Source organism: Microbacterium sp. F1-18, assembly GCF_052921305.1.
In genome coordinates, this window is the sequence record NZ_JBREVD010000003.1 from 222,190 (window position 1) to 336,416 (window position 114,227).

101 protein-coding genes and 2 tRNA genes (1 of these 103 running past the window's edge) are annotated in these 114,227 nt (G+C 69.8%); 33 read left to right on the forward strand and 70 right to left on the reverse strand.

Annotated features, from left to right (window positions below):
- Window positions 1–29 precede the first annotated feature (29 nt).
- Window positions 30–608, reverse strand: coding sequence for a TetR/AcrR family transcriptional regulator (locus ACU6RU_RS09775; RefSeq protein WP_289331515.1), 579 nt, complete (start codon window positions 606–608; stop codon window positions 30–32).
- 189 nt (window positions 609–797) lie between these two features.
- Here ACU6RU_RS09775 and ACU6RU_RS09780 point away from each other — a divergent pair, with 189 nt between their 5' ends.
- Together ACU6RU_RS09780 and ACU6RU_RS09785 are read left to right on the forward strand one after the other, a co-directional pair.
- On the forward strand, window positions 798–1,562 hold the full coding sequence (locus ACU6RU_RS09780; RefSeq protein ID WP_183045433.1) for a sugar phosphate isomerase/epimerase family protein: 765 nt from the start codon (window positions 798–800) through the stop codon (window positions 1,560–1,562).
- Window positions 1,559–2,686, forward strand: coding sequence for a Gfo/Idh/MocA family protein (locus ACU6RU_RS09785; RefSeq protein WP_446726431.1), 1,128 nt, complete (start codon window positions 1,559–1,561; stop codon window positions 2,684–2,686). The genes ACU6RU_RS09780 and ACU6RU_RS09785 overlap by 4 nt, the downstream gene beginning before the upstream one ends.
- A 69-nt stretch (window positions 2,687–2,755) precedes the next feature.
- On the opposite strand, the gene ACU6RU_RS09790 is transcribed toward ACU6RU_RS09785, so the two are convergent.
- Window positions 2,756–2,831: transfer RNA gene (locus tag ACU6RU_RS09790), tRNA-Thr, on the reverse strand.
- A 230-nt stretch (window positions 2,832–3,061) separates the two neighbouring features.
- On the opposite strand from ACU6RU_RS09790, the gene ACU6RU_RS09795 reads away from it, so the two are divergent.
- The 4 genes from ACU6RU_RS09795 to ACU6RU_RS09810 all read left to right on the forward strand — a co-directional run bounded on the left by ACU6RU_RS09795 (window position 3,062) and on the right by ACU6RU_RS09810 (window position 6,249).
- On the forward strand, window positions 3,062–3,958 hold the full coding sequence (locus ACU6RU_RS09795; protein ID WP_289329875.1) for a MetQ/NlpA family ABC transporter substrate-binding protein: 897 nt from the start codon (window positions 3,062–3,064) through the stop codon (window positions 3,956–3,958).
- A 68-nt stretch (window positions 3,959–4,026) separates the two neighbouring features.
- On the forward strand, window positions 4,027–5,064 hold the full coding sequence (locus tag ACU6RU_RS09800; protein WP_446726432.1) for a methionine ABC transporter ATP-binding protein: 1,038 nt from the start codon (window positions 4,027–4,029) through the stop codon (window positions 5,062–5,064).
- Window positions 5,057–5,716 (forward strand): methionine ABC transporter permease, encoded by a 660-nt coding sequence (locus tag ACU6RU_RS09805; RefSeq protein ID WP_181574219.1) that lies wholly within the window; start codon window positions 5,057–5,059, stop codon window positions 5,714–5,716. Before ACU6RU_RS09800 ends, ACU6RU_RS09805 begins: the two co-directional genes overlap by 8 nt.
- Before the next feature lie 134 nt (window positions 5,717–5,850).
- Window positions 5,851–6,249 (forward strand): nucleotidyltransferase domain-containing protein, encoded by a 399-nt coding sequence (locus tag ACU6RU_RS09810; protein ID WP_446726433.1) that lies wholly within the window; start codon window positions 5,851–5,853, stop codon window positions 6,247–6,249.
- On the opposite strand, the gene ACU6RU_RS09815 is transcribed toward ACU6RU_RS09810, so the two are convergent.
- The 9 genes from ACU6RU_RS09815 to ACU6RU_RS09855 form a co-directional block, all read right to left on the reverse strand.
- Window positions 6,246–7,799, reverse strand: coding sequence for an alpha/beta hydrolase (locus ACU6RU_RS09815; protein ID WP_446726434.1), 1,554 nt, complete (start codon window positions 7,797–7,799; stop codon window positions 6,246–6,248). The two genes, ACU6RU_RS09810 and ACU6RU_RS09815, sit on opposite strands and share 4 nt — an antisense overlap.
- A complete protein-coding gene (locus tag ACU6RU_RS09820) occupies window positions 7,796–8,950 on the reverse strand; it encodes a DNA polymerase III subunit delta' (protein ID WP_446726435.1) in 1,155 nt (384 codons plus the stop codon). Before ACU6RU_RS09820 ends, ACU6RU_RS09815 begins: the two co-directional genes overlap by 4 nt.
- A 76-nt stretch (window positions 8,951–9,026) precedes the next feature.
- Complete coding sequence (tmk, locus tag ACU6RU_RS09825) at window positions 9,027–9,665, reverse strand: dTMP kinase (protein WP_120264894.1); 639 nt, start codon at window positions 9,663–9,665, stop codon at window positions 9,027–9,029.
- Window positions 9,662–12,367 (reverse strand): type I DNA topoisomerase, encoded by a 2,706-nt coding sequence (topA, locus tag ACU6RU_RS09830; protein ID WP_446726436.1) that lies wholly within the window; start codon window positions 12,365–12,367, stop codon window positions 9,662–9,664. Before topA ends, tmk begins: the two co-directional genes overlap by 4 nt.
- Window positions 12,368–12,720: 353 nt before the next feature.
- Window positions 12,721–13,038 carry a helicase gene (locus tag ACU6RU_RS09835; protein WP_446726437.1) on the reverse strand — a complete coding sequence of 106 codons (318 nt, stop codon included), beginning with the start codon at window positions 13,036–13,038 and terminating at the stop codon, window positions 12,721–12,723.
- Window positions 13,038–13,376 carry a TadE family type IV pilus minor pilin gene (locus ACU6RU_RS09840; RefSeq protein ID WP_120264891.1) on the reverse strand — a complete coding sequence of 113 codons (339 nt, stop codon included), beginning with the start codon at window positions 13,374–13,376 and terminating at the stop codon, window positions 13,038–13,040. Before ACU6RU_RS09840 ends, ACU6RU_RS09835 begins: the two co-directional genes overlap by 1 nt.
- Entirely contained in the window at window positions 13,373–13,573 is a 201-nt protein-coding gene (locus ACU6RU_RS09845; RefSeq protein WP_120264890.1) for a DUF4244 domain-containing protein, read from the reverse strand. Before ACU6RU_RS09845 ends, ACU6RU_RS09840 begins: the two co-directional genes overlap by 4 nt.
- A gap of 90 nt (window positions 13,574–13,663) precedes the next feature.
- Entirely contained in the window at window positions 13,664–14,566 is a 903-nt protein-coding gene (locus tag ACU6RU_RS09850; protein ID WP_120264889.1) for a type II secretion system F family protein, read from the reverse strand.
- The gene (locus tag ACU6RU_RS09855) at window positions 14,563–15,579 is read right to left on the reverse strand and encodes a TadA family conjugal transfer-associated ATPase (protein WP_120264888.1); all 1,017 of its coding nucleotides are present in this window, start codon (window positions 15,577–15,579) and stop codon (window positions 14,563–14,565) included. Before ACU6RU_RS09855 ends, ACU6RU_RS09850 begins: the two co-directional genes overlap by 4 nt.
- Window positions 15,580–15,993: 414 nt before the next feature.
- Here ACU6RU_RS09855 and acs point away from each other — a divergent pair, with 414 nt between their 5' ends.
- The gene (gene acs, locus ACU6RU_RS09860) at window positions 15,994–17,958 is read left to right on the forward strand and encodes an acetate--CoA ligase (protein WP_446726438.1); all 1,965 of its coding nucleotides are present in this window, start codon (window positions 15,994–15,996) and stop codon (window positions 17,956–17,958) included.
- A 39-nt stretch (window positions 17,959–17,997) separates the two neighbouring features.
- Here the strand turns inward: acs and ACU6RU_RS09865 are convergent, their stop codons facing one another.
- From ACU6RU_RS09865 to ACU6RU_RS09875, 3 genes are all read right to left on the reverse strand, one after another.
- On the reverse strand, window positions 17,998–19,737 hold the full coding sequence (locus tag ACU6RU_RS09865; RefSeq protein ID WP_446726439.1) for a Na+/H+ antiporter: 1,740 nt from the start codon (window positions 19,735–19,737) through the stop codon (window positions 17,998–18,000).
- A 102-nt stretch (window positions 19,738–19,839) separates the two neighbouring features.
- The gene (locus ACU6RU_RS09870; protein ID WP_289329886.1) at window positions 19,840–20,307 is read right to left on the reverse strand and encodes a RidA family protein; all 468 of its coding nucleotides are present in this window, start codon (window positions 20,305–20,307) and stop codon (window positions 19,840–19,842) included.
- A complete protein-coding gene (locus ACU6RU_RS09875) occupies window positions 20,304–20,525 on the reverse strand; it encodes a DUF4177 domain-containing protein (RefSeq protein ID WP_094261190.1) in 222 nt (73 codons plus the stop codon). Before ACU6RU_RS09875 ends, ACU6RU_RS09870 begins: the two co-directional genes overlap by 4 nt.
- A 107-nt stretch (window positions 20,526–20,632) precedes the next feature.
- On the opposite strand from ACU6RU_RS09875, the gene ACU6RU_RS09880 reads away from it, so the two are divergent.
- The 4 genes from ACU6RU_RS09880 (at window position 20,633) to ACU6RU_RS09895 (ending at window position 25,047) form a co-directional block, all read left to right on the forward strand.
- Window positions 20,633–23,170 (forward strand): transglycosylase domain-containing protein, encoded by a 2,538-nt coding sequence (locus ACU6RU_RS09880; RefSeq protein WP_120264883.1) that lies wholly within the window; start codon window positions 20,633–20,635, stop codon window positions 23,168–23,170.
- Window positions 23,170–24,099 (forward strand): metallophosphoesterase, encoded by a 930-nt coding sequence (locus ACU6RU_RS09885; protein ID WP_446726440.1) that lies wholly within the window; start codon window positions 23,170–23,172, stop codon window positions 24,097–24,099. Before ACU6RU_RS09880 ends, ACU6RU_RS09885 begins: the two co-directional genes overlap by 1 nt.
- 48 nt (window positions 24,100–24,147) lie before the next feature.
- A tRNA-Pro gene (locus ACU6RU_RS09890) sits at window positions 24,148–24,221 on the forward strand.
- Between the two features lie 61 nt (window positions 24,222–24,282).
- Window positions 24,283–25,047: an HAD-IIB family hydrolase gene (locus ACU6RU_RS09895; protein ID WP_446726441.1), complete on the forward strand. Its 765-nt coding sequence runs from the start codon at window positions 24,283–24,285 to the stop codon at window positions 25,045–25,047.
- Between the two features lie 109 nt (window positions 25,048–25,156).
- Here the strand turns inward: ACU6RU_RS09895 and ACU6RU_RS09900 are convergent, their stop codons facing one another.
- From ACU6RU_RS09900 to ACU6RU_RS09925, 6 genes are all read right to left on the reverse strand, one after another.
- Window positions 25,157–26,440, reverse strand: coding sequence for an alpha-hydroxy acid oxidase (locus tag ACU6RU_RS09900; RefSeq protein ID WP_446726442.1), 1,284 nt, complete (start codon window positions 26,438–26,440; stop codon window positions 25,157–25,159).
- A gap of 48 nt (window positions 26,441–26,488) precedes the next feature.
- Window positions 26,489–27,208, reverse strand: a complete 720-nt coding sequence (locus ACU6RU_RS09905; protein ID WP_289329888.1) for a FadR/GntR family transcriptional regulator — start codon at window positions 27,206–27,208, stop codon at window positions 26,489–26,491.
- 101 nt (window positions 27,209–27,309) lie between these two features.
- Window positions 27,310–27,924, reverse strand: coding sequence for a thymidine kinase (locus tag ACU6RU_RS09910; protein WP_289329889.1), 615 nt, complete (start codon window positions 27,922–27,924; stop codon window positions 27,310–27,312).
- Window positions 27,925–27,929: 5 nt separating this feature from the next.
- Window positions 27,930–29,402: a malate:quinone oxidoreductase gene (locus tag ACU6RU_RS09915; RefSeq protein ID WP_120264877.1), complete on the reverse strand. Its 1,473-nt coding sequence runs from the start codon at window positions 29,400–29,402 to the stop codon at window positions 27,930–27,932.
- Window positions 29,403–29,465: 63 nt separating this feature from the next.
- Window positions 29,466–30,524, reverse strand: a complete 1,059-nt coding sequence (locus ACU6RU_RS09920; RefSeq protein ID WP_289329891.1) for an aspartate-semialdehyde dehydrogenase — start codon at window positions 30,522–30,524, stop codon at window positions 29,466–29,468.
- A 94-nt stretch (window positions 30,525–30,618) separates the two neighbouring features.
- Window positions 30,619–31,335: an NRDE family protein gene (locus ACU6RU_RS09925; RefSeq protein WP_446726443.1), complete on the reverse strand. Its 717-nt coding sequence runs from the start codon at window positions 31,333–31,335 to the stop codon at window positions 30,619–30,621.
- 71 nt (window positions 31,336–31,406) lie between these two features.
- Between ACU6RU_RS09925 and coaBC the strand changes: the two genes are divergently transcribed.
- Window positions 31,407–32,618, forward strand: coding sequence for a bifunctional phosphopantothenoylcysteine decarboxylase/phosphopantothenate--cysteine ligase CoaBC (gene coaBC / locus ACU6RU_RS09930; RefSeq protein WP_446726444.1), 1,212 nt, complete (start codon window positions 31,407–31,409; stop codon window positions 32,616–32,618).
- Between the two features lie 122 nt (window positions 32,619–32,740).
- Here the strand turns inward: coaBC and thrC are convergent, their stop codons facing one another.
- On the reverse strand, window positions 32,741–34,144 hold the full coding sequence (thrC, locus tag ACU6RU_RS09935) for a threonine synthase (RefSeq protein WP_446726445.1): 1,404 nt from the start codon (window positions 34,142–34,144) through the stop codon (window positions 32,741–32,743).
- 94 nt (window positions 34,145–34,238) lie between these two features.
- On the reverse strand, window positions 34,239–35,525 hold the full coding sequence (locus tag ACU6RU_RS09940) for an aspartate kinase (RefSeq protein WP_120264872.1): 1,287 nt from the start codon (window positions 35,523–35,525) through the stop codon (window positions 34,239–34,241).
- Window positions 35,526–35,678: 153 nt separating this feature from the next.
- On the opposite strand from ACU6RU_RS09940, the gene ACU6RU_RS09945 reads away from it, so the two are divergent.
- The gene (locus tag ACU6RU_RS09945; RefSeq protein ID WP_446726446.1) at window positions 35,679–37,070 is read left to right on the forward strand and encodes a threonine/serine ThrE exporter family protein; all 1,392 of its coding nucleotides are present in this window, start codon (window positions 35,679–35,681) and stop codon (window positions 37,068–37,070) included.
- Between the two features lie 79 nt (window positions 37,071–37,149).
- Here the strand turns inward: ACU6RU_RS09945 and ACU6RU_RS09950 are convergent, their stop codons facing one another.
- From ACU6RU_RS09950 to ACU6RU_RS09965, 4 genes are all read right to left on the reverse strand, one after another.
- The gene (locus ACU6RU_RS09950; protein WP_120264870.1) at window positions 37,150–38,178 is read right to left on the reverse strand and encodes a 6-phosphofructokinase; all 1,029 of its coding nucleotides are present in this window, start codon (window positions 38,176–38,178) and stop codon (window positions 37,150–37,152) included.
- A gap of 268 nt (window positions 38,179–38,446) precedes the next feature.
- Window positions 38,447–40,600 carry a DEAD/DEAH box helicase gene (locus ACU6RU_RS09955; protein ID WP_446726447.1) on the reverse strand — a complete coding sequence of 718 codons (2,154 nt, stop codon included), beginning with the start codon at window positions 40,598–40,600 and terminating at the stop codon, window positions 38,447–38,449.
- Between the two features lie 229 nt (window positions 40,601–40,829).
- On the reverse strand, window positions 40,830–43,127 hold the full coding sequence (locus ACU6RU_RS09960) for a heavy metal translocating P-type ATPase (protein WP_446726448.1): 2,298 nt from the start codon (window positions 43,125–43,127) through the stop codon (window positions 40,830–40,832).
- A complete protein-coding gene (locus ACU6RU_RS09965; RefSeq protein ID WP_120264867.1) occupies window positions 43,127–43,339 on the reverse strand; it encodes a heavy-metal-associated domain-containing protein in 213 nt (70 codons plus the stop codon). The genes ACU6RU_RS09960 and ACU6RU_RS09965 overlap by 1 nt, the downstream gene beginning before the upstream one ends.
- Before the next feature lie 92 nt (window positions 43,340–43,431).
- Here ACU6RU_RS09965 and deoC point away from each other — a divergent pair, with 92 nt between their 5' ends.
- Window positions 43,432–44,148, forward strand: a complete 717-nt coding sequence (deoC, locus tag ACU6RU_RS09970) for a deoxyribose-phosphate aldolase (RefSeq protein ID WP_120264866.1) — start codon at window positions 43,432–43,434, stop codon at window positions 44,146–44,148.
- Window positions 44,149–44,191: 43 nt separating this feature from the next.
- On the opposite strand, the gene ACU6RU_RS09975 is transcribed toward deoC, so the two are convergent.
- The 8 genes from ACU6RU_RS09975 to ACU6RU_RS10010 all read right to left on the reverse strand — a co-directional run bounded on the left by ACU6RU_RS09975 (window position 44,192) and on the right by ACU6RU_RS10010 (window position 51,560).
- The gene (locus ACU6RU_RS09975) at window positions 44,192–45,163 is read right to left on the reverse strand and encodes a bifunctional riboflavin kinase/FAD synthetase (protein ID WP_446726635.1); all 972 of its coding nucleotides are present in this window, start codon (window positions 45,161–45,163) and stop codon (window positions 44,192–44,194) included.
- Window positions 45,160–45,612, reverse strand: a complete 453-nt coding sequence (locus ACU6RU_RS09980) for a hypothetical protein (RefSeq protein WP_446726449.1) — start codon at window positions 45,610–45,612, stop codon at window positions 45,160–45,162. The genes ACU6RU_RS09975 and ACU6RU_RS09980 overlap by 4 nt, the downstream gene beginning before the upstream one ends.
- Window positions 45,613–45,646: 34 nt before the next feature.
- Window positions 45,647–46,015 carry a hypothetical protein gene (locus tag ACU6RU_RS09985; RefSeq protein WP_120264864.1) on the reverse strand — a complete coding sequence of 123 codons (369 nt, stop codon included), beginning with the start codon at window positions 46,013–46,015 and terminating at the stop codon, window positions 45,647–45,649.
- The gene (truB, locus tag ACU6RU_RS09990; RefSeq protein WP_289329899.1) at window positions 46,012–46,944 is read right to left on the reverse strand and encodes a tRNA pseudouridine(55) synthase TruB; all 933 of its coding nucleotides are present in this window, start codon (window positions 46,942–46,944) and stop codon (window positions 46,012–46,014) included. The genes ACU6RU_RS09985 and truB overlap by 4 nt, the downstream gene beginning before the upstream one ends.
- Window positions 46,945–47,090: 146 nt before the next feature.
- Window positions 47,091–48,608, reverse strand: coding sequence for an alpha-N-arabinofuranosidase (locus ACU6RU_RS09995; protein ID WP_446726450.1), 1,518 nt, complete (start codon window positions 48,606–48,608; stop codon window positions 47,091–47,093).
- Window positions 48,605–49,699, reverse strand: a complete 1,095-nt coding sequence (locus ACU6RU_RS10000; protein ID WP_446726451.1) for a Gfo/Idh/MocA family protein — start codon at window positions 49,697–49,699, stop codon at window positions 48,605–48,607. The genes ACU6RU_RS09995 and ACU6RU_RS10000 overlap by 4 nt, the downstream gene beginning before the upstream one ends.
- Window positions 49,672–50,379: a ThuA domain-containing protein gene (locus ACU6RU_RS10005; RefSeq protein WP_120264860.1), complete on the reverse strand. Its 708-nt coding sequence runs from the start codon at window positions 50,377–50,379 to the stop codon at window positions 49,672–49,674. The genes ACU6RU_RS10000 and ACU6RU_RS10005 overlap by 28 nt, the downstream gene beginning before the upstream one ends.
- Window positions 50,376–51,560, reverse strand: a complete 1,185-nt coding sequence (locus ACU6RU_RS10010) for a Gfo/Idh/MocA family protein (RefSeq protein ID WP_289329901.1) — start codon at window positions 51,558–51,560, stop codon at window positions 50,376–50,378. The genes ACU6RU_RS10005 and ACU6RU_RS10010 overlap by 4 nt, the downstream gene beginning before the upstream one ends.
- A 92-nt stretch (window positions 51,561–51,652) precedes the next feature.
- On the opposite strand from ACU6RU_RS10010, the gene ACU6RU_RS10015 reads away from it, so the two are divergent.
- Window positions 51,653–52,669, forward strand: coding sequence for a LacI family DNA-binding transcriptional regulator (locus ACU6RU_RS10015; RefSeq protein WP_120264858.1), 1,017 nt, complete (start codon window positions 51,653–51,655; stop codon window positions 52,667–52,669).
- A gap of 22 nt (window positions 52,670–52,691) precedes the next feature.
- On the opposite strand, the gene ACU6RU_RS10020 is transcribed toward ACU6RU_RS10015, so the two are convergent.
- On the reverse strand, window positions 52,692–54,518 hold the full coding sequence (locus ACU6RU_RS10020) for a beta-L-arabinofuranosidase domain-containing protein (RefSeq protein ID WP_446726452.1): 1,827 nt from the start codon (window positions 54,516–54,518) through the stop codon (window positions 52,692–52,694).
- A 76-nt stretch (window positions 54,519–54,594) separates the two neighbouring features.
- Between ACU6RU_RS10020 and ACU6RU_RS10025 the strand changes: the two genes are divergently transcribed.
- Window positions 54,595–56,802: an alpha-galactosidase gene (locus tag ACU6RU_RS10025; protein WP_446726453.1), complete on the forward strand. Its 2,208-nt coding sequence runs from the start codon at window positions 54,595–54,597 to the stop codon at window positions 56,800–56,802.
- Window positions 56,799–58,073 (forward strand): glycoside hydrolase family 27 protein, encoded by a 1,275-nt coding sequence (locus ACU6RU_RS10030; RefSeq protein ID WP_446726454.1) that lies wholly within the window; start codon window positions 56,799–56,801, stop codon window positions 58,071–58,073. The genes ACU6RU_RS10025 and ACU6RU_RS10030 overlap by 4 nt, the downstream gene beginning before the upstream one ends.
- Before the next feature lie 269 nt (window positions 58,074–58,342).
- Here the strand turns inward: ACU6RU_RS10030 and ACU6RU_RS10035 are convergent, their stop codons facing one another.
- From ACU6RU_RS10035 to ACU6RU_RS10055, 5 genes are all read right to left on the reverse strand, one after another.
- A complete protein-coding gene (locus ACU6RU_RS10035) occupies window positions 58,343–59,431 on the reverse strand; it encodes a Gfo/Idh/MocA family protein (protein WP_183045405.1) in 1,089 nt (362 codons plus the stop codon).
- Window positions 59,428–60,207, reverse strand: a complete 780-nt coding sequence (locus ACU6RU_RS10040; RefSeq protein WP_446726455.1) for a ThuA domain-containing protein — start codon at window positions 60,205–60,207, stop codon at window positions 59,428–59,430. Before ACU6RU_RS10040 ends, ACU6RU_RS10035 begins: the two co-directional genes overlap by 4 nt.
- Window positions 60,204–61,118: a carbohydrate ABC transporter permease gene (locus ACU6RU_RS10045; protein WP_259455381.1), complete on the reverse strand. Its 915-nt coding sequence runs from the start codon at window positions 61,116–61,118 to the stop codon at window positions 60,204–60,206. Before ACU6RU_RS10045 ends, ACU6RU_RS10040 begins: the two co-directional genes overlap by 4 nt.
- Entirely contained in the window at window positions 61,115–62,086 is a 972-nt protein-coding gene (locus ACU6RU_RS10050) for a carbohydrate ABC transporter permease (protein ID WP_120264851.1), read from the reverse strand. The genes ACU6RU_RS10045 and ACU6RU_RS10050 overlap by 4 nt, the downstream gene beginning before the upstream one ends.
- A gap of 61 nt (window positions 62,087–62,147) precedes the next feature.
- On the reverse strand, window positions 62,148–63,425 hold the full coding sequence (locus tag ACU6RU_RS10055) for an ABC transporter substrate-binding protein (protein WP_446726456.1): 1,278 nt from the start codon (window positions 63,423–63,425) through the stop codon (window positions 62,148–62,150).
- A gap of 259 nt (window positions 63,426–63,684) precedes the next feature.
- Here ACU6RU_RS10055 and ACU6RU_RS10060 point away from each other — a divergent pair, with 259 nt between their 5' ends.
- Genes ACU6RU_RS10060 through ACU6RU_RS10070 form a run of 3 tightly spaced genes read left to right on the forward strand, consistent with a single transcriptional unit; the run spans window position 63,685 to window position 67,970 of the window.
- Window positions 63,685–64,686, forward strand: a complete 1,002-nt coding sequence (locus ACU6RU_RS10060) for a LacI family DNA-binding transcriptional regulator (RefSeq protein ID WP_446726457.1) — start codon at window positions 63,685–63,687, stop codon at window positions 64,684–64,686.
- Window positions 64,687–64,699: 13 nt separating this feature from the next.
- On the forward strand, window positions 64,700–67,099 hold the full coding sequence (locus ACU6RU_RS10065; protein ID WP_446726458.1) for a glycosyl hydrolase family 95 catalytic domain-containing protein: 2,400 nt from the start codon (window positions 64,700–64,702) through the stop codon (window positions 67,097–67,099).
- Between the two features lie 4 nt (window positions 67,100–67,103).
- Window positions 67,104–67,970 (forward strand): A/G-specific adenine glycosylase, encoded by an 867-nt coding sequence (locus ACU6RU_RS10070; protein WP_446726459.1) that lies wholly within the window; start codon window positions 67,104–67,106, stop codon window positions 67,968–67,970.
- Window positions 67,971–68,013: 43 nt separating this feature from the next.
- On the opposite strand, the gene rbfA is transcribed toward ACU6RU_RS10070, so the two are convergent.
- The 4 genes from rbfA to nusA all read right to left on the reverse strand — a co-directional run bounded on the left by rbfA (window position 68,014) and on the right by nusA (window position 72,740).
- On the reverse strand, window positions 68,014–68,451 hold the full coding sequence (gene rbfA / locus ACU6RU_RS10075) for a 30S ribosome-binding factor RbfA (RefSeq protein ID WP_071919310.1): 438 nt from the start codon (window positions 68,449–68,451) through the stop codon (window positions 68,014–68,016).
- 132 nt (window positions 68,452–68,583) lie between these two features.
- Complete coding sequence (gene infB / locus ACU6RU_RS10080) at window positions 68,584–71,376, reverse strand: translation initiation factor IF-2 (protein ID WP_446726460.1); 2,793 nt, start codon at window positions 71,374–71,376, stop codon at window positions 68,584–68,586.
- A 95-nt stretch (window positions 71,377–71,471) separates the two neighbouring features.
- Window positions 71,472–71,723 (reverse strand): YlxR family protein, encoded by a 252-nt coding sequence (locus ACU6RU_RS10085; RefSeq protein ID WP_446726461.1) that lies wholly within the window; start codon window positions 71,721–71,723, stop codon window positions 71,472–71,474.
- Window positions 71,724–71,753: 30 nt separating this feature from the next.
- Entirely contained in the window at window positions 71,754–72,740 is a 987-nt protein-coding gene (nusA, locus tag ACU6RU_RS10090; RefSeq protein WP_120264845.1) for a transcription termination factor NusA, read from the reverse strand.
- Window positions 72,741–72,882: 142 nt separating this feature from the next.
- On the opposite strand from nusA, the gene ACU6RU_RS10095 reads away from it, so the two are divergent.
- From ACU6RU_RS10095 to ACU6RU_RS10105, 3 genes are all read left to right on the forward strand, one after another.
- The gene (locus tag ACU6RU_RS10095; RefSeq protein ID WP_289329910.1) at window positions 72,883–73,491 is read left to right on the forward strand and encodes an acetate uptake transporter family protein; all 609 of its coding nucleotides are present in this window, start codon (window positions 72,883–72,885) and stop codon (window positions 73,489–73,491) included.
- 98 nt (window positions 73,492–73,589) lie between these two features.
- A complete protein-coding gene (locus ACU6RU_RS10100) occupies window positions 73,590–74,696 on the forward strand; it encodes an NAD(P)-dependent alcohol dehydrogenase (RefSeq protein ID WP_446726462.1) in 1,107 nt (368 codons plus the stop codon).
- A gap of 95 nt (window positions 74,697–74,791) precedes the next feature.
- Window positions 74,792–75,601, forward strand: coding sequence for a DUF1206 domain-containing protein (locus tag ACU6RU_RS10105; protein ID WP_446726463.1), 810 nt, complete (start codon window positions 74,792–74,794; stop codon window positions 75,599–75,601).
- A gap of 113 nt (window positions 75,602–75,714) precedes the next feature.
- Here the strand turns inward: ACU6RU_RS10105 and ACU6RU_RS10110 are convergent, their stop codons facing one another.
- From ACU6RU_RS10110 to ACU6RU_RS10120, 3 genes are read right to left on the reverse strand one after another with little or no spacing between them, the layout of a single operon-like run.
- Window positions 75,715–77,472, reverse strand: a complete 1,758-nt coding sequence (locus tag ACU6RU_RS10110) for a proline--tRNA ligase (protein WP_446726464.1) — start codon at window positions 77,470–77,472, stop codon at window positions 75,715–75,717.
- A 39-nt stretch (window positions 77,473–77,511) separates the two neighbouring features.
- Window positions 77,512–78,702 (reverse strand): hypothetical protein, encoded by a 1,191-nt coding sequence (locus ACU6RU_RS10115; RefSeq protein WP_446726465.1) that lies wholly within the window; start codon window positions 78,700–78,702, stop codon window positions 77,512–77,514.
- Window positions 78,693–79,229, reverse strand: coding sequence for an RNA polymerase sigma factor (locus ACU6RU_RS10120; protein ID WP_446726466.1), 537 nt, complete (start codon window positions 79,227–79,229; stop codon window positions 78,693–78,695). Before ACU6RU_RS10120 ends, ACU6RU_RS10115 begins: the two co-directional genes overlap by 10 nt.
- 59 nt (window positions 79,230–79,288) lie before the next feature.
- Here ACU6RU_RS10120 and pcp point away from each other — a divergent pair, with 59 nt between their 5' ends.
- Window positions 79,289–79,924: a pyroglutamyl-peptidase I gene (pcp, locus tag ACU6RU_RS10125; RefSeq protein ID WP_446726467.1), complete on the forward strand. Its 636-nt coding sequence runs from the start codon at window positions 79,289–79,291 to the stop codon at window positions 79,922–79,924.
- Between the two features lie 12 nt (window positions 79,925–79,936).
- Here the strand turns inward: pcp and ACU6RU_RS10130 are convergent, their stop codons facing one another.
- A complete protein-coding gene (locus tag ACU6RU_RS10130) occupies window positions 79,937–81,004 on the reverse strand; it encodes a hypothetical protein (protein WP_446726468.1) in 1,068 nt (355 codons plus the stop codon).
- A gap of 67 nt (window positions 81,005–81,071) precedes the next feature.
- Entirely contained in the window at window positions 81,072–82,202 is a 1,131-nt protein-coding gene (gene ispG, locus ACU6RU_RS10135; RefSeq protein ID WP_023955151.1) for a flavodoxin-dependent (E)-4-hydroxy-3-methylbut-2-enyl-diphosphate synthase, read from the reverse strand.
- Between the two features lie 238 nt (window positions 82,203–82,440).
- On the opposite strand from ispG, the gene ACU6RU_RS10140 reads away from it, so the two are divergent.
- Entirely contained in the window at window positions 82,441–84,378 is a 1,938-nt protein-coding gene (locus ACU6RU_RS10140) for an anthranilate synthase family protein (RefSeq protein WP_120264837.1), read from the forward strand.
- Between the two features lie 24 nt (window positions 84,379–84,402).
- Here the strand turns inward: ACU6RU_RS10140 and ACU6RU_RS10145 are convergent, their stop codons facing one another.
- Window positions 84,403–85,707: a M50 family metallopeptidase gene (locus tag ACU6RU_RS10145; protein WP_120264836.1), complete on the reverse strand. Its 1,305-nt coding sequence runs from the start codon at window positions 85,705–85,707 to the stop codon at window positions 84,403–84,405.
- Window positions 85,708–85,763: 56 nt separating this feature from the next.
- Here ACU6RU_RS10145 and ACU6RU_RS10150 point away from each other — a divergent pair, with 56 nt between their 5' ends.
- The 5 genes from ACU6RU_RS10150 to pflA all read left to right on the forward strand — a co-directional run bounded on the left by ACU6RU_RS10150 (window position 85,764) and on the right by pflA (window position 92,051).
- Window positions 85,764–86,351, forward strand: coding sequence for a hypothetical protein (locus ACU6RU_RS10150; RefSeq protein ID WP_289329916.1), 588 nt, complete (start codon window positions 85,764–85,766; stop codon window positions 86,349–86,351).
- 56 nt (window positions 86,352–86,407) lie between these two features.
- Window positions 86,408–87,103, forward strand: a complete 696-nt coding sequence (locus tag ACU6RU_RS10155) for a DUF1775 domain-containing protein (RefSeq protein ID WP_446726469.1) — start codon at window positions 86,408–86,410, stop codon at window positions 87,101–87,103.
- Window positions 87,104–87,169: 66 nt separating this feature from the next.
- On the forward strand, window positions 87,170–88,777 hold the full coding sequence (locus ACU6RU_RS10160; protein WP_446726470.1) for a Mur ligase family protein: 1,608 nt from the start codon (window positions 87,170–87,172) through the stop codon (window positions 88,775–88,777).
- A 182-nt stretch (window positions 88,778–88,959) separates the two neighbouring features.
- A complete protein-coding gene (gene pflB / locus ACU6RU_RS10165; protein WP_446726471.1) occupies window positions 88,960–91,233 on the forward strand; it encodes a formate C-acetyltransferase in 2,274 nt (757 codons plus the stop codon).
- Window positions 91,234–91,247: 14 nt separating this feature from the next.
- Window positions 91,248–92,051: a pyruvate formate-lyase-activating protein gene (pflA, locus tag ACU6RU_RS10170; RefSeq protein WP_446726636.1), complete on the forward strand. Its 804-nt coding sequence runs from the start codon at window positions 91,248–91,250 to the stop codon at window positions 92,049–92,051.
- 9 nt (window positions 92,052–92,060) lie between these two features.
- On the opposite strand, the gene dxr is transcribed toward pflA, so the two are convergent.
- Together dxr and ACU6RU_RS10180 are read right to left on the reverse strand one after the other, a co-directional pair.
- Window positions 92,061–93,146, reverse strand: a complete 1,086-nt coding sequence (gene dxr / locus ACU6RU_RS10175) for a 1-deoxy-D-xylulose-5-phosphate reductoisomerase (protein ID WP_446726472.1) — start codon at window positions 93,144–93,146, stop codon at window positions 92,061–92,063.
- A gap of 40 nt (window positions 93,147–93,186) precedes the next feature.
- The gene (locus tag ACU6RU_RS10180) at window positions 93,187–94,164 is read right to left on the reverse strand and encodes an FKBP-type peptidyl-prolyl cis-trans isomerase (protein WP_446726473.1); all 978 of its coding nucleotides are present in this window, start codon (window positions 94,162–94,164) and stop codon (window positions 93,187–93,189) included.
- A 232-nt stretch (window positions 94,165–94,396) separates the two neighbouring features.
- Between ACU6RU_RS10180 and ACU6RU_RS10185 the strand changes: the two genes are divergently transcribed.
- Entirely contained in the window at window positions 94,397–95,200 is an 804-nt protein-coding gene (locus ACU6RU_RS10185) for a lysophospholipid acyltransferase family protein (RefSeq protein WP_396652171.1), read from the forward strand.
- Between the two features lie 9 nt (window positions 95,201–95,209).
- Here the strand turns inward: ACU6RU_RS10185 and ACU6RU_RS10190 are convergent, their stop codons facing one another.
- On the reverse strand, window positions 95,210–95,689 hold the full coding sequence (locus ACU6RU_RS10190; protein WP_120264828.1) for an OsmC family protein: 480 nt from the start codon (window positions 95,687–95,689) through the stop codon (window positions 95,210–95,212).
- A gap of 52 nt (window positions 95,690–95,741) precedes the next feature.
- Here ACU6RU_RS10190 and ACU6RU_RS10195 point away from each other — a divergent pair, with 52 nt between their 5' ends.
- Window positions 95,742–96,731, forward strand: a complete 990-nt coding sequence (locus ACU6RU_RS10195; protein WP_120264827.1) for an asparaginase — start codon at window positions 95,742–95,744, stop codon at window positions 96,729–96,731.
- A 34-nt stretch (window positions 96,732–96,765) separates the two neighbouring features.
- Complete coding sequence (gene ald, locus ACU6RU_RS10200) at window positions 96,766–97,881, forward strand: alanine dehydrogenase (RefSeq protein WP_446726474.1); 1,116 nt, start codon at window positions 96,766–96,768, stop codon at window positions 97,879–97,881.
- On the opposite strand, the gene ACU6RU_RS10205 is transcribed toward ald, so the two are convergent.
- The 17 genes from ACU6RU_RS10205 to prmC all read right to left on the reverse strand — a co-directional run.
- Window positions 97,839–100,595, reverse strand: a complete 2,757-nt coding sequence (locus ACU6RU_RS10205; RefSeq protein ID WP_446726475.1) for an FtsK/SpoIIIE domain-containing protein — start codon at window positions 100,593–100,595, stop codon at window positions 97,839–97,841. The two genes, ald and ACU6RU_RS10205, sit on opposite strands and share 43 nt — an antisense overlap.
- 67 nt (window positions 100,596–100,662) lie before the next feature.
- On the reverse strand, window positions 100,663–101,487 hold the full coding sequence (locus ACU6RU_RS10210; protein WP_120264824.1) for a PP2C family protein-serine/threonine phosphatase: 825 nt from the start codon (window positions 101,485–101,487) through the stop codon (window positions 100,663–100,665).
- 72 nt (window positions 101,488–101,559) lie between these two features.
- On the reverse strand, window positions 101,560–102,543 hold the full coding sequence (locus tag ACU6RU_RS10215) for an aldo/keto reductase (protein ID WP_446726476.1): 984 nt from the start codon (window positions 102,541–102,543) through the stop codon (window positions 101,560–101,562).
- Between the two features lie 85 nt (window positions 102,544–102,628).
- A complete protein-coding gene (locus ACU6RU_RS10220) occupies window positions 102,629–103,360 on the reverse strand; it encodes a large exoprotein (protein ID WP_446726477.1) in 732 nt (243 codons plus the stop codon).
- A 109-nt stretch (window positions 103,361–103,469) separates the two neighbouring features.
- Window positions 103,470–104,222: a YaaA family protein gene (locus ACU6RU_RS10225; RefSeq protein WP_446726478.1), complete on the reverse strand. Its 753-nt coding sequence runs from the start codon at window positions 104,220–104,222 to the stop codon at window positions 103,470–103,472.
- 69 nt (window positions 104,223–104,291) lie between these two features.
- Entirely contained in the window at window positions 104,292–104,549 is a 258-nt protein-coding gene (locus ACU6RU_RS10230) for a F0F1 ATP synthase subunit epsilon (protein ID WP_023955192.1), read from the reverse strand.
- Between the two features lies 1 nt (window position 104,550).
- Window positions 104,551–105,996: a F0F1 ATP synthase subunit beta gene (gene atpD / locus ACU6RU_RS10235; RefSeq protein WP_094260016.1), complete on the reverse strand. Its 1,446-nt coding sequence runs from the start codon at window positions 105,994–105,996 to the stop codon at window positions 104,551–104,553.
- A 21-nt stretch (window positions 105,997–106,017) separates the two neighbouring features.
- Complete coding sequence (locus ACU6RU_RS10240) at window positions 106,018–106,920, reverse strand: F0F1 ATP synthase subunit gamma (RefSeq protein ID WP_023955196.1); 903 nt, start codon at window positions 106,918–106,920, stop codon at window positions 106,018–106,020.
- Window positions 106,921–106,938: 18 nt separating this feature from the next.
- Complete coding sequence (gene atpA / locus ACU6RU_RS10245; RefSeq protein ID WP_289329924.1) at window positions 106,939–108,579, reverse strand: F0F1 ATP synthase subunit alpha; 1,641 nt, start codon at window positions 108,577–108,579, stop codon at window positions 106,939–106,941.
- A 73-nt stretch (window positions 108,580–108,652) separates the two neighbouring features.
- On the reverse strand, window positions 108,653–109,441 hold the full coding sequence (locus ACU6RU_RS10250; protein WP_289329925.1) for a F0F1 ATP synthase subunit delta: 789 nt from the start codon (window positions 109,439–109,441) through the stop codon (window positions 108,653–108,655).
- Entirely contained in the window at window positions 109,441–109,995 is a 555-nt protein-coding gene (locus tag ACU6RU_RS10255; protein WP_120264817.1) for a F0F1 ATP synthase subunit B, read from the reverse strand. The genes ACU6RU_RS10250 and ACU6RU_RS10255 overlap by 1 nt, the downstream gene beginning before the upstream one ends.
- 31 nt (window positions 109,996–110,026) lie before the next feature.
- Window positions 110,027–110,266, reverse strand: a complete 240-nt coding sequence (gene atpE, locus ACU6RU_RS10260) for an ATP synthase F0 subunit C (protein WP_023955203.1) — start codon at window positions 110,264–110,266, stop codon at window positions 110,027–110,029.
- A gap of 43 nt (window positions 110,267–110,309) precedes the next feature.
- Complete coding sequence (gene atpB / locus ACU6RU_RS10265) at window positions 110,310–111,116, reverse strand: F0F1 ATP synthase subunit A (protein ID WP_259455379.1); 807 nt, start codon at window positions 111,114–111,116, stop codon at window positions 110,310–110,312.
- Window positions 111,117–111,258: 142 nt separating this feature from the next.
- Window positions 111,259–111,744 (reverse strand): hypothetical protein, encoded by a 486-nt coding sequence (locus ACU6RU_RS10270; protein ID WP_120264816.1) that lies wholly within the window; start codon window positions 111,742–111,744, stop codon window positions 111,259–111,261.
- Window positions 111,741–112,898: an MraY family glycosyltransferase gene (locus ACU6RU_RS10275; RefSeq protein WP_120264815.1), complete on the reverse strand. Its 1,158-nt coding sequence runs from the start codon at window positions 112,896–112,898 to the stop codon at window positions 111,741–111,743. The genes ACU6RU_RS10270 and ACU6RU_RS10275 overlap by 4 nt, the downstream gene beginning before the upstream one ends.
- Window positions 112,895–113,653 (reverse strand): L-threonylcarbamoyladenylate synthase, encoded by a 759-nt coding sequence (locus ACU6RU_RS10280; RefSeq protein WP_120264814.1) that lies wholly within the window; start codon window positions 113,651–113,653, stop codon window positions 112,895–112,897. The genes ACU6RU_RS10275 and ACU6RU_RS10280 overlap by 4 nt, the downstream gene beginning before the upstream one ends.
- Before the next feature lie 34 nt (window positions 113,654–113,687).
- Window positions 113,688–114,227, reverse strand: the 3' portion of a protein-coding gene (prmC, locus tag ACU6RU_RS10285) for a peptide chain release factor N(5)-glutamine methyltransferase (protein ID WP_289329927.1). 342 nt of this gene lie beyond the right edge of the window; the window shows 540 of its 882 coding nt (coding positions 343–882); its start codon lies beyond the right edge, outside the window; its stop codon occupies window positions 113,688–113,690.

Consider the following 114,227-nt stretch of genomic DNA (forward strand, 5'->3'; position numbering starts at 1 on the left):
ACTCAGTATGGTTCACGCGCGGCGCAGGTTCACGCGGGACGCAGCAGCACCGAGAGAGAGGCGAGCGTGCGCTCGAGCTCGATGGAGGGCTCGAGCAGCCACTGGATCTGCAGGCCGTCCGACGCCGCGATGAGCAGCGCCGCGAGCTGCTCCGCGGGCACATCGTCGCGAACGGTTCCGGCTCGCTGCTCGGCGCGAAGCCTCGCGGTCAGCTCACCACGGATGCGCTCGAATCGCTCGGTGAAGAATCGCTTGCCGTGCTCGCTCCCCGCCTCGAGCGCCCCGGCGACGAGGATCGAGTACAGCTCGACCAGGCCGGGCACCTCGAGGTTGTCGACGGCGGCACGCGTCATGACGCCGACCGCGGTCTCGGGCGGAACGGGGTTGCGCCGACCACGCTGTGTCTCGGCGTGCTCGTAGACGGCGACGAGCAGCTGCTCGCGCGATTCGAAGTAGTGCAGCAGCGCAGCGTGCGAGACCCCGATGGCCTCGGCGATGCGCCGCAGCGACGTGCCCTGCAGGCCGCGCTCCTGGAAGACCTCGATCGCGCGGTCGAGGATCTCCTGGCGCCGCGCGACGCCCTTGGCGTAGGCGCCCGGGCGCCCCATCCTCGCGCGATCGTCGTTGCTCACAGGGCGACTGTAACAACAAAACCTCCACCTGGATGTATTACGTGTTAGCGTGACGTCGTGCCACCACAGGCACCCCGCACGATGACGTACGAAAGAAGGTCGACTGTGACTCAGGTCCAGGCATCCGTCCAGCTCTATTCGCTTGCGAAGGAGTTCTCCGCCGACATGTCCGGCTCGCTGGCGAAGCTCGCCGAGATCGGATTCGCACACGTCGAGGCGTTCGACTTCGTCTCGCGCCCGACCGAGATCCGCGCGGCCCTGGATGCCGCCGGTCTCACCTCGCCGACCGGTCACGCTCCCCTGCTGACCGACGAGCTCTGGACGCCCGACGGCTCCATCCCCACGCCCGCGCCCGAGGTCGTCTACGAGGCCGCCGCCACCATCGGCATGAAGACGGTCATCGACCCGTTCGTCGCCCCCGACCGCTGGCTCACCGAAGAAGGCGTCGCTGACATCGCCGAGCGCCTCAACGCGCAGGCTGAGATCGCTGCAGGGTTCGGCCTGAGCGTCGGCTACCACAACCACGCGCAGGAGTTCGTCGCGTCGTTCGACGGTCAGAGCGCCTACGAGCGCTTCGTCTCGCTCCTCGACGAGCGCGTCACCCTCGAGCTCGACCTGTTCTGGGCGCTGACCGGCGGCCAGGACGTGCCTGCCCTGGTGAAGAGCCTCGGCGACCGCCTCATCGCCGTGCACGTCAAGGACGGTGTCGTGCCGGCATCCAACCCCTGGGCCCCCGGCGCCGAGCAGTTCGGCTCGGACAGCCTCGACCAGCGCCACGCCGGCACGGGCGATGTGCCGCTCGCCGAGTCGCTGCGTGCCGCGACCGCACTGAAGTACGCGGTCGTCGAGTACGACAAGGCCCCCGGAGACGTCTTCGCCGACGTCGCCGCCAGCCTGGCGTTCCTGCGTGAGAACGGCGTCAGCGCATGACCGGGCCCGTCGGAGTCGGGTTCGTCGGCGTCGGTGTCATCAGCGACACCTACCTCGAGAACCTGGGCTCGTTCCCCGATGTCCGCGTCGTCATCCTCGGCGACCTCGACGTCGACCGCGCCAAGGCCCAGGCCGAGAAGCACGGCGTCGCGGAATGGGGCACGACCGATGATGTCCTCGCCCACCCCGACGTCGACGTCATCGTCAACCTGACGATCCCCGCCGTCCACGTCGAGATCTCCTCGCGAGCGATCGCCGCGGGCAAGCACGTCTGGACCGAGAAGCCGCTCGGCCTCGATCGCGAGAGCACCGCGGAGCTCCTGCGCCAGGCGGATGCCGCGGGCCTGCGCATCGGTTCGGCGCCCGACACGCTTCTCGGCCCTGGCTTCCAGACCGCGAAGCGCGCGATCCAGAGCGGTGTGATCGGCGAGCCCATGTTCGCCTCGACGGCTTTCCAGACCGTCGGTCCCGACCTGTGGCACCCGAGCCCCGCGTTCCTCTTCGCCCAGGGGGCCGGCCCGCTGCTCGACATGGGACCGTACTACTTCAGCGGTCTCGTCAGCCTCTTCGGTTCTGTCGACCGAGTGGCTGCCGTCGGGCGCAAGAAGCTCGAGGAGCGCACGATCCAGGCGGGCCCCAACGCGGGCACCGTCTTCCCCGTCGAGGTGCCCACCACGATGCAGGTCGTCACGGCCTTCGAAGCGGGCCAGCAGGCGGCGGGCCTGCTGAGCTTCGACTCGGCCCTCGAACGCCACGGCGTCTTCGAGGTTCACGGCACCGAGGGCTCCATCGTCCTGCCCGACCCCAACCAGTTCGAGGGACGCATCGCGTACGTCAAGGCGCGCACGTCGATCTCGGACGGCAACTGGGGCGAGCAGGAGTGGATCGAGATCGAGCAGGAGGGCAAGCTCACCGGCCGCGGCCTGGGTCTGCTCGACATGGTTCGCGCGATCGCCGAGAACCGGCCTCACGTCGCCACCGGCGAGCTCGGGTACCACGTGCTCGACGTCATGCTCTCGGCGCAGGAATCGGCTGCCTCGGGCGAATTCGTGAAGGTCGCGAGCACCGTGGCGCCCGTGCCCACCGTGCCCGTCGACTTCGACCCCTTCGCCGCGACGCTGTAACGCCCACGGCGACCCGCCGAGCGGGTAATGCGAAAGGCCCGGACTCTTCGGAGTCCGGGCCTTTCGTTGTGGAGCCGCCTAAGGGAATCGAACCCTTGACCTATTCATTACGAGTGAATCGCTCTGCCGTCTGAGCTAAGGCGGCGCGCGTCGCTGTGCGATGCACGATCAGCAATGTTACATGGTCTCCGACCCCGCCGCGAACCGGCGGCGAGGCCTGCGGCCTTATACCGGGAGACGCCGTGTTACGCGACGATTACTCGCCGTCCGCCGGTGGCGCTTACCGTCGTAGCGCACCGCGATGAGGCGAGCGCGACCCCGGTCGCGCATGGGCGGGCCACCGCCCCGCGGTGCCCGATCCGAGGAGCACCACTCATGTCCAAGCGACTTCTGACCGCGGCCGCCCTGGCCCTCCCCCTGACCCTTCTGCTGGGCGCGTGCGCGTCGGACGCGGGCTCCGGCGACGCCGACGATGCCGCACAGGACGGCCCCGTCCGCATCGGTGTCGTGGGCGCGGGCGACCCCTACTGGGAGACGTACAAGGAAGCGGCCGCCGACGAGGGCATCGAGGTCGACATCGTCGACTTCACCGAGTACACGCAGCCGAACCCGGCACTGTCGGCGGACGAGCTCGACCTGAACCAGTTCCAGCACATCATCTACCTCGCGACCTACAACGTGAACGCCGACGACGACCTCGTGGCCATCGGCTCGACGGCGACCTACCCGCTGGGTCTGTACTCGACGCAGTACGACTCGGTCGACGGCATCCCCGAGGGCGCGACGGTCGCCGTCCCGAACGACGAGAGCAACCAGGCCCGGGGCCTGCTCGTGCTGCAGGCGCAGGGCCTCATCGAGCTCAAGGACGGTGGCTCGGTCTTCTCCACCACGGCAGACGTCGAGCCGGGATCGAAGGTCAAGGTCGAGGCTCTCGACGCAGCTCTGACCGCGACCTCGCTTCCCGATGTCGCCGCAGCGATCATCAACAACGACTTCGTCGAGGATGCCGGGCTGACGTTCGACGACGCGCTCGCTACCGACGACCCCAGCGACCCGAGCGCACAGCCCTACATCAACATCTTCGCTGCCAAGGCCGAGGACGCCGACAACCCGACGTACGAGAAGCTCGTCGAGATCTTCCAGAACACGAAGGCCGTGACCGACGGCCTCCAGGAGGCTTCGGGTGGATCCGCCGTGCTCGTGAAGACCCCCAAGGACGAGCTCGCCTCCGCCCTGAAGCAGGTCGAGGACGACGTCCGCGCCAACCAGTGACATCATGCGTGTGCGGCCCGCTCCACAGGACGGGCCGCACACGCATGTCCCGTTCGAGGAGCCCCCGCATGACCCTGATCCGCCTGTCCGGCGTGACAAAGCGCTTCCCACCGTCCACGAAGGGCGGCGACCCGGTCGTCGCCGTCGATGGCGTCGACCTCGAGATCGAAGCCGGAACCGTGTGCGGCATCGTCGGCTACTCCGGCGCCGGGAAGAGCACCGTGCTGCGCTTGGTCAACGCCCTCGAAACGCCGACGAGCGGGAGCGTCGAGATCGACGGCCGCGACATCACGGGGCTTCGTGAGCGCGAGCTGCGCGCCCTGCGCGGCGACATCGGCATGATCTTCCAGCAGTTCAACCTGTTCGACTCTCGCACCGTCGCGGGCAACGTCGCGTACCCGCTGGAGGTCGCCGGGCACCCGCGCGCCGAGGTGAAGCAACGCGTGGCGGAGCTGCTCGAGTTCGTCGGGCTGTCGGGCAAGGCCAAGAACTACCCCGAGCAGCTCTCGGGTGGTCAGCGGCAACGGGTCGGCATCGCTCGGGCTCTCGCCACGAGTCCCCGCATCCTGCTCGCCGACGAGGCGACGAGCGCGCTCGACCCCGACACGACACAGGAGGTGCTCGCCCTCCTGAAGCGCATCAACGCCGAGCTCGGGGTGACGATCCTGGTCATCACCCACGAAATGGAGGTCGTTCGCGCGATCGCCGACCGCGTCGTCGTGATGGAGCACGGTCGCGTCATCGAGAGCGGAGACGTCTTCGATGTGCTCTCGGCACCGTCGCATGACGCCACGCGCCGTTTCGTGGCGAGCATCATCGACGAGGCCCCCACGGGCGAGAAGCTCGCCGCGCTGCGCGCGCGGCATCCCGGTCGCATCGTCACCTTCACGATCCGCGAGGGCGAGTCGCCGCAGGCGGACGTGTTCGCGGCACTGTCGTCGCACGGTGTGCGGTTCGAGCTGATCCACGGCGGCATCAACGACATCCGCGGGCGGGTCTTCGGGCACCTGACGCTCGCCCTGGCGGGAGAGACGGATGCCGTCGACCGTGCCGTGGCCGCGGCATCCGCCCACGCACCGCTCATCGAGGAGGACTCCCGTGGATAGGCTCATCGACCTGCTGCCCGACCTCTGGCCGGCGACGGCCGAGACGCTCTACATGATCACGCTGAGCCTGGTGTTCGGCGGTATCGCGGGATTCCTCATCGGCCTCGCGCTCTACGCGACACGGGCCGGCAGCCTGTTCCCCAATCGTGTGGTGTTCGGCATCGTCAACGTGATCGTGAACACCTTCCGACCGATCCCGTTCATCATCTTCATGGCCGCGGTGCAGCCTCTCGCGCGCGCGTTCAGCATTCGCGGCATCGGCATCGAGTTCGCGGTCTTCGCGATCTCGATCGCATCGATGTTCGCCATCGGACGCATCGTCGAGCAGAACCTGCTGACGGTACGGCCCGGGGTGATCGAGGCCGCCCGCGCCGCCGGTGCGAGTCGCTCGCGCATCCTCTTCCGGCTGGTCCCCCGCGAGTCGCTCGGCCCGCTCGTGCTCGGCTACACCTTCATCGTGGTCGCGCTCGTCGACATGACTGCGGTCGCCGGTGCCATCGCCGCGGGCGGGCTCGGTCAGTTCGCCCTGGTGAACGGCTTCCGCCAGTTCAACCCGTGGGTGACCTGGGCGGCCGTGATCATCATCATCCTGCTCGTGCAGGGCGTGCAGTTCCTCGGCAACGCCCTCGCCCGCCGCATCCTTCGCCGCTGACGCCCTGCCGCCTGTCGGCCGCGCACCGCCTCGGTCAGGCCGAGGTAACCCCACCCGAGGTCCCAGTTGGGCCGGATATGGCGACACCATTCCCGGCCCAACTGGGACCTCGGCGTGCTCGCTAGCCTGGCACGATGCTCTCGGATACCGATCTGGTTCGGATCGCGCACGATCTTGCAGCAACTCCCGGAGTGGTCGCGGTGGCACTCGGGGGCAGTCGGGCGCGCGGAACACATGCCCCCGACTCGGACGTCGACCTCGGCGTCTACGTCGATGGGCGGACTATCGACCGCGCCGCCGTCTCAGCCCTGCCTCGCCCGTCCTCATGCCCCGAGGTCCCACTTCGGCCGGGAACGGCGACGTCATTCCCGGCTCAACTGGGACCTCGCGGCAAGCACGGCGCCACCTCGGCGGGCACGCCTCACCGAGGTCCCATTGGGGCCGGGTTTGGCAGCCCCATTCCCGGCCGTAGTGGGACCTCGCGAGGGGGCGAGGGGTCGAGGAGGCGAGGGAGGCGAGGGGCAGAGGCCTAGCGGCAGACGAGTCCGTCTTCGGGAACCGTGTCGTCGATGAAGAAGGCCTCGACCGCGTCGTCGACGCACGAGTTTCCCTTCTGGAACCCGGTGTGTCCTTCGCCCTCGCGCGTGATGAGCACGCCTGAGGCGAGCTGATCGGCCAGCGACTCCGACCATTCGTACGGGGTGGCGGGATCGTTGGTCGTGCCCACGACGACGATCGGTGCGGCACCGTCGGCCGTGATCTCGCCCCGCGTGCCCGTCGGCGGGTAAGGCCAGACCGCGCAGGCGTCGACACCCTCCCAGTACGGCGCGACTGTCGGGGCTTCTACCGCGAGGCGTGCCTTCGAGGCGGCTTCCGCCTCGGGGTCGTTCTCGACCGGGTAGTCCATGCAGTTGTAGGCGCGGAACGCCTCGGACGAGTTGTCCTCGTAGCGCCCGTCGGCCGTGCGCGCGTAGTAGAAGTCGGCGAGCAGGAACGCCGTCGCCGGGTCACCGGTGAGCGTCTGCGCAAGAGCCTGGCGCAGGATGGGCCAGTTGTCCTGCGAGTACAGAGCCGCGATGATCGCGGTCATCAGCGAGTCAGCGCCGAGCCGCCGACCATCGGATGCCGGCAGCGGCGAGGCATCGACGCTCGCGAGCAGCGTGCCGAGGTCGGTCATCGCGTCGTCGACAGAGCCGCGGAAGGGGCAGTCCTCCTCCTCGAGGCAGGCCGCCATGAACGCACGCAGCGCCGACTCGAAGCCGACCGCCTGGGTCGCGCTGACATCGAGGGACGACACGCTCGGGTCGATCGCCCCATCGAGCACAAGGCGCCCGACGTTCTCGGGGTACAGCTTGGCGTACGTCGCACCGAGGAAGGTCCCGTACGAGTAGCCGAGGTAGTTGAGCTTCTCGTCGCCGAGCACCGCACGCAGCAGATCCATGTCGCGCGCGGCGAACTCGGTCGTGATGAAGGGAAGGATGCCGTCGCTGTTCTCATCGCAGGCGGCGGCGAACTGCTCGTTGCGGGCAGTCAGCTCCGCTTCCCATTCGGGCGTGCCGCGGGGCGCCGCCGGGATGTCGAAGAAGTAGGCATCAGTGCCTGCGGCGTCGAAGCAGGCGACCGCGCTGGAGCGCCCCACTCCGCGCGGGTCGAACCCGATGACGTCGTAGGCGTCGGCCAGCACCGAGCCGACGGCGAACTGGGCGCTGTCGGCGATCAGGTCGTACCCGCTCGCGCCGGGGCCGCCGGGGTTGACCAGGAGCGAGCCGAGCGCGTCGCCTGATCCCGCGGCACGCCGAACGACGGCGAGCTCGATCTCGCCGGCACCCGGGTCGTTCCAATCGCGCGGGGCGCGCACCGTCGTGCAGTCATACGTTCCCGAGTCGGCGCCCGAGCAGGAAGCCCAATCGAGCTCCTGTCCGTAGAACGGCATCAGATCTTCCGACACGCCCTCGGTGACAGGGGTGCGGCTCGGCGCGGGCGAAGCCTGATCGGGGCTTCCCTTGAAGACGCATCCGGTGAGGACCGTCACCGTGGCCGCGGCGATGGCGACGACGGTGACCAGACGACGGGGAGCTTTCACGGTGTCCTTCCGCTGGCGACGGTGATGAGCATGCTCTCGAGAGCGAGCAGGGGCGCCGCGTTGCCTTCGAGGGCGCTGCGGGTGGCCGAGATGCGATCGAGGACGACGAGTGTGCGGTCGGGGGTCCATGCCGACGCGAGAGCGGCGAGCTCGCTCGTCAGCTCCCGATTGATCAAGTCGCCCTCGCGGCCGAACTGGAGCATCAGCGTGTCGCGATACATCGATTCGAGATCGGTGAGGACGCGATCGATACCGTCGCGCAGGCTGCGGGTGGCGCGGCGCTTCTGGTCGTCTTCGAGCGCGCTCAGCTGACCACGCACCGCAGGCGGGACGGGCGCGCCCGGTGCGACCCCGAGCGTGCGCCGCAACGCCTCACGCTCGGACTCGTCGCGTTCCGCCGTCAGGGCTTTCGCGTCCTCGGTCGCCGCGCTCACGATCCGGCCGGCCGTCTCGACGGCGTCGGACACCCCGCGCACCGCCAGCACCGCGCGCAGCGTCGCATCGCGGCGCTCCCGAGAGGCGGCATCCGTCGCCAGACGCTGGGCCATGCCGATGTGTCGCTGGGCAAGGCGAGCGGATTGCTCGGCCACCGCGTCGTCGACCCCCGTGCGCGCAGAGATGAGCCGCGCGACATCAGCCACGTCGGGCTCACGAAGCCGCAGCGTGCGTACGCGCGAGCGGATCGTCGGCAGCAGGTCGGCATCGCTCGGCGCGCACAGCACCCAGACCGTCTGCTCCGGCGGCTCTTCGAGAGCCTTGAGCAGCACGTTGCTCGTGCGCTCGACCATCCGGTCGGCGTCTTCGACGACGATGACGCGGTATCGGCCGAGCGACGGCGAGAAGTACGACCGTTCGACGAGGGCCCGGGCGTCGCGGATCGAGATGACGACGCCCTCGGTGCGTAGCGCCGTGAGATCGGGATGCGTGCCCCCGAGAACCTGTCGCATCGCGGTCTCGTCGCCCGGCTCGGCGATCAGCGCGGCCGCGAAGGCATGCGCGAGCGTCGAGCGCCCCGATCCGGGCGGGCCGGTGATGAGCCAGGCGTGCGCGAGCTGCGCGGGATCGGATGCCGCGGCCTGCAGCGCCGCCACGGCGGAGTCTTGGCCCCAGACCTCGCCCCACGGCGGTGCGAGCGGAGCGGAGACGGTCATGGGTCCAGCCTACGGGGAGCCTCCGACCTCGGTGACCCCGCATCGGGCGGGCGACGGCTCTCTCGTCGGCGCCGACTCAACCGCGCAGCGAGCGTTCGACGCGAGCCCGGATCTCGACGGCGAGGTCGACCGGCGGGCGAGTCGCGTCGAGCACGAGGAACCGCTCGGGTTCCGCTGCGGCGAGCCCGAGGAAGGCGGTGCGCACACGCTCGTGGAAGTCGGCCTTCTCGGCTTCGAGCCGGTCGAACGGCTTGTCGTCGGCGTCGAGACGGGCCCGCGCGGCCGCGGGATCGAGGTCGAGCAGCACCGTGATGTCGGGCAGCGCGCCGTCGGTGGCCCACAGCGACAAGTCACGCACCTCGCCGGCATCCAGGACGCGTCCGGCCCCCTGGTAGGCCACCGACGAGTCGAGGTACCGGTCCTGCACGACGACGGCGCCGCGGTCGAGGGCCGGACGGACGACGGTCGCGACATGGTGTGCCCGGTCGGCGGCGTACAGCAGGGCTTCGGCGCGCGGCGCGATGTCGCCCCGGTGATGCAGGACGATGTCGCGGATGAGCACGCCCACGTCGCTGCCGCCCGGCTCTCGCGTGCGCACGACCTCGCGACCGCTCTCGCGGAGCCAGGCCTCGAGAGCGGTCGCCTGAGTCGTCTTACCCGACCCGTCGCCGCCCTCGAGGGTGATCCAGAGTCCGCGGTCGGCGGAGCCGGTCACTTCTTCTTTGCCGCGGGCTTGCGCGTCGTGGTGGTCTTGCGCGCGGCCGTCTTGCGCTTGGGCGCGGGGCCCTTGGCGCGCTTGTCGGCGAGCAGCTGGACGGCGCGTTCGAAGGTGACCTCTTCGGCGTTCTCACCGCGCGGGATGGTCGCGTTGGTCTCACCGTCGGTGACGTAGGGACCGAACCGGCCGTCCTTGAGCTTGATCGGCTTGCCGCTGGTGGGGTCGGCCTCGAACTCCTTGAGCGCGCTGGATGCGGCGCGGGCGCCGTACTTGGGCTGCGCGTAGACGGCGAGAGCTTCTTCGAGCGTGATGTCGAACAGCTGCTGCTCACTGGCGAGCGTGCGCGAGTCGGTGCCCTTCTTCAGGTACGGGCCGTAGCGGCCGTTCTGCGCGGTGATCTCGTTGCCCGACTCGGGGTCGACGCCGACGACGCGTGGGAGCGAAAGCAGCTTGAGCGCCTGGTCGAGGTCGACCGTGTCGACGCTCATCGACTTGAAGAGCGACGCCGTCCGCGGTTTGGGGGCCGCTTCCTTCTTCTTCGTCGTCTTCTTCTTGGCGGGCGCGACCTCGCCGGTCGACTCGTCGACGGTCTCGTCGGGCTCGGGCTCGAGCTCCTGCACGTACGGGCCGAAGCGCCCGTCCTTGACCACGATGAGCTTGCCGTTCTCGGGGTTCTCACCGAGCACCCGGTCACCGGCGACGGGAGCGTCGATGAGCTCCTGCGCCTTCTCGGGCGTCAACTCGTCGGGCGCGAGGTCGTCGGGCACGTTGACGATGCGCGTCTCGCCGTCGCCGACCGGGACGTCGAGGTACGGACCGTACTTGCCGAAGCGCAGGGTCGCCACGTCGCCGATGGGCGTCGCGTTGAGCTCGCGCGCATCGATGTCGCCGAGGTTCTCGACGATGTTGCGCAGACCCACGTGGTTGTCCGAGCCGAAGTAGAACTCCTGCAGCCAGGCCTCACGCGCCTGCTCGCCACGGGCGATGGCGTCGAGGTCGTCTTCGAGGGCGGCCGTGAAGTCGTAGTCGACGAGGTCGGAGAAGTGCTGCTCGAGCAGCCGCACGACGCTGAACGAGAGCCAGCTGGGCACGAGCGCCTGGCCGCGCTTGGTGACGTAGCCGCGTTCGAGGATGACGTCGATGATGCTCGCGAAGGTCGACGGACGCCCGATGCCCTTCTCCTCGAGCGCCTTGACGAGGCTCGCCTCGGTGTAGCGGGGCTTGGGGCTCGTCGCGTGGCCCTTGGGCTCGACATCCGACAGCGCGAGCTCGTCGCCCACGGCGACGGGCGGCAGCGACTGGTCGGCGGAGCGGTCATTGTCACCGCGCTTCTCGTCGTTGCCCTCTTCGTACGCCTCGAGGAAGCCCTTGAAGGTGTAGACGGTACCGGATGCCGTGAACGCGGCCCGCTTGCCGGCTGCGTCGACCTCGAGCGTGACGGTCGTGGTCTCGTACTTCGCGTCGGACATCTGGCTGGCGACGGTGCGCTTCCAGATGAGGTCGTACAGGCGCTGCTCGTCGCGGTCGAGACCGGAGGCGACGGATGCGGGCGTGCGGAACTCCTCGCCCGACGGGCGGATCGCCTCGTGCGCCTCCTGGGCGTTCTTGGAGTTGTTGCGGTACGAGCGCGGGCCCGCGGGAACCGCGCGATCGCCGTAGAGCGCGACCGCCTGCGTACGCGCCGCCGTCACGGCCTGCGCCGAGAGCGCGGTCGAGTCGGTACGCATATAGGTGATGTAGCCCTTCTCGTAGAGACGCTGGGCGACGCTCATCGCGTGCTTGGCGCTCATCGAGAGCTTGCGGCCGGCCTCCTGCTGCATCGTGGAGGTCGTGAACGGCGGCTTGGGGCTGCGGGTTCCGGGCTTGGCCTCGACCGCGGTGACGGCTGCGGTGGCAGCCTTCTCGATCGCGGCGGCGAGCTCGCGGGCGTCCTTCTCGTTGAGGACGACGACCGCCTTCTTGAGTGAACCGGTGTCGTCGAAGTCGGTGCCGCGGGCCAGCGGGGCACCGTCGAGCCGAGCGAGGCGGGTCGAGAACGAGCCGCCGTCCTTCGCGGCATGGGCCTCGATGTCCCAGTACGAGGCGGAGACGAACGACATCCGCTCGCGCTCGCGCTCGACGACCATGCGTGTGGCGGCGGACTGCACGCGGCCGGCGCTCAGTGCCTGACCGTCGCGGCCGGAGCCGATCTTGCGCCACAGCACGGGTGAGACGTCCCAGCCGTAGAGGCGGTCGAGAACGCGGCGGGTCTCCTGGGCGTTGACGAGCGCGAGGTCGAGCTCGCGCGTGTTGTCGGCGGCCGCGCGGATGGCGTCCTTGGTGATCTCGTGGAAGACCATGCGCTTGACGGGAACTTTGGGCTTGAGCACCTCGAGCAGGTGCCAGGCGATCGCCTCGCCCTCGCGGTCTTCATCGGTGGCGAGCAGGACTTCGTCGGCGTCCTTCAGGGCGCGCTTGAGCTCGGCAACGGTCTTGGTCTTGCGATCGCTGACCACGTAATACGCATCGAAGCCGTTGTCGACGTCGATGGAGTACTTGCCGTACGCCTGCTTCTTGTCGGCCGGGATGTCCTCTTTCTTAGCGAGGTCCCGGATGTGCCCGACCGAGCTGAGCACTTCGTACTCGTCGCCCAGGTAGCCCTGGATCGACTTCATCTTGGTCGGGGACTCGACGATGACGAGTTTCTTGCCGCCTGCCACGAGTCTTCCTTTCTCCAGCGCACACCATACACGCGCCACACGGTGGAAGACGCTGGGAGCGGCGCGCCATATCCTTCTGTCGGCATGTCGGCGAGCGAGGGCCGCGCGGGCGCGCGCGTGCCCGCGGAATACACCCTCGGGTGGGCCGTATGCGACCGCCGGCTGCACGGGGGCGCCGGCATACGGAACCACGCATTGCGGATGACGGCTGAGCATCGAATGCGCGACACCCATACGATCGCAGCACGCCGGCGGTTCCTGATCAGTCCCACTCGGCCAGGCCCGGTGGCTAAAGCGACCGGGCCGCTCTCCCGGATGGAAGGTGCGCGATGGCGATCGCGACATCGATGGGATCATTCCGGCGGGCCCGCTCGAGAGCGCGCCTGAATGGCGAACACTCCGGCCGTCGACTCGACCAGGACGGTCGCGACCACGCCATCCATCTCGCATGCGGCGAGCGCGTGCCCCGACCGAGCGACGACCTGCGCGGCTCGGTCGCACGGCACTCCCCCGGCGAACCCGAGCGCGGTGTCGGCTGCGGCGAGCGCCGCCGTGTCGGCGACGGCTGACACCCGCGCCGACTGGATCGCGGCGGCCCCGGCGAGGGCGCAGCCCGCCGCGACCGTCGCCGTCACCGCCAGAACGCCGACGGCGGTGGCAACCCCGGCCATCAGAGCCCGCCCGACAGCGCGCACGCTTCCGCGCGCAGCGGCGGCAGGGGCAGAGGGATGCCGTGGCCCGCGGTCGCTGTCGCGCACGTGAGGTCCCCGTCGGATCGGACGTCGAGCGCCGCGCCCCCGACCGCTGTCTGAACGGCGGCCGCCGCCCGCCCGGCATCCTCGCCCCGCGCGATGAGCCGCGCCGCCTGCGCCGCCGCGTGCTCGAGGCGGATCTGCGTGCCCGCCGCCGCCAACGCGGCGACGGCGAGCAGCACCAGAAGCATCGCCGCCGGGACGACGACCGCGAACTCGGCGGCGACCGAGCCGCGATCGTCTCGGCGGAGTCTCATTCGACGGTCAACGCCCGCCGCACGAGGTCGGTGAGGATGCCGCGCACCTCGTCGCTGCGCATGATGATCACCAGCAAGCCGGCAAAGGCGACGGCGGCCATCGTCGCGATGGCGTACTCGGCGGTCGCGGCGCCGGATTCGTCGGCGAACAGCTGTGCGGCGCGCGTGCGCGTCAGTCGGGGAAGGGATGGGGTCATGTCTGCTCCGTTCGGTTGTCAGGTGTTCGTCATGGGCACGGTGGGCACGGTCTGGTCTGGCGCGGTCGAACCCGCGCGGATGTCGCGACATCACAGCGGCACCGAGGTGCTGCTCATCGCGCTGAGGAGCATCGGTGCCACGCCGATGAGGAGGAACGCGGGCAGCGTGCACACTCCGAGCGGCAGCAAGAGCCGTGATGTCAGCTGCGCCGCCCTCATCCGGCCCTCGATGCGGGCACGGTGACGCTCCAGGTCTGCGGTCGCGCGCAGCAGGTCGACCGCGGGCACCCCGGCCGCGGTCGAGAGTCCGAGGACCTCCCGGTCCGCTGGCGCAAGCGCGACGTCGACGGACGCCAGGACTTCCTCTGCCCGGCGGGTCGACACACCGCTCGACAGCGCAATCGCTAGCAGTTCGGCGGACATCCCGGGGACACCGCCCACGGGTCGGGCTCGGGCGACGAGGCGACGGGTCCACAGGTGCGCTGTCGCCATCAGCAGCGCGCCGACGACGAGGCACGTCGCGCCGACGGGATGGCGCACCGTGGCGACGACGTCGAAGCCGAGCAGGAGGGCGAGCCCGACAGCGACGAGCGGCAACCATCCCACGAGGCGCGCCGTGGCTGTGGGCTCGGCGAGCGCGACGCGAATGTCATCACGGGCCTGCTCGGCGTCGCGCAGCGCCTCGGCCATCCCTCGCAGCGTGCGCGCAAGCGGCGCTCCCACGGTCGTCGCGACATGCCAGGCAGTGGCGACCTCTCGCCAGGCTCCGGGTTCGGCAGCAATGGCACCGGTGAGCGGTTCACCCGCCCGACGTCGCTCGTCCACGCGGCGAGGTGCCGAGTCGCCCGACGCCGCCAGATGTTCCCAAGCCCTGTCGGGCGCGATACCGGCTTCGAGCAGCACAGCGAGACGGTGCAGGGCCGGGGCAACACCGGCCACCGCCGCGGCATCCGCTTCAGCCGCGGAATGGGCCCGCCGCCACCGCCGCTTCACGCCCGCTCCTCGATCCCGAGTCTTCCGCCTCGAAGGACCGGCCGGGCGATCCCCGTGACGCGTCGCGCGCCGTCGACATGACCGACATGGATGATCGCGCCAATCGCGCTCACCACCTGTCGGGCGACGCCGTGATCGTCGAGCCCCGCCAGCGCACCGAGCGCCTCGAGCCGGGCCGGGACGTCAGCGAGACCGCTCGCGTGCACCGTCCCCGCTCCGCCGTGATGGCCCGTGTTGAGGGCGGTCAGCAACTCGCGGACCTCTTCACCGCGGCACTCGCCCACCACGAGCCGATCGGGTCGCATGCGGAGCGCCTCCCGCACCAGCCGAGCGAGCGGCACGGCCCCGGCGCCCTCGAGATTGGGTTGGCGCGCCTCGAGCCGGACATGGTGCGGATGGTCGAGCCGCAGCTCGGCGACATCCTCGATCGTCACGATCCGTTCGGTCGGCCTCGCGGCTGACAGCAACGCCGCGAGAAGCGTCGTCTTCCCGGCGCCCGTCGCCCCCGTGACGAGGAGATTGGTCCGATCCGCGACGAGTCGGCGGAGGTCCTCGGCGACCGTGGCGTCGAACATCCCGCGTTGCTCGAGTTCGGCCAGGCTCAGTTGCTCGACCGCTGGAAGCCGAATCGAGATCGCGGAGCCTTCGCAGGCCACCGGCGCCAGCACCGCGTGCACTCGGATACCGCCGGCCCACCGCACGTCGGCACAGGGAGTCGCATCGTCGAGATGACGTCCGCCGAGGGCGATCAACGCCACGGCGAGCGCACGCACCTCCGCCTCGTTCGGGCGCCACCCTTCAACGGCCTCGGCGCCGCCACCACGGTCGACGAAGACACCGCGTTCGCCGTTGACGAAGACATCCGTCGCATCCGGGTCGAGCAGATGCTCACGCAACGGATCGAGCGCCGCGTCGGCGGGAAGCTGGCGCCGTGGTTTCGCTGGCGATGTCGGTTCGCGCCGTGCGGCGACAACGGAGCCCGAGCGCGGTGCGACGACGAATGCTGATGCCATGCCCCGACATTAGGAACGGTCAGAACCGTCAGCCGACCCACGTGCCCGAACAGGGGACAGCTCAGATCGGTGCCGCGCTGGGGAGAAGTCTCGACGAGGAACCCGTCGCCTTCCGTGCGAGTGAGTCGCTCCCCCGAGGAAAAGAAGAAGGACGGCACCCCACATTGGGGGATAGGGGTGCCGTCCACGCAACGTCCCGCCGCTTGGGGGGTAGGTCGGGCCGTCACGGGCGCGATCGATGTCGCAGCCGTCGATCAGCTTATCTCCCGAACCCGATGCGACCCAATCAGGCGACGCCATGCATGGCGTGACACGACCACCCACTATCGGCGGTAGTCTCCTGATCTCGCCGCGGTCTAGATTGACCGCACGCCGCCCATGCGCGGCGCCATCGACCGCGAAGGAGCGTGCCGTATGAGCAGCCAGATCGACCACCTGCTGACCGAGACCCGGCGTTTCGCGCCGTCGCCGGAGTTCGCCGCATCCGCGGTCGGCACCGCCGAGCTGTATGAGCGCGCGGCAGCGGACCGCGAGGGATTCTGGGCCGACCAGGCGCGGCAGCTGCACTGGCACAAGCCCTTCACCCAGGTGCTCGACTGGTCGAATCCCCCGTTCGCCGAGTGGTTCGCCGACGGTGAGCTGAACGTCGCGTACAACTGCCTCGACCGTCACGTCGAGGCGGGCCTCGGCGACCGCGTCGCGCTGCTGTGGGAGGGCGAGCCGGGCGATGACCGCGCCGTGACCTACGGCGAGCTCACCGACGAGGTCAAGCGCCTGGCCAACGTCCTCACCGAGCTCGGAATCGAACAGGGCGACCGCGTCGCCATCTACATGCCGATGATCCCCGAGGCCGTCGCCGCGATGCTCGCCGTCGCCCGGGTCGGCGCGGTGCACTCGGTCGTGTTCGGCGGGTTCTCCGCCGACAGCCTCCGCACCCGCATCGACGACGCCGGGGCCAAGCTCGTCATCACCGCCGACGGCGGCTACCGCAAAGGCAAGGTCTCGCCGCTCAAGCCGGCCGTCGACCAGGCGCTGTCCGACCGGGGCGCCGGTCCGCAGCTCACCGTCGAGCACGTCATCGTGGTGCGCCGCGGCGGCAACGACATCGAGTGGAACGACGGGCGCGACCTGTGGTGGCACGACGTCGTGCCCGCGGCATCCCCCGATCACGAGGCGCAGGCGTTCCCCGCCGAGAACCCGCTGTTCATCCTGTACACGTCGGGCACGACGGGTAAGCCGAAGGGCATCCTGCACACCTCCGGCGGCTACCTGACGCAGGCCGCGTTCACCAACCGCGTCGTCCACGACCTGCACGCCGAGACCGACGTCTACTGGTGCACCGCCGACATCGGGTGGGTCACCGGGCACAGCTACGTCACGTACGGCCCGCTCGCGAACGGCGCGACCCAGGTGCTGTACGAGGGAACCCCCGACACCCCTCACTCCGGACGCTCGTGGGAGATCATCCAGAAGTACGGGGTGACGATCTACTACACCGCCCCCACCGCGATCCGCTCGTTCATGAAGGTCGGCCGTCAGGTCCCGGCGCAGTACGACCTGTCGAGCATCCGCCTGCTCGGATCGGTGGGCGAGCCCATCAACCCCGAGGCGTGGATGTGGTACCGCAAGGTCATCGGCGGCAAGAAGGCACCGATCGTCGACACGTGGTGGCAGACCGAGACCGGCGCGATCATGATCTCGGCGCTGCCGGGCGTCACCGAGACCAAGCCCGGATCGGCCCAGGTCGCGCTCCCCGGCATCTCGATCGACGTCGTCGACGAAGAGGGCAACCGGGTCGGCGAGGGCAACGGCGGACTTTTGGTCATCACCGAGCCGTGGCCGAGCATGCTGCGCGGCATCTGGGGCGACCCCGACCGGTTCGTCGAGACCTACTGGGAGAAGTTCCAGAAGCAGGGCTACTACTTCGCCGGCGACGGCGCGCGGCTCGACGACGACGGCGACATCTGGCTCATGGGACGCGTCGACGACGTCATGAACGTCTCGGGCCATCGCCTGTCGACGACCGAGATCGAGTCCGCGCTCGTCGCGCACGAGTCGACCGCCGAGGCGGCCGTGGTCGGCGCCTCCGACGAGACCACGGGACAGGCCGTCGTGGCGTTCGTCATCATCAAGCAGAGCTACCTCGACGCGCACTCCCCCGACGGCCTCGCGACCTCGCTCCGGCAGTGGGTCGGCGAGCAGATCGGCCCCATCGCACGCCCCCGCGACGTCTACATCGTCGGCGAGCTGCCGAAGACCCGATCGGGCAAGATCATGCGACGCCTGCTGCGGGATGTCGCCGAGGGTCGCGAGGTCGGCGACACGACGACACTCGCCGACACCGCGGTCATGTCGGTCATCAGCGCTCAGCTGAAGTAGCCCGCAGCCTCGCGCCGCCCCACGGCGGCGCGAGGCGCGTCACTCGGCGTCGCGATCGAGGCCGCGAGCCCGGATCTCCTCGATGTCGAGGTCGGCGAGGATGCGGCGTGCCACCAGATCGTCGATCGTGCCGTCGCGCCGCAGGCGCAGCAGCACCTCGCGCTTGCGATCGAGCATCGCCAGCCGGAGCCGCGTCGCCTCCTTGTGCCGGATGAGCGGCGAGCGCTGCGTGAGGTCGATGTCGTCGCTGACGGCGAGCATCTCGAGCTGCGGCGCGGGCCGGTGCCCGTCGCCATCGACCGGCCCGGGCGGCACGGGGCCCATGCGCGAGGCATCCTCGTCATCCGGCTCGCCGTCGACATCGGCATCGGCGTCGCGTTCCTCGGCGGCTCGCAGCCGCGCGACGGCCCGCGCGTTCGCCAGCTCGAGGCGCTCGTACCCCTCATGGCGCGCACGGTCGCGCACGCGGTCGCTGACCCCGTGCTCGGCGGCGAGATCGTCGAGGGCCGCCAGGGCGGCACCGGAGATCGCCCGCTGGGCGAGCTCGTACTCCTCGATCGCCGCGTCGTCGGCGGGCAGCTTCGCCCAGCGGATGACGGCGGGAAGCAGCGGCCCCTGCACGAGCAGGGTGAGCACGATGACCCCCGCGGTGACGAACACGATCGAGTCGCGCCCTTCGACCGGTTCACCCGATGCCGTCGTGATCGGCACCGAGAGGGCGATCGCGAGTGACACCGCGCCGCGGAACCCCGACACGGTGCTCACGACCCGTGAGCGATGACGGAGCGATCGGCTCGACCCGGCCGCCGGCCGCGAGAAGGGCGAGAACAGCCACTGGAAGAGGTAGCGGACGACGAACAGGGCGATCCACGCCGCAACGGTGACGAGGAGCAGGATGCCGATCTCCGACGGCGAGATCTCATGCAGCACCAGCTGCACCTCGAGCCCGATCAGCACGAACAGCGCGCCGTTGAGCAGGTACACCCCGAACGGCCACGTGGCATCGGCTGCGCGGCGCGACATGGCGGTCGTGATGCGCGGCGACACCCAGGCGACGATGAGCCCCGCGAAGACGACGGCGAGGACGCCCGATGCCTCGATCAGCTCGGCGACGAGGAAAGCGACGAAGGGGACGAGCAGCAGCGTCAGGTTGATCGTCAGGGTCGACTGCATCCGTCGCAGCGCGAGGAACGCGAGAGCGGCGACGGCGATGCCCGCCGCTGCCCCGCCGAGGTACGACAGCAGCACCATCCCCGTGATGGAGAGGGCACTGACCTGGTCGCCGAGCAGAAGCGAGACGGCGATGGCGTACAGCACGAGAGCCGTGCCGTCGTTGGTCAGGCTCTCGGCCTTGAGCTTCATGAACGTGCGGGGCGGGAGCAGTCGTCCGAGGGCGGCCACAGCGGTGGCATCAGGCGGGGCGACCGCGGCGCCGAGCACGAGCGCGGCCTCCCACGGCACGCCCAGCCACGTCGCGACCGCCGCGACGGCGAACGCCGAGGCGACGACGAGCAGAGTGCTCATCGGCACGATGTACCGGAGCGACCGGCGCACCGAGCGCAGCGACGTCGTCCAGGCCTCGCGGAACAGCAGCACCGGGAGGAAGAGCAGCAGCACCGTCTCGGGAGGCAGTTCGATCGTCCGCAGCTCGGGCACGAAGCCGAGCAGCAGCCCGATCACGAGCAGCACCAGCGGAGTGGCCACGCGCAACCGCGGAGCCAGAACGGTTCCGACCAGAAGGGCGATGCCCAGCAGAACCGTGACCTCGAGTCCCTGCATCCCTACCGCCTTTCCGCGTGGTCCACACCAGAGCGTAGGGCCGTGGACCACCTCACGGGCGGTGTTTCACCCTCGGTTCGCGATGGGCGGAGCGTCCGAGGATCAGACGAGGGCGAAGACGACCTCGACCTCGACGGGAGAATCAAGCGGCAGCACGGGAACGCCGACCGCCGACCGCGCGTGACGTCCGGCGTCGCCGAAGATCTCGCCGAGCGCTTCGCTCGCGCCGTTGATGACGCCGGGCTGTCCCGTGAACTCCGGAACGGATGCCACGAAGCCGGTCACCTTGACGACCCGAGCGAGGTTGTCGACACCGCCAGCCACGTCCGCCGCGGCGGCGATGGCGTTGAGCGCGCACTGACGAGCGAGCTGCTTGGCGGTGTCGGCCGTGACGAGCCCCTCGCTCACGCCCACCTTGCCGGTCGCGGGAAGCGAACCGTCGATCATGGGCAGCTGCCCCGAGGTGTAGACGAGTCCGTCGTGCTCGGTCGCCGGGATGTAGGCCGCGACCGGCGGGACGACCGGAGGAAGCTGGATGCCGAGTTCGGCCAGGCGTGCCGAGACGCTCATGCGCCCGTCCCCTCGAACTGCTGGGCCGCTTGATGGGCGGCACCGAGACCGGCGTTGGCCGCTCCCCCACCGACGGGCCGCTTGAAGTACGCCACGAGCCCGCCCTCGGGGCCGGGAACGACCTGCACGAGCTCCCAGCCCTGCTTGCCCCAGTTGTTCAGGATCGCCGCCGTGTTGTGGATCAGCAGGGGCGTCGTGAGGTACTCCCACGTCGTCATCGGGGCTCCGTTCTGTGGCTGTCGCTCGCGCGCCGACATGCGCGGAGGCACGCGCGCAAGGGGTGGTCCTGAGGCGGATGCCCAGGTATCTCGCTTACGATCACCCTATGCCTCACAAGAAACGCACGGCCACCGGTGTGCTCGGCGGTCTCGCCGGCCTGGTCGGCCTGAGCGCTGTGGCCGGGATCCTCGTCACCGCCACCGTGACCCCCGCCATCGCCGTGTCGGGTTACGCCGCGACCAGCGCGATCGACGTCTTCGACAACATGCCGAGCTATCTCGAAGTCGACGAGCTCATGCTGCCGACCGAGTTCTACCGCAAGGACGCCGACGGCAACGACGTCCTCATGACGCAGTTCTACGACCAGAACCGCATCCCGGTCACGTGGGACGAGGTCGCGCCGGTCATGTTCGACGCGATCACCTCGAGTGAGGACAAGAACTACTACACCCACGGCGGCGTCGACCTGCTCGGCACCGCCAGCGCCGTGTTCGGCAACCTGCGCGGCGGCGACACCCGCGGTGGCTCGTCGATCACCCAGCAGTACGTCAAGAACGTGCTGCAGCAGGCGTGCGAGAAGGAGGCCAAGTCGCAGGACGAGGTCGAGGCGTGCTTCCGCTCGACCACCGTCTCCTCCGGCACCGACGGCATCGAGCGCAAGCTGCAGGAGATGCGGTACGCGATTCAGCTCGAGAAGCGGTATCCGAAGAACGAGATCCTGCTCGGCTACCTCAACATCGCGCACTTCGGCGGCACCGTCTACGGCATCGGCGCAGCCGCGCAGTACTACTTCGGCGTGCCGGCCTCGCAGCTCACGATCGGCCAGGCCGCGGCGATCGCCGGCATGGTGCAGGAGCCGAACACGTACCGTCTCGACCGCCCCGACAGTGAGTCGAACGGCGCCGCGAACGGCTACGAGCTGACGAAGGACCGCCAGGTCTACGTGCTGAACCGCATGCTCTCCGACGGGAAGATCACGCAGGAAGAGCGGGATGCCGCCGTCGCGGAGCCCATCACCCCCAACATCCAGGAGCGCCCGCAGGGCTGCCAGCTCGCCGCCGGCGCGGAGTTCTTCTGCGAGTACGTCCGCAACATCGTCCTCGACGACCCGGCCTTCGGCGAGTCGCTCGAAGAGCGCCAGCAGAACCTGCGCCGCGGCGGCATGAAGATCTACACGACGCTCGACCCGCAGCTGCAGGATGCCGCGCTCGACGCGATGTCGGTCGTTCCCGCCACCGATGACCGCCTGAACCTCGGCGCCTCGGGTGTCCAGGTCGAGGTCGGCACCGGACGTGTGCTCTCGATGGTGCAGAACCGTCCGTTCGCGCCCGTCGCGTCGGACAACTCCACCACGCCCGTCAACTACAACGTGCGCAACCAGGACGGCGGCGGTGGTCACTCCGCGGGCTCGACCTACAAGGTGTTCAGCCTCATCAACTGGCTCGAGCAGGGTCACTCCATCAACGAAGTGATCAACGGCCGTGTCGGGAACAAGCGCGTGCTGACCAGCTGCGACGGCGCCACCCAGAACGTCCGCACCGGCAACAGCGGCCGTCAGAACGAGATCGGCAACTTCCAGAGCAGCAACGGCTACTCGGGCACCATCAAGAAGTTCACCGAAGACTCCCTCAACTCCGGCTTCCTCGCGATGGCCGAGCGCATCTCGGTGTGCTCGACCAACCAGGTCGCGATGAAGATGGGTGTCATGCAGTCCAACGGCGACCCGCTGGACGTCAACAACAACCCCTACGACGTACTCGGCTCCGCCGCGGTCGCGCCCATCGACATGGCGGAGGCGTACGCCGCAGTCGCCGGCGGCGGCATGCGCTGCGAGCCCAAGGTCATCGATCGGGCGGTGAAGTCCGACGGCACCGACATCACGCCGCAGACCAGCTGCGACCAGGCCATCTCGGCCAACGTCGCCGCCACCGCCGCCTTCGCGCTCGAGGGCGTCATGAATGCAACGGGTCAGGGCGCGCGCATCTTCGACGGCGTGCCGGTGTTCGGCAAGACCGGTATCCACGAGTACGAGCACACGTGGATGGACGGCGCGAGCACCAAGGTCGCCACCGTGGTCTGGGTCGGCAACGTCGACGGCTTCGCAAAGCTCAACGAATACCGCGTCAACGGCTGGCGTCTCGATCAGATCCGAAACGCGATCTGGCCGAAGATGCAGGGAGCGGCGAACGCCAAGTTCGGTGGCGATCGCTTCCCGACCCCGGACACGAACCTCACGAAGAACGTCCTGACGGATCTGCCGAACGTCGTGGGGCAGACCGTGGACGAGGCACGCGGCACCCTCGAGGCGGCCGGCTTCACGGTGAACGTCGCCGAGCCCACCGACTCGACCGAGCCCGAGGGCCGGATCGTGTCGCAGGACCCGGGTGCGGGCCGCGCCCCGGGCGGCACGACGGTGACCATCGCCCCGAGCAACGGTCAGGGCGCGACGGTACCGCCGGTCACGGGCAACCCGCAGGAGGCGGAACGCCAACTGCGAGCCGCGGGCTTCACGAGCGTGACGACGGCGTGTACCGAGAAGGACGACCCACCGCAGCCGACGGTGACGGGCACGAGCCCGGCAGCCGGCGAGGCGGTCGGCCGCGGCACGCAGATCACCATCGAGTACACCGCGAAGAACTGCTGATGGCAGGCGTCCACAGGACGCTCTCCACGATCGCCACCGCCGGCGCCCTGGGCGCCGGCGGTGCGATCGTCTGGGGAGTCGGCATCGAGCGCTACCTGTTCACCGCGCGGCGCCACGAGCTCCACGTGCTGCCACCGGGCAGCCCGAGTATCACCGTCCTGCACCTCTCCGATGCCCACATGGCGCCCTGGCAGAAGCGCAAGCAGCGGTGGATCGCCGAGCTCGCCGAGCAGACGCAGCCCGACCTGGTGATCAACACGGGTGACAACCTCGGGCACACCCGCGGTCTCGACGGCATCCGTCGCGCCTTCTCTCCCCTGCGAGGAGTGCCCGGGTTCTTCGTTCACGGGTCGAATGACGTATACGAGCCGAGCGGGCGAAACCCCGTGCGCTACTTCACCGGGCCCTCGAAGTACCCCCAGACCGCCGCGAAGCTCGACACCGAGGCGATGGATGCCTTCTTCATCGACGACCTCGGCTGGTCCGAGCTCGACAACGCAGCCGCTGCGGTGCGCGTCTCCGGGCTGCGGATCAATGGTGTCGGTGTCGACGACGCGCACCGCGACTGGGACGACCTCGACGCCCTCCCCGGCGCCCTGGCGGCTCTGGAAGGTCGCAAGCGCGCTGACCTGACGCTCGGCGTCACCCACGCCCCGTATCGTCGCGTGCTCGACCGTTTCGTCGACATGGGAACCGACATGATCTTCGGCGGCCACACGCACGGCGGGCAGGTCCGCATCCCCTTCTCGTCGCGCGCTCTCGTCGCCAACTGCGACATCCCGCTCGACCAGGCGCGGGGGCTCAGCACGTGGGGACCCGACGACGTGCCGCTCAACGTCAGCGCCGGCCTCGGCCACTCGATCTACGCCCCCGTACGGTTCGGCTGCCGCCCCGAGGCATCCGTCCTCACCCTGCGCGCGCGAGCGTGAGCCGATTCGTCTTCCGGACGAGATCGGGGTAAGCTTGGAGGGTTGCCACGGGGTGTGGCGCAGCTTGGTAGCGCGCGTCGTTCGGGACGACGAGGCCGCAGGTTCAAATCCTGTCACCCCGACAGCGAAGAGGCTCCGCCGCGAGGCGGGGCCTCTTTCATGCCACCGGAGAACGGAGCACGGATGCCCATCCCCCGCCTGGTCGCCTTCGACCTCGACGACACCCTCGCCCCTTCGAAGAGCGCCATCGATCCCCGCATCGGACGCCAGCTCCTGGATCTCGCGGCCCGCGTCGAGGTCGCGATCATCTCGGGCGGACAGCTCGCGCAGTTCACGGCGCAGGTCGTCGACCAGCTGCCGGAGACGGATGCCGAGCTGCTGTCGCACTTCCACCTGCTGCCGACGTGCGGCACGCAGTATTACCGCCTCTCCCCCGCCGGCATCGAGATGATCTACGCTCGGTCGCTGACCGACGACCAGAAGTCGCGCGCCCTCGCCGCGGTCGAGGAGGAAGCGCGCCGCCTCGACCTGTGGGAGAGCGAGACCTGGGGCCCGATTCTCGAGGACCGCGGATCGCAGATCACCTTCTCCGCACTGGGTCAGCAGGCTCCCGTCGACGCCAAGATGGCGTGGGATCCGACCGGCGAGAAGAAGAACGCACTCCGCGCGGCGGTGGCAGACCGCATCCCCGACCTCGAGGTGCGCGCGGGCGGGTCGACGTCCGTCGACATCACCGAGCGCGGCATCGACAAGGCCTACGGCATGACGCGTCTCATCGAGCAGTCCGGCATCCCCCAGGACGACATCCTGTTCGTCGGAGACCGCCTCGACGAGAACGGCAACGACTACCCCGTGCTCGCGATGGGCGTGGCGTGCCACGCGGTCGAGGGCTGGGAGGACACCGCCGACTTCCTCGACCAGCTCATCCCCACGCTCCCCCTGCGATGACCCGCTGACGCGGACGACATCGCGGAACGCATCCGGGCCCCGGAGCCCGCAGTCGACCGACTGCCGGCTCCGGGGCCCGTTGCTTTGCTACCCGCCGCGCGTCCCGCCGTCAGGCTCGAGACGCGGTCTTGGCGCGCGCGGCGGTGCGGCGCGGCGCTGAGCCTGCGATCGGCACGAGCCGCTGCAGTTGCGTGACGTGACGCGGCTCGAGCTCGTCGAGGCTCGAGACACCGAGCAGCTGCATCGTGCGCTCGATCTCGCTGCGGAGGATCGCGATCGTCCGGTCGACGCCCTGGCGACCGCCCGCCATCAGGCCGTAGAGGTACGCGCGCCCGATGAGCGTGAACTTCGCGCCCTGCGCGACCGAGGCGACGATGTCGGCGCCGTTCATGATGCCGGTGTCGACCATGACCGTCGCATCCTTGCCGACTTCACGCACGACCTGGGGCAGAAGGTGGAACGGCACGGGTGCACGGTCGAGCTGGCGACCACCGTGGTTCGAGAGCACGATGCCGTCGACGCCGAGGTCGATGAGACGCTTGGAGTCCTCGACGTTCTGCACGCCCTTCACGACGATCTTTCCAGGCCACATGCCGCGGATGACCTCGAGGTCGTCGTAACTGATCGTCGGGTCCATCGCGGCGTTGAGGAGCTCGCCGACGGTGCCGCCGGTCGTCGTCAGCGACGCGAACTCGAGCTTGGGTGTGGTGAGGAAGTCGATCCACCACCAGGGCCGCGGGATCGCGTTGACGATCGTGCCGACGGTCAGGGCGGGCGGGATCGAGAACCCGTTGCGCTTGTCACGCAGTCGCGCGCCGGCGACCGGGGTGTCGACGGTGAACATGAGCGTGTCGAAGCCCGCCTCCGCGGCCCGCTGCACCAGACCGTACGAGATCTCGCGATCGCGCATGACGTAGAGCTGGAACCAGTTGCGCCCATGCGGGTTGGCGGCGCGCACACCCTCGATCGAGGTCGTCCCGAGCGTCGAGAGGGTGAACGGGATGCCGGCGGCTCCCGCCGCAGATGCCCCGGCGCTCTCGCCCTCGGTCTGCATGAGGCGGGTGAACCCCGTCGGGGCGATGCCGAAGGGCAGCGCCGAACGTCCGCCGAGGATCTCCGTCGACATGTCGACCGACTCGGCCGGACGCAGGATGTCGGGGTGGAACTCGATGTCCTGGAACGCCTGGCGCGCTCGCGCGAGCGAGATCTCGCCCTCCGCGGCACCGTCGGTGTAGTCGAATGCGGCCTTGGGCGTGCGACGCTTCGCGATCGTCCGCAGGTCGTCGATCGTCAGGGCCGCTGAGAGCCGGCGACGACGACCGTTGAGGTCAGGAGCTTTGAACTGCATGAGTTCGAGCAGCTCGGGGATCTTGGGCAGCTGGCGGGTGACCATGTTTCTCCTCTGTTCCGGCAGATGGCCGAAGGGGTCGGGCCGGATGGTTCAGGCGGATTCGGGCCGGACGGGGTTCGCGGACGCGTAGTACCCGGTGATGTGATCGCGCACAGCGATGCGGGCATCCGCGACGCGCTGCTCGTCGATCGCGGCCACGATCGCGTTGTGCTCGTCGCGCAGCCGGTCGACCGCGCTGTTCCAATCAGGGATGCGCGCGGCGCCTTCGAGCACGTAGTCCTCGATCGACGAGCGGAGGCCTGCCATCATCGCCGCGACGACCTCGTTGCCCGATGCCTCGGCCAGGGCGACGTGGAACTGCGCATCGAGCGCGAGGAAGTCGGCGGGGCTGAGGCCGGGGGCATCCATCGCATGCAACGCCTCGCGCGCCCGATCGAGATCGACGTCGGACGAGCTGGCGAGCTCCCCCGCGACCCACTCCTCGAGCAGCAGACGAGTGTCGACGACATCCGAGATCGCGAAGCCCTGCGCGGCCACCTGCAGGCGGAGCAGAGCCTGCATGCCGCCGGTCGGCCGCGCGACCACGATCGCGCCGGCGCTGGGGCCCGAACCGGTCGCGGTGCGGATGAGGCCCATGACTTCGAGCACGCGCAACGCCTCTCGGACGCTCGAACGCCCGACGCCGAGCTGTGCGACGAGGTCGCGTTCGGACGGCAGCCGGTCGCCGGGACCGAGCTTGCCGGCGAGAAGATCGGACTCGATCTTCTCCAGTACGACGCGCCAGGCGCGCGCCGGGGTTCCGTCAGCCATGACGCCCCTCTCGTTGGTGGCCGGACCACGATACATCTTGTGGTCTGACCGCGCAAAGCCCGAGACGGCCGCGTCGTGAAACGTATCAGAGGCCCGACTCGTCAGGCGAGACGACCGCCCGACTCGCGGAGGTAGCACTCGGCGCACATCGACTCGTAGGTGACGCGGTCGCGGGCGAGCTCGTCGATCGCCACCTGGTCGCCCTCGAACACGAAGCGGCCGCCGACCAGACGGGCGTTGAACAGCGCCTTCCGCCCGCAGCGACAGATCGTCTTGAGCTCTTCGAGGCTGTGCGCGAGCTCCATCAAACGAGCGGATCCGGGAAAGGCCCGGGTCTGGAAATCGGTGCGGATGCCGTAGGCGAGCACCGGCACGTTCTCCTCGACCACGGTCCGGAGCAGATCGTCGACCTGCTCCGACGTCAGGAACTGCGCTTCGTCGATGAGGAGGCACGCGACATCCGCCCCCGTCTCCGCCCGCACACGCTCGCGATGGACGCCGAACACGGCTCGGAGGTCGTCGTCGCCGCCGACGAGGAAGTCGACGTCGCGCTCGACACCCAGCCGGCTGGCGATCTGCCCGGCACCCTTGGTGTCGATCTCGGGCTTCGCGAGGAGGACGTGCTGGCCGCGCTCCTCGTAGTTGTAAGCCGCCTGCAGCAGAGCCGTCGACTTGCCGGAGTTCATCGCCCCGTAACGGAAGTAGAGCTTGGCCATGCCCGTCAGGGGTTGATCGAGAGCGCTTCGGCCGTCGCCGCGATCGACGCGCGGGCCGCATCGGCGCGCGGGTTGAGCGGCTGGCCGTAGCTCGGGATGAGCTTCTTCAGCTCGGGCTCCCAGCCAGCGATGCGATCGGGGAAGCAGGTCTTCAGCAGTCCGAGCATGATGGATGCCGCGGTCGAAGCGCCCGGCGAGGCGCCCAGCAGGCCCGCGATCGAGCCATCGGCCGAGGTCACGACCTCGGTGCCGAACTGCAGCACGCCGCCCTTCTTGGGGTCCTTCTTCATGACCTGAGCGCGCTGGCCGGCCTGGATCAGCTCCCAGTCCTCGTCCTTCGCGGTCGGCATGAACACCCGAAGCGAGTCGACCTTCTTGCGGTGGTTCTTCAGCAGCTCGCCCACGAGGTACGAGATCAGGCTCGGATTGTCGACGGCGACCTTCAGCATCGGCAACAGGTTGTGCGGACGCACCTGGGCGACGATGTCGGTGATGCGACCGTTCTTGAGGAACTTCGGGCTGAACGTCGCGAACGGTCCGAACAGCAGCGAGGCTTCACCGTCGACCACGCGCGTGTCGAGGTGGGGAACCGACATCGGCGGAGCGCCGACGGAGGCCTGCGAGTACACCTTCGCCTTGTGCTGCGACACGACGGCGGGGTTCGTGGTCTTGAGGAACTGTCCGCCGATCGGGAAGACGCCGTACCCCTTGATCTCGGGGATCCCCGACTTCTGCAGCAGTTTCAGCGCCCAGCCGCCCGCGCCGACGAACACGAATCGCGCGTCGGTGTGGCCGGGGGTCCTGCCCAGGCGATTGCGCCAGAAGACTCGCCACGACCCGTCCTTCTGCCGGGTCATCGTCCGCACCTCGCGGTCGGTGATGACCTCGACGCCCTGCTCCTGCAGGTGGGAGAACAGCTGACGGGTCAGCGACCCGAAGTCGACATCCGTGCCCGCCGGAACGCGCGTCGCGGCGAACGGCTCGCCCTTGCGCCGCTCCTGCATCAGCAACGGCGCCCACTGGTTGATGACGCGCGAGTCCTCGGAGTACTCGATGCCCGCGAACAACGGCTGGTCCTTCAGCGCCTCGTAGCGCCGCTTGAGGAAGGCGACGTCCTTCTCACCGCGGACGAAGGTCATGTGAGGCGTCGCATTGATGAACGTGGAGGGCTCGTCGAGGATGCCGCGCTCGATGAGCGACGCCCACAGCTGACGGCTCTGCTGGAACTGCTCGTTGATCGTGATCGCCTTGCCGGGATCGACGGAGCCGTCCGACGCCTCGGGCGTGTAGTTCAGCTCGCACAGCGCAGCGTGGCCCGTGCCCGCGTTGTTCCACGGGTTCGAGCTCTCCTGCGCCAGATCCGACAGGCGCTCGTGCACCTCGATCTTCCAATCGGGCTGGAGCTGCTTCAGCAGCACACCGAGCGTGGCACTCATGATGCCCCCGCCGATCAGGACGACGTCGACCTTTTCACTCACGATGCACCAGTCTATCCCGGTGCGGCGGGCGTCATCCCGCCGCACCGCGGCCCCGCCTTCGCGTCAGAGGCGCTCGGCCACGATCTCCGCGATCTGCACCGCGTTCAACGCGGCGCCCTTGCGGAGGTTGTCGTTGCTGATGAAGAGAACGAGACCCTTGCCTGCCGGGGCGGACTGGTCGGCGCGGATGCGGCCCACGTAGCTCGGGTCGTTGCCGGCGGCCTGCAGGGGGGTGGGCACCTCTTCGAGCACGACGCCGGGCGCCGCCGACAGGATCTCTCGTGCCCGCTCCGGCGTGATGTCGCGCGCGAACTCGGCGTGGATCGACAGCGAGTGGCCCGTGAAGACCGGGACGCGCACGCAGGTACCGGCGACCCGCAGGTCGGGCAGCTCGAGGATCTTGCGGCTCTCGTTGCGGAGCTTTTTCTCCTCGTCGGTCTCGTTGTCGCCGTCGTCGACGAGACTGCCCGCGAACGGGATGACGTCGAACGCGATCGGCGCGATGTACTTCTCGGGCTGGGGGAAGTCGACCGCGGAGCCGTCATGCACGAGATCGAGCGTGCGGCCCTGCGCGAGGACTCCCTCGACCTGGCCGAGCAGTTCCTCGGCCCCCGCGAGGCCCGAGCCCGAGACCGCCTGATAGGTCGAGACGATGAGGCGCTCGAGGCCGGCCTCGGTGTCGAGCACCTTCAGCACGGGCATCGCGGCCATCGTGGTGCAGTTGGGGTTCGCGATGATGCCCTTGGGCGGGTTGACCGTGGCGTGGGGGTTGACCTCGCTGACGACGAGGGGAACCTCGGGATCCATGCGCCAAGCGCTGGAGTTGTCGATGACGACGGCGCCCGCCTCGGCGAACCGCGGGGCGTGCGCGCGCGAACCGGTCGCACCGGCGGAGAAGAGGGCGATGTCGATGCCGGCGGGGTCGGCGGTGGCGATGTCCTCGACGATGACGGCGTGACCGGCGAACTCGATCGAGGTCCCCGCGGAGCGAGCGGTGGCGAACAGGCGCAGCTCGCCGATCGGGAAGTTCCGCTCGACGAGGATCTCGCGCATCACCTTTCCGACCTGGCCGGTGGCGCCGACGACGGCGACGGAGAGTCCGGAATCGGAGATGCGGGTCATAGCTGTTCCTTGCGTGAAGCGGGATCGGGTTCCGGTGATTCTATCGGCGCGCCGATGCGGCTCCCGGCCACGTGACGGTCGATGACCGCGCGATTCACGCCATCTCGGGGCGGTTCCACTCCCCCGGCACGTCGAGCGCACCGTAAGCGAGCTCGACGCCGTCGGTTCCGACCGACGCCGTGCAGACGAGCAGCGACAGCGTCGGCACGCCGTAGGGGCGATTGTCGCGGATGATCGCGGCGTCATCGGTCGCCGGGGTGGCCGCGGTGTCCTGGAGCACGTCGAGCCACGGCTGCAGACCGTCCGCGCGGTCGAGATCGGGAGCGGCGGCGGCGAACTCGCCGAGCCAGCGACGGATGCGGGCCGTACGCGGATCGTCGACGTCGTCGTGGGCGATCATGTGGGTCCCGGGACCCAGCTCGACCGTCCGCAGGGTCGCGGCATCCCACATCGACACCCGGACCCCGGCGGCGGAGACGTCGACGAGATTGAAGCCGTGCGTGGACGGAGCGCCCACGGGAGGGCGACCGGCGACGGCATCCAGCACGATGCCGCCGCGCGAGAGCGCGGGCGCATCGTCCGGCAGGACATCGGCTCGGTTGAGGATGACCGCGAGACGGCGGGCTGCGGGGTCTGCTGCCAGCCAGGCGCCCCCGGCGCGACGATCGCGCACGCCGACGACCCCCGGGAACGCTTCCGGCCACCACGGACCGACCGGATCCCATGCACGCGCCGGATCCTCGTCTCGGATGGCCAGCAGCCGAACCGGACGGGTCGGATCGGCGGGCACCTGGATGACGACGGTGCACATGTGATCACTCGCTCTCGGCGCCCGACGGTCGCTCCGCGCACCCCGTCCGGGGCCGTGGGAGGATCGGGGGCATGTTCATCGTAGTCGGGGTCACCGGGGGCATCGCCGCCTACAAGAGCGTCCATCTCGTGCGTCTGCTGGTGCAAGAGGGGCACGACGTCCACGTCATTCCCACCGACGACTCGCTGCGCTTCATCGGCCTCACGACGTGGGAGGCCATCAGCCGCAACCCCGTCACGACCTCGGTGCACGACGACGTCGCCCGCGTGCGGCACGTGGCCCTGGGACAGAGTGCCGACCTCGTCATCGTCGCCCCCGCGACGGCCAACACGATCGCCGCAATGGCCGCGGGTCTGGCATCCGATCTGCTCGGCACGACGCTCCTCGCCACGACGGCCCCTGTCGCAGTCGCTCCCGCGATGCACACCGAGATGTGGCGGCATCCGGCGACGAGGGCGAACATCGCCACGCTGCGCGAGCGCGGCGTGCTGATCGTCGGCCCGGCGGACGGCCCGCTGACTGGCGGCGACAGCGGACAGGGGCGCATGTCGGAGCCGGATGACATCGTGGCGGCCGCGCTCTCGTTCGCCTCCCCCGAGACCGCCGACCTCGACGGCGTGCACGTCGCGGTCTCGACCGGGGGCACCCGCGAGCCGCTCGACCCGGTGCGGTTCCTCGGCAACCGATCCAGCGGCCGACAGGGTGCCGAGATCGCCGCGGAGGCCGCCCGACGCGGTGCGACGGTGACCCTCGTCGCGGCATCCGTCGACGCGGGGGTCCTCGACATCGTCGCGGCTCATCCGCGCGTCACGACCCGGCACGTCGAGACCGCGGCTCAGCTCGGCAAGGCGATGACGGATGCCGCCGCCACCGCGGATGTCGTAATCATGATCGCGGCCGTCGCCGACTACCGCGCTGCGCGGGTGTCGGAACACAAGCTGCGAAAGGAAGACGGGCCGCTGGCGACGATCGACCTCGTTCCCAACGACGACATCCTCGCCGGGCTCGCCGCCTCCCGCCGCGGCGGTCAGGTCATCGTCGGGTTCGCTGCCGAGACCGCCGACGAGGACCTGCTCGCACGCGCCCGACGCAAGCGCGAACGCAAGGGCGTCGACCTGCTCGTCGTGAACGAGGTCGGGTGGGATGCCGGCTTCGGTGCGGGCGAGAACACCGTCGCCGTCATCGGAGACGGTGGGGCGGTCGTCGCCGAGGCCTCAGGGCCGAAGAGCACCGTCGCTCGTGCGGTGTGGGACGCGATCGTCGCCGCCCGCGCCGCGGGCTGAGCACGTCAGCGGACCGAGCGCGATGCATCCGTCGGACACGCGGTGCTCATGAGCACTCGCGGCGCCGTACGGGCATCACCAGCACCACCGGTCCGACGGATGTATCACCGCCGGTCGGGACGTCAGCGGAGCGCGCGCTCGCGGATGAACGCGGTGAGCGCCGCGGCGTCGTCGGGCAGGTCGATGACGTGCTGCGGCGCATCGAGCATGGCCTGCAGCTCGTCGGAGTAGCTCAGCTCGACCCCGATGGCCTCGCGGATCGTCTCGGCGAACTTCTCGGGCTTGGCCGTCTCGAGGACGAGCATGATCTCACCGGGCTCGACGTACTCGCGGGCCACCGTGACGCCGTCCGCGGTGTGCGGGTCGATGATCTCGCCCGTTTCGTCGTGCACCTCGCGGATGGTCGCGAGGCGATCGGCGTGCGTCGAGGTTCCGCTGACGATGCCGAACTCGGCGGTGAAGCGAGCGAGGTCGGCGGAGAAGTCGGCGAAGCCCTGCGACTCGAGCTCGCGCCACGCCGCCACGACCCGCTCGGGGTCGCGACCGACGAGCTCGAAGATGAAGCGCTCGAGGTTCGACGCCTTGGAGATGTCCATCGACGGGCTCGAGGTCTGCAGCGTCTCCGCCGCGGAGCGGGGGCGATAGATGCCGGTGCGGAAGAACTCGTCGAGCACGTTGTTCTCGTTCGCGGCCAGCACGAGCCGGCGGATCGGAAGGCCCATCTCGCGCGCATAGAACCCGGAGAGGATGTTGCCGAAGTTGCCGGAGGGCACCGTGATCGAGACCTCGGCGTGGCCGTCCACGTCGGTGGCTCGCAGCCATGCCCAGAAGTAGTAGACGACCTGCGCCGTGATGCGCGCGAGGTTGATCGAGTTCACGGCGCCGAGGTGAAGCTCGCGCTTGACCCCGAGGTCGCCCGCGAGCTCTTTGACGAGGTTCTGACAGTCGTCGAAGACACCCTCGATGGCGATGTTGTGGATGTTGGGCTCGTCGAGTGAGAACATCTGCGCACGCTGGAACGGGCTCATGCGGCCCTGCGGCGACAGCATGAAGACGGCGATGTGCTCCTTGCCGCGCAGCGCGTACTCGGCCGCCGAGCCGGTGTCACCCGATGTGGCACCCAGCACGTTGAGAACCGAGCCGGTACGCGCGAGGGCGTGCTCGACGACCTGACCGAGGAACTGCATCGCGAGGTCCTTGAAGGCCAGCGTCGGCCCTTCCGAGAGCCCGACCAGCGTCATCCCGCCGCCGATGCGGCGCAGCGGAACGACGGCGTCGGGGAAGGGCGCATACGCGGCCTCGGTCATGCGGGCGAGGTCGTCGCGCTCGATGTCGGTGGCGAAGAGAGCGAGCACCTCGGTGGCCAGCTGCGGGTAGGTCAGCGCGCGCCAGCGCTCGAGCGTCTCGGACGAGACACGGGGCATCTCTTGCGGCACGGCGAGGCCGCCGTCGGTCGCGAGCCCCTCGAGGAGCGCGTCGCAGTACGGCAGCGGCTCAGCGCCGCCTCGGGTCGAGATGTACAGCACGCGGGCTCCTCGGGACGGGTCGGGGACGGCTTTCGATTCTCGCAGGTGGTTCGCTTGCCCGGCGACGACGCGGCTGTCGACGACCGGACGGACGTCAGCGGCCGGTGCCGGCGTAGACGACGGCTTCGGTGTCGCCGTCGAGTCCGTACGCGGTGTGCACGACGCGGGCGGCCTCGGCCAGCTCGTCGCCGCGGACGACGACGGAGATGCGGATCTCGGAGGTCGAGATCATCTCGAGGTTGACGCCGGCGTTCGACAGCGCTTCGAAGAGCGTGGCCGAGACGCCCGAATGCGTTCGCATTCCCGCGCCGACGACCGACAGCTTTCCGATCTGGTCGTCGTGCACGAGGCTCTCGAAGCCGACCTCGTTCTGCTCGCCCGCGAGGGCACGGAGCGCCATCGTCGCATCGGTCTTCGGCAGCGTGAACGAGATGTCGGTGCGCCCCGTCGCCGCGGCCGAGACGTTCTGGACGATCATGTCGACGTTCGCGCCCGACTTCGCCACGATCTTGAAGATCTCGGCGGCCTTGCCCGGAACGTCGGGCACGCCGATGACGGTGATCTTGGCCTGGCTGAGGTCGGTGGCGACGCCCGCGACGATCGGCTCTTCCATCTCTTCTTCCTTTCGGCCTTCGGGCGGCGACATCCCCGGACCGAGCACGAACGTGCCGGATCCGGAGCTGAACGTCGACCGGGCGTTGATCATGACGCCGTGACGGCGGGCGTACTCCACCGCACGGATGTAGAGGACCTTGGCGCCGTTCGCGGCGAGTTCGAGCATCTCCTCCGCCGAGACCACTCCGAGCTTGCGGGCCTTGGGCACGACGCGCGGGTCGGCGGTGTAGATGCCGTCGACGTCGCTGTAGATCTCGCAGACGTCGGCTGAGAGCGCCGCGGCGAGTGCGACGGCGGTCGTGTCGGATCCGCCGCGGCCGAGCGTCGTGATGTCGCGGGTGTCGCGGTTGAACCCTTGGAACCCCGCGACGATGACGATCGCCCCCTCGTCGAGGGCTTCGCGCAGCCGCACGGGCGTGACGTCGACGATGCGCGCGGCACCGTGCGTCGCATCCGTGATCATGCCCGCCTGGCTGCCGGTGAACGAGCGCGCCTCGAAGCCCATCGAGTGGATGGCCATCGCCAGGAGCGCCATCGAGATCCGCTCGCCCGAGCTGAGGAGCATGTCGAGCTCACGCGGGGCCGGGATCGGGGCGACCTCGTTCGCGAGATCGAGCAGCTCGTCGGTCGTGTCGCCCATCGCGCTCACCGCGACGACGACGTCGTGACCGGCGCGGCGGGTGTCGACGATGCGCTTCGCGACCCGCTTGATGCTCTCCGCGTCGGCGACGGACGACCCGCCGTACTTCTGCACGATCAATGCCATGTGGGACTCCCGGATGCCGGTGCCGGCGCGATTGCTACGGGCGCCCGGATGCCGCGCCCACCGCACCATCTTACGGAGCGTCCCATGCACCGGGCGCCATGTGACGACCGCTCACGCGCGGCACCGCGGGCACCCGGACCTAGGCTGGAACACATGGGACGCCGCTCGCTCTTCACGGCGCTGAATGCGCTCGTCCACACCCCCGATCCGGCCGCCGGACCGGCGACCGAGATGCTGCCCGTGATCGACGACGCGTTCGCCGTGCGGGTGCTCGATCTGGCGATCCGGCTCGGCGAGACGATGCTCGTGGCGGGCTCGCCCGCGAGCGAGGTGACCCTGACGATCGTGCGGGTCGCGGGCGTCTACGGTCTCGACCCGGTGCACGTCGACGTGACCTACAACTCGATCACGGTCGCCCATCACCGCAGCGGCGAGGACCGGCCGATCACGCTCATGCGGGTCGTCCGCGGCGCCGCGCCCGACCATTCCCGACTGCAGCGGCTTCAGGCGCTCGTGGCCGAGATCCGCGCGGGACTCCCCCTGGATGCCGCGGCACTGCGCTTCCGCGGCATCCGTCGGACGCCCTTCCGATACCACCAGCCCGTTGCCGTCGCCGCGCAGGCGCTGCTGGCGGTCGGTGTCGCGGTGATGTTCGGGGCGAACTGGCTCGTCATCGTGCTGTCGTTCCTCGCCGCCGGATCCGCGGCGATCACGCAGTTCCTGCTCGGCCGGGCGCGCGTGCCGTTCTTCTTCAGCCAGATCGCCGGAGCGTTCGTGCTCACGATCGTGGCAGCGGCTTCCCCCCTCCTCCGCGCGACAGGGTGGGAAGCCGCGATGACCATGCGCCCGTCGGTCATCGTCGCGTCCGGCATCGTGCTGATGCTCGCGGGACTGACCGTCGTCGGCGCGGCTCAGGACGCCATCGACGGGTTCGCGCTCACGGCCATGGGCCGCATCCTCGAGCTAGTGACGCAGACGCTCGGCGTCGTGCTCGGCATCCTCGCGGGGATCGAGACGGCCCGCGTCATCGGGCTGGGCCTCGAGGCGCCGACGGAGGCGCTACCGCTCGGACCCGTGCCGCTGCAGTTCCTCGGCGCGGGCCTGATCGCCCTCGCGGTCGCCGTGATCAACGGAGCCGGGCTGCGCATCATCGTCGTCAGCGTCGCCCTCAGCGTCGTGGCCTGGCTGGGTTACGTGGCTGCGGCCTCGCTCGGCTTCGAGACGGCGGCGGCGAGCGGTGTCGGCGCGTTCGTCGGCAGCCTCGTCGGCATCCTCGCCGCCTATCGTCTGCATGTGCCGTCCGTCGCGATCACGACAGCCGCGATCCTGCCGATGGTGCCCGGAGCCGCGGTGTTCCGCGGGCTCCTCGGCGTCGTCGAATCGGGCGACAGTCCCGCGACCCTGCTGACCGGGTTCAGCACCCTCGCGGCAGCCGCGACCGTGGGCATCGCGCTCGCGGTGGGCGCATCGCTCGGCATCTACCTCGGTCAGCCGCTCCGCGCGTCGCTCGGATCGGTCATCCGAGCGCGAGCGCGGGTGCGCTGAGCAGCCGCGAGACGCGGAACGGCCGCGTCGCGAGCGGGCGCGGGGCCCGCCGCAGACGCGGCCGTTTCGACGTGGCGGATCAGCCGAACAGAGCGGCGGCCTCCTCGTAGCGGTACAGCGGAACCGTGTTGAGCTCGCCGAGGGCCTCGTCGAACGAGACGCGGACGATATCGGTTCCCTTGAGCGAGACCATCTGACCCCACGCGCCGTCGACGAGCGCATCGGCGGCCGCGAGTCCGAGGCGCGTGGCCAACACGCGGTCGAACGCCGAGGGCGAGCCACCGCGCTGGATGTGGCCGAGCACGGTGGCGCGGGTCTCGATGCCGGTCAGGCGCTCGATCTCGGGGGCCAGCACTTCACTGATACCGCCGAGACGCGGACGGTTGAACGCGTCGAGGCCCTTGTCGCTGTATGCCTCGTCCTGGCCCGTCAGCTTGAAGCCCTCCGATACGACCACGAGCGGGGCCCGGCCCCGGTCGAAGGCCTTGGTGACCTGGGCGGTGATCTCCTCGATCGACATCGGCACCTCGGGGATGCAGATGACGTGGGCACCGGCGGCGATGCCGGCGTGCAGCGCGATCCAGCCCACGTGGCGACCCATGACCTCGGCGACCATGCAGCGCTGGTGCGAGTCACCGGTGGTGCGCAGTCGGTCCATCGCGTCGGTGGCGATGTTGACGGCGGTGTCGAAGCCGAACGAGTAGTCGGTCGCCTTCAGGTCGTTGTCGATCGTCTTGGGCACACCGAGGACGTTGATGCCGTCGTTCGCGAGACGGTTGGCAGCGGCGAGCGTGCCTTCGCCGCCGATGGCGATGATGCCGTCGATGCGGTGCTTGTCGAGGGTCGCCGCGATGTTCTCGGCGCCGCCGCGGGGGCCTTCGTACGGGTTGGTGCGGCTCGTGCCGAGGATCGTGCCGCCGACCTTGGACAGACCCTTCACCTCGTGACGGGTGAGGGGGAAGAAGTCGCCATCGACGACACCGCGCCAGCCGTCGCGGATGCCGACGAACTCGATGTTGTACGAGGTGGTGCCCTTGAGCACGACGCCTCGGATGACAGCGTTGAGTCCGGGGCAGTCGCCGCCGCTGGTGAGGATGCCGATCTTCATGGGGAGATCCTTCGTTGTTGCTCAGGGTGGAGTGTGGCGACGCTGCCTCAGGTCGAGACTATCGTCGCGACGCGAGTGCTGCCAGGCGAAGCCCACCGGAAGAACTCGCTGCCGCGGGGCGGGCGGACGTCGCATCCATCACCGACACCGGCAGACGCGCCCAGAGCGGCGCCGTCGTGGCGCGGTTCGCGTTCGTCGACGACTCGACCTTCGACTACCGCCTCATCCAGCCGTCGGACGAGTCTGGGCCGTCGTCGGCGGATGCGGATCAGTCCGCACCCAGCGCCTGGCGGAGCAGGTGCATGAGGGCCGACAGCTGCACGGAGTCGCTCGAGGTGGGATCGACGGCCTCACCGTCGAGAGCGCGGGCCGCGAGCCCCTGCTTCGAGTCGATGAGCTCGGCGATCTTGGTGTCGATGGTGTGGGCGGCGATGATCCGCCACGCGGTGACGGGCTCCTCCTGACCGATGCGGTGCACACGGTCGATCGCCTGCGTCTGCTCGGCCGCGGTCCACGACAGCTCGGCGAGGACGACGTTCGAGGCTGCCTGCATGTTCACGCCGACACCCGCGGCAGTCAGCGAGCACACCGCGATGGCGACATCGGGATCGTTGTTGAACGCGTCGATCGCGTCCTGGCGTGCGGTCGCGCTCTGATCGCCGCGCAGCGACACGGTCCGCAGCCCGGCGGCCGCGAAGTGGGCCTCGGCGGCATCCATGACGTCGATGTGCTTGGCGAAGAACACGACCTTGCCGACCGAGCGCTGCAGCTGCGCTGCGTAGTCGGCGGCGAGCACGGCCTTGGCCTGACCGATGCGGCGGACCATCGTGAAGACGTTCTCGGCACCGGTGCCGGCGGCCTTCGACTCCTCGAGCTCCTGCGTCGCGACGAGGCGCACGATGTCGGAGTCGGCCTCACCGATGAGCACACGGTCGCCGCGCGCCTCGATGATGCGGCGGTACCGAGCGGCCAGACGCTCGCCGAGCTCGTGCTCGGCCTGGCGGATCGACCGACCGTACTCGTCGTCGAGCTGCACGGGCAGGTCTGCGACGAGCTTGTCGGGAAGATCCGCGGCGACGTCCTTCTTCTTGCGGCGCACGATGCCCATCGAGATGACGGCGTCGCGGGCAGCCGGGTAGAACGCCTTGTCGGCCGGCGTGAGACCGGTCTCGTCGAGCCGCTCCATGAGGACGGGCCCGGGCTTCTCGCCGTTGGTCCACCCGAGGAAGCGCCAGATCGCGTCGAAGTCCTCGACGTCGTTGATCAGCGGGGTTCCGGTGAGGGCGAGCATGAGCGGGTCGCGGACCTGCTCGCGGATGCGGCCCGCGAGGGCGAGGACGTTCTGCGAACGCTGCGAGCCGAGGTTCTTGATGAAGTGCGCCTCGTCGACGACCATGCCGCGTAGACCGATGGATCCGAGCCACGAGAGGTGACGGTCGAGCACCTCGTAGTTGACGATGAAGACGTCGGCGAAGGCATCGATCTGATCGCCGTCGCCCGAGATCACCGTCGCGCGGCGCTGCGGCGTCCAGCGCTCGACCTCGCGGGCCCAGTTCATCTTCACCACATTCGGCACGACGGCCAGCAGCGGGTAAGCGCCGGCGACGGATGCCGCGAGCACCGACTGCGCCGTCTTGCCGAGGCCCGGCTCGTCGGCGAGGAGGAACGAGCGGTGACCGGCGCGCACCGCCTCGAGGAACCGCGACTGGTGCGGCATGATCTCGAGGCCCTTGGGCGACAGACGATCGAACTCGGGCACGGGGGGCAGGTCCATCGAGGCCGCCGCCCCGCCGGCGCCGGTCTCGAACGCCTTGTAGAGCGGGCCCATCAGCTCCCAGCCGTCGAGGCGGCGACGCGGCGTGTCGTGCGGCTTGTGCAGCTCGGGGTCGGGAGCGAGGAAGGGGTTCGACTCGCGACGTGCGAGCACCTGCGGCGGCGTGACCTGACGCTCGGCGAGCGCCGCCGGCACGACGGGCGCCTGCACCGGCACGATGTCGGTGATGATCAGCTCGTCCTCGGGCAGTTCGGCTCCCGACTCGAGCAGCCAGTCGCGCCGCATGCGCTTGGCGACCGGTGAGGTCGCCTGGTCGACCTCGAGCAGCTGGATGAGAGACGTGTCTCGCGCGGCGGTCTTGGCGAGGATGGTCGCGACACCGTCGAGTCGCTTGAGCAGCTCTGCTCGGGCAGCGGTCGAGATGTTCTCGTCGGCCTTCACCCGCGCGCGCTCCTCGCGCACCAGGAACGCGATGACCTGGAACTTCACGCGATTGGTCGGTCCGAGCTTGCCGCGCTGCGCCTTGGCCTCGACCTCGCGCACTTTGCGCGCGAGGATCGGGATCAACGGCGCGTCGTCGTCGCGTCGGGCGGACGAGGACTTTCGTCGGCGGTTGGCGGTCGCTGCGGCGGTGGCCATGGTCGGCATGCTCCTCCTGAGCCTGAGTGCCGGGATTCCGTCGTGACGGAACGTACGGGTGCCGCTCGGACGGACACCGAAGCGTCATGCGAGCGAAGGGCGATCGCGCCGGCCGGCCGCGGGCACTCGCTTCAGCGAGCTGCGGCGTCGAACCCGACGATGTCCCCGCCGACCATTCTATGCCACGACCGGCGCGCCCCGCGAGGTGGGCGCGGGGCGCGCCGGCGAGACCGGTCGGCTACGCGCCCCGGCGCGCGGGCCGCAGTGCCGATCGCAGCCTCAGGCTGTTGAGCACGACGAAGACGCTCGAGAACGCCATCGCGGCCGCCGCGACCATCGGGTTGAGCAGTCCGGCGACCGCCAGCGGCACCGCGGCGACGTTGTACGCGAACGCCCAGAACAGGTTTCCGCGGATGATCCCGAGGGTGCGGCGGCTGAGTTCGATGGCCTCGGCCACCGCCCGGGGGCTGCCTGCGGTCAGCGTGATGTCGCTGGCGTGCTTGGCCGCATCCGTCCCGCCGCCCATCGCGATACCGAGGTCGGCGGCGGCCAGGGCGGCGGCGTCATTGACGCCGTCGCCGACCATCGCGACCCGCTCCCCCGCCGCCTGGCGCCGTCGCACCTCGTCGAGCTTGCCCTCCGGCCGCACGTCGGCGACGACCTCGTCGATGCCCAGCTCGCGAGCCACCGCCGCGGCTGCACCAGCGTTGTCACCCGTGACCAGGACGACGGATGCACCGGTGCGGTGCAGTCGCGCCACGGCTTCGCGAGCGTCATCGCGGACACGATCCGCGACCGCGATGACCGCACGGACGGTGCCGTCCCACCCGACGGCGACGACGGACGCGCCGGATTCCGCGGCGTCGCGCGCGGCCGCGTCGAGCTCGGGGCCCGGGGCTCCCAGGCGTTCGGTGACGAAAGCCATGCTTCCCGCGGTGACATCGCGCCCATCGACCGAGCCGCGGACACCGCCTCCCGAGACCCCCGTGAACTCGGTCACCGCAGGCACCGCGCCGGCGGCGGCGACGATCGCACGTGCGATCGGGTGCTCCGAAGCCGATTCGACGGCGCCGGCCGCCCGCAGCGCCTCGTGGCGGTCGACCCCGGCCGCCGTGGCCACCGACGCGACCGACATCCGCCCTTCGGTCAGGGTGCCGGTCTTGTCCATGAGGACGACGTCGATGCGCTCGGCGGCTTCCAGGGCCTCGGGACCGGTGATCAGGATGCCGAGCTCGGCGCCACGCCCGGTGCCGACGAGGACGGCGATGGGCGTCGCGAGCCCGAGGGCGCACGGGCAGGCGATGATGAGCACCGCCACGGCGGCGGTGAACCCCGCCGCCACGGGCGCGCCTGCGACGATCCAGCCGACGAGGGTGAGCGCGGCGACGACGATGACGACGGGGACGAACACCGCCGAGACGCGGTCGGCAAGGCGCTGCACGCGGCTCTTACCCGATTGTGCCTCGTCGACCAGACGAGCCAGGTGCGCGAGACGGGTCTCGTCGCCGACCGAGGTGGCGCGAACCCGGAGACGTCCACCCGACGCGATCGTGCCCCCGGTCACCTCGGAGCCGGGTCCGACGTCGACCGGCACCGATTCGCCTGTGAGCATGCTCTCGTCGACCGCTGCTGCGCCGTCGACCACGACGCCATCCGTCGCGACCTTCCCACCGGGTCGCACGACGAACTCGTCGCCTTCCCGAAGGGTCTCGATCCCGACGCGTCGACCGTCCGGCAGCTCGACGTCGGTCGCCCCGAGCTCGAGCAGTGCGCGCAGGGCGGCTCCCGCGCGCCGCCGCGACCGCTGCTCGATGTACCGTCCGAGCAGGATGAGCACCGTGACGGCTGCGGCGACCTCGAAGTACACGAGCGATGTCGGGTCGTGCACGGGCCCGAAGAGGACGACGTCGTGACGAATGCCGATACGCCCGGCGGAGCCGAACAGCACCGCCCACAGGCTCCAGGCGAACGCGGCGAAGGTGCCGAGGGTGACGAGGGTGTCCATCGTCAGCGCGCCATGGCGCGCATTCGCGAACGTCGCGCGATGGAACGGCCAGCCCGCCCAGAACACCACCGGCGCGGTGAGGACGAGCGACACCCATTGCCATCCGGGGAACTGCCACGCGGGCACCATGCCGAGCACCACGACGGGCGTCGCCAGCACGATGCCCCAAATCAGGCGGGTGCGCAGGGTCGTCCGCCCCGGCACGTCCTCGACGTCGTGCTGGTGGCCGCCGTCGGCGTCGTGGTCCGCGTGCTGGTCGTGCTCCCCGGCGGGGTGCGGCTGCTGCCGACGCTGCGGGGCGCGGACGCGGGCGGTGTACCCGGCCTCGCCCACTGCCTCGACGAGTTCGTCGACCGACACGGCCGCAGGATGCTCCACGCGCGCCGTCTCGGTCGCGAGGTTCACCGTCGCGCGGACACCGTCCAGGCGTTGCAGACGCTTCTCGACCCGGGCGACACAGCTCGCGCACGTCATCCCCTCGATGTCGAGGACAGCGTGGCTGCTCTCCGGCCCGGCGGTGTCAGCGGACATCAGCGGCGTCCGGTCACCGTGTAGCCGGCCTCGGCCACCGCAGCCGAGACGACGTCGTCGTCGGGCGGCTGCACGGCCGTGACCGCGACGGTTCCGGCATCGACGTCGACGGCGACGTCGGAGACGCCCGGGACGAGTCCGAGTTCGCGGGTCACCGCTGCGGCGCAGTGGCCGCAGGTCATGCCCTCGACGGAGTAGGTCTGAGTCGTCATGATGATCCTCTTTCGTTCAGCGACCTCAACAGGATACCCCCCTGGGGTATTCCCGTCGATGCTCGGACATCGGGACGGCGTACGCTGAAACCATGTCCACGATCTCCGAGCGCGAGCTCGCCGCGACCCTCGACCACGCCATCCTCAAGCCCGAACTGACCCGCGAGCAGGTCGACGCCGAGCTCGACATCGCCGCCGAGTGGCAGGTCTTCTCCGTCTGCGTGCGACCCTCCGACATCCCTCATGCCGTCGCACGCCTCGAGGGCACCGGCGTCGCCGTCGGAACCGTCATCGGCTTCCCCCACGGCACCACCTCCACCGCGGCGAAGGTCGCCGAGGTCCGCCAGGCCGCCGCCGACGGCGCCTCGGAGTTCGACATGGTCGTCAACATCGCCGCGCTGCGGTCGGGCTTCGACGACGTCGTCGTCGACGACATCCGAGCCGTGGTCGAGGCCGCCGAGGGCAAGATCGTCAAGGTCATCCTCGAGACCAGCCTCCTCGACGACGAGCAGATCGCACGCGGCAGCCGTCTGACCGAGGCCGGCGGCGCCGACTTCGTCAAGACCTCGACCGGGTTCGCCGGCGGCGGCGCGACGGTCGCCCACGTCCGGCTGATGCGCGAGAACGTCGGCGAAGCCGTGCAGGTCAAGGCGTCCGGCGGCGTGCGCAGCTTCGCCGATGCCGTCGCGATGCTCGATGCGGGCGCGACGCGCCTCGGTACGAGCGGCAGCGCGACGATCCTCGGCGAAGCGCGCCGACTCGAAGCCGGTGGCGAGGCCACCGGCGCAGTCGACGAATCGTCGTACTGACCCTCGCGGGCTCCGGCCCGCTCCGGTGCGCGAGGCGCTGTCCTCAGGCGAGCGCCTCGCGCACCCGGACGACATCGTCGGCCATCTGCTCGATCAGCGCGGGAATGCCCGCGAAAGCGACCATCCCGCGGATACGGGCTGTGAAGCGCACCTCGACGCGGTGACCGTAGAGGTCGAGATCGGTCTCGTCGAGCACGTACGCCTCGACCTGGCGCTGCGGCACGTCGTCGAACGTGGGGTTGGTGCCCACGGAGATCGCCGCCGGATAGCGGATGACGCTCGCGGGCAGCATCCCGTCGGCTCCGGGCATTCCGAGATCGACCAGCCAGCCCGCGTACACACCGTCCGCCGGGATGAAGCCCGCGGCGTCGGTCGCCAGGTTCGCGGTCGGATACCCGAGCTCGCGGCCCCGCTTCAGCCCGTGCACGACCTCCGCTTCGACCGCGTGGGGTCTGCCCAGGAGGCGAGCGGCACCCGCGACGTCGCCCGCCGCGAGCAGGTCGCGCACCCAGGTCGACGACACGCGACGACCGGCGTCGCGTGCGCGGACGTCTGTGACGACGTCGACGTCGAATCCGTGCTCACGCCCGAGAGCGGTGAGCACGTCGGGATCCCCTTCGCCGCCGCGTCCGAACCGGAAGTCGTCGCCGATGAGCACTCCGACGGCGCCGAGAGCGCGCACGAGGATGCCCTCGACGAAGTCGCGTGCCGAGAGCGCGGCGAGCTCGGCGTCGAATCGCAGCACGAGGACGGCGTCGACACCCGCCGCAGCGAGAAGACCGATCTTCTGATCGAGCGCGACGAGCGGCTCGGGGCAGAGCTCCGGACGCAGCAGGCTGAGCGGATTGCGGTCGAAGGTAACCGCGACCACGCGCGCACCGCGGGCCGCGGCGTCGACCCGGGCCCGGTCGATGACGGCGCGGTGTCCGGAGTGCACGCCGTCGAATTTGCCGATGGCCACGACGCTCGGACCGAAGTCCGCGGGCACCTCGGCGGGGTCTCGATACACGGTCACCATGACGATCCCTCCAGGACGGCCGGACGCTCGTCGCGGTCCGCTGCGCCGTCGCGATGCGACACGAGCCACCAGATGCCCACGAAGGGCAGGGCGAGTGGAACCCAGAAGTACCCGAAGCCGTAGCCCGACCACACCGTGGCGTCGTGCGAGAACAGTTCGGGCAGCACGAGGCTGAGCGTACCGACGACGAGGACTCCCACCAGTTCGAAGCAGATCGCGACCCACGCGACGGCATACCAGGCGCGCGAGCTCGATTTCACGAGCGCCACCGTCGCCAGCACGTACACGAGCGCGGCTGCCGCCGACAGCGAGTACGCCAGCGGGGCGTTGGCGAAGTCCTCGACGATCTGCACGAATGAGCGTCCCGTCGCGGCGAGCGCCATGACGGCGTACACGACCACCAGGACGCGGCCGATGCCGGTCATTCGAGGGCGGGGATGATCCATGACCTCACCAATGATAGGCGGCGCGCGGGCGGCTTCAGACGACCTGAACCGTCCAGATCACCTGCATCCGCCACACCATGATCGCCACGGACAGGGCGGCGACACCGAGGATGACGGTGCTCCAGCGGCTGCGTTCGATGAGGGCCCAGAACACAGCGGCCGGCGGCAGCAGCACGGCCGAGACGAGATACACCCAGAACTCCAGCAGGCTGCCCGACGGCGCATTGCCCGCCAGCGGGGCGATGATCGCGACGACGACCTGGGCGATCAGAAGCACTTCGACGAGGGCGAGCGCTCCGACCGAGAGGTCGCTCGGGCGGCGGTTCGCGAGACCGAGCACCGTGCAGAGCAGGCCCGCGGCGACCGCCACGGCGACCTGAACGATGGTGAAGACCGTGATCATGCGTCCTCCGCCATGTTCATGAGGCTCTTGACGTCATCGCCGCGACGCTCGACGATCCCCACGAGCCGGCCGTCGGGATCGATCGCAGCGGGATGCGGCGCCGACAGGCGCGCGGCTGCTCCGACGAGTCGCTTGCCGTGACGCAGGTCGCGGGCCTCGTCGGCGCTCACGTCGAAGGCGCCGAGCACGGTCGCGGCGACATCCGCATCGCGCAGGAGTTCGAGGTCCGGGACGATCTCGGTCACGGCATCCGACACGTCGAAGGGTCCGATGCGGGTGCGCCGGAGCGCCGTGAGGTGACCGCCCACGTCGAGGGCGGCGCCGAGATCGCGGGCCAGGGCGCGAATGTAGGTGCCGCTCGTGCAGTCGACGACGACGTCGACGTCGATCGCTCGGGATGGCCCGCCTTCGCGGGCGGGAGTGACGTCGAGCGCGACCTCGCGGACCTCCCGCACATCGAAGCGTGAGACGGTGACCCGTCGCGCCTTCAGCTCGACCTCTTGCCCCGCGCGCGCCAGGTCGTACGCCCGCTTCCCGCCGACCTTGATCGCCGACACCCGACTCGGCACCTGATCTATCGCGCCGGTGAGCGCCGCGATGCCGCGATCGATGCCCGCACGGTCGACGGCGGCCAGCGCGGCATCCGTCGCGTGCCTGGTCACCGCGCCGTCGGCATCGTCGGAGTCCGTCGAGACGCCGAGGCGGATCGTCGCCTCGTAGGTCTTGTCGAGGCCGACGATGTAGGTCAGCAGGCGGGTCGCCGCTCCCACGCCGAGCACCAGCAGCCCCGTCGCCATCGGGTCGAGCGTGCCGGCGTGGCCGATCTTGCGGGTGCCGAGGGCTCGGCGGGCTCGGGAGACGACGTCGTGACTGGTCATCCCGCCCGACTTGTCGACGAGCAGGATGCCGCGGGGCGCGGTTTCGGGCATGCCTCCAGCCTACGGCGACGCCCCGCGCGCCCCGGCCCGGCGCCCACCGCCGACGCTTCGGGCGCAGTTCGTCGCACCGGGCGCGGTTTCATCTGCGCCCGAAGCTCGGAACTGCGCCTCACCCCACGCGCGCCGGTCCCGCGCGATCAGTCCAGCGCCAGCTCGACGGTCGCGAACGAGTGCGGCGGCATCGTCACGACCAGCTCACCGTCGTCGAGGGCGGTCGCGAGGGGCCGCGGCTCGACACGGTCGGGGACGTCGGCATCGTTGAACGTCGTGGCGCTGTCGGCTCCCAGTACACGGGCTCGCGTCACGCGGGCACCGCGGCCGCGCAGGTCGATGCGCACCTCGCACTCCTCATCCGCCGACAGATGGGTGAGCGAGATGAGCGCCGACCCCTCCTTCGTCGAGGCCGACATCGACACCAACGGCAGCTCCCCGCCTCGCGCCGCCGTGGTCGGGGCGTCGAGCATGTGAGCGCCGAGCGCTCGGGCGTCCTGGTGCCCCTTGTTCATCTCGAACACGTGGTAGGTCGGGGTGAGGACGAGCTTGTCGCCGTCGGTGAGGATCATCGCCTGCAGCACGTTGACGGTCTGGGCGATGTTGGCCATCGAGATGCGCCGCGCATAGCGGTGGAAGATGTCGAAGTGGATGCCGGCCACGAGCGCGTCGCGGATCGTATTCTGCTGGAACAGGAAGCCCGGGTTCGTCCCCTTCTCGGCGTTCCACCACGTGCCCCACTCGTCGCAGACGAGGCTCACCCGGTTGTCGGGGTCGTACGAGTCCATGACCGCGACGTGCCCGCGCACGACCCGCTCGAAGTCGAGCGCGTAGGCCATCGTGTCGTAGAACTGCGCGTCGGTGAAGGTCGTCGCGTCCTCGCGGTTGATGCCCGATCCGGTGTGCGTGTAGTAGTGGAACGAGATCGCCTGGTACGGGTGCTTGTCGTACAGGTTCGCGGCGTGCGATTCGACGAGCGACTTCACCAGCACGCGCGTCCACTCGAAGTCGTCCTCGTTGGCACCGGCGGCAATCAGCGTCAACGTGTTCTCGCCGTGGTCGTGGCAGTAGGTCGCGTAGCGCCGCGCCTCTTCCGCATAGAACTCCGGTGACAGATTGCCCCCGCACCCCCAGGGCTCGTTGCCGATGCCCCAGAACGGCACGCGCCAGGGCTCGTCACGTCCGTTCTCGCGGCGCAGACGCGCCATGGGGCTGTCGTCGTCGCGCGTGAGGTATTCGACCCACTCCGACATCTCCTGCACCGTGCCGCTGCCGACGTTGCCGTTGACGTAGGCCTCGGTGCCGAGCAAGTCGCACAGGTCCATGAACTCATGGGTTCCGAAGTGGTTGCTCTCGACGACGTCGCCCCAGTTCGTGTTGGCGATCTTCGGCCGCTGCTCGCGCGGACCGATGCCGTCGCGCCAGTGGTACGTGTCGGCGAAGCATCCGCCCGGCCAGCGCAGATTCGGGATGTCGAGCGCGCGGAGCGCTTCGACGATGTCGGTCCGGATGCCGCGGATGTTGGGGATCGCCGAATCCTCGCCGACCCAGAATCCGTCGTAGATGCAGCGGCCGAGGTGCTCGGCGAAGTGCCCGTAGATGTGGCGGCTGATGCGATCGCCGACGACGTCGAGGTCGATGACCGCACGGGCGGACGAGGTCATGTGGTTCTCCAGTGCTCGTGCTCGGTGAGCGGGACCAGCGGAGGACGCTCCGCGGTCGTGGTCAGGGTGATGCGGCGGCCGTCTCGGGCCGATCGGGTGAGGGCGCTCATGATCTCGAGGACGTGCAGGGCGACCTCGCCGCTCGCACGTCCGGCGCCCGGGCCCCCGCGCACGAAGTCGAAAACCCCGATACCGCGACCCGCGCCGCGGTATCCCGCGCGCGGTGCGATCGCCGTCCACTCCCCGGCACGCGGTCGACGCAGGGTCACGTCGCCGTCGAAGAAGTTGGGGTCGGGCAGGGTCAGCGACGCGCTCTCACCGTGCACCTCGATCGGCGCGGCGTGCGTCGCGGCGGCGTCGAAGCTGAAGGTGACCGTCGACACCGCACCGCCGGCGTGCTCCAGCACACCGGTGACATGCGTGTCGATCTCGACGGGGATGCGCTCCCCCGCTCGCGGGCCCGAGCCGATCGTGCGCTCATCGCGCGATCGCGACGACGCACCCGACACGCTGACGACGGGCCCCAGCACGTGGAACAGCGCGGTGAGGTAATACGGCCCCATGTCGTAGAGCGGCCCGCCGCCCTCGCGGTAGTAGAAGTCGGGATGCGGGTGCCAGGCCTCATGGCCCGACGACAGCCACGTCGCGACGGCTGCGACCGGTCGGCCGATCTCACCGGCATCCACGACCGCTCGCGCGGTCTGCACACCGGACCCGAGCACGGTGTCGGGGGCGCCACCGACCCACGCGCCGTTCGCGCCGGCCATGACGCCGAGCGCTTCGTCGAACGTGGCGGCCAGCGGCTTCTCGCCGTAGACGTTCTTGCCGGCGGCGAGCGCGGCACGCGCCACTTCGCCGTGCGCCGCGGGAATCGTCAGGTTCAGCACGGTCTGCACGGCTGGGTCAGCGACGAGCTCGGCCACCGACAGGGCACGGGCACCGGGGAACCTCTCGGCGACCGCCTGGGCGCGGTCGGCGTCGAGGTCTGCCGCCGCCGCGATACGGACGGCGGGGTGATCGCCCAGCGTCTCGAGATACTGGCCCGAGATGACCCCGAGGCCGACTACACCGATGCCGTGCGGCTCGCCCACAGCATCCCCCTTTCGATGATGGTGCGGACGTTGACGTCGCGCAGCACGACGAGGCTGTGCCCCGGCGTCGCGACGAAGATGCGGCCCTGTCCCCACTCGCGCGTCCAGACGGCGGGCGAGGTGATGGGGCGGTGCCACGGGTGGTAGGGCTGCACGGGATGCGTCGTCGTCGCGAGCACGTCGTTGAGGTCGTCGGAGAGCACCCAGTACTGCTCCGTGCGCAGCGTGAAGTCTTCGAGACCGGCCATGATCTCCGAGCGGCGACCCGCCTCGGTGAGGTCGACGGTGTAGCAGAGGTAGTTGTCGGTCTCGTCGCCGACGCGGGCGTCGGGGTGCTTCGCGGGGTGCGTCGCGAACTGTCCGCCGATGAGCTGGAGGTAGTCGGAGTTGTCGCGGTACGAGTCGGCGATGCCGCCGTGCCAGCCCGCCAGTCCGGTTCCCCGCTCGACCGCGTCGCGCAGGCCCGCGAAGGCCTCGCGCGAGATCTTCGACATTGTGACGGACTGCACGATCAGGTCGGTGCGCTCCATCGTCGCGCGGTCGGTGTAGACCTCGTTGTCCTCTTCGATGCGGACCTCGAAGCCGTTCTCCTCGAGGAACGGGACGAAGAGGTTCGTGGCCTCGACGGGCTTGTGCCCTTCCCATCCGCCTCGGACGATGAGCGCCTGTCTCGCGGTCATGAGCTGACCCCTTCCACTCGGATGCTTCTGCTGTCGGTTGACGCGCTCTCCTCGACCGCCGCGAGGACGCGCTGCACCTGCGCCGCTTCGGCGAACGACGGATGCGCCTCGACCTCGCCCGCGACGGCACGGACGAAGTCGACGCTCTGATGCGTGAACAGGTGCTCGTATCCGAGCCCGTGTCCCGCCGGCCACCAGGCTCCTGCGTAGGGATGCTCGGGCTCGGTAGCGTCGATGCGCCGGAAACCCTGCTCACCGGCGGGCAGTGTCGCGTCGGCGAAGAGCAGGTCGTTCAGGTGTGAGAAGTCGAAGGCGACCGCTCCGCGGTCACCGCTGATCTCGATGCGGTTGGCGTTGCGGTGTCCCGTGGCCATGCGCGTCGCCTCGAAGACGCCGAGCGCACCATCGGAGAAGGATGCCGTGAACGCCGCGGCGTCGTCGACGGTCACGTGCTCGGTCGCGGCACCGGCACCCGCACGACCGCCGAGCCCGACGCGTTCGTCGAGGACGGGGCGCTCGTCGACGAAGGTGCGCAGGACGCCCGAGACGCTCGTGATGCGCGCTCCCGTGAGCCACTGGGCGGTGTCGATGCTGTGCGCGCCGATGTCGCCGAGCGCGCCCGATCCCGCGCGTTCGCGATCGAGGCGCCAGGTGAACGGCGCGTCCGGATCGGTGAGCCAGTCCTGCAGGTACTGCGCGCGCACGTGCCGGATCCGGCCGATGCGTCCTTCTTCGATCAAGCGTCGCGCCAGAGCGAGGGCGGGCGTTCGGCGGTAGCTGAAGCCGCACATGGCGACGACTCCGCGCGAGGCCGCAGCAGCGGCGGCATCCGTCATCCGATCGGCGTCGGCGACGTCGTTGGCCAGCGGCTTCTCGCACAGCACGTGCAGACCGGCGTCGAGCGCGGCGAGCGCGATCTCGGCATGGGTGTCGCCGGGGGTGCAGATGTCGACGGCGTCGATGTCGTCGCGTGCGATGACGCTGCGCCAGTCGTCGCTCGACTCGGCGATACCGAAGCGTGACGCGGCGTCGGCGGCGCGCTGCGCGTCGCTTCCCGCGAGCACGACGACCTCCGGCTCGATCGAAAGGTCGAAGAAGCGCGGAGCGGTGCGCCAGGCGTGCGCGTGCATCCGTCCCATGAACCCGGTTCCGATGATCGCGATGCGCAATCGTCTCGACATCCTCGTCTCCCTCCGCACCGGTGCGTGTGATCGCGGACCACGATGTCACAGCCTCTCGACGCGGACGGCGCGGTTTGCGCAAAATAGGGAATATGCCCGCTACCCGCCCGAGCCTCACCGACGTCGCCGCAGCAGCCGGGGTCAGCGTGGCGACCGTCTCGCGGGCGCTGCGCGGTCGCGGCGAGCTGTCGCCCGAGACCCGTACACGCGTGCTCGCAGCCGCCGAGCAGCTCGGCTACGCGCGCAACGGCACCCCGCGGGGCCGACCCCGCGGCGGGACGTCTCGCATCTTCGATCTGGTTCTCGGCCATTTCCACGACCCCTACACCGACGAGGTCGTCGCGGGCGCGCACACCGCGGCCTCGCGCCTGAACTACGATCTCGTCCTCACCGCCGAGCGCGACGATCCCGATGACGACTGGCCGGCCCGCATCCGCTCCCGAGGGTCGGCGGGGGTCGTGCTCGGTCTCATCCTTCCCACGACGGCGCAGCTGGAGATCATGCACGGCGCCGGCATCCCCGTCGTGCTGCTCGAGCCGCCGTCGGGTACCACCCAGCATGTGCCGAGCGTGCGGAACACCGATCACGCGGGCGGCTCGGCGGCGGCCGAGCATCTCCTCGCACAGGGCGCCCGCCGCTTCATCGTGATCGGCGGGGCACCGTCGTACCGGTACGGCCGCGCGCGGATCGAGGGCTTCCTCTCGGCGCTCGACGAGGCGGCGCCGGGGGCGCCTCGCGTTCTGACGACGGCTGACTGGGGCGCGGCGGACGCGCGGCGGGCATGCGCCGCAGCGCTCGACGACCTCGGCGGCGACGGTCCCATCGGGCTGTTCGCCTGCTCCGACGAGATGGCCGCCGGCGCCTACCGGGCCATCGCCGAAGCGGGACTCGCCGTGGGGCGCCACGTCCTCGTCGTGGGGTACGACGACGTACGCGGGGCGCGGTGGCTGCACCCCCCGCTCACCACCATCCGCCAGCCCATCCGCGAGATGGCGGCCGCGGCCGTCACGCTCCTGGCGCAGATGGCCGGCGGTGCACAGCTCGCCGACGAAGTGGTCGAGCTGCCGACGGTCCTCGTAGCCCGCGGCTCGACCGGCCGCCCGCGCTGACCGGCCGTGCCGCCGAGGCGGCTCACGCGGGCGTGACGACCGGGAAGTAGACCGCGAAACGCTCGTCGACGACCTCGTTCAGCGGCACGAAACGGATGCCGGCCGAGCGCCCGACACTGCGGTACCGCGTGAGCCACTGCGACCATTGGCGTTCGTCGTCCGCCGCGAGCAGCGTCGTCGGGTCGCAGACGTCGCCGACGAGCGGCGTCTCCCGGTCGACGAGCCCCGCGAGGACCACGCCACCCTCGACGAAGGCGACGGTGGCGGGCTCGTCGGGAAGCGGCACCGTCCGCAGCTCGAATCCGAAACCCAGCTCGACCTCGGTTCGCCCGCCGGGATGATCGATCTCGATGAAGCGATCACGGTGCACCGCGGCCGCTTCCGACCGGACATCCACGTCACCCACGGTCCAGGCGGGCACGCGCATCCGCACGCGACCGCTCACCGTCGGCGCTGATTCGATCACGACCGAGACCCGCAGCGCGTGCGGCCGATGCGTCGATCCGCCGGGGCCCGCGTTTGCATCGGGACCGACGTACAGCGCGTCGTCGAGGGTGCGCACCTCGACCGCGAGTTCGCCGGATGGCGTGTCGATGTCGGCGCGGACGGGGATGTACTGAGCGATCGTGACGGCTTCGGCGTCGGCGTACACCGCCAGCGACGCGTGGCGCGTGTGCGCCTGCACGAGCGTGCCGTGGCAGCACCAGAAATCCTCCGTGGGCGATCCCCACTCCTTGCGTGCTCCGCTCTGCAGCGGCAGGAAGTAGCTCACCATGCCGGTGCCGGGATGCTGCTGCGCGAGGATGCCGTTGACCAGATTCGCCTCGATGTAATCGAGGTACGACGCATCACCGGTCCATCGGTAGAGCACGTCCGCGAGCCGGATCATGTTGTAGACCGCGCAGTGCTCCTGCGTCTTCGCGCCTCGCCGTGCAGCGAAGGAGAACGGCGGCGTCCAGATCTCGCCCGAGGTCTGTCCCCCGGTGCAGAAGGTCCCGCGGCGGGCGACGGCCCAGTCCCAGTACGCCTCGACGATGCGGCGCCAGCGCTCCTCGCCGGTGACCTCGAACGCCCGTGCGGCGCCGAGCACCTCGGGGATCGTCGTGTTGGCGTGCATGTTGGTCAACATGTCCTCGCCCGCCAGCAGACCGTCGAAGAGCGACCGGTGGTCGTATCGATCGAGCAGGTCGCGGTAGAGGTCGTCATCGCCGGTGGCTTCGAGCAGGTCGGCCCAGACTTCGAGCATGCCGCCCGTCTCGACTTCGAGGAGGGCCTGGAACTCCTCGCGCCCGAACGCCCGAACCCATTCCGCGAGCACCCCGGCAGCACGGTGGGCGATACGCAGGGCGCGCTCGTCGCCGAGGTCTCGGTGGACGTCGACCAGACCCATGAAGGTCTTGTGGATGTTGTACTGCGGCGCCCACACCTCGCGACCTTCGGCGAGCCGGCGCAGGAACGTCCGCGGGATACCGAACACCCATCCCTCGCCCGCGTCCTGACAGGCCTCGAGCTCGTCGAGCACCACTGACAGCTTGCCGCGCAGCACCGGGTCGCCGGTGACGGCGACCTCGCGCGCGGCAGCCGACATCCAGTGGCCGACGAAGTGTCCCCGCAAGAGGGCACCGGGCGTCTCCCACCCCCAGTGGCGTCCCCAGCCGCTCTCGACTCCCGGGGTGACCGAGGGCTTCAGGTGCCAGGCCTGATCGCCGATGCCCGCCTCGATGCGGTGGTTCTGCACGAGAGCGCGTTCGTCGAGCGATACGAGATAGTCGCGATTGACGCGACGACGGCGATCGTAGGTACCCGGCAGCAGCCGGACGCTGTCCGGCGCGAGAGCGGATGTGGTCATGGTTGTGCCATCTCCTTCGATGTGCTGAGATCGATCTCTGACTGTACCGCCCGAGCGATGTCAGCAGAATAGGAGCATGGATTCCATGCGCGTGATCCACCTCAGTGCCGAGGACGTCTCCGTCGTCATCGCGACGACCGATGATGGGATGCCGGAGATCGTCCATTGGGGCGCGGCCCTGACATCGTCGGAGCCCGACCTCCTCACGTTCGTCGCAGCTGAGAGGAGGAGCGGGATCGACGGCGATTCCGACGTTCCGTACCGCGCGAGTGTGCTCCCGGAGCACAGCCGCGGGTGGTTCGGGGCGCCGGGGCTCTCGGCACATCGAGGAGGCTCGGGATGGGCGCCGCGCTTCGCACTGCGCTCGCTCGCCGTCGATGGCACCGAAGCCGGACCAGGCGTGACCTCGGCGGGGGCAGGGCAGGTCCGCGCGGTTCTTGACGATGACGACACCGAGATCGAGCTCACGCTAGAGATCGATCTCACGCGCGATGGCCTCCTCCGCACCCGCGCGCGAGTCCGAAACACCGCGATCGCCGCGACGACCCCCGCGCCTCTCGAGGTCCAGGCACTCGCCGTCGCCCTTCCGGTGCCGACATGGGCGCAGGAGGTCCTCGACTTCACCGGTCGGTGGGGGCACGAACGCATCCCGCAGCGGCATCCGGTCGTCCGCGGCGACCACACGCGCACCTCCCGGCGCGGACGAACCGGCCTCGACGCGACGCTCGTGCAGGCCGTCGGCACGCCCGGCTTCTCCGCGGACGCCGGCGAGGTGTGGATCGGACACGTCGGATTCAGCGGGAACCACGAGCACACCGTCGAGCGCACCGACGGGCGCCTGCACTTCCGGGGCGGCGAGTCGCTCCTCCCCGGCGAGATCCGGTTGGCGCCCGGCGAGGAGTACGCCGGACCCTGGGTGTTCGGCAGCTACGGATACGGTCTCGACGACGCTGCAGCTCGCTTCCACGCTCACCTGCGCGCACTCTCGCGTTCCTCACGCCGCCCCCGTCCCGTCACGATGAACGTCTGGGAGGCGGTGTACTTCGATCACGACCACCGTGTGCTCGTCGACCTGGCGGGCCGCGCGGCGGAGCTCGGCGTCGAACGCTACGTTCTCGACGACGGCTGGTTCCGCGGGCGCAACGACGACCGCGCCGGGCTCGGCGACTGGTCACCCGACCCCGTCGCCTGGCCCGACGGCCTCCGTCCGCTGGCCGACGAGGTCCGTGCGCTCGGCATGGAGTTCGGGCTCTGGGTGGAGCCCGAGATGATCAACGAGGACTCCGACCTCGCCCGCGCGCACCCCGAATGGATCCTGCGGGCTGGGCCCGAGCTTCCCCCGCGCTACCGGTTCCAGCAGGTGCTCGACCTCACACAGCCCGCCGCGTTCGACCACGTCCTGGGAGTGCTCGACGGGCTCATCGAGGACGTCGGTGTGAGCTACCTCAAGTGGGATCACAACCGCGACCTCATCGCCGCAGGGCACCCCGCCTCGGGCGCCCCCGCGGTCCACGAGCAGACCCTTGCGGTGTACCGACTCATCGATGAACTCCGCCGTCGTCACCCCGACCTCGAGATCGAGAGCTGCGCCTCGGGCGGCGGACGGGTCGACCTGGGCATCCTCGAGCGGACCGACCGGATCCATCCGTCCGACAGCCATGACCCGCACGACCGTTTCGGCATCCTGCGGTGGACGGGCCTGCTGGTGCCCCCGGAGATGATGGGATCGCACGTCGCCTCCCCCGTGTCGAGCGTCACGGGACGCACCCACGACCTGCAGTTCCGGTGCGCCGTGGCTTTCCTCGGCCACTTCGGCATCGAATGGGACATCCGCGATCTCGACGAGCACGACCGGCGCGTCCTCGGCGACTGGATCGCGCGGTACCGCCGGCACCGCGACCTCATCGCGTCGGGGCGAACCGTCGGGTCGGGCGAGCTCGACACCGCGGCTCCGCAGGTGCGCGGGGTCGTCGCGCCCGACCGGTCCGAGGCGCTGTTCACGATCGTCACTCCGACGACCTCGCCCGACACGATCGCGCGCGTCCGGTTCCCCGGTCTGTCGATCGATCGGAGCTACCGCGTGTCGGTGAGCGGCTCCGAGTCGTTCGGACCGCCCTGGCAGGTTCCCGCCTGGCTCCGAGAGAGCCCGCCGCTCGGTGGTGGCGGGACCGGAACCGGCCCGGTCATCGCGGGTGCCGTGCTCTCGCGGGTCGGGCTGGAGTTCCCGACCTTCCACCCCGATCGCGCGGCCGTCGTGCACCTCGCGGCGGTGACGCCATCGTGATCGCCGAGCGCCGGGCCGCGGCATCCCGACCCCCGATGGGGTGGAACAGCTGGGACTGCTTCGGGTCGTCCGTGACGGAGGCCGAGGTCCTGGCGAACGCGGAATATGCCGCCGAGCATCTGCTCAGCTTCGGGTGGGACACGATCGTCGTCGACATCCAGTGGTACGAACCCGATCCGGGCGCGCACGACTATCGAGAGGTCTCACGGCCGCTGCTCGACGCATGGGGCCGGCCGCTGCCCGCGCCCGAACGCTTCCCTTCCGCGGCGGACGGGAGCTTCCGCCCCCTCGCCGACCGCATCCACGAGCTCGGCCTGCGCTTCGGCGTTCATCTCATGCGGGGCGTCCCGCGCGCCGCAGCAGACGCGGCCCTGCCCGTCTCGGGTCACCCCGACGCGACGTGCGACGCGATCGCCGACCGCTCGAATGCCTGCGTGTGGAACCCCGACAACTACGGCGTCGACATGACCGCGCCCGGAGCCCAGGAATACTACGACTCGGTCATGGCGCAGCTGGCGGCCTGGGGCGTCGACTTCGTCAAGCTCGATGACGTGCTCTACCCGCCCGTCGAGACGGCCGAGATCGCCGCGATCTCACGCGCGATCGATCGGTCGGGACGGGCGATGGTCCTGAGCCTGTCGCCTGGCAAGCGACTGTCGCTCGCGCACCTCGACACCCTCCGGGATCACGGTCAGATGTGGCGGATCTCCGACGACTTCTGGGACGACTGGCCCCAGGTGGTCGAACAGTTCCAGCGCGCGGCCCGCTGGGCCCCGTTCCAGCAGCGCGGGGCATGGGCGGATGCCGACATGCTCCCCTTCGGCCGCATCGGCGTGCGCGGGCACGTCGGCGAGGATCGTCTGAGCCGCCTCACGGTCGAGGAGCAGCGCACCGTCATGACGTTGTGGAGCATGATGCGCTCTCCGTTGATGATGGGCGGCCACCTCCCCGACACCCCGCCCGAGACGCTCGACCTCCTGCGCAACGCCGGGGTCCTCGCGCTGCGTGACGGCGAAGAGTCGCGCGAGATCGTGCGCGACGGCGACCTCGTCATCTGGAGCGCGCGGGTGGGCGCACGCGCCTACCGCGCGGTCTTCTGGCTCGGCGACGACACTCAGGATCTCGTCGTCCACCTCGCCGATCTCGGGGTCGGCGCCGCGGGGACGGGTTCGTGCACGGACGTGTGGAGCGGCGACCCCGTCGAAATCGCCGAAGGACGCGTCATGCTGACGGTGCCCGGTCACGGCACGCGCCTGCTCGTCTTCGACTGACCGTCGGGCGGCGCGGCCCCGCCCGACGGCGAGCCGACGCAAACGGCTGCCAATCCCCCGCCGACACGACCATTCACGTCGGGTCGGCGACCATCGACGACCCGCGCTCCCCTCCGGCACGCGAGCCGACGCAAACGGCTGCCAACTCGCCGCTGACACGACCATTCCGTCGGGCCGGCGTCGGGCTGGCGTCGGGCCGGCGTCGGGCCGGCGTCGGGCCGGCGTCGGGCTGGCGTCGGGCTGGCGTTGGGCCGGCGTCGGGCTGACCGTCAGGACGCGCGGCGCGGGTCGCTCCCGAGCACGCCGGCCGCGTCATCGAAGCCCCCGACGCGAGCGAGCTCCTCGGCGCGCGCCGATGCCCGCTCGAACAGGTCGTCGAACCTGACCGGGGCGCCGGTGGCCGCGGACGCCACGGCCGCCTCGACCATCGCGAGGCTGCCGATGTTCCGCGTGATCTCGCCGGACGGCACCGGACCGCTGTCGAGGGCCGCGACGAACTCGGCGAGCGCGGCATCCAGTCCCTCGGCCCCGTCCGCCAGCGCGCAGGCCTGCGCGCTGCCCTCTCGGGGCTGGACCACGACCTCTGTCTCACCGTCCCAGGCAGCGGATCCGCCGGCGGCGCTCCCCCGCCAGTCGCCATTCCATGACGTCGTCAGCCCGTCGGCGCACCAGCTGCCGGAGTACGAGAAACGGCGCCCGTCCGCGAAACGGAAGACCGCCTCTGCCGCAGCGTCACCGCGGTACCAGCTCCAGCTCGGCGAGAACTCCTCGCAGTAGACCGACACGGGTTCGCCCGAGAGCAGGTATCGCGCCTGATCGAACTGGTGGATGGCCATGTCCACGAGCAGAGGCGAGGGCATCTCGTCGCGGAAGCCCCCGAACCGCGGGTTCTGGAAGAAGCGGACGTCCAGCTGCTCGGCCCCGCCGAGGGCGACGAGAGCATCACGGAAGGCCCGGATCCCCCGGGAATGCCGACGCGACTGGCTCGTCGCCATCAGGGTTCCCGTCGATGCGCTGATGGCGGACAGCAGCAGCGCTTCCGCCACGGTCGGCGTCACCGGCTTCTCGCTGAGGACGGGAACACCCGCCCGCAGCGCTGCCGCGCTCACCTCGAGATGCGCCTGCGGGATCGTGACATTGACGACCAGGTCAACGCCGAGTGCGGCGAGCGCGTCGTCGACCGAGCCGAAGCTCGCCACGACGAGGCCCCGCTCGAGCGCAGCGGTCCGTGCGGCGTCGACGACGACATCGACGAGCCCGACGATCTCGAGATCGGGACGGCGGGCGACCGTGTCGATCCACGCCTTCCCCATCGCTCCGGCCCCGACCACGACGACACGACGGGCGTCTCCGTTCACGACTGCTCCTCGCCGTTCCACTCGCGCGGAGTGTCCCACTCCCCCGTCCGATGCATCGCCAGCCGGGCGGTGCCGCGGGGGCGATCGTTCCGAGCCCATCGTGCCGCGTTGGCGAGAACGAGCTGGATCTCGGGCTGATGGTAGACGGGATAGTCCTGGTCGCCCGGCGAGAAGTAGAACACCCGCCCGTGGCCGCGGAAGAACGTCATCCCCGAGCGGAACACCTCGCCGCCCGAGAAGTTGGAGACGAACACGAGCTCGTCCGGCTGCGGCACGTCGAAGAACTCGCCGTACATCTCCTGTTCGGGGATGACGATCGGTTGCGGCACACCCGCCGCGATCGGATGCGTGGGCGAGACCGTCCACACGAGTTCGCGGTCCTGCGCCTGGCGCCAGCGCAGCGCGCAGGTCGTCCCCATGAGACGGACGAAGACCTTCGAGAAATGCGCCGAATGCAGCGCCACGAACCCGAGCCCGCCGAGCACGTGGCGGTGCACCCGCTCGATGACGACGTCGTCGACCTCGTGGTGCAGGAGGTGTCCCCACCAGAACAGCACGTCGGTCTGCGCGAGCCGCTCCTCGCTCAGACCGTGCTCGGGATCGTCGAGTGTCGCCGTCTCGACGACGGCATCGTCGCCGAGCAGTCGCCGAAGCCCGGCGGCGATGGTCCCGTGCATCGTGTCGGGATAGAGGGCGCGCGGGATGTCGTGGTGCTTCTCGTGATGGTTCTCGCCCCACACCAGCACGCGGATGGGGGCGGCCGCTGTGCTCGTCACCCCTTGAACGCCCCGTCCATGATGCCCGCCACCATACGCCGCCCGACGACGAAGAAGACGATGAGCAGCGGCAGTGTCGCCAGGAACGATCCGCCCATCGTCAGCGCGAGGTCGATCGAGCGGTTCGCCTGCAGCTGCTTGAGCGCGATCTGCACCGTGAACAGCTCGGGCGACTTCAGCACGATGAAGGGCCACATGAAGTCGTTCCACACCGACGTGAACGTGATGAGACCGAGCACGAATGCCGCCGGCCGCACCACCGGGAATCCGATACGCCAGAAGATCTGCCAGCTGTTCGCACCGTCGATGCGGGCCGCATGCATGAGCTCGTCGTTGAGGGTGGTCGCCATGTGCTGCCGCATCCAGAAGATGCCGAACGCGCTGGCGAGCCCGGGCACGATGATCGCCTGCAGGGTGTCGACCCAGTCCAGCCACGAGATGATCAGGTACTGCGGGATGACGCTCAGCTGAGCGGGCACCGTCATGGTGAGCAGCACGATGACGAACAGGGCGTTACGGCCCCGGAACTGCAGCTTCGCGAAGGCGAACCCGGCCAGCGCGCACAGCAGCGACGCGATGACCGCGATCGAGAGCGAGACGATCGCGCTGTTGAGCAGCGACTGGAAGAAGGGCACGGTGTCGAACACCTTCGTCGCGATGTCGAAGAAGTTCAGTCCGGGGTAGAAGCGCGGCGGGATCGAGGTGACGGCGGAGGCCCCCACCGAGGCGATCACGAACATGTAGTAGAGCGGGAAGACGCTGATCACGACCGCGATCCCGAGCAGGACGTAGACCGGCCACGGCACGCGTCCGACGCGACCGCCGCCGCGCCGAGGACGCTTGCGGGGCGCGCTCAGGGCGGCCGGGGCGAGGGGGTGCGGCACAGCTGTGTCGACGGCGTCGGACATCATCGGGCCTTTCGGGTGCGGGTGGTCAGGAAGAAGTTGATCGCCGACACGACGACGACCACGACGAAGAGGGCGACGCCGATCGCCGAGCCGTAGCCGAACTCGAACTGGCCGAAGCCCTGCTCGTAGAGGAACAGCGCGAGGGTCTGGCACTGGCGCCCGCCGCCGCAGGTCAGCCCCGACTCCGGGGCCACCAGCAGCGGCTCCGTGAAGATCTGCAGACCGCCGATGGTCGACATGATGACCGTGAAGATGATGATGGGGCGCAGCGACGGGATGGTGAGGTGGATGAACTGCTGCCATCCCGATGCGCCGTCGACCGAGGCCGCTTCGTACATCTCGCGCGGGAGCGCCTGGAGCCCGGCGAGGTAGAGCAGCGTGTTGTATCCGAACCAGCGCCACATCACCATCGACGAGATGACGATCCACGAGCCGACCTGCGACGACAGGAAGTTCACCGCCGGGATGCCGAAGAGGTCGAGCACCCAGTTGATGAGCCCGAAGTTCTTGTCGAAGATCTGCGCGAAGACGAGGGCTGTCGCGGCGACCGATGTGATGTAGGGAACCAGCAGCGCCATGCGGAAGAAGTTCGCCATCTTCAGGGTCGCGTGGTTCAGCAGGTGCGCGAGCCCGAGAGCCAGGAGCAGCTGCGGGATCGTGGAGATGAGGAAGATCCCGAAGGTGTTCACGAACGCGTTCCAGAAGCGCGTGTCCTGGACGAGCCGCTCGAAGTTCGCCAGGCCCACGAACGTCTGCTCGCCGATCGGGTTCCAGTCGAACAGGGCCACGTAGAACGTGAACAGCAGGGGGAACAGCCCGAAGATCAAGAAGATGACGAAGAACGGGGCGATGTAGATGTAGGGCGCGATGCGCTCGGCGAGCGGCTGTCGGATGGCGCGTCTGGGCGGGCGTTCGCGCCGAGCGGTTCTCTTGTCGATGGTGATGGAGGTGGCGGTGGCTGTCGCAGTCATGGTGCGTCCTCGATGAGGGTGGTGGTCCGCCCAGGGGCGGACCACCACCGAACGGGTAAGGTCAACCGCCGATCGCGGCCCGGGCGCTGTCGACGCCGGTCTGCCACGCTTCGCGCGGCGCGACGTTACCCGCCTCCATGTCGACGAGTGCGTTGAGCAGTGCCGCCCCGATCGCGCTCGTGTCGGGTCCGTTGTGGAACGACTGGAACTGCAGCACCGAGTTGCTGATGACCTCACCGATCCGGGAGTCCCCGAAGAACGGGTCGATGTAGCTGGTGACCTCGGTGCTCTCGAGAGCGCTCTTGGCTGCCGGGAAGGTGCCGGTGCGGGCGAAGTGAGCCGTCTGGCCTTCGGGCGAGAGCATCGTCTCGATGTACTTCCATGCCGCCTGCGGGTTCTTCGCGCGGGCCGGGATCGCGATGACGCTGCCGCCCCAGTTGCCGCCGACGCCCGGGATCGAGGCCACTCGCCAGAGACCCTCGGTGTCGGGTGCGTCGTTCTTGTAGCCCGACAGCATCCACGACGGTGCCGTGCTCACGGCGAAGGCGCCGTTCGCCTTGCCCGGCGCCCAGCCGGACGACCACGCGGCGATACCGGCACTGATGCCCGCCTCGTAGGTGCGCACCGCGACGTCGAACGCCTCCTCGACCTGCGGGTTGGTGTCGAAGATGAGCTCGCCGTCGGGGGTGTAGTACTTCTCGGTGACCTGGTTCACGGTCGAGAAGAAGACGCTCGTCTCGACGTTGTCGACGAAGGGCTCTCCGGTCGCGGCCGTGTACTTCTTGCCCATCTCGATGAAGCCGTCCCACGTCGACCACATCTCGGCGACCTCATCCGGGTCGGTCGGAAGCCCCGCCGCCTCGAAGAGGTCGGCACGGTAGGCGAACCCCAGTCCGCCGATATCCGTCGGGATGCCGACGATCGATCCGTCCTCGCCGGTCGCCTCGGCGATGGCCCAGTCGAGATACCCCTCGCCGAGGTCATCACCCCCGAGGGTACGCAGATCGATGAAGTTGCTCGGGTTCGCGATGAACTTCGGCAGCTCGTCGTTCTGGATCATGACGAGGTCGGGAACGCGTCCGCCGGCGAGGGCCGCGGTGAGCGCTGTGGCGGTCTCGGCGGTGCTGCCCACCTCCGACAGCTTCACCTTGGCGTCCGGGTTCTGCTCGAGATATTGGTTGACGGAGTCCTGCTGCCCGATACCCGTGAACGACCAGAACTCGAACTCGGCGTTCGGGTCATCCGACCCGCCGCCGGATCCACCGGATGTGCACGCGGTCATCGCGATCGCGACGACGCCGAGAGCTGCGATGGGCAGGGCCAGTCTGCGACGATTCACAACTGCTCCTCTTCTTTGGGGACATGTGATGTGCGCGGGGCGATCAGATACCCCACTGAGAGATCGTTCTCTCATGCCGGGACACAGTATCCCGTGTTCGAATGCCTGGCAAGCCGCAGCATCCTTCTGTTTCGTGACACGCATGGAGAGACCCCCGTCACCGTCGCAAAGTTGCGCACGGCGGCTACCGTCGTGCAAAGATCATCGCGTCGGAGAACGATCTTTCGCGCTCCGATCCGGAATCGAGGAAGAGGAAGCCATGTCTCGACCGACCATCGTCGACGTCGCCCGCGCCGCCGGCGTCTCACGCGCCACGGCCGCGCGCGTGCTGGCCGGAGCGACGAACGTCGACCCGGCCATGGCGGCAGCCGTCGGCCGCGAGGCCGCGCGCCTGGGTTATGAGACGAACTTCGCAGCGCGGGTGCTGCGCGGCGGACGAGCCGGCGCGATCGGACTCGTCATCGCGTTCGACGAGCTGGGCGGACTGAGCGGCACGTTCTTCACGGCGGTCATGAAGGGCGCGGCCAAGGGCCTATCCGCCGGCGAGGTGCAGCCCGTGCTGCTGCCCGCCGATCACGAAGACCTCGATCGCATCCCGCGGTTCTTGCGATCCGGCGCGATCGACGGCGCGATCGTGGTGCTCCAGCACGAGATCACCCACCTCGTCGACAGGCTCGCCGACTCGCCCGTGCCGATCGCGTGGGTGGGCCGGCCGCGTGGCGAGATCGGCCCCGACCCGATCGTGATCGACTCCGACAACTACGGGGGCGGGGTCCTCGCCGCGCGAGCGCTCGTCGAACACGGACGCCGCAACATCGGCATCATCACGGGGCCGCTCGACATGGAACAGGCCCGCGAACGCACCCGCGGCTGGACCGACGAGCTCGCGCGCCACGGCATCGAGCCGGGACCCATCGTCCACGGCGACTTCACCCTCGACAGCGGGACGGCGGCGATGGCCCGGCTGCTGCAGCGCGTCCCGACCCTCGACGGGGTGTTCGCGTGCTCCGATCTCATGGCCGCCGGTGCCATGCGCGTGCTGCAGGCCGCCGGAAGGCGTGTGCCGACCGACGTCTCACTCGTCGGCTTCGACGACGTCCTCCTCGCGGCGACGAACGATCCCCCGCTGACGACCGTGCGCCAGCCGCTCGAGGAGATGGGTCGCGCCGCCGCCGACACGCTGCTCGGCGCCATCCGCGGTGAAACCGTCGAGCGCGTGCAGGTGCTGCCCACCTCGCTCGTCCACCGGGAATCGCTGTGACCGCGGCGGCGGAGTGAGCGCGCACCCGCGTCTGGTGTTCCGAAGCACCGAATCGGCCGACTCGTGGGAGCACGGCCTCATCGTCGGAAGCGGCCGCGTCGGCGCCGTCATGCACGGAACCGGCGACGACCTGCGCATCTCGATGGCGCACGAGAGGTTCTTCCTGCCCGCCAACCCGCGACCGCCGGCACCGCTGCTTCGCGAGGCCGTGCCACGGCTGCGGGCCGCTCTCGCTCGCGGTGACTCCCGCCTGGCCGGCGACATCTTCGACTCCGCTCTGGCGGAGGCCGGGTTCGCCGACCTCGTCTGGACCGATCCGCTCGCGCTCTGCGGCTCGCTGACGGTGACGACCCCGGGCGGATGCGCGTCGACGACGCGCGAGATCGACCTCGCGCGTGGGATGGCGAGCGTGACCTGGCGCGACGACTCCGGCGCGACGCACCGGGTCCGCGTCGTCGCCGCGCGCGGCACCGACACGGTCGAGCTCGCACTCGAATCAGACACCGACACCGAGATGCGGATCCGCCTGAGACTCGCACCGACCGACGACTCGCCTGCCACGTCGTTCGCACCCGACTACACGGGGACCGTCACGGGACGGACGCGCGCGGGCGAGGTCGGGCACCTCGAGATCGTCGACAGGGCAGCTCGGATCGTCGCCGCCGTCGCCGCCACGACCCCCGGCCACCACGTCGCCTGGCGGGCAGCGGAAGACGCGCTGGAAGCGCGGATCCACGTCCCGAGCGGCGACCGTCGCACGGTGCGGTTCGATCTGTCCGTCACCGGACGATCGCCCGCTCCCGCACCCGGTGCCGACTGGGACGAGCGTCTCCGCTCGCAGGAACGCGACCACGGCTCACTCGTCACCTCCTCGCTCCTCGACCTCCATGGCGTACCCGGTGCGGATGCTGCGACGACCGGTGAGCTCTGGCGCGAAGCGCGGTCGGGGAACGCCGACGCCGTCCGGCACGCGATCGAGATCGCCTACGTGTCGGGGCGGTCGAACATCATCGCCGCCACCGGAGAGCTGCCCCCGACCCTGCAGGGCGTCTGGCAGGGCACCTGGAGGCCGGCGTGGTCGGCGGACTACACCATGAACGGCAACGTGCAGAACGGCGCTCTCGCCGGCATCGGCCTGACGGGAAGCCCCGAACTCGCCCGCTCGCTCCTCGAACTGGTCCTCCCTCACCTCGACGACTACCGCGAGAACGCGCGCCGGATCTACGGCGCCACCGGGATGCTGCTTCCCTCTCGCACGTCGACACACGGCCTCGCGAACCACGTCGACCGCGCGTACCCGCACGTCTTCTGGGCAGGCGCCGGCCCGTGGGTCCTCCGCATAGCGGCGGACATCGTGGCGCTCACGGGCGATCGCTCGATCGTCGACGACCGGCTCTGGGAACTCGTCACCGGTGTACTCGCCTTCGGCGAGACCGCGACAGTCGTCGAGGGCGGCGTCCGCCATTTCTCGCCGAGCTACTCGCCCGAGAACACCCCCGCCGGATCGGCGACGCCACTCGCGATCGATGCCGCCATCGACATCGCGGCATACCGCGACGCCGCCCGCGCGGCCCGTCTGCTCGGGCGCGCTCGGGGCGACGATTCGCTCGACGAACGGTGGGAGGCGCTGGCGAACAGCCTCCCCGACCTCGCCGTGGCACCCGACGGGACGCTGGCCGAGTGGCTCGACCCGGCGACGCCGGAGAACATCGCTCACCGGCACGCCTCGCAGCTGTACCCGCTCTGGTACGAGTCCGACGAGGCGTTCACGGGTGACGGTCCGTCGGCCGCCGCGCTGCGGCAGGCCGCCCGGCGCACGATCGCCGACAAGATCGCGTGGCGAGCACACGATCCCGCTCCCCCGCCGGGACGGATGGAGATGGCCTTCGGTCTCGGGCAGCTCGGTCAGGCGGCCGCAGCCCTCGGCGATGCGGAAGCGGCGGTGCGGTGCGTCGAGTGGCTCGCTCTTCTGCATTGGCGCCCATCGCTGACGACCACTCACGACGCCGGCAACATCTTCAACCTCGACGCCAGCGGCGCACTGCCCGCCGTCGTCGCCACGATGCTGTGCCGATCGACGCTGGACTCGCTGGAGCTGCTGCCGGCGCTGCCGCCACGATGGCCGAGCGGGAGGATCACCGGGCTCCGGGCGCGCGGCGGAATCGTGATCGATCAGCTGTCGTGGGACGAGCGCGGGGCGACGGCCCAGCTGCGCCGGCTGCCCGCAGCCTCGTGGCTCCGCCCCACCGGCACGACGGCCGTGCGCACCGGATCCGGGTTCACGTGGGAGGACGAGCACGGCCAAGCGGACGGTACCCGGCGGGTCATCGCTCTGGGCGATGGCGCCGTCACCCTGCGGATGCGGCGGAGCGACACGACGGCGGAGGCGCACGGTCGCGACATCGTAGGCTGAACGGGTGCCCGACCTCGCCTCGCCGCTCATCGCGTGGTACCGCGACAACGCGCGCGATCTCCCGTGGCGACGCCCGGGATTCGGCGCCTGGGGCATCCTCGTGAGCGAGTTCATGCTGCAGCAGACCCCGGTGGCACGGGTGATCCCCCTGCTCGAGGCGTGGCTCGAGCGATGGCCGACGCCGGCGGCCCTCGCCGCAGCCGCCCCGGCCGACGCCGTGCGGCAGTGGGCCAACCTCGGATACCCGCGGCGCGCGCTCTGGCTGCACCGTGCCGCCGTCGAGATCCGCGACCGCCACACGGGCGTCGTGCCCCGCGACGTCGACGATCTGCTCGCGTTGACCGGTATCGGCGACTACACCGCGCGTGCCGTCGCCGTCTTCGCGTATGGCGATCGGCACCCCGTCGTCGATACCAACACCCGTCGAGTCCTGGCCAGAGCCGTTCAGGGTCGATCACAGCCCGGGCCGGCAGCCAAGCGCGACCTCGCCGACATGGCCGAGATCCTGCCCGACGACGTCACCGATTCGACGGTCGTGAACGCCGCGGCGATGGAGCTCGGGGCGCTCGTGTGCACGGCCCGGGTGCCACGGTGCGACCTCTGCCCGCTGGCGGACCGCTGCGCCTGGCGTGCCGCCGGCTACCCCGACACCGGCGACACCCGCGTGAAGCAAGCGCGCTACGAAGGGAGCGACCGGCAGACGCGAGGCGCGATCCTCAAGGTTCTGCGGTCAGCCCAGACACACGACGTGGCTGTGGACGACGTCATCGGCGACTGGCCCGACACGGTTCAGCGCAACCGTGCGATCGACTCGCTCGTCTCCGACGGCTTGGTCGAAGCCGTCGACGGCCGGCTGCGCCTCCCCCGCTGACGAAACAGAAGAGGGATGCCGCTGTGCCGCGGCATCCCTCTTCTCAGTCCTCGTCTTCGTCGGCCTCGCGAGGCTTGACGTAGGGGTCGGCTTCTCCCGCGTAGCTCGCGCCCGTCGCGGTGGCCGCCGTGGCGGCATCCCGCTCGCGCGCCTCGCGGAGCAGGTGCTCGATGTGTCCCGCGTTCTCGGGAATGGCATCGAGGATGAACTCGAGAGTCGGCGTGACCCGGACACCGAGCTTCCGGCCGACCTCGCTGCGGAGCATGCCTGTCGCCGCCCGCAGGGCGTCGGCGGAGTCGGCCCGCTCCTGGTCGGATCCGTACACGGTGTAGAACACCGACGCGTGCTGCAGGTCACCCGTGACGCGCACGTCGGTGATGGTCACGAATCCGAGGCGCGGGTCGCGCAGCCCCTTCTCGAGCCGCTCCGCGACGAGCACGCGGATACGGTCGGCCAGGCGCGACTGACGTTCGCTGGACATACCTTCTTCTCCTTCTTCCGGCCCGCGCAGCGGCGGGCAGAGACAGCGACGGCGTTGGACGTCCGCCCGGCGACGGAGATCCCGAAGGATCCGTCACCGGGCGACGTCCAACGCCGGTGCGCCTGACGAGTGTCAGCCGCGCGGCTTCTCCACCATCTCGGTGGTCTCGATCTCGTCGCCGATCTGGATGTCGTTGTACTTGCCGAGGCCGATACCGGCTTCGAAATCCGTGCGCACCTCGGTGACATCGTCCTTGAAGCGGCGCAGCGACTCGATGGCCAGGCCATCGGCGAGCACGACACCGTCGCGGATGACACGGGCCTTGGCGTTGCGCGTGATCGTGCCCGAGCGGACGATGACACCCGCGATGTTGCCGAACTTCGAGGAGCGGAACACCTCGCGGATCTCGGCCACACCCGACTGGACCTCTTCGTACTCCGGCTTGAGCATGCCCTTGAGCGACTGCTCGACGTCGTCGATCGCGTTGTAGATGACCGAGTAGAACCGGACATCCACGCCCTCGCGGGCAGCGCGCTCGCGCGCCTTCGTGTCGGGACGGACGTTGAAGCCGATGACGATCGCGTTGTCGATCGTCGCCAGGTTGATGTCCGACTCGGTGATGGCGCCGACGCCGCGGTGGATGATCCGCAGCTGCACGGAATCGTCGACCTCGATCTTGAGCAGCGACTCCTCGAGGGCCTCGACGGCACCCGAGACGTCACCCTTGATGATGAGGTTGAGCGACTCGACCTTGCCCTCTTCGAGAGCGCGGGTGAAGTCCTCGAGCGAGATGCGCTTGCGGGCCTTGGCCAGCTGGGCGTTGCGCTCGGCGGCCTCGCGCTTCTCGGCGATCTGGCGGGCCAGACGGTCTTCTTCGGTGACGATGAACACGTCGCCGGCTCGGGGCACCGAGTTCAGACCCTGCACCTGCACCGGACGCGAAGGCCAGGCCTCCTCCACCGGGTCGCCGTTCTCGTCGATCATGGCGCGGACGCGGCCGTAAGCCGTTCCCGCGACGATCGCGTCGCCGACGCGCAGCGTTCCGGACTGGATGAGCACCGTGGCCACCGAACCGCGGCCCTTGTCGAGCTTCGCTTCGATCGCGACACCGCGGGCCGCCTTGTTCGGGTTCGCCGTGAGGTCGAGCCCGGCGTCGGCGGTCAGCAGGACGGCGTCCAGGAGCTCCTGGATGTTGGTGCCCTGCCGAGCCGACACGTCGACGAACATGACGTCGCCGCCGTACTCCTCGGCGACCAGGCCGTACTCGGTGAGCTGCTGACGGACCTTGGCCGGGTTGGCCTCGGGCTTGTCGACCTTGTTCACCGCGACCACGATCGGCACACCGGCCGCCTGGGCGTGGTTGAGCGCCTCGACCGTCTGCGGCATGATGCCGTCGTCGGCCGCGACCACGAGGATCGCGATGTCGGTCACCTGCGCACCACGGGCACGCATGGCGGTGAACGCCTCGTGACCCGGGGTGTCGATGAAGGTGATGGCGCGCTCGATGCCGTCGTGCTCGGTCCAGACCTGGTAGGCACCGATGTGCTGCGTGATGCCGCCGGCCTCACCCGCGACCACGTTGGTCTGACGGATCGCATCGAGCAGTCGCGTCTTACCGTGGTCGACGTGGCCCATGACGGTGACCACCGGAGGACGGATCTCGAGGTCGTCCTCGCTCTCGGCCTCCAGCTCGGCGTCGAGGTCGAGACCGAAGCCCTCGAGGAGCTCTTTGTCCTCGTCCTCGGGCGAGACCATCTGGATCTTGTAGCCGAGCTCTTCGCCGAGCACCTCGAAGGTGGCCTCGTCGAGCGACTCGGTGGCCGTGGCCATCTCGCCCAGGTTGAACAGGATCGTCACGAGCGTTCCGGGCTGCACGGTGTAGCCGCGCAGCGCCTCGAGCTTGTCGGCGAAGTCGGCGATCGACGCACCGCGGCGCAGGCGGATGATCTCGCCGTTACCCTTCTGGACGTTGACGCCGCCGACGACCGGCGCCGACCGCATCTCGAACTCTTGCCGCTTCGCCCGACGCGACTTGCGCTGCTTGGACTTGCCGCCGCCCTTGCCGAAGGCACCTGCGGTACCGCCGCCGGGGCCGCGACCGCGACCACCGCCGCCACCGGGACGACCGGCGAAACCGCCGCCGGGAGCACCCGGACGCTGGAAGCCGCCGGCACCGCCGGGACGACCGGGACCGCCGGGACGCTGCTGGAAGGGGGCTCCGGGACGACCGCCGCCACCGGGACGACCGGCACCACCGGGACGCGGGGCGCCGGGACGGGGAGCGCCGGGGCGCGGAGCCTGCGGACGCGGGATGTTGCCGGGCGTGGGTCGCTGACCCATGCCCTGCGCCGACGCGAACGGGTTGTTACCGGGGCGAGGGCCGGCGGGACGCTGACCCATGCCCTGCGAGGGGGCGAAGGGGTTGTTGCCGGGGCGCGCGCCACCGGGACGCGGGGGCTGCGAGCCACCGGGCGTCGGGCCCGCGGGCTTGGCCGGACCGGGCTTGCCTGCGCCGGCTGCCGGAGCAGACGGCGTGGACGCCGCCGCGGGTGCCGCAGGCTGTGCAGCGGGGGTCGCGGGAGCAGCCGGGGCGGATGCCGCAGGAGCCTCCGGGGCTGCGGGTGCGGCGGGCTTGGCCGGACCGGGCTTGGCAGCCGGGCCGGGCTTCGCGCCGGCGGGACCGGGCTTGCCTGCGCCCGGACGGGCGGCACCGGGCTTGGCGCCGTTCGATGCCGCGGGGGCGGGGGCCGCGGCGGCAGAGCCGCCCTCAGCCTCGAGCGCAGCCCGCAGCTTGCGAGCCACGGGGGGCTCGATGGTGGACGAGGGGCTCTTGACGAACTCGCCGAGCTCCTTCAGCTTCGCGAGCGCGACTTTGCTGTCGACGCCGAGTTCGGAAGCGATCTCGTGTACGCGTGGTTTTGCCACAATTCTCCTGTCTGAAGGCCCACCCTCGGACAGGGCGGACCGCTTAAGCGCGGACGGGTCTCATTTCGAGCCGTTCACTTCGTGTCCATAGCCGTTCAGCCTTTGCGCTGGTGATCAATCGGGAAATCCTGCGTGTCCAGTGGGCCAGACACCCGCAGGGCTCGTCCGAACGCGCGGCGCCGCAGGGCGGCATCCATGCATTCGTGCGTCTCGTGCACCCACGCGCCCCTGCCCGGAAGCGAGGCGGCTCGATCTGCGATCAAGACGCCGTCGCGGGCCACGACTCGGAGGAGCGAGGACCGGGAGGCACGCACGCGGCAGCCCACGCACGTTCGAACAGGTTCCATTCTACCCCCTCGACCGGCATCCCGGTTTCGTCAGGACTCCAGGATCGAGTCGGGCTGGATGTCGATCTTTGCGCCGGTGAGCTTGGCGGCGAGGCGGGCGTTCTGCCCTTCCTTGCCGATCGCGAGCGACAGCTGGTAGTCGGGGACGAGCGCCCGGACGGCCTTCGTCGCCGCATCGAGGACGAAGCTCGAGGTGACCTTCGCCGGAGACAGCGCGTTCGCCACGAACGCCGGCAGGTCGGCGTTGTAGTCGATGATGTCGATCTTCTCGCCGCCGAGCTCCTCGGTCACGGCGCGGACGCGGCGACCCAGCTCGCCGATGCAGGCACCCTTGGCGTTGATGGACGGGTCGTTGGCCTTGACGGCGATCTTCGTGCGGTGGCCGGCCTCGCGAGCCAGCGAGGTGATCTCGACGAGACCGTTGGCGATCTCGGGAACCTCCATGGCGAAGAGCTTGCGAACGAGGCCGGGGTGCGTGCGCGACACGGTGATCGACGGCCCCTTGGTGCCCTTCGACACCGACGTCACGTACACGCGCAGACGCGAACCGTGACGGTACTCCTCGCCCGCGACCTGCTCCTCCGGCGGGAGGATGGCCTCGATCGTGCCGAGGTCGACGTGCACCATGCGGGGGTTGGGCCCCTGCTGGATGACACCCGCGACGATGTCGCCCTCCTTGCCGCGGAACTCCCCCAGCACGGCGTCGTCGGCGATGTCGCGCAGACGCTGGCTGATGACCTGCTTCGCAGCGAAGGCGGCGATACGGCCGAAGTCGTCGGGAGTCGACTCCTCCTCACCGATGACGACGCCCTCGTCGTCGCGCATCGGCACGTAGATGGCGACGTGTCCGGTCTTGCGGTCGAGCTCCGCACGAGCCCCCTCGGGCAGTTCGCCGTCGGGCGAGGTGTGCTTGGCGTACGCCGTGAGGACCGCCTGCTCGATGATGCGGACGAGTTCGTCGAAGGGGATCTCCTTCTCTCGCTCGACGGTGCGCAGCAGTGAGAGATCGATATCCATGGGGGCCCTCCATATTCAGCTCTTGTCCGGGTGCGTTTCGCGCTCCCGGCATCCATCCAACGTTACCCGATGGGGCTGGGAACGTGTTTGCCCGGTGCTGGGGAGGAACTGTCGATCGGGCGATCTCGGGATACTGGGGAGCATGACCGAACGCACTCCCCGCCTCGCCGACCCCGGACTGATCGGATTGCTCGGTTTCGTGATCGCCACGCTCACGGCCCAGCTGGAGCATCTCGGGCTCCAGAACGAGAGCCCGGTCTTCTGGGTCGGCGCCGTGTTCGGCGGTGTGGTGCAGGTCACGGCGGGGATGCTCTCGTACTTTGCGGGCGACGACTTCCACTTCATCGTCTACAACGCCTTCGGCTGGTACTGGATCTGCATGCCGGGCTTCCTGCTCGGCGGCGAGCTCGGGTTCTTCGAGGTGGAAGGGCCGGCGCGGGGCGTCTTCACGCTGATGTTCGCCATCCTCGCGCTGGTGTTCGCGCTCTCCGCCGCTTCGCGGAACACCGTGCTGCCCGTGACCCTGCTCGCGGTCGCGGCCGGTCTCGGTCTGCAGACCGTCACCGCATTCGGCGGCCCGGCCACCGTCGGAGCGGCGGGTTCGGTCGCCCTGCTGCTGGCCTCCGCGCTCGCGGCGTACATGCTGCTCGAGAAGTTCTACGCCCGCACGCTCGGCCGCAGCATCCTGCCACTGGGGCCCGCGTGGTTCCGGACAGCCTCCCCTGTATCGATTCAGGCGCATACTGTTTGAGGACCGGGCGGCCCGCGGTGCGGGAGACGACGCCCGATCGTGACATCGGTCGCGACGACGGCATTGCCGCCGTGACCGCAACGCGAAAGGAACCTCACATGACCACCACCGCGCACGCCGCCGTCCTGCACGGCCAGGACGCCCCGTTCACGTTCGAGGAGATCACCCTCGACGACATCCGCCCGAACGAGCTGCTCGTGAAGGTCGCCGCGACCGGGCTGTGCCACACCGACCTGGCCGTGCAGCACGGCCACATCCCCGCCGCATTCCCGTTCGTGCTCGGCCACGAGGGAGCCGGCACCGTCGAGCAGGTCGGCGATGCCGTCGTCGGCTACGCCGTCGGCGACAAGGTCGCGGTGTCGTTCGCGTCGTGCGGCCACTGCACCAACTGCCTCACGGGGCGCGAGGCGTATTGCCGTAACTTCATGGCGCTCAACTTCGGCGGAGCACGCGAAGACGGGTCGGCCACCATGACCGCCGCCGACGGGTCGGCCGTGCACGGGTCGTTCTTCGGCCAGTCCTCCTTCGCCAGCCACGTCATCGTCGAGGCCCGCAACGCGGTGAAGCTGCCTGAGAACGCCGATGTCGAGATCGCCGGACCCCTGGGCTGCGGTGTGCAGACCGGCGCCGGCACCGTACTCAACTCGCTCGACGTCCCCGCCGGGGCATCGGTCATCGTGACCGGCACGGGAGCCGTGGGGCTCTCCTCGATCATGGGCGCGAAGGTAGCCGGCGCCACGACGATCATCGCGGTCGACATCCTCCCGGAGCGGCTCGAGTTCGCCGCCAAGCTCGGCGCGACGCACACCGTCAACAGCAAGGACGAGGATGCCGTCGCCCGCATCCTCGAGATCACCGGCGGCGTCGGCGCGGACTACGCCGTCGACACCACCGCCGTTCCCGCCGTCGTCGACACGATCGTCGCCGCCACCGCGTTCGGTGCCAAGATCGCCCTGGTCGGCGTGCCCAAGCCCGGAACCGAGATCGCACTCGCATCGATCTCCGGCTCGGGCAAGACGTTCGTCGGCGCGATCGAGGGCGACGCGGTGCCGCAGAAGTTCATCCCCGAGATGCTCGCGCTGCACGAGGCCGGCCGCTTCCCCTTCGACCAGCTCATCACCAGGTACCCGTTCTCCGAGATCGAGCAGGCCATCGCCGACACGCAGTCGGGCAAGGCGGTGAAGGCCGTCCTCGTCATGGACTGAACCCGATGCGCCGAGCGGGTCGGAGTGCGCAGCACATCGCGGCGTGCTCCGACCCGCTTCGTTGTGACGGCCGCGCGACGCCGTAGGCTCGCGGGATGGCCGAACACGGGGTGCACGACGCGGCGAGCGCCGTCGAACGGCATCCCGCGGCACGTGTGCTGGCTCGGGGCGGTTACGTCGCGAACGGTTTCGTGCACCTGCTGATCGGCTCGCTCATCGTCGCGGTGGCCTTCGGTGGCGAGCGCGACGCCGACCAGACGGGGGCGTTCCGCGCGGTCGCCGAGCTTCCCCTCGGTTTCATCGCGCTCTGGGCGGCGGCCACGCTCTTGGCCGCTCTGGGTGTCTGGCACCTGGCCGAGGGCATGCTCGCCTCGCGGCGCCGACGCGGGGCGTCCGTCTGGGGACTGCGCGTCTCGGAGTGGGGGCAGGCGATCGTGTTCCTGTTCTTCGGCGGGCTCTCGGCCGCCGTGGCACTCGGCGCCCGCCCGCAGGCCGACGAGACCGCGCGCGACGCGAGCCGCGGCATCCTCGCGCTTCCCGGCGGCGTGTTCGCGATCGTGTTCGTCGGCGTCGGTGTCGCGATCGCCGGAGTGGTCTTCGTCGTGATGGGCGTGCGTCGTTCGTTCCGTTCGAAGATGACGATCCCCGACGGTGCCGTCGGCCGTGTCGTCGAGGGCCTCGGGGTCGCCGGGTTCATCGCGAAGGGCGTCGCCCTCGGATCGCTGGGCGGAGTGCTCGTCGTCGCGGCCGTGCGCTCACGCGCCGATGAGGCGGGCAGTCTGGATGCCGCGATCCGGGCGTTGCTCGATCTCTCGTTCGGTCGCGAGATCGTGGTCGTCGTCGGCGCCGGGCTCATCGCCTACGGTGTGTTCACCGTCTTCCGCGCGCGCTACGCCGCCCTCTGAGCCCCGGCCGTTCGACCGCTCGCCGCTTTCGGGCGCGCTTCGGCCCTTCGAGCGCACAAAAAAGTGCGCCGGATGCCGCAACCTGCGCGGCATCCGGCGACGAGAGACGAAGCTCAGCGGGCGGTGAGTCGAGCGACGGCGTCGGCGACCGGGATGGTCTCGCGCTCTCCGGTGCGGCGGTCCCACAGCTCGACCTGGCCGTCGGCGGCACCGCGACCGACGATGACGATGCGCGGCACACCCACCAGCTCGGCGTCGCCGAACTTCACGCCGGGCGACACCTTCGGGCGGTCGTCGTAGACGACCTCGAGCCCTGCCGCCTCGAGATCGCTCGAGAGCTGTTCGGCCAGCTCGAAGGCCGCGGCATCCCGGCCCGTCGCCACGACGTGCACGTCGAACGGAGCCACCGATGCGGGCCAGATGAGCCCGCGCTCGTCGTTGTTGAGCTCGGCGATGATCGCGAGGATGCGGGTGACGCCGATGCCGTACGAGCCCATGGTGACCGTCACGAGCTTGCCGTTCTCGTCGAGGACCTTCAGCCCCAGCGCCTCGGCGTACTTCCGGCCGAGCTGGAAGACGTGGCCGATCTCCATGCCGCGCGCGATCGAGACGGGGCCTGAACCGTCGGGGGCCGGGTCGCCCTCGCGAACGGTGGCGACCTCGACGAACGCGTCGGCCGTGAAGTCGCGGCCCGCGACGAGCGAGTGCACGTGCTTCTGGTCGATGTTCGCGCCGGTGATCCACGAGGTGCCGTCGACGACGCGGGGGTCGAGGACGTAACGGATGCCGGTCGCCGACTCCTCGCCGAGCACCGGCCCCTCGGGCGACCATGGGCCGATGTAACCCTTCACGAGCAGCGGGTTCTTCGCGAAGTCCTCGGCCGTCGCCGGCTCGACCTCGGCCGGTGCGAAAGCGACCTCGACGCGCTTGTCGTCGACGTCGCGGTCGCCGGGCAGGCCGACGACGACGAGCTCGCGCGTGCCGTCGAGGTGCGTGAGGGCGAGCACGACGTTCTTGAGCGTGTGGGCCGCGGTGAACTCGCCCTCGAGGTTCGCGTTGACGTGTGCCACGAGCGTCTCGATCGTGGGGGTGTCGGGCGAGTCGAAGATGACCGGTTCCGGGAGGCCGTCGATCGGCTTGGCCTCCGGGACGACCGTCGTGAACGCCTCGACGTTCGCCGCATATCCGCCCGCGGAACGCACGAACGAGTCCTCGCCGACGGGCGTCGGGTGCAGGAACTCCTCCGAACGCGATCCGCCCATGGCCCCGGCATCCGCCTGGACGATGACGTACTCGAGACCGAGGCGCTGGAAGATGCGCTCGTACGCGTCGCGCTGCGCCTGGTAGCTCACCTCGAGACCGGCGTCGTTCGCGTCGAACGAGTAGGCGTCCTTCATCGTGAACTCGCGTCCGCGCAGCAGGCCCGCACGGGGACGCGCTTCGTCGCGGTACTTGTCCTGGATCTGGTAGATCGTCAGCGGCAGGTCTTTGTACGACGAGTAGAGATCCTTCACGAGCAGCGTGAACGCCTCTTCGTGCGTGGGCGCGAGCAGGTAGTCGCCGCCCTTGCGGTCGTGCAGGCGGAACAGCAGATCGCCGTACTCCTCCCAGCGTCCCGTCGCCTCGTACGCCTCACGCGGCATCAGGGCCGGGAAGTGCACCTCCTGCGCACCGGCGGCGGCCATCTCCTCGCGCACGACGCGCTCGATCTTCGCCTTGACGCGCAGGCCGAGCGGCAGCCAGGCGAAGATGCCTGCTGCTTGCGGTCGGATGTAGCCGGCGCGGATCAGCAGCTTGTGACTGGCGACCTCGGCGCCCGCGGGGTCTTCACGAAGGGTGCGGAGGAACAGGTGCGACATACGGGTGACCACGAGTCGAGTCTACGGATGCCGCGGGGCCGCGACGTGCGCTCACCAGGCGCCGCGGAGCGCGGCGAGGGCACGTCGAGCGAGTTCTCGGTCGGTTTCTCCTTCTTGAACCGCGACGGCGACGACGTTCGACCCAACCGTGGCAAGCAGCGTGGAGGCGCGATTCTGCTGAGCGGGAACGACCGCCGCCGACAAGCCCTCTCCCAGGTCGACCCGTTCCAGCCCGGCAGTGCGGTCATCCCACTGCCGGTGCGCGCCGGGATACAGGTAAATGGTTCCCAGACGCGAGTCGTCTGCGGACGAGCGGATCGGACAGATCCAACGCGTACCGAGCCGCTCGAAGACGAGCTCGTCGGGAAGCAGACCACCGCCCAAGTAGCCGATCACATACTCGCCGGCGAACTCGGAAAGCCCGATGCGCGCACTGAAGCTGTCGCAGTCGCCGATGCCGGGACCGTCGACGATGTCACGGGGGGCGTTGCGTGCCGGCTCTCCTACGACACGGACCGACACGAGGTCGATGGCCGCCGTCAGTATCTCCGTCGACGGCTCCGTGGAGTGATCGATCTCCGGTTCCAGAGAGGCACCGGCGAACACCCACCAGTCGCCGACGACCCGTGCCATCACGCAGGTGGTCGTCCCGTAATTCACATCGCAGATCTTGTCGCGGTAGTAGTCCACATCGTCAGCCGAAATCGACGCGGCCGGGTAGACGGAGACCTCCATCGACGTCGCGGCACGTCCGCGCGGATCCTGCGACGCCGCGAAGCGTATGCATCGCACGCCACCGAGAGCTTCGGAGGGGTCGAATTCGGACGCGTCGAACACCGTGCCACCCCATGCGAGCGTCTGCTCTTCGACGCTCAGGCTGCCCTCGCCGAGGAGTTCATCCCAGTCGTCCATCGTGATCAGTTCTCCACATCGTCGTGGAACGAACGCCTCCGGCTCCTCCGCAACGCTCGACGTGGGGTCCGGCGTCGGAGTCGGCGTCGGCGTCGCGGTAGGTGTCGGCGTCGACGTCGACGTCTCGACCGGGGTCGCGACGCGGTCATCGGGACGGAGGGCCGCGAAGGTGACACCGGCGACGACGACGGCGACGAGCACCGACGCTGCGGCGCCCGCGACGATCCGCGACCGGCGCGCGCGGGCGGCCCGCATCCGCTTGGCACCGCCGACGACGCGATCACGCAGATCGCCGCGCTCGTTCGGGGTGAGCTGATCGTTCAGGTCCACGATGCCTCCATCGCCGTCATCTCGTCGCGTAGCCGGCTCTTCGCCCTCGACAGGCGCGACTTCACCGTTCCCACCGGAATCCCCAGAGTCTGTGCGACATCGCGTTCGGGATATCCCTCGAGCACGCTGAGGACGACGACGCTCTGCTCTCCCACCGGCAACTGCTTGAGTGCGGCGAGCACACCGCTCTCGTCGTGAGCAGACGGTGCCCCGGAAGCCGCCGCGGCCGGCGTCTTCGCCAACAGCGCCCGATATCGTCGCCCCGATCGCTCGAGGTTGCGAGCCGCGTTCGCAACGGTCGTCAGCAGCCACGGCAGCGGCGAACCGTCGACGAGGCGCACGCTCGCGCGCTTTCGCCACAGCTCGAAGAACGCGACGGCGACAGCATCCTTCGCGTCTTCGCGATCGGTCAGCAGACGGCTCGCCTGCCGGAACAGCCGCGACTCGTATCTATCGAACAGGTCACCCAGTGCGGACTCGTCGCCCGCTCGCAGTCGCTGCCATGCAGCGGCCTCATCATCTCCCACACCTTGTAGTGTCCGGCACCGAGGCGAAGGTTCGCGGACACGCGAACTAATCTGAGCAGATGACGACCGTGCTGCTGACCGGGTTCGAGCCGTTCGCCGGAGACGCGACGAACCCGTCGGGCGACGCCGTCCGCATGGTCGCCGATCAGTGGGACGAACCGGAACAACTCGTCACCGCGGTGCTCCCGGTCGAGTTCGACCGCGCGCGCCGCATCCTCCTCGAGCTCATCGCGACGCACGAGCCCGACGTCGTCATCGCAACGGGGCTGGCCGGCGGACGTACCGGCATCACGATCGAGCGTGTCGCCGTCAATCTCCTCGACGCGCGCATCCCCGACAACGCCGGCGACCAGCCGGTCGACGTCCCGTCGTCCCCCGGTGGGCCCGCCGCCCACTTCGCGACCCTGCCCGTCAAGGCGATCACCGCTGCGATCACGGATGCCGGCATCCCCGCCACCGTCTCGCACTCAGCCGGCACGTTCGTCTGCAACCACGCGATGTTCACCGTGCTCGACGTCGCTGACTCGGAGCACCGCCGTGCAGGTTTCATCCACGTGCCGTACACGAGCGAGGACACCCCCGCCGGTCAGCCGTCGCTTCCACTCGCCGACATCGTGCGTGCTCTGCGCATCGCGCTGCGCACCGCACTCGACACCGACGTCGATGCGTCCTACGCGGCGGGCACGATCGCCTGACACGGGCTGGCTTCAGCTGGAGAGTGCGGTGATCATCCGGGACAGGATCTGAGCCGCGACTTCGACGTCCTGCGAGGACATGCTCACAACGTTCGTGCCGTCTGTCGCGAAGACAAGCATCGAGCCGTAGCCCCGATCGACACCGAACGAGTCCGCGGCGCCGGCGACGTCGACGGCGACCGCCGTCTCCGCCGCGCCGGTGCGGAGTTGATTCCACTGCCAGCCGAGACCGGGGGTCACGAGTGGCGTGAGGATGCGGAATTCGTGCGTGTCGTAGTCGAGCCGTTCACTGTCGGAGAACATCGGGCAGCTCCGCGCGATACCGGCCGAGGCGAACAGGACTTCCTCGGGCTGCTGCGACCCCTCCCAGTACCCGTGGAGGTAGGGGCCGATGATGTCCTCAAGACCGATGGCTTCCCCGAGCTCGACGCAGTCGGGGATGGACCACGTCTGTTCGGTGCGGTCGACGGCGCGTGGCTTCGTCGCGGACGCGAGGTTTCGCGACACTGCCTCGACGGATGCGGCCAGAAGTTCTTCCGGCGCTTCATAGACCTCTGAGCCGGCTGTTGCACTGACCCAGTTGTCTCCCACTCGCACGCCGAAACGACATGCGCTCGAGTCGTAGTTCGGTTCGCAGAACGCGACCGAGTACGCGGCGGAGATCTCGTTCGTCACCGCGGCGGCGGGCAGCACCATCGTGGTGAGGTTTCTGACGCCCGCGGCGGGCTCGACGCCTTCCGCCGCGTACCAGGTGCAGGCAAGGCCCCCCACGGTGCCGACGGGGTCGGCCCCCACGGGAACGGGGCGCTCCGGGTCCCAGAGGGCGATCTGCTCGGCGGCGGTGATCGACCCCGCACCGAGGAGCTCGTCGCGCTGCTCGACCGTGAGCATCTGGTCGCAGTCGCCGTCGAACGCCCGGACCGGCTCGAGGTTCGGCGTCGGCGTGGCTGTCGGGGAAGGCGCGTCCGAAGAGGGGCTCGCCGGTGTCGGCGTCTCCGCCGCTCGTTCGACGGGAGCGCACCCCACCGCGAGAGCTGCGGCGAGCGCGAGGGACAGGAGCACGGCAGGACGGCGAAGCACGCAGCCAGCCTGGCAGGTGCCACCTGGGCCCCGCGGCATCCGCGGTCGAAGCGTTATGGAACCGATCTCAGGCGGTGACGACCTGCGCTGTGCCGAGCGGCGCATCGGGGCCGAGCTCGTCGGCGATGCGGCGGGCCTCTTCGATGAGGGTCGCGACGATCTCCGACTCGGGCACCGTCTTGATGACCTCGCCCTTGACGAAGATCTGTCCCTTGCCGTTGCCCGATGCGACGCCGAGATCGGCTTCGCGCGCCTCTCCGGGACCATTGACGACGCAGCCCATGACGGCGACGCGCAGGGGCACGGTGACATCCTTCAGACCAGCGGTGACGTCATCGGCGAGCGTGTACACATCGACCTGCGCGCGCCCGCACGAGGGGCATGAGACGATCTCGAGCTTGCGCTCGCGCAGGTTGAGCGACTGCAGGATCTGGTGTCCGACCTTCACCTCTTCGGCCGGCGGCGCCGACAGCGAGACACGGATAGTGTCGCCGATCCCCTCGCCGAGCAGGATGCCGAACGCGGTGGCGCTCTTGATCGTCCCCTGGAAGGCGGGACCGGCCTCGGTCACGCCGAGGTGCAGCGGCCAGTCGCCGCGCTCGGCGAGCTGCCGGTAGGCCTTGACCATGACGATCGGGTCGTTGTGCTTGACCGAGATCTTGAAATCGTGGAAGTCGTGCTCCTCGAAGAGCGAGGCCTCCCACACCGCGCTCTCGACGAGGGCTTCCGGGGTCGCCTTGCCGTACTTCTCGAGCAGGCGGCGATCGAGCGAGCCGGCGTTGACGCCGATGCGCAGCGACACCCCGGCGGCCTTCGCCGCGTTCGCGATCGCACCGACCTGGTCGTCGAACTTCCGGATGTTGCCCGGGTTCACGCGCACAGCCGCGCATCCGGCGTCGATCGCCTGGAAGACGTACTTCGGCTGGAAATGGATGTCGGCGATGACGGGGATCTGGCTCTTCTTCGCGATGATGTGCAGCACGTCCGCGTCGTCCTGCGAGGGCACGGCCACGCGGACGATCTCGCACCCGGATGCCGTGAGCTCGGCGATCTGCTGCAGCGTCGCGTTGATGTCGGTGGTCGGAGTGGTCGTCATCGACTGCACGCTGACCGGTGCTCCACCCCCCACGAGCACCTTTCCGACACGGATCTGCCGACTCTTGCGGCGGGGAGCGAGGACGTCCGGAACCTGGGGCATCCCGAGATTGACAGCTGGCACGGGCACAGCCTACGCGGCACCGCCGCAGACGGGCTGGGAGCCGCGCAGCGCCGCATCCCCCACTCGGGTGTGATAATTTCGGCCCATGCGCACGCGCCTCTCCTGGTGGCACACCGCCTAGGCGGTGTGTTCGACGTGCACACGTTTCAGACCGCCCGGCGTTGAAGGCCCGGCGGTCTTCTTCGTGGGGCGGGCGTTCCGACGAAGAAAGACGACGATGACCGGTTCTCTCCCGACCCTGACCGATCTCGCCGCGAGCGGTGAGCCGTTCGCGCTCATCGCGCGCGACGGGGCGAGCGTCGAGGTGCTGCGCGGTGACGTCGTCGACGTCGACCTGCTCGCCGACATCCCGCTGGACGACCCGGACGGGACCCCGCGCGAGGTGCTCGCCCTCGTCCCGTTCCGACAGGTCGTCGAACGTGGCTTCGTCTGCCACGACGACCGGGCGCCGCTTCGCTGTCTGCGCGTCTCCGACCACGCCGCGCTGCCGCTGGCCGAGGCGCTCCGCCAGCTGCCGTCCGAGCGCGTCCCCCTCGAGGACGCCGGGTTCGACATCTCGGACGACGACTACGCCGACATCGTCCGACGCGTGATCGCCGATGAGATCGGCCGGGGTGAGGGGGCCAACTTCGTCATCCGCCGCGACTTCACCGCCAGCGTCGACACGGATGCCGTCACCGCCGGCCTCACGTGGTTCCGGGCGTTGCTGCAGCACGAGCGCGGCGCGTACTGGACGTTCCTCGTCGTGACCGACGGCCACGTCGCGGTCGGCGCCAGCCCGGAGGCCCATGTCAGCGCCCGCAGCGGCGCGCCCGCCGAGCCGGGCACCAGCATCGTCACGATGAACCCGATCTCCGGCACGTTCCGCCACCCCCGCGGCGGCGCGACGGCCGAGACCCTGACGGAGTTCCTCTCCTCGACGAAGGAGACCGAGGAGCTGTTCATGGTGGTCGACGAGGAGCTGAAGATGATGTCGGCGGTCTGCTCCGACGGCGGCCGCATCACCGGGCCTCATCTGAAGGAGATGTCACGCCTGACCCACACCGAGTACATGCTGCGCGGGTCGAGCACGATGGATCCCCGCGACATCCTCCGCGAGACGATGTTCGCCCCCACCGTCACGGGATCGCCCATGCAGAACGCGTGCACCGTCATCGCGCGACACGAGCGCACGCCGCGCGGCTACTACTCCGGTGTCGCCGCCCTGTTCACCCCCGCACCGGGTGGGGGCCACGATCTCGACGCGCCGATCCTGATCCGCACCGCCTACCTCGTCGACGGCCGGTTGCGCGTGCCGGTGGGCGCGACGCTCGTGCGGCACTCCGACCCCGCGGGCGAGGTCGGCGAGACCCACGGCAAGGCGGCTGGTGTCCTGGGGGCGATCGGCGCCGTCGACCGTGACGAGGCGCCCGCCTCGATCGCCGACACCGCGGCCGTCGACGAAGACGCGCCCGCGGCGCATCGTCCGCGACTCGGCGACGACCCGACGATCGCCGCCCTCCTCTCCTCGCGCAACGCGCGGCTCGCGCAGTTCTGGCTCGACCCGCAGGCGGCGCACGGCGGTCCTTACGCGGGCCGCGAGGTGCTGGTCGTCGACGCCGAGGACCGGTTCACCACCATGCTCGGCCATCAGCTGCGCCACCTCGGGTTCTCCGTGCGCATCGCTCCGTGGAACGAGGTCACGGATGCCGCGGTCGACGACGCGGGGCTCGTCGTCTTCGGGCCCGGCCCCGGCGATCCGCGAGACGACGCGAGCCCTCGCATCGCACGCATGCGCGAACTCGTCGCCCGCCGGGCCGAGGCGGGGCGGCCGCTCCTCGCGGTGTGCCTGAGCCACCAGATCCTCGCCGATCGGCTCGGGATCGGTCTGGCTCCCCTCGCATCTCCGCACCAGGGTCTGCAGAAGAGCGTCGACGTGTTCGGCGAACCGGCATCCATCGGGTTCTACAACACCTTCACCGCGCGCGTCGCCCCGGGCACCACCCGGCTCGGCGACACCGAGATCGCAGCCGACCCCTCGTCAGGTGACGTCTATGCGCTGCGCGGTCCCGGGTACGCATCCGTGCAGGGACACCTCGAGTCGATCCTGTCGCGCGACGGTCTGCCGACGCTCGAGCGGCTCATCGGATTCGCGCTGGGACCCGTCGCGGCCTGACTCGCGCCGCCCCGGCGGCGAACGTCAGCCGAGGATCGAGATCGGGTTGAAGACGTCGGCGAGGATGAGCGTCCCGCCCATGACGATGAGTCCGATCACGACGACGAAGGTGACGGGCACGAGCTTCGTGGCGTCGACCGGCCGCGGCGACGGGCGGCGGAACAGCTTCGCCCACGCGCGCTTGATGCCGTCCCACAGGGCGACGACGACGTGTCCGCCGTCGAGCGGGAGCAGGGGCAGCAGGTTGAAGATGAACAGCGCGATGTTGAGCGACCCCAGCAGGCTCAGCAGGTCGACGACGCGATCCTGAATCGGCGCCTCCGTCGCGGCGACCTCGCCCGCGATGCGGCCCGCTCCGACGACGGACAGGGGCCCGTTCGGGTCGCGCTCGCCGCCGGTGACGAGGGCCACCCCCGTCTGGTACACCTTGACCGGGAGCTGCCAGATGACGCTCGCGACGGCGCCGAGCCGGTCGACCGCAGCCTGCGGTCCGGTCCAGATCGGCTGCGGGACGTTGACCCGGGTACCCGTCATGCCGACGAACCCGACCTCTTTGACCTCGCTCGTGCCGTCGTCGTTCATCACGGGACGTTCGGCGGCGACCGGGGTGACCTCGAGCGTCACGCGGTCGCTGCCACGCTCGACCACGATCGGGATCGTGCGCCCCGGTGCCGCCTGGATGATCGCGGTCGCCTCGGCGTAACCCGAGACATCGGTGCCGTCGACGGCGACGATGACGTCTCCCGGACGGATGCCCCCGGCTGCCGCGGGAGACACCGGATCACCGGCCTCGCACGTCGTGCGGTCGGCGCCCGCCGGGATGACGCACTCGTTGACCGCGGCGATGGTGGGCGAGACGCTCGGGATGCCGATCGCGCTGAGTGCGATCGCGAAGAGGACCATGGCGAGCACGAGGTTCATGAACGGACCGCCGACCATGATGACGATGCGCTTCCACACCGACAGCTGGTAGAACGCCGGGCGCGTGTCGTTCTCGACGAGCGTCTCGGCGTTGGCGAGGCGGGCATCCTGCACCATCGCCCCGAAGAATCGGCCGCTGCGTCGGGTCGCTGCGTCGGGCTCGTCGGGAGCCGGCGGGTACATGCCGGACATCGAGATGTAGCCGCCGACGGGCAGTGCCTTCACGCCGTACTCGGTCTCACCGAAGCGCCGCGACCAGAGGGTCGGACCGAGGCCGATCATGTACCGGCCGACGCGCACGCCGAACAGCTTCGCGGGGACGAGGTGCCCGACCTCGTGCAACGCGATCGAGACGGCGAGCCCGACGACGAGCAGCACGACGCCGATGACGAAAGCGAGGACGGTCACGACCGCTCAGAGTACCCGTCGAGTCTTTGAATCGGCCCAGGCCGTAAACTCCAACCATGGAGCGGGCGCGGAGTGCGACGGTGCGGCGTGCGCGCGCCGTGCGGGGAACCGCCTCCGCCGCCGTCGCCACCGTCTTCGCCGCCACCGCCCACACCATCTCGGGCGGGCTCGCGCCGCTCTGGCTCATCGTCGCGGCGACGTTGCTCACCACTCCCGCCGCGGTCTGGCTCGTGGGCCGCGCCCCGTCGGCGTGGCGGACCGGACTCGTCGTCCTGGCGAGCCAGGGGCTGTTCCACACCTTCTTCTCCATCGCCGGCGCAGCCGACCCGACGGCGCCCGTGCCGCATGTCCACGGCGGCGCCTTCCCCGCCGCCGCCCCGCTCTCACATGCGCACGCCGTCGGCACGAACATGACCGCCACGCACGTTCTCGCGGCGGCGGTCACCGTCGCGACGCTCGTCGCCGGCGAGCGTCTCGTACGCCTCATCCACCGCGGCATCCGCCGGTTCGCGCGACTGATGTCGCCGTCGATGCGCACACGGACTCCTCTGCTGCGCCCCGCTGCCGGCCGCGAGCGCATCCTCCCGGCACGCCGCCTGCGTTCCTCTCTCTCGCTGCGGGGTCCACCGGTCACCACCGTGTGAGCCCCCCTTCCCGTCGCGGACGGCACCGTGCCATCCGCATGTTCTGAGAGACGACAATGACCCGCAACATCACCGCGCGCAGCCGCGCCCGCTTGGCCGTCGGCGTGACCGCCGGCGCAGCCCTCGCCCTCGCCCTCCCGCTCGCCGCATCCGCACACGTCCACGTGACGCCGGAAGAGGTCGCGGCGAACGGATCCACCCGCATCGACTTCTCGTTCAGCCACGGCTGCGACGGGTCGCCCACGACCGCGCTCGTCGTCGACGTCCCCGCCGAGGCGCAGGGTGCGACGCCCGTCGTCGACGGTGCATGGACCATCACCACCGAGGCGGGCGAGGACGGCATCCCCACCCGCATCACCTACACGGCGGTCGCCCCCATCCCCGACGCGTATGCGGCCTCGGCCGGTATGAACGTGATCTTCCCCGGCTCGGCCGAGGGCGAGAGCTTCGCCTTCCCCGTCACGCAGCAGTGCGAGACGGGCGAGGCCGCCTGGGTGCAGGTCGCCGAGGACGGCCAGGATCCGGACGACCTCGAGTACCCGGCTCCGGTCGTCGTGGTCGGCGCGGCTGCGGCCGATTCCCACGGCGGCCACGGTGACGGCGGCCACTCGTCGGCCGACGGTGCCGCTGACGGCGAGGCCGCCGCAGCATCCCCTGCCGCAGCCGACCCGCTGCCGATCTGGCTCTCCGCCGGTGCCCTCGTCGTCGCCGCCGCCGCGCTCGTCCTGACGATCACCCGCCGACGCGCCTGAGGCACACCCGGGGCGGCGCGTCAATCGACGCCGCCGCCCCGGAACCGGGGTGAGACAATGGTGGCAATGCCTACCGACGCCCCGAACCTCCCTCCCGTCCTCCGCCCCGAGAGTCCGCCGCGCCGCTCCCTGACCGAGCTCGCGGCCCACGTCGGCGGCAGGATCGTCGGCGATGCTTCCGACGTATCCGTCACGGGCATCACGCTCGCAACGGCGGACCTGCGCCCGGGGGAAGCGTTCGTCGCGATCCGCGGCGCCGTGCGACACGGGGCCGAGTTCGCGAAGCAGGCGGCCGAGACGGGCGCCACGGCGATCGTCACCGACGACCGAGGCGCCGAGCTCGCCGCCGATGCCGGCCTGCCGATCGTCGTGGTCGACGATCCCCGGGCGCGCTTGGGCGACCTGTCGGCCTGGGTCTACGGCACCGGCCGCGAGGACCGGCTGCCGCTGCTGCTCGCGACGACCGGCACGAACGGCAAGACGAGCGTGTCGCACCTGATCGAAGGCATCCTCGGACAGCTCGGCGCGGTGACGGGGCTCTCCTCGACAGCCGAGCGACACATCGCGGGCGAGGTGATCGTGTCGCGGCTCACGACCCCCGAGGCCTCGGAGTTCCACGCGTTGCTCGCTCTCATGCGCGAGCGCGGCGTCGAAGCGGTCGCGGTCGAGGTGAGCGCACAGGCGCTGACCCGGCACCGTGTCGACGGCGTCGTCTTCGACGTCGCCGGCTTCACCAACCTCACGCACGATCACCTCGACGACTACCGCGACATGGCGGAGTACTTCGAGGCGAAGCTCCCCCTCTTCCGCGCAGACCGGGCACGGCGCGGCGTGGTGTGCCTCGACTCCGACGCCGGCGTGCAGATCGTCGCGCGCGCCGAGATCCCGGTGACGACGATCATCACGCCCGCGATCGCCGAGACGCCCTCGTCACCGGCGGACTGGACGGTCGAGATCGTCGAGGAACGGCAGAACGGCACGGAGTTCCGGCTCATCGGCGCCGACGGCCGGCGACTGACCACGACGGTGCCGGTCATCGGGCGGCACATGGCGGCCAACGCCGGCCTCGCGATCGTCATGCTGCTCGAAGGCGGCTACGCGTGGGAGACGCTCGTCGGCGCACTCGACGGGCGGCGCATCGAGGCGCACCTCCCCGGGCGGACTCAGCGCGTGTCGGGCGATCGCGGACCGGCCGTCTACGTCGACTTCGGCCACTCCCCCGACGCTTTCGAGAAGACCCTCGCGGCCGTGCGACGCGTCACCCCCGGAACCGTCGTCATGGTCTTCGGGGCCGACGGCGACCGTGACAAGACGAAGCGCCACGACATGGGCGCGACGGCCGTCCTCGGCAGCGACATCCTGATCGTGACCGATCACCACCCGCGATTCGAGGATCCCGACGCGATCCGCGCGACCCTGCTCGAGGGTGCTCGGCGAGCGCGCCCGGATGCCGACATCCGCGAATCGTCACCGCCGGAGAAGGCGATCGTCGAAGCCGTGTCGCTCGTCGGCGACGGTGACGCGATCCTGTGGGCCGGTCCCGGGCACCAGGACTACCGCGACATCCGCGGCGTCCGCACCCCGTACTCCGCTCGAGAGCTCGCACGTCGAGCACTGCGGGACGCCGGCTGGCCGGTGCCCGAACCCAGCTGGGACGTGCCATACGCCGACTGAGCGTGTTTGTGGTCGGACCACTGTGAAAAATCGTGGGTCTCTCGCCGTGCTGTCGCTCCCGTGCACGATTCCTCCACCCCCTGCGGGTGCGGCGTAGCGTCGGCCACAGGCACGCCGCGGCAGGCACGACCAGCGCCTTCCCCGCTCCCCGGCGGGCCTTCCGACAGGACGAAGGACCCACGATGAGCACAGTCATCCCGACCACGACAGCACACGACGACGACGCGGTCCCCACCGCGTGGGCGGGCTTCGCCCCGGGCCCGTGGCAGGACGACATCGACGTCCGTGACTTCATCCAGCGCAACTACGAGCCCTACACCGGCGACGCGTCGTTCCTCATGGGGCCGACCGCGCGCACGACGGGGCTCTGGGAGACGCTCAGCGAGATGTTCCCCGCCGAGCGCGAGCGCGGCGTGTACGACGTCGACGCTCTCACCCCCTCGACCATCACATCGCATGCTCCGGGCTACATCCGCCAGGAGGACGAGCTGATCGTCGGCCTCCAGACCGATGCGCCCCTGCGCCGCGCGATCATGCCCAACGGCGGGTGGCGCATGGTCAAGGGAGCCCTCGAGACCTACGGCTACCCCGTCGACCCCACGCTCGAGACGATCTTCACGCGCTACCGCAAGACGCACAACGACGGCGTCTTCGACGTCTACCCGCCGGCCGTCCGCCGCGCCCGCAGCAGCCACATCATCACGGGCCTCCCCGATGCCTACGGCCGCGGCCGGATCATCGGCGACTACCGACGCGTCGCCCTGTACGGCACCGACGCGCTCGTGGCCGCGAAGAACGTCGAGCGGGCCGAGCTCGACATGCACCCCTCGACGGAGAACATCCTGCGCTCGCGCGAGGAGAACGCCGAGCAGATCCGCGCCCTGCACGAGCTCGCCGAGATGGCCGCCTCGTACGGGTTCGACATCACCCGGCCCGCCGCCACCGCCCGCGAGGCGATCCAGTGGCTGTACTTCGCCTACCTCGGAGCGGTGAAGGAGCAGAACGGCGCAGCGATGAGCTTCGGTCGCAACACCGCGTTCCTCGACGCGTACATCCAGCGCGACATGGCGCGCGGCATCCTCACCGAGGTGGAGGCGCAGGAGCTCGTCGACGACCTCGTCATCAAGCTGCGTATCGTGCGGTTCCTCCGCACGCCCGAGTACGACGCGCTGTTCTCGGGCGACCCCACCTGGGTGACCGAGTCGATCGGCGGCGTCGGCGAAGACGGACGCACCCTCGTGACCAAGACGGCATTCCGCTTCCTGCAGACGCTCTACAACCTCGGCCCCGCCCCCGAGCCGAACCTGACGGTGCTGTGGACCGACGCCCTTCCCGACGGGTTCAAGGAGTTCTGTGCGCGGGTCTCGATCGACACCTCGTCGATCCAGTACGAGTCCGACGACCACATCCGCGCGCTGTGCGGCGACGATGCGGCGATCGCGTGCTGCGTGTCGCCGATGACGGTCGGCAAGCAGATGCAGTTCTTCGGGGCTCGGGTCAACCTCGCCAAGACCCTCCTGTACGCCATCAACGGCGGACGCGACGAGGTGAGCGGCAAGCAGATCGCGCCGGCCGCCGCCCCGGTCTCGGGAGACGTGCTCGGGTACGACGACGTGCGCGAGCGCTTCCGGGTCATGATGGAGTGGCTCGCCGAGACCTACGTCGACGCGCTCAACTGCATCCACTTCATGCACGACAAGTACGCATACGAACGCCTCGAGATGGCTCTGCACGACGGCAACGTCCTCCGGACCATGGCATGCGGCATCGCCGGGCTCTCCGTCGCCGCCGACTCGCTCTCGGCCATCAAGTACGCGACCGTCGAGCCGGTGCGCGATGCGTCGGGGCTCATCGTCGACTACCTCGTCCACGGCGACTTCCCCACCTTCGGCAACGACGACGACCGCGTCGACGAGATCGCCCGCGAACTCGTTTCGGACTTCATGTCCATGATCCGCAAGCACCAGACGTACCGCGACGCGGTGCACACCCAGTCGGTGCTGACGATCACGTCGAACGTCGTGTACGGCAAGGCCACGGGCAACACCCCCGACGGTCGCCGTGCCGGTCAGCCCTTCGCCCCGGGCGCGAACCCCATGAACGGACGAGACACGCACGGGATGCTGGCGGCCGCGCTGTCGGTCGCGAAGCTGCCGTTCGACCAGGCGCAGGACGGCATCTCGCTGACCACGACGGTGACGCCGGGCGGACTGGGGCGTACGCCCGACGAACGGGTACGCAACCTCGTGGGTCTGCTCGATGCGCAGATGGCCTCGGACGGCTACCACCTCAACGTCAACGTCCTGACGCGCGAGACCCTCGAGGATGCGATGGTCAACCCCGACAAGTACCCGCAGCTGACCATCCGAGTGTCCGGCTACGCGGTCAACTTCGTGCGACTGACCCGTGAGCAGCAGCTCGACGTGCTCAGCCGCACCTTCCACACGGGGGTCTGACTCCCGTGTCCGCCATCCTGGTGCCGGGTGAAGCCTGCACCGCCGATCTGAGCGATCCCCGTCATGACCGTCTCGCCGCACGACGGTCCGGGCACGTCGCGAGTGTGCACTCCTGGGAGCTCGTCACTTCCGTGGACGGCCCCGGCACCAGGATGACTCTCTTCCTCGCGGGATGTCCGCTGCGGTGCCAGTACTGCCACAACCCCGACACCTGGCGTCAGCGCGACGGCGAGCTCACCTCCCTCGACGACATCGTCGCCCGTCTGCGCCGGTACCTGCCGGTCTTCCGGGCGACAGGAGGGGGGCTGACGATCTCCGGAGGCGAGCCGCTGCAACAGGCGGCCTTCGTCACGCGTCTGGCCCGGGCCGCCACCGAGCTCGGTGTCCACGTCGCCATCGACACATCGGGCAACCTCGGCCGCGCCGCATCCGATGCGCTGCTCGACGACGTCTCGCTCGTCCTGCTCGACGTGAAGTCCGGGCTGCCCGACACCTACCGCGAGGTCACCGGCCGCGACCTGCAGCCGACGATCGAGTTCGGCGACCGCCTCGCGGCCCGCGGCACTCCGGTGTGGGTGAGGTTCGTGCTCGTCCCCGGCCTCACGGATGCCGTCCCGAACGTCGACGCCGTCGCCAACATCGTCGCCCGGTGGCAGAACGTGCAGCGGGTCGAGGTCCTGCCGTTCCATCAGATGGGCACGTCGAAGTGGGAGCGTCTGGGAATCCCCTATCCGCTCGCCGGTCGCCCGACGCCGGATGCGGAACTGCTCGCGCGGGTCCGCGGCCAGTTCGCCGATCGCGGTCTCACCGTGTACTGACGGTGAGCGTCACTCGACCACGCTGATCGCTCGGTCTGCGGCGCTCCGCGCCCACGCCTCCGCCTCCGCGAGCGACTCCCGGGTGAGCTCGCCCGGCGGACGGTGCGCGTCGACCACGCGTTCGACGGTCTCCACGATGCCGAGGAAGCCCAGGGCGCCCGCGTGGAACGCCTCGACGGCCTGCTCGTTCGCGGCGTTGAACACCGCCGGGTAAGTTCCGCCCGCGCGCCCTACCCGTTTCGCGAGCGCGACCGCCGGGAACGCGGAGTCGTCGAGCGACTCGAAGGTCCACTCGCTCGCGCGGGTCCAGTCCAGCGGAGACCCCACTCCCGCGACCCGGCGCGGCCAGTCGAGGCCGAGCGAGATCGGGAGACGCATGTCGGGCGGCGAGGCCTGGGCGATGGTGGACCCGTCGATGAACTCGACCATCGAGTGGACGACCGACTGAGGGTGCACCACGACGTCGATGCGGTCGTAATCCACACCGAACAGCAGGTGCGCCTCGATGACCTCGAGCCCTTTGTTGACGAGGGTCGCCGAGTTGGTGGTCACGACGCGTCCCATGTCCCAGGTCGGGTGGGCGAGGGCCTGGGCAGGGGTGACGGTGGCCAGCTCGTCGCGACGCCGGCCGCGGAACGGCCCGCCGGATGCCGTGAGCACGAGCCGTCGCACCTCGTCGGGCGTGCCTGATCGCAGCGCCTGTGCGATCGCGGAGTGCTCCGAGTCGACCGGGACGATCTGACCGGGCGCGGCGAGCGACGTGACGAGCTCGCCCCCGACGATCAGCGACTCCTTGTTCGCCAGCGCCAGCGTGCGACCCGACTCGAGCGCAGCCAGGGTCGGCCCCAGCCCGACCGAGCCCGTGATGCCGTTGAGCACGACGTCGGCCTCGACATCACGGACGAGACGTTCCGCATCGGCCGCGCCGAGGGCGGTTCGGGTCACACCGAATCGCGCCGCCTGCTCTTCGAGCATCCGAGCGTTCGAGCCGGCGGCGAGCCCGACGACCTCGAACCGGTCACGACGGGAGTCGATGACATCGAGCGCTTGCGTCCCGATCGATCCGGTGGAGCCGAGGATGAGGACGCGACGCATGCCGTCAGCCTAGGTGCTGCGGCCGTGCTGACGGGGGCCGTCAGCCTGCGGCGGGAACGGGGGTGCGCTGGACGCCCAGGATGTCGACGACGAAGACGAGTGTCTCGTTCTGGAGCTCGCTGCCCTCCTGCGCACCGTAACCCGCAGCGGGCGGGATGACGACGAGCACCTGCGAACCGACCTGCTGCCCCTCGAGCGCCTGCTGGAATCCGGCGACCACACCGGTCGTCGGGAAGGCCGCGGGCTGGCCGCGGTCCCAGCTGGAGTCGAAGACCGACCCGTCCGACCACTTCACACCGGTGTACTGCACGAAGGCGGTGTCACCCGGCTGAACGGTGGCACCGTCGCCGGTCTTGAGGTCGGCCAGCTGCACCTCGGGCGGAGCGTCGGTGCCGGGCAGGGTGATGGTGGGGGCGCCGTTCTCGGCCAGCTCGACCGTCGGCATCCCGTCGACCGGCGCCTGGTCGGTTCCGGTCGCGCGCGTCGGAAGCTTCTCGACGCCCTCCGCCACGACGACGACGGCTGTGCGTCCCTCGCCGAAGGCCGAGCCGGGGATCGCGAGCGCCGCGGTCGATCCGAGCGGAGCGCATTCGAGGGCCGCGACGAACACCGAATACTGCTGGGGGTCGAGCAGCACCGGCACCAGGCCCGAGTCGTCGGGCGAGGTGTCGCGCGACTGCTCGAGCAGCTCACCGGTCGCACCGTCGTAGATCGCGTAGGAGCCCGAGACGAGGTCGCCGGAGACGAGGTCGTCGCCGTCGCCGCGGGTCGTGAGCGTGCGCTCGATCTCCGTCGGCTCAAGGCCCGGGTCGACCTTCGCGGTCAGCTCGGGCGCCGAACCCGACACCTCGATGCTGTCGGAGGCCTCCCCCGGCTGGGCGTTCACGAGGCATTGCTCCGATGCGCCGGAAGCGTTCGGGCTGGGCGACTCGGTGGCAGAGTCGCCACTCGCGCAGCCGGCGAGCGCAAGCGCCGAGACGGCGACGACGGACAGAGCGGCGAACGGGCGCAGACGCACGGAGAACCTCTTCGATCGGGGAGACGGAGTCCTCATCCTCTCGCACGAGCATCGGTGTGCGCTGAGAACGCGCGAGCCGACGCGAGTGGCGCCTCAGCCGATGCCGACACGACCACTCGCGTCGGGTCGTCGTTCATCGGCGCCGCTGCAGCACAGACGTGGTGCGCGGACCGGGGGCGGAGCGCGCGTGCACAACATGTCCACGGAGTCATGCGTTCCGCAGTAGCCTCGTCTGGTGAACGCTGACGCAACCGAGCCGCAGTCCGGCGAGCCCGGCGAGCACGACGAAGCCGCAGCCGCCGTCGAAGCAGTCCCGGGAATCGGACTCACCTATGTGATCGGACGGTGGGTGCTCGCGCCCCTGGCGCGCATGATCTACCGGCCGCGCATCGAGGGCCGCGAGAACTTCCCCCGCAAGGGCGCTGTCATCCTGGCGAGCAACCACCTGTCGTTCATCGACTCCTTCATCATCCCGATGGCCTCACCGCGTCCCGTGCGGTTCCTCGCGAAGTCGAGCTACTTCGACGGCACCGGCTTCCGCGGCTGGCTGTCGCGAGAGTTCTTCTACGCCGCGGGCGCGTTCCCGGTCCGTCGCGGTGCTGGACAGGCCGCGCTCGATGCCCTGGATCAGCAGAAGAAGATGCTCGACGCGGGATGGTCGACCGCGCTCTACCCCGAGGGCACGCGTTCGCTCGACGGCCGCCTCTACAAGGGCCGCACCGGTGTCGCGTTCCTCGCGCTGCAGACCGGTGCGCCCGTCATCCCCGTCGGACTCGTCGGAACGAGCGAGATCATGCCCGTCGGAGCGAAGTTCCCGCGGCTGCGCCCGCGCGTGACCGTCCGATTCGGCGCGCCGCTCGACCTGAGCCACCACGGCTCGGCTGACTCCGGTCGCGCTCGTCGCAACGCCACCGATGAGATCATGGCCGCGATCCACGCCCTGTCGGGTCAGGAACTGGCAGGCGCGTACAACGAGGCCCCGCCGCAGAACACCGTCGAGCGGATCAAACAGGCCCTGCCGCACGAACGCCGCTGACCCGGCCGATCACTCCGCGCCCGAGACGACGATCGTCGGTTCGTGTCGCACCGGGAAGTTCACCGAGTTCGCGATGAAGCACCACGCGTTCGCCTGCGCGTGAGCCTCGAACGCGGCTTCGCGCATCGACGCTTCGGCGACGACGACCCGGGGCCGCAGCACGACCTCCGCGAACGCCCCACCGCCACGCCCGTCTTCGCGCATCGTCCCCGTCGCGTCATCCGTATAAGCGACCACGACCACGCCGGCCGTCACGCAGGCGTGCAGATACGACAGCAGATGGCACTCGGAGAGCGCAGAGAGGAGGAGGTCCTCGGGATTCCACCGGGTCGGGTCGCCTCGGAACGGCTTGTCGCTCGACGCGGCGAGAGCCGGCTTGCCGTCGATGCTCAGCGTGACGGCGCGGTCATAGTCTCGGTAACCGCTGGTTCCGGTGCCACGATTCCCGGTCCATTCGGCCCGCACGGAGTATCGATGCTCGCCCAACATGCGGACAGTCTGACACGGCGCATGGCGGGGCCCGCGACGGTAGGCTGTCGGGGTGCCGCAGACCTTCGCCGTTCCCGCCGCCGTCGAACTCGCGGTCGTCGAGCGCAGCGGTTTCATCGAGTCGCGCCACGCCGGCGCAGCGGTCGTCCTCGGTGCGGACGGCACCCCGATCCGAACCCTCGGCGACGTCGACGCCCCGATCCTCCCCCGCTCGACCCTGAAGCCCTTGCAAGCGCTCGCCAGCATGACCGCGGGAGCCACCCTCGAAGGCGAACGACTCGGCCTCGCGACAGCCAGCCATTCGGGAACCGACCGGCACGTCTCCGTGGTGCGCGACATCCTGAACGAAGCCGGCCTGGGCGAGGACGACCTCGGATGCCCTCCCGCCTGGCCGGGCGACACCGCGACGCGCGATGAGATCGTGCGCGAGCTCGGTGCCCCCACCCGCATCCGGATGAACTGCTCCGGCAAGCACGCCGCGATGCTCGCCGCATGCGTCGCGAGCGGTTGGGACACCAGGACGTACCTCGACCCCGACCACCCCCTCCAGGTGCACACCCGCGAGGTGATCGAGCGGCTGACCGGCACCAAGGCGTCGGCAATGGCGATCGATGGATGCGGCGCCCCGGTGTACGCGATGAGCCTCATCGCGCTCGGGCGCGCGATCCAACGCATCGGCACCGCGAGCGAACGATCGCCGTTCGCCCTGCACCGCATGGCCGGCGCTCTCGTGCGGGCGGTTCGTGAGAACCCGTGGACCATCGACGGTCCCGGTCGGCCCGACACCGTCGCGATCGAACGACTCGGCGTCTTCGCGAAGACCGGGGCGGAGGGCGTGCTCGTGATGGTCGCTCCCGACGGCACGACGGCTGCGCTGAAGGTGCTCGACGGCAACGGCCGCGCGGCGTCGGCGATCGCCCTCACTCTGCTCGTGCGGGCCGGGGCGCTCGAAGCCGCTCCCGTGGCCCGTGTGATCTCTCATCTCCCGCTGACCGTGCTCGGCGGCGGACAGAACGTCGGCATCATCCGGCCGACGGTGTAGCGGCTCCTCACGAGGGAGCGCAGAAAGGACTGCCATGCGCATCAGCGTTCCGAGTGAGGTCAAGAACAACGAGTATCGCGTCGCACTCACCCCGGCGGGTGTCCACGACCTCGTCGTCAACGGTCACGACGTGTTCGTCCAGCGTGGCGCCGGCGAGGGTTCGTCGCTGCCCGACGCGGAGTACGCAGACGCGGGTGCGGTGCTGCTCGACGACGCCGACGAGGTCTGGGCCCGTGCTGAGCTGCTGCTCAAGGTCAAAGAGCCGATCGCGAGCGAGTACCACCGCTTCCGCGATGATCTGGTGCTGTTCACCTACCTTCACCTCGCGGCCGACCGACCGCTCACCGACCGCCTGATCGAGAGCGGCATGACGGCGATCGCCTACGAGACCGTGCAGCTCCCCGGCGGGAGCCTGCCGCTTCTCGCGCCGATGAGCGAGGTCGCCGGCCGCCTGGCCCCGATGGTGGGAGCCTCCACGTTGCTGCGCTCCGCCGGGGGTCTCGGTCTGCTGATGTCCGGGGTGCCCGGAACCCGACCCGCCACGGTCACCGTCATCGGCGGTGGGGTGGCGGGGGCGAACGCCGCGTACATCGCCGCAGGGCTCGGCTCGGATGTCACGATCTTCGACACCAACATCCAGCGTCTCCGTTTCCTCGACGATCACTTCCAGGGTCGTGTCAAGACCGCCGCCTCCAACCCGCTCGATCTCGAACGGTCGGTCGTGGCTTCCGATCTCGTGATCGGCTCGGTACTGATCCCCGGTGCGAAGGCGCCCAAGCTCGTGCGCAACGAGACCGTCGCACGCATGCGGCCGGGCTCGGTGCTGGTCGACATCGCCGTCGACCAGGGCGGCTGCTTCGAGGACACCCGGCCGACGACGCACGCAGACCCCACCTTCCGCGTGCACGACACGGTGTTCTACTGCGTGGCCAACATGCCCGGCGCCGTGCCCAACACCTCGACCTCGGCGCTGACGAACGCCACGCTCCCCTACGTTCGGCAGATCGCCCGCCACGGCTGGCGGCAGGCGCTGCGAGCCGACGGCGCGCTCGCGGCCGGACTCAACACCACCGCTGGACGGGTCGTCAACGCCGGCGTGGCAGCGGCTCACGGCATCACGGCGGACTCGTCGGCCGACGCACTGGGCTGAGCGGCAGCACTGAGCGGCAGCACGACCCGTCGGACGCGATCGGTCCGGGTATCGATCATCCAGCCACGTCGGCGACCGGGAGCAGCGTACGGCGGCAGCTCTCGGTTGCCGGTGACGAGGCGGAAGTCGCCTGCGCTCGCGGCGTCGACGACGAGCTGACAGCGTCCCTGCGCGCCGGCCGCGGCCGCGCGCCAACGGCCCATCCATGCCTCCGGAGTGCCCCACACCACTCTGCCTGGCCGTAGGGAGGTCGTCTGGTCGACGGTGGAGATCTCGACCCCCTGCTCGCGCCAGTGATCGAGCAGGGCATGCGTGGCGCCCGTCGGGGGTGCGACGAACGCCGTGGCGCAACGCGGCTCGAAAACACCGGGTCCCCCAGCGTCATGGCGGAGCGGGCGGGATTCGCCGGGATCCGCGAACTGGACGAGAGCCCCGCTCCACCTCCCCCGCCCCGCGGGTGCCGAGGGGTCGTGGTGCGACGCGTCGCCGCCGAAGGCGACGTGCTCCGAGCGCGACACCGCGGTGAGTACGGCACGATCGGGCAGGTGGTCGACGATCCTGCCGACGGCCCCGGTGACGCGCTGTGCCGCGCACACGAACTGGATACCGCGAGAACGCGCATCACGTGCGACACGTTCCAGCATCGTGGCAGCGGCAGCGCTGTAGTCGTCGGGCAGTGAGCCGAGCAGGCGGTCGAGGTCGTCGACGACGATGACCCACCCTTCCGGAACATCGTCGAGAACGGCGATGACGTCCCACGCGCTCTCGAGGTCGGCCGGCACCCAGCACACCTGCCCGGGTGACACCTGCGCGGCGATGGTCCGCAGCAGCGTCGTCCGCCCCGAGCCCGCGCGGCCGAGGACGGCGGCCCCCGGCGCACGCCGATCGAGCACCACGGCGCGCCGGCGCTGCTCGGCGGGCTCGTCTGCCAGGCCGAGGACCACCGCATCCTCCTGCCTCAGCCCGGCGAGCTCGATACGGTCGGGCAGCGGCGGCAGCCAGGGGCGACGGGCGGGGTGCGCTCCGGCCGCCGCACGGGCGATGTCCTCGATCGCCGCCCGCGGGCACCGACTCACGCGGACCAGGAGCGGTTGCGCGTCGGCCGGCCGCCTCACCAGAGCTGCCCCACGGTCATCGCGTCCGCCGGGCAACGCGGCGGCCTCGGCCGAGCCGAGCACCGCGCGGGATTCGGCGACATCCGACACGCGCAGCGCGATCCGCAGCGGCGCATTGGCGAGCACCGCTTCGCGGAACCCCGCCGCGCGCTGCGTCGCCAGCACGAGGTGCATCCCGAGCGCACGCCCCCGGGCGGCGATATCGGCGAACACGTCGTGCATCGCCGGATGGGCCGCCGTCAGCGCGGCGTACTCGTCGACGACGACCACCAGCCGCGGCAGCGCGTCGTCCGTCTCGGCGATGTCGCGTGCCCCGAGCTCGGCGAGAACCCGCTCGCGATGCCGGACCTCGGCGCGGAGGCTCTCGATCGCGCGCACCGCGTTGCGTTCGTCGAGGTCGGTCACGACACCGGCCACATGCGGCAGACACGAGAGAGCGTCGAACGCACGGCCGCCCTTGAAGTCGATGAGGAGGAAGTTCACCTGTGCCGGTGGAAGGCGTCGCGCCAGCGCCGCGATCCAGGTCACGAGCAGCTCGCTCTTCCCACTGCCGGTGACCCCCACCACGACCGCATGCGGCCCGTCCTCGACGAGGTCGATCTCGACCGGCTCGCCACGGCCCGCGCCGAGGACGGCGGTGAGTCCCGCACCGCGCGGCGTCGGCAGCTCATCGAAGGTCAGACTCGCCGTGTGATCCGCAGCCACCGCCGCAGCGCGCTCCCGAAGCAGCGCGACGGTCCCCGCCGCCTGCTCGCGCCCGATCGATTCGGGGCGGATGGTCGTGGACGAGCCACCGTACCCGAGCACTGCGTCGTCGACGCCGGTCACCCGCACGACGGCCCCGCACCGGGGCGGCGGAGCAGCGGAATCTGCGCACACGATCACGATGTCGGCGTCGGGAGGCGGAGCACCCGTCCCCCACCAGAGCCGCAATCCCCCGGGCGTCGAGGTGTGCGGGAGGTCACGGGCCCAGTCCTCCGGCGCGGCGACGACCGAGACCTCGCCGGGCGCGTGGACGAGGCAGATCTGCAGCACCAGAGCGCGCGCGATCGATGCCGCGGGAGCGACGGACCCGACGACGGCGACTCCAGCCTCGAGCGGCACGGTGACCGGGGCCTGCCGAACCGTCGCGGCGGCCCGTCGGAAGGCCGGCGGCGCGTCACCCTCGACACCCGTGTGCGACGGCGCATCACCCGATCCCACGACCAGCACCTCGCGCCCCGGCCTCGGCCGCCAGAGGTCATCCGGCGCGACCAGAAGGCCGGCGAGACCGGGCGTCGCACGCCACCGATCCGCTCGCTCGACCGCATGCCGTTCGTCGAGCTCCGCGTGCGCCGCTCGGAGGTCCGCCTCGGCGCGAGCCGCGGACCGGCGCCTCTCTCGACGGGCCACCCGCGCCCCGTCGAGGAGCGTCGCGACCGCGACGAGGGGCCCCAACGCGGCGAACCAGAGCACGGTAGGCGACCCGGTGATCTGCCAGAGGATGACGGCACCCGCAGCCGGAACGACGAGCGCCCACACGGGGAACGGAGGCCGCTGCGGATCAGGCCGCAGTGAAGGGAACCGGATGGGGGCGTCGAGCGAGACCGTCGGATGCACGTATGCGAGTCAAGCGACACCCGCACCCTGCGCGCGGCCGATCACCGCGAATGCGGGAAGGCCGGACTCAGCCCGCGCTCGGGGAGGAGCCGTCGGAGGAGTCGTCGGACGAATCGTCCGAGGCGCCCACGACGTGCGCGTCGAGCACGATGATCGTCACGTTGTCGCGACCGCCGTTCTCGAGGGCGGCGGTCATCATGGCGGACACCGCCGCAGCGGGGTCGTCGTTCTCGAGCAGGAAATGCAGGATGCCGTAGTCGGTGAGCTCTTTCGTCAGCCCGTCGCTGCAGATCACGAAGCGGTCGCCGTCCACGACGTCGAGGCGCACATAGTCGGGCGTCACACCGTCGCTCGGCCCGACCGCACGGGTGATGACGTTGCCGTACGGGTGCTGCTCCGCCTCTTCGGGGCTGAGGCGTCCGGCCGCGACGAGCTCCTGAACCACCGAGTGGTCGGTCGTGACCTGGGCGATGGCCTGGTCGCGCAGCAGATAAACCCTGGAATCGCCGATGTTGAGCGTCGTCCACTGCGGTTCGCCGTCGACGATGTCGAGGTAGACGCCCGTGACGGTCGTGCCGGTTCCATCGTCGGTCGTCTCGGGGTGATCGGCGATGTCGCCGACCGCGCGTTCGAGCGCCTCTTCGATGTCTTCGGGGGTGACCACACCGCGGTCGGCGACGCCGCGCAGGCGTTCGACGGCGCTCGCACTGGCGATCTCACCGCCGATATGCCCACCCATGCCGTCGGCGACGATGAACAGCGGATACTGCGCGAGAACGGCATCCTGGTTGCTGTCGCGACGACGTCCGGTGTCGGTCGCGGCGGCCCACCGGAGTTCGATCGCACCGGACGGGACGTCCACGATCCGGGATTGGGTCGTGGGGTCGGGCACGCTGTCACTCTTCTTTCGTCGACGGATGGGCGTGTCACACTCTAGTGGACGCACCCGTGGAGCGGGATTTGGTCAGCCGGCGGCGGGATCCGACGGCAGCGGGAAGAGCGCGTCGATGGTGGCCAGCTCATCGACGCTGGGATGCCACGCCGAGGCCGCCGCAGCGTTCGAGCGTACCTGCTCGGCCGAGGTCGCCCCGGCGATCACGCTGCTCAGCGCCGGCTGCGCCAGAAGCCAGCCGAACGTCGCCTGCACCATCGTGATCCCCCGTTCGTCGCAGAACGACCGGTAGGCGTCGATCGCATCCCACGGTGCGTTCTCCCACAGGTGACGCCGCTCCCGCGCGACCCGTGAGTCGGCCGGGATGTGGTCGCGCGTGAACTTTCCGGTCAGCAGACCGTTGTGCAGCGGGAAGTACGGCAGAAAGCCGCGCCCGAAGTGCCGAACGGCCGGGAGCACTTCGCGCTCGGCGGCGCGGGCGAGCAGGCTGTAGTGGTTCTGGGCCGAGATGAAGGGCACATCTCCGCGGGCGCGCGCGACGGCCTCGGCCTCGGCGACCTGCCACCCCGCGAAATTGGAGTGCCCGATGTAGCGGACCTTGCCCTCGCGGACGAGCTCCGACAGCGCATCGAGCGTCTCTTCGATCGGCGTCTCGGGGTCGGGGGTGTGCAACTGATAGAGGTCGATCCAGTCCGTCTGGAGGCGTTCGAGCGACGCCTCCACCGCACGGCGGACGTACACGCGCGATCCCTTGGCGCCAGGCAGCCCCAGGTCGACGGCGCTGTGGCCGAACTTCGTCGCCACGACGACGCGGTCCCGACGCCCCCGCAGGGCCTCGCCCATCAGCGTCTCGGAGAGACCGGGCTCGCCGCCGTAGATGTCGGCGGTGTCGAAGAAGGTGATGCCGGCGTCGAGGGCCGCGTCGAGCACCTCGACTGTTCCGTCCAACGTCTGCGTGGGCGTCCCGCGTCGACCGAAGTTGTTGCATCCCAGCCCGACGGCCGAGACGAGGAGGCCGGAGGATCCGAGTCGGCGGGTCTGCACTGCGTCGTCCATCCCTCCACGCTAGACCCCCCGTGCGCGATCTCGGCGCGCGAGACGACGAGGAGCCCCCGTCTTTCGACGAGGGCTCCTCGGGTGCTCACTGCCGCGGCGCGTCCGGAGCGGGGGGCTCGGTCGTCGGCGGCGTGACCGGCGGCTGCGCGGCCGGGGGCGGGTAGGCACCTGCCGGGGGCGCCGGCGGCGCTGCGGGAGGCGGGTAGGAACCGGCCGGCGGGGCGCTGGACGCAGCGGGAGGAGCGTAACCGGCTCCTGCGGCTCCGTAGGCGCCCGCAGCGGGCGCGGCTCCCCCGTCGGGCTGCACGGGGATGCCCTGCCAGACCGTCGTGTCGCGCAGGAACGAGGTACGCCACGGCGACGGCTGGATGTTCGGGTTCCAGGGCGAGCTCGAGAAGGCTGCGATGCCCAGCCAGATCAGCGAGCCGAGGCCGGGGATGATGTAGAGCAGGACGAGCGGCCAGTCCTTGCCGACCTTCTGCCCGACGCGGACGCTCGCGAGAGCCAGGGCGACGAGGGCGAGGTATCCGAAGATGAAGCCGATGGCCGGGATGTTGCTCAGCACGCCTGTCGCGATGATCGCGCCCAGCATGACCCAGGGCGAGAGGTCGCCGAGCTTCGCGAAGACCATCTCGCGGTAGAACGGCACCCAAGCGCGCCATTTGCCCTGCACGCCGGCCTTTTCGAAGATCTTCATGTAGAAGAACGAGCTGATGATGTAGCCCGCGAGCAGAAGGATCAGGAAGATGGGAAGGAGCAGCAGGACGAGCGCGAAGAGAGCCCCCGCCCCCGCACCGTCGTCGTAGTAACCCGGCATGAACGACCTCCTCAGTCGTGACCTGGACGACGCGCTCGCGTCATCGGTCGCCGCTCATGCTAGCGAAACACGCGCCCCCGCGTGGTCTTTGACGGGGGCACGATACCGATCAGACGACGAGTTCGAGCTCGGCGGATCCTGCCGCCTCTCGCAGCGCCCATCCGTTCGCGTCCGCCCAGGCGATGAGATCGGCCTGTGACCCCACCACAGCGGACGACAACGCGAGAGCGCGAGTGAACTCGCCTTTGGCGTGCTTGTTGAAATGGTTCAGGGCGCGCACAGTACCGTCGGCACCCGCCGAGACGACGCGAACGAAGGCCGACGGCACCTCCGCGGGCACGGGGGCGAGCGCGACGTAGGCCTCCGAGCGCAGATCGAGCACGAACGACGCGTTCAGCTCGCCCAGGGCTGCGGAGCCGGCCGCAGCCCAGTGACGGCGGAGCGGCGGGATGCCGGGAAGCGCTGTTCCGGCCGCGAGACGATAGGCCGGAATCGGGTCGAGCGCGGCGACCGGCCCGAACGGCGCCGATTGAATGAGCACATGCTCGCCGAGCCAGGCGCGCGCCGCGGGGCCGAGGCTCGCCGAGTCCAGGGCGTCGAACAGCACGCCGCTGTAGCGGTCGACCGCAGGCATCGTCGGAGCGGTCTTCAGCCCGGCGTTCACGGCGATCTCGCCCAGCTGGCGGGCACCGAGCTTCAGCACCCGCGCCGCGGCATCCGGATCGCGCGACAGCTCGACCAGCGCGTCGACCGCTGCGCGCCGCTGGGGTGCGAGCTGCGGAAGCGCGAGCTCGTCCATGACGAGCGGCCCGCCTGTGCCGCCGGCACGCTTGGTCTCGGAGGGCGGTAGCAGCACCAGCATCCGGAGTCTCCCTTCACACGCGAGAGACCGCACCCCGGAGGGTGCGGTCTCTCGTAGACGCGGTACAGGTCAGGCCAGAGCGGCGTTCCCGGCCACGATGGTGAGCTCGTCGCCCTCCATCGACAGGAAGCCGTCCTGCGCGTTGGCGACGATCTTCTCGCCGCCAGGCTGCGTGATGCGCACCTGGCCCTCGGCGAGGATCGCGAGCACCGGCTCGTGACCCGCCATGAAGCCGATCTCGCCCTCGACGGTCTTGGCCACGACGAGGGATGCCTCACCCGACCAGACCTCCGCCTCGGCGGAGACGAGCGTGACCGTCAGAGCCATGTCAGCTGTTCTCCTTCTGGATCTTCGCCCACTTCTCTTCGACGTCGCCGATACCGCCGACGTTGAAGAAGGCCTGCTCGGCCACGTGGTCGAAGTCACCCTTGACGATCGCGTCGAACGACTCGATCGTCTCCTTGATCGGGACCGTGGAGCCCTCGACACCGGTGAACTTCTTCGCCATGTAGGTGTTCTGCGAGAGGAACTGCTGGATGCGGCGCGCGCGCGACACGACGATCTTGTCCTCTTCGGAGAGCTCGTCGACACCGAGAATCGCGATGATCTCCTGCAGTTCCTTATTCTTCTGGAGGATCTGCTTCACGGCGGTCGCGACGCGGTAGTGGTCCTCGCCGATGTAGCGCGGGTCGAGGATGCGGCTCGTCGAGCTCAGCGGGTCGACGGCCGGGTAGAGACCCTTCGACGCGATCTCGCGCGAGAGCTCGGTCGTCGCGTCGAGGTGCGCGAAGGTCGTCGCCGGAGCCGGGTCGGTGTAGTCGTCGGCGGGGACGTAGATCGCCTGAAGCGAGGTGATCGAGTGGCCACGGGTCGAGGTGATGCGCTCCTGGAGCACACCCATCTCATCGGCCAGGTTGGGCTGGTAGCCCACCGCGGACGGCATACGGCCGAGCAGCGTCGAGACCTCGGAGCCGGCCTGCGTGAAGCGGAAGATGTTGTCGATGAACAACAGCACGTCCTGCTTCTGCACGTCGCGGAAGTACTCGGCCATGGTCAGGGCCGACAGGGCGACGCGCAGACGCGTTCCCGGCGGCTCGTCCATCTGGCCGAAGACGAGGGCGGTCTTGTCGAAGACGCCCGCCTCCTCCATCTCGTGGATGAGGTCGTTGCCCTCACGGGTGCGCTCACCGACACCGGCGAACACCGACACACCGCCGTGGTCCTGCGCGACGCGCTGGATCATCTCCTGGATGAGGACGGTCTTGCCGACGCCGGCACCACCGAAGAGGCCGATCTTTCCACCCTGAACGTAGGGGGTGAGCAGGTCGATGACCTTGATGCCGGTCTCGAACATCTGGGTCTTCGACTCGAGCTGGTCGAAGCTCGGGGCCTGACGGTGGATGCCCCAGCGCTCGGTGACCTCGATGGTCTCGCCCTCGGCGGCGTTGAGAACGTCGCCCGTGACGTTGAAGACCTTGCCCTTGGTGACGTCGCCCACGGGCACCGTGATGGGGCCGCCGGTGTCGCGCACTTCCTGGCCGCGGACCATGCCGTCGGTCGGCTTCAGCGAGATCGCTCGGACGAGGTCGTCGCCGAGGTGCTGAGCGACCTCGAGGGTGATCTCGGTCGACTCGCCATCGATCGTGATGGTGGTCTTGAGCGCGTTGTAGATGTCGGGGATCGAGTCGTGCGGGAACTCGATGTCGACGACGGGGCCGGTGACGCGCGCAACGCGGCCGACGACCGACGTGGCTTCGGCAGTGACGGTGGTCATGTCTGTCTCTTTCGGTTGGTCTTACTTGCCCGACGCCAGAGCGTCGGCGCCGCCGACGATCTCGGCGATCTGCTGAGTGATCTCGGCCTGGCGAGCGTTGTTGCGCAGGCGGGTGTAATCGGTGATGAGCTTGTCGGCGTTGTCGCTCGCCGACTTCATCGCCTTCTGCGTCGCGGCGTGCTTCGCGGCGGACGACTGGAGCAGCGCGTTGAACACGCGGCTCTGGACGTAGACCGGAAGCAGCGCATCGAGCACCGTCTCGGGATCGGGCTCGAACTCGTACAGCGGGTAGACCGGAGCCTGGTCCGCTGTCGCAGCGTCGGCCTCGACGACCTCGAGCGGCAGCAGACGCACTGCTTCAGGCGTCTGCGTCATCATGCTGACGAAGCGGTTGTACACGAGGTGGATCTCGTCGACTCCGCCGTCTTCGCCGCCCTGAGCGTAGGCGTCGAGGAGGGCCCCGGCGACCTGCTCAGCGGTGCTGAAGTGCGGTGTGTCGGTGTCGCCCGTCCACTCGCCCGCAGCCCGCATCCGACGGAACTGGAAGTACCCGACGGCCTTGCGGCCGATGAGGTAGTAGTCCACTTCCTTGCCCTGCGACCGCAGCAGCTCGGCCAGCTCGAGACCCTCGCGGAGGATCTGCGAGTTGAACGCGCCGGCGAGGCCGCGGTCGGAGGCGAAGATGACGACCGCCGAGCGACGGATGGTCTCGCGCTCGGTCGTCAGCGGGTGCTCGACGTCGGAGTGGGTCGCCACCGCGGAGACGGCACGCGTCACGGCCCGCGCGAAGGGAGAGGATGCGCGGACGCGCCCCATCGCCTTCTGAATGCGCGAAGCCGCGATGAGCTCCATCGCCTTCGTGATCTTCTTGGTCGTCTGAGCAGAACTGATCTTCTGCTTGTAGACCCGGAGTTGTGCGCCCATAGTGTGTCGTCCTCCGCGTCAGCCGCGGCGGCCCTTGACGATCTGCTCCTGGTTCACGTCATCGGCCTCGGCGGCAGCGGTCTCCTCGTGGCCCGGCTTGTTGATGGCCTGGCCCTTTCCGCCCTGGAACTCGAGCACGAACTCGTCGACGACCTTCTCGAGCTCGGCGACGGTGTCGTCGCCCAGCACGTTGGTCTCGCGCAGCGTGTCGAGGATCGACGTGTTGCGCTTGAGGTAGTCGAGCAGCTCGCGCTCGAAGGTGAGGACGTCCTCGACCTCGATCGTGTCGAGCTTGCCGTTGGTCCCCGCCCAGATCGAGACGACCTGCTCCTCGACCGGGTACGGCGAGTACTGCGGCTGCTTGAGCAGCTCGGTCAGACGCGCACCACGCGCCAGCTGACGGCGCGACGCGGCGTCGAGGTCGGACGCGAACATCGCGAACGCCTCGAGCGAGCGGTACTGCGCGAGCTCGAGCTTCAGCGTTCCCGAGACCTTCTTGATCGACTTCACCTGAGCGTCACCACCGACACGCGACACCGAGATACCCACGTCGACCGCGGGACGCTGGTTGGCGTTGAACAGGTCGGACTGCAGGAAGATCTGGCCGTCGGTGATCGAGATCACGTTGGTCGGGATGTAGGCCGAGACGTCGTTGGCCTTGGTCTCGATGATCGGCAGACCCGTCATCGAGCCCGCGCCCAGCTCGTCGGAGAGCTTCGCGCAACGCTCGAGCAGGCGCGAGTGCAGGTAGAAGACGTCACCGGGGTATGCCTCGCGGCCCGGCGGACGACGCAGCAGCAGCGACACGGCACGGTAGGCCTCGGCCTGCTTCGACAGGTCGTCGAAGATGATCAGGACGTGCTTGCCCTCGTACATCCAGTGCTGGCCGATGGCCGAGCCCGTGTAGGGGGCGAGGTACTTGAAGCCGGCGGGGTCGGATGCCGGAGCCGCGACGATCGTCGTGTACTCCATGGCACCGGCGTCCTCGAGCGCGCCCTTCACCGAAGCGATGGTCGAGCCCTTCTGGCCGATGGCGACGTAGATGCAGCGAACCTGCTTGTTGACGTCGCCCGACTCCCAGTTGGCCTTCTGGTTGATGATCGTGTCGATCGCGATGGCCGTCTTACCGGTCTGGCGGTCGCCGATGATCAGCTGACGCTGACCGCGGCCGACGGGGATCATGGCGTCGATGGCCTTGATACCGGTCTGCATCGGCTCGTGGACCGACTTGCGCTGCATGACGCCGGGCGCCTGCAGCTCGAGGGCGCGTCGGCCGGTCGTGGCGATCTCGCCGAGGCCGTCGATCGGGTTGCCGAGCGGGTCGACGACGCGGCCGAGGTAACCCTCGCCGACACCGACCGAGAGCACCTCGCCGGTTCGCGTGACCTTCTGGCCCGCCTGGATCCCGGCGAAGTCGCCGAGGACGACGACACCGATCTCGTGCTCGTCGAGGTTCTGCGCGAGGCCCTCGATGCCGTTCTCGAAACGGACGAGCTCGTTCGCCATGACGCCGGGCAGACCCTCGACGTGGGCGATGCCGTCGGCCGCGTCGACGACGGTGCCGACCTCGGTCGCGGCGGCCCCGGTGGGCTCGTACGCGGCGACGAAGTCTTTCAGCGCGTCACGGATGACATCCGGGCTGATGGACAGTTCTGCCATGGTGTTCCTTCGGTCCTGAGTCTGAGGGTCCGGATGCATCCGGCCGGTGCGCCCCTGCGGGCGGTGAGGTGGGTCAGCCCGCCAGTCGCTGGCGGAGATCGGAGAGGCGGGAGGCGACGGTGGCGTCGATCACGTCGTCGCCGATCTCGATGCGCAGACCCCCGACGACCCCGGGGTCGACGACGAGGTTGAGCGCGACGGCGGTGCGGTATCGGTTCGAGAGGGTCTCGGCGAGACGGGCACGCTGCTGATCGTTGAGCGGGGTCGCCGTGCGGACGCTCGCGACCACGCGACCACGCTGGTTCGAGACGATGCGGATGGCTCGCTCGAGCAGCTGACGCACGCGACGTTCACGCGGACGCTGCACGATCGACGACGCGATGAGGCGCGTACCGGCGCCGAAGCGTCCGTCGAGAAGGCGCTCGATGAGAGCCCCCTTGGCCGAGGCCTCCCCCAGCCGGCTGCCGAGAGCGAGTTCGAGCTCGGGGTTCGCTGACACGGTGTGCAGCACACCGAACAGCTCGTTCTCGAGATCGCCCTGATCGGCGACGGCGGCGGCGCGGATCGCCAGCTCCTCGACGGCGTCGACGAAGTCGTCGACAGAGGACCAGCGCTGCGCGACGGCCGTGCGCAGCAACGACACGGTCTGCGGCGCGAACGCCGGACCGAACACGTCGCCGACGACCTTGTCGCGAATCTGCGACGAAGCCGCGTTGTCCGTCAGCGCGCCGCTCAGCTGCGGCGAGTCCGCCAGAGCCCGCGCGGCGGCGAACAGCTCACCGGACACCTCGAGCGTGAGCCCGGGGGTCTCGGCGATGGCCGACGTCGTCGCGACGAGTGCCTGAGTGGTCGCGCTGCCCATCAGTTCGACGCCTTCTCTGAGGCCTCGAGCTCGCTGAGGAAGCGGTCGACGACAGCCTGAGCCTTCTGGTCGTCGGACAGGGTCTCGCCGATGACGCCGCCGGCGAGGTCGAGAGCCAGCGTGCCGACCTCGCTGCGCAGCGATACGGCGGCCGCCTGGCGCTCGGCCTCGATCTGCGTGTGCGCGGCTGCGGTGAGGCGTTCGGCCTCGGCCGAAGCGTTCTGCTTCGCCTCGCTGACGATCTTGCGACCGTCCTCGCGAGCGGCGTCGCGGATCTCGCCGGCTTCCTTGCGGGCCTCGGCCAGCTGAGCGGTGTACTCCTCGAGCGCCGCCTCGGCCTTGCGCTGGGCTTCATCGGCCTTGGCGATGTTGCCCTCGATGGCCGCGCTGCGCGCGTCGAGCACCGTGTTCAGGCGCGGCATCGCGTAGCGCACCACCACGAAGATGATGACGAGGAAGCAGACAGCCGACCAGATGATGTCGTAGACCGCCGGGAGGATGGGGACCTGGTTGGATCCCTCCTCGGCCGCAAGCGTGACAAGAGCGTTCAGCATCCTGTCTCCTTATCTGTGGGTCGCGTCGGGATCAGAGCGCGTTGAAGATGAACGGCGTGACGATGCCGATCAGCGCGAGGATCTCGATGAACGCGACACCGATGAACATGGTGCTCTGCAGGCGGCCGGCGAGCTCGGGCTGACGGGCGGTCGACTCGATGGTCTTGCCGATCATGATGCCGAGGCCGATGGCCGGGCCGATGGCCGCGAGGCCGTAACCCACGGTCGCGATGTTGCCGGTGACCTGGGCGAGAACCGTCGTTGCGTCCACTGGTGTTTTCCTTTCGTAGGGCGAGCAGCCGGTCAGCTGCTCGTCAGTGCTCTTCCGCGACCGCGAGCTGGATGTAGACCGCGGTGAGGATCGTGAAGACGTAGGCCTGGAGGATCGAGACGAAGATCTCGAAGAGGGTGAAGGCGAAGCCCATCGCGAGCGTGCCCGCCGCGAGCGGCGTGAAGGCGTTGAGGCCCAGCAGGAAGAACTGGGTCGCCGCGAAGAACAGCACGAGCATGAGGTGGCCGACCATCATGTTCAGGAGAAGTCGCAGGAACAGCGACACCGGGCGCGCGATGAAGGTCGAGATGAGCTCGACGAGCGCGATGATCGGCAGCAGGTAGACCGGCACGCCGCTGGGGACGAGCGAGTTCTTGAGGAAGTGTCCGACCCCGTGCTTGCGGATGCCCGCGTAGATGAACATGACGTACGCCACGAGCGCGAACACCAGCGGCGCACCGGCCACCGAGGTTCCTGCGATGTTCATGCCGGGGATGACGCCCGTCAGGTTCATGAACAGGATCGTGAAGAACATCGCGGTCAGCAGCGGGAGGAAGCGGCGGCCGTCCTTCTCGCCCAGGACCTGGTACACGACCTGGTCGCGGACGAAGCCGAAGCCGAACTCGACCACGCTCTGGAACCGGCCGGGGACCACTGAGAGGCGGCGCGTGCCGACCACCAGGAAGATCACCAGCGCCACGGTCGCGATGACCTGGACCATGCTGATCCGGGTGAATTCGAAGGGCGTGCCTTCGAACAGCAGAGCCGGCGGGAAGAAGTCGGAGATGGACGGCGGGTGGAACTCGTTGTCCGATGCCGCCGCTGCGACAATCGTCGTCGCTTGAGTCAACGTATTGGCTCCAGCTTCTCGGGCCAGCCAGGACTAGCTCGGTGAGGGTTTAGAAGGGGAACGACTCCAGCGGGGCCTCAGTGTCGCCACTGCACACCGGCCGCAGAGTGTAGTCCCACACTACCAAAGGTTACGGCTCGACCTAATCCTGGATCGTGTCGGACGTCGGAAGTTCGACATCCGATGCACCGGAGAGCCGCATCCGGCTCAGGACGATCAGGTCGACCACCAGCGACGCGACCGCCGCGACGATGACAGCGAGGGCGAAGATCCCGCGCTCGAGCCACTCCACCTGGAACAGCAGAAGCAGCGCGACGATCACGAGGACGAACTTCAGCAGCCAGCCGCCCAGCACGACGGCGAAGAAGATCTGGAGCCACTGCGGGTGACCGTACCAATGGTTGCCGATCAGGATGCTGAGGGCGGTGAACGCGGGGAAGACGATGCCGACCAGCGCGCCCAGCACGCCGCTCCAGGCGCCGTCCGCCCCCGCGACGAGCCCGCCGACGAGCGCGAGGACTGCCGCGACGACGACGCCGACGAGCAGCCCCCACGTGAGCGCGGCACGCAGGACGGGTGTGCTGGAGATGCGGCGGCGAGCGGTGGGATCGGGGGTGTTCGCAGTCACGAGGAGGGCTCTTTCACGAGGGTGGTCGGGCGCTGAGGGCGCGCGGGGATGAAGGTCACGACGAGGCACGCGGCGACGCCGAGCACGAGGAAGCCGAGTCCGAAGAGGTAGTCGCCGGGCCAGGCCGCGGTCGTGCCGATGTACATCAGCAGCACCGAGAGGCTCACGACCGTCGTCCAGGCATAGAAGACGAGGACGGCGTCGCGATCGCTGTGGCCCATGTCGAGCATGCGGTGGTGCAGGTGCTTGCGGTCGGGCGAGAACGGCGACTTACCGCGGGACATGCGGCGGATCACCGCCATGCCGAAGTCGAGCAGCGGCAGGAGGACGACGACGACCGGCAGCAGGATCGGGATGAACGCACCCAGCAGCTGCGAGCGGCCGAACACGTCGTTGTCTCCCGTGGCCGGGACGAGGGTGCCGGTCACGAGGATCGCCGAGCAGCTCATGAGCAGCCCGATCATGAGGGCTCCCGAGTCGCCCATGAACAGCTTCGCGGGGTTCCAGTTCAGCGGCAGGAAGCCGGCGCAGACCCCGAGGAGGACGACGGCCAGGAAGGATGCCAGGTTCGCGTAGCTGCTCGCGCCGAAGTCGCGCCCGAGCAGATAGGTGTACGTGAAGAACACGCCGTTCGCGATCAGGGCCACCCCCGCCACGAGGCCGTCGAGGCCGTCGATGAAGTTGACGGCGTTCATCACCACGACGATCGAGAACACCGTGATCGTGAAGCTCGCGGCGCTCGAGACCACCGTCTGGCCCCCGAGCGGGATCGTGTACATCTGCACTCCCCCGAAACCCACGACGATGGCCGCGGCGGCGAACTGCGCACCGAGCTTGATGAGCCAGTCGAGGTCCCACAGATCGTCAGCGACGCCGACGACGACGATGAGCGCGGTCGCCGCGAGGATGGCCCAGATCGGTTCGGGCTTGGCCCAGAAGATCGCGAAGAACGGGATCTGCGACGAGGCCAGGATGACCGCGGTGGCACCGAGGAACATCCCGACGCCGCCGAGTCTCGGCGTCGGCGTCCGGTGGACGTCGCGGTCGCGGATCTCGGGGTAGAGCTTGTACCGCAGACTCACCTTGAGGACGAGCCACGTCAACCCGAACGTGACGAGGGCCGTGACCACGAAGGTGGCCAGGTAGAGCCTCACGCGACGCTGCCGCCGGCGGTCTCGCCGGTGCCGCCCCCGGAGCCGGGCTCCATGGGGGTGCGGTTCGCCGCCTCGGCGTGCTCGGGCTCGGGGTCGGGTTCGAGCAGGTCGCCGAGCACGTCGCGCAGTGCCTCGCGGCTGACGGCACCCTCGCGGAGTACGCGCACCGGGGCCGGGTCTGAGCCCACCAAGGTCGTCGCGTCGACGATCGTCGAGGCCACACCGGTCGCGGCAGGGCCGCCGTCGAGGTAGACCGAGACACTGTCGCCCAGCATCCGTATCGCGTCGTCGATCGTGACGGCAGCGTTCATCTTCGTGAGATTGGCGCTCGAGACCGCCAGGGGCCCGCACTCCTCCAAGAGCTCGAGGGCGAACCTGTCGGCGGGCATGCGCACCGCGACGGTTCCCCGGGTCTCGCCCAGGTCCCACGACAGTGAAGGTTGCGCGGGCAGGACGATCGTCAGACCTCCCGGCCAGAACGCTTCGACGAGCCGCTCGACGGGCTCGGGCACCTCGGCCACGAGCGCGCGCATCGTCGCGATGCCGGCGACCAGCACCGGGGGCGGCGACTGGCGACCCCGCCCCTTCGCGGCGAGCAGCTTGGTGACGGCCGCGGCGCTGAAGGCGTCGGCGGCGACACCGTAGACGGTGTCGGTGGGCAGGACGATGAGATCGCCGCGACCGATGGCCTGGCGCGCCTGGCGCATGCCGGGGAGGACCTGGGTCTCGTCGCGGCAGTCGAAAACGGGAGACATGACCGCTCCAGTGTACGGCGGAGGCCGTCCGCTCTCAGGAGCGGACGGCCGTCGTGGTGCGGTCGCGCATCGTGAGGTCGGGATGCGTGGCGGTCGCAGACCATCCGTCGGCGGCGAGGATGCCGCGGATGGCGGCCCCCTGCAGCTCGCCGTGCTCGATGACGATGCTGCCCCCCGGGTGCACCAGGCGGAGCCCGACGCGCGAGAGGGTGCGGACGACGTCCAACCCGTCGGGGCCGCCGTACAGCGCCGCCGGCGGGTCCCACAGTCGCACCTCGGGGTCGCGTGGAATGGCGTCATCGGGCACGTAGGGCGGGTTGGAGACGAGCACCGACACGGTGCCGTCGAGCTCCGGGAACGCGTGCTCGAGGTCGATGAAGGCGAGGCGCGCGTTCGGCGCACCCACGAGGGCGAAGTTCTCCTTCGTCCAGATGAAGGCGTCGACCGAGTTCTCCGCCGCGTGCACCCGTGCGTGCGGCACCTCCGTCGCCAGCGCCAGGGCGATCGCTCCCGAGCCCGTGCCGAGGTCGACCGCGACGGGCTCGGGGCCGGCGGCCGCGCGCAGCAGGTCGAT

What these genes read in the sequence shown, in the direction of transcription:
- ACU6RU_RS09865 (WP_446726439.1), bottom strand. Translation starts at nt 19,737, where the DNA reads ATGCAGGGACTCGAGGTCACGGTTCTGCTGGGCATCGCCCTTCTGGTC.
- ACU6RU_RS10060 (WP_446726457.1), top strand. Translation starts at nt 63,685, where the DNA reads ATGTCTCGACCGACCATCGTCGACGTCGCCCGCGCCGCCGGCGTCTCA.
- ACU6RU_RS10160 (WP_446726470.1), top strand. Translation starts at nt 87,170, where the DNA reads ATGCCTACCGACGCCCCGAACCTCCCTCCCGTCCTCCGCCCCGAGAGT.
- ACU6RU_RS09980 (WP_446726449.1), bottom strand. Translation starts at nt 45,612, where the DNA reads ATGGATCATCCCCGCCCTCGAATGACCGGCATCGGCCGCGTCCTGGTG.
- dxr (WP_446726472.1), bottom strand. Translation starts at nt 93,146, where the DNA reads ATGCGTCGCGTCCTCATCCTCGGCTCCACCGGATCGATCGGGACGCAA.
- pcp (WP_446726467.1), top strand. Translation starts at nt 79,289, where the DNA reads ATGACGACCGTGCTGCTGACCGGGTTCGAGCCGTTCGCCGGAGACGCG.
- ACU6RU_RS09870 (WP_289329886.1), bottom strand. Translation starts at nt 20,307, where the DNA reads ATGAGCGTCTCGGCACGCCTGGCCGAACTCGGCATCCAGCTTCCTCCG.
- ACU6RU_RS10220 (WP_446726477.1), bottom strand. Translation starts at nt 103,360, where the DNA reads ATGCCGGGTTACTACGACGACGGTGCGGGGGCGGGGGCTCTCTTCGCG.
- ACU6RU_RS09835 (WP_446726437.1), bottom strand. Translation starts at nt 13,038, where the DNA reads ATGGCCGGGGTTGCCACCGCCGTCGGCGTTCTGGCGGTGACGGCGACG.
- acs (WP_446726438.1), top strand. Translation starts at nt 15,994, where the DNA reads ATGAGCAGCCAGATCGACCACCTGCTGACCGAGACCCGGCGTTTCGCG.
- ACU6RU_RS09810 (WP_446726433.1), top strand. Translation starts at nt 5,851, where the DNA reads ATGCTCTCGGATACCGATCTGGTTCGGATCGCGCACGATCTTGCAGCA.
- ACU6RU_RS09905 (WP_289329888.1), bottom strand. Translation starts at nt 27,208, where the DNA reads ATGGCTGACGGAACCCCGGCGCGCGCCTGGCGCGTCGTACTGGAGAAG.
- ACU6RU_RS10240 (WP_023955196.1), bottom strand. Translation starts at nt 106,920, where the DNA reads ATGGGCGCACAACTCCGGGTCTACAAGCAGAAGATCAGTTCTGCTCAG.
- ACU6RU_RS10025 (WP_446726453.1), top strand. Translation starts at nt 54,595, where the DNA reads ATGGATTCCATGCGCGTGATCCACCTCAGTGCCGAGGACGTCTCCGTC.
- coaBC (WP_446726444.1), top strand. Translation starts at nt 31,407, where the DNA reads ATGTTCATCGTAGTCGGGGTCACCGGGGGCATCGCCGCCTACAAGAGC.
- ACU6RU_RS09775 (WP_289331515.1), bottom strand. Translation starts at nt 608, where the DNA reads ATGGGGCGCCCGGGCGCCTACGCCAAGGGCGTCGCGCGGCGCCAGGAG.
- ACU6RU_RS10010 (WP_289329901.1), bottom strand. Translation starts at nt 51,560, where the DNA reads ATGTCGAGACGATTGCGCATCGCGATCATCGGAACCGGGTTCATGGGA.
- ACU6RU_RS10255 (WP_120264817.1), bottom strand. Translation starts at nt 109,995, where the DNA reads ATGCTGAACGCTCTTGTCACGCTTGCGGCCGAGGAGGGATCCAACCAG.
- truB (WP_289329899.1), bottom strand. Translation starts at nt 46,944, where the DNA reads ATGCCCGAAACCGCGCCCCGCGGCATCCTGCTCGTCGACAAGTCGGGC.
- ACU6RU_RS09920 (WP_289329891.1), bottom strand. Translation starts at nt 30,524, where the DNA reads ATGACCCGCATCTCCGATTCCGGACTCTCCGTCGCCGTCGTCGGCGCC.
- nusA (WP_120264845.1), bottom strand. Translation starts at nt 72,740, where the DNA reads ATGGATATCGATCTCTCACTGCTGCGCACCGTCGAGCGAGAGAAGGAG.
- ACU6RU_RS09880 (WP_120264883.1), top strand. Translation starts at nt 20,633, where the DNA reads ATGCCTCACAAGAAACGCACGGCCACCGGTGTGCTCGGCGGTCTCGCC.
- ACU6RU_RS10280 (WP_120264814.1), bottom strand. Translation starts at nt 113,653, where the DNA reads ATGTCTCCCGTTTTCGACTGCCGCGACGAGACCCAGGTCCTCCCCGGC.
- pflB (WP_446726471.1), top strand. Translation starts at nt 88,960, where the DNA reads ATGAGCACAGTCATCCCGACCACGACAGCACACGACGACGACGCGGTC.
- ACU6RU_RS09855 (WP_120264888.1), bottom strand. Translation starts at nt 15,579, where the DNA reads ATGGCATCAGCATTCGTCGTCGCACCGCGCTCGGGCTCCGTTGTCGCC.
- ACU6RU_RS09840 (WP_120264891.1), bottom strand. Translation starts at nt 13,376, where the DNA reads ATGAGACTCCGCCGAGACGATCGCGGCTCGGTCGCCGCCGAGTTCGCG.
- ACU6RU_RS10045 (WP_259455381.1), bottom strand. Translation starts at nt 61,118, where the DNA reads ATGATGTCCGACGCCGTCGACACAGCTGTGCCGCACCCCCTCGCCCCG.
- ACU6RU_RS10150 (WP_289329916.1), top strand. Translation starts at nt 85,764, where the DNA reads ATGGAGCGGGCGCGGAGTGCGACGGTGCGGCGTGCGCGCGCCGTGCGG.
- ACU6RU_RS09795 (WP_289329875.1), top strand. Translation starts at nt 3,062, where the DNA reads ATGTCCAAGCGACTTCTGACCGCGGCCGCCCTGGCCCTCCCCCTGACC.
- ACU6RU_RS10085 (WP_446726461.1), bottom strand. Translation starts at nt 71,723, where the DNA reads ATGGAACCTGTTCGAACGTGCGTGGGCTGCCGCGTGCGTGCCTCCCGG.
- atpA (WP_289329924.1), bottom strand. Translation starts at nt 108,579, where the DNA reads ATGGCAGAACTGTCCATCAGCCCGGATGTCATCCGTGACGCGCTGAAA.
- ACU6RU_RS09940 (WP_120264872.1), bottom strand. Translation starts at nt 35,525, where the DNA reads ATGGCATTGATCGTGCAGAAGTACGGCGGGTCGTCCGTCGCCGACGCG.
- ACU6RU_RS09885 (WP_446726440.1), top strand. Translation starts at nt 23,170, where the DNA reads ATGGCAGGCGTCCACAGGACGCTCTCCACGATCGCCACCGCCGGCGCC.
- ACU6RU_RS10155 (WP_446726469.1), top strand. Translation starts at nt 86,408, where the DNA reads ATGACCCGCAACATCACCGCGCGCAGCCGCGCCCGCTTGGCCGTCGGC.
- ACU6RU_RS10100 (WP_446726462.1), top strand. Translation starts at nt 73,590, where the DNA reads ATGACCACCACCGCGCACGCCGCCGTCCTGCACGGCCAGGACGCCCCG.
- ACU6RU_RS09950 (WP_120264870.1), bottom strand. Translation starts at nt 38,178, where the DNA reads ATGAAGATCGGCATCCTCACCAGCGGCGGCGACTGCCCCGGACTCAAC.
- ACU6RU_RS10230 (WP_023955192.1), bottom strand. Translation starts at nt 104,549, where the DNA reads ATGGCTCTGACGGTCACGCTCGTCTCCGCCGAGGCGGAGGTCTGGTCG.
- ACU6RU_RS09785 (WP_446726431.1), top strand. Translation starts at nt 1,559, where the DNA reads ATGACCGGGCCCGTCGGAGTCGGGTTCGTCGGCGTCGGTGTCATCAGC.
- rbfA (WP_071919310.1), bottom strand. Translation starts at nt 68,451, where the DNA reads ATGTCCAGCGAACGTCAGTCGCGCCTGGCCGACCGTATCCGCGTGCTC.
- ACU6RU_RS09960 (WP_446726448.1), bottom strand. Translation starts at nt 43,127, where the DNA reads ATGTCCGCTGACACCGCCGGGCCGGAGAGCAGCCACGCTGTCCTCGAC.
- ACU6RU_RS09925 (WP_446726443.1), bottom strand. Translation starts at nt 31,335, where the DNA reads ATGTGCACCGTCGTCATCCAGGTGCCCGCCGATCCGACCCGTCCGGTT.
- ACU6RU_RS10050 (WP_120264851.1), bottom strand. Translation starts at nt 62,086, where the DNA reads ATGACTGCGACAGCCACCGCCACCTCCATCACCATCGACAAGAGAACC.
- ACU6RU_RS10140 (WP_120264837.1), top strand. Translation starts at nt 82,441, where the DNA reads ATGACCGGTTCTCTCCCGACCCTGACCGATCTCGCCGCGAGCGGTGAG.
- ispG (WP_023955151.1), bottom strand. Translation starts at nt 82,202, where the DNA reads ATGCCCCAGGTTCCGGACGTCCTCGCTCCCCGCCGCAAGAGTCGGCAG.
- ACU6RU_RS09780 (WP_183045433.1), top strand. Translation starts at nt 798, where the DNA reads ATGTCCGGCTCGCTGGCGAAGCTCGCCGAGATCGGATTCGCACACGTC.
- ACU6RU_RS09965 (WP_120264867.1), bottom strand. Translation starts at nt 43,339, where the DNA reads ATGACGACTCAGACCTACTCCGTCGAGGGCATGACCTGCGGCCACTGC.
- ACU6RU_RS09820 (WP_446726435.1), bottom strand. Translation starts at nt 8,950, where the DNA reads ATGACCGTCTCCGCTCCGCTCGCACCGCCGTGGGGCGAGGTCTGGGGC.
- ACU6RU_RS10215 (WP_446726476.1), bottom strand. Translation starts at nt 102,543, where the DNA reads ATGGACGACGCAGTGCAGACCCGCCGACTCGGATCCTCCGGCCTCCTC.
- deoC (WP_120264866.1), top strand. Translation starts at nt 43,432, where the DNA reads ATGTCCACGATCTCCGAGCGCGAGCTCGCCGCGACCCTCGACCACGCC.
- ACU6RU_RS10015 (WP_120264858.1), top strand. Translation starts at nt 51,653, where the DNA reads ATGCCCGCTACCCGCCCGAGCCTCACCGACGTCGCCGCAGCAGCCGGG.
- ACU6RU_RS09995 (WP_446726450.1), bottom strand. Translation starts at nt 48,608, where the DNA reads ATGACCTCGTCCGCCCGTGCGGTCATCGACCTCGACGTCGTCGGCGAT.
- ACU6RU_RS10225 (WP_446726478.1), bottom strand. Translation starts at nt 104,222, where the DNA reads ATGCTGGTGCTGCTACCGCCCTCCGAGACCAAGCGTGCCGGCGGCACA.
- ACU6RU_RS10190 (WP_120264828.1), bottom strand. Translation starts at nt 95,689, where the DNA reads ATGTTGGGCGAGCATCGATACTCCGTGCGGGCCGAATGGACCGGGAAT.
- ACU6RU_RS10095 (WP_289329910.1), top strand. Translation starts at nt 72,883, where the DNA reads ATGACCGAACGCACTCCCCGCCTCGCCGACCCCGGACTGATCGGATTG.
- atpD (WP_094260016.1), bottom strand. Translation starts at nt 105,996, where the DNA reads ATGACCACCGTCACTGCCGAAGCCACGTCGGTCGTCGGCCGCGTTGCG.
- ACU6RU_RS10250 (WP_289329925.1), bottom strand. Translation starts at nt 109,441, where the DNA reads ATGGGCAGCGCGACCACTCAGGCACTCGTCGCGACGACGTCGGCCATC.
- ACU6RU_RS10020 (WP_446726452.1), bottom strand. Translation starts at nt 54,518, where the DNA reads ATGACCACATCCGCTCTCGCGCCGGACAGCGTCCGGCTGCTGCCGGGT.
- ACU6RU_RS09800 (WP_446726432.1), top strand. Translation starts at nt 4,027, where the DNA reads ATGACCCTGATCCGCCTGTCCGGCGTGACAAAGCGCTTCCCACCGTCC.
- ACU6RU_RS09895 (WP_446726441.1), top strand. Translation starts at nt 24,283, where the DNA reads ATGCCCATCCCCCGCCTGGTCGCCTTCGACCTCGACGACACCCTCGCC.
- ACU6RU_RS09845 (WP_120264890.1), bottom strand. Translation starts at nt 13,573, where the DNA reads ATGACCCCATCCCTTCCCCGACTGACGCGCACGCGCGCCGCACAGCTG.
- ACU6RU_RS09875 (WP_094261190.1), bottom strand. Translation starts at nt 20,525, where the DNA reads ATGACGACGTGGGAGTACCTCACGACGCCCCTGCTGATCCACAACACG.
- ACU6RU_RS10005 (WP_120264860.1), bottom strand. Translation starts at nt 50,379, where the DNA reads ATGACCGCGAGACAGGCGCTCATCGTCCGAGGCGGATGGGAAGGGCAC.
- ACU6RU_RS09945 (WP_446726446.1), top strand. Translation starts at nt 35,679, where the DNA reads ATGGGACGCCGCTCGCTCTTCACGGCGCTGAATGCGCTCGTCCACACC.
- ald (WP_446726474.1), top strand. Translation starts at nt 96,766, where the DNA reads ATGCGCATCAGCGTTCCGAGTGAGGTCAAGAACAACGAGTATCGCGTC.
- ACU6RU_RS10105 (WP_446726463.1), top strand. Translation starts at nt 74,792, where the DNA reads ATGGCCGAACACGGGGTGCACGACGCGGCGAGCGCCGTCGAACGGCAT.
- ACU6RU_RS09910 (WP_289329889.1), bottom strand. Translation starts at nt 27,924, where the DNA reads ATGGCCAAGCTCTACTTCCGTTACGGGGCGATGAACTCCGGCAAGTCG.
- ACU6RU_RS09985 (WP_120264864.1), bottom strand. Translation starts at nt 46,015, where the DNA reads ATGATCACGGTCTTCACCATCGTTCAGGTCGCCGTGGCGGTCGCCGCG.
- ACU6RU_RS09955 (WP_446726447.1), bottom strand. Translation starts at nt 40,600, where the DNA reads ATGCCGACCATGGCCACCGCCGCAGCGACCGCCAACCGCCGACGAAAG.
- ACU6RU_RS09900 (WP_446726442.1), bottom strand. Translation starts at nt 26,440, where the DNA reads ATGGTCACCCGCCAGCTGCCCAAGATCCCCGAGCTGCTCGAACTCATG.